General features: G+C 30.0%; 107 protein-coding genes, 1 pseudogene and 1 riboswitch (1 of these 109 running past the window's edge). Of the genes and pseudogenes, 20 read left to right on the top strand and 88 right to left on the bottom strand.

What is annotated here, in order from left to right; all coding sequences use genetic code 11:
* The 5 genes from I6U51_RS01720 to I6U51_RS01700 form a co-directional block, all read left to right on the top strand.
* A protein-coding gene (locus I6U51_RS01720) for a spore coat protein (protein ID WP_246517028.1) crosses the window boundary here: on the top strand, positions 1-329 show its 3' portion. 70 nt of this gene lie to the left of the window's left edge; the window shows 329 of its 399 coding nt (coding positions 71-399); its start codon lies beyond the left edge, outside the window; it ends in the stop codon at positions 327-329.
* Positions 330-554: 225 nt separating this feature from the next.
* Entirely contained in the window at positions 555-5,417 is a 4,863-nt protein-coding gene (locus I6U51_RS01715) for a nucleotidyl transferase family protein (RefSeq protein ID WP_211140877.1), read from the top strand.
* A gap of 37 nt (positions 5,418-5,454) precedes the next feature.
* On the top strand, positions 5,455-6,723 hold the full coding sequence (locus I6U51_RS01710; RefSeq protein WP_211140876.1) for a lactate/malate family dehydrogenase: 1,269 nt from the start codon (positions 5,455-5,457) through the stop codon (positions 6,721-6,723).
* A gap of 38 nt (positions 6,724-6,761) precedes the next feature.
* Positions 6,762-7,817 (top strand): flavodoxin family protein, encoded by a 1,056-nt coding sequence (locus I6U51_RS01705; protein WP_211140875.1) that lies wholly within the window; start codon positions 6,762-6,764, stop codon positions 7,815-7,817.
* A gap of 38 nt (positions 7,818-7,855) precedes the next feature.
* Positions 7,856-8,695: a PHP domain-containing protein gene (locus I6U51_RS01700; protein ID WP_211140874.1), complete on the top strand. Its 840-nt coding sequence runs from the start codon at positions 7,856-7,858 to the stop codon at positions 8,693-8,695.
* 28 nt (positions 8,696-8,723) lie between these two features.
* On the opposite strand, the gene I6U51_RS01695 is transcribed toward I6U51_RS01700, so the two are convergent.
* From I6U51_RS01695 to glpX, 10 genes are all read right to left on the bottom strand, one after another.
* On the bottom strand, positions 8,724-9,272 hold the full coding sequence (locus I6U51_RS01695) for a 5-formyltetrahydrofolate cyclo-ligase (protein WP_211140873.1): 549 nt from the start codon (positions 9,270-9,272) through the stop codon (positions 8,724-8,726).
* Positions 9,262-10,191, bottom strand: a complete 930-nt coding sequence (gene hprK, locus I6U51_RS01690; protein ID WP_211140872.1) for an HPr(Ser) kinase/phosphatase — start codon at positions 10,189-10,191, stop codon at positions 9,262-9,264. The genes I6U51_RS01695 and hprK overlap by 11 nt, the downstream gene beginning before the upstream one ends.
* Before the next feature lie 13 nt (positions 10,192-10,204).
* On the bottom strand, positions 10,205-10,393 hold the full coding sequence (locus tag I6U51_RS01685) for a DUF896 domain-containing protein (RefSeq protein ID WP_211140871.1): 189 nt from the start codon (positions 10,391-10,393) through the stop codon (positions 10,205-10,207).
* 350 nt (positions 10,394-10,743) lie between these two features.
* Entirely contained in the window at positions 10,744-11,481 is a 738-nt protein-coding gene (locus I6U51_RS01680; RefSeq protein WP_211140870.1) for a phosphatase PAP2 family protein, read from the bottom strand.
* Positions 11,482-11,683: 202 nt separating this feature from the next.
* A complete protein-coding gene (locus tag I6U51_RS01675; RefSeq protein ID WP_425489734.1) occupies positions 11,684-12,358 on the bottom strand; it encodes a TVP38/TMEM64 family protein in 675 nt (224 codons plus the stop codon).
* The gene (locus I6U51_RS01670) at positions 12,351-13,499 is read right to left on the bottom strand and encodes a (Fe-S)-binding protein (RefSeq protein ID WP_211141062.1); all 1,149 of its coding nucleotides are present in this window, start codon (positions 13,497-13,499) and stop codon (positions 12,351-12,353) included. Before I6U51_RS01670 ends, I6U51_RS01675 begins: the two co-directional genes overlap by 8 nt.
* A 21-nt stretch (positions 13,500-13,520) precedes the next feature.
* Positions 13,521-14,525 carry a phosphotransferase gene (locus I6U51_RS01665; protein WP_211140868.1) on the bottom strand — a complete coding sequence of 335 codons (1,005 nt, stop codon included), beginning with the start codon at positions 14,523-14,525 and terminating at the stop codon, positions 13,521-13,523.
* 102 nt (positions 14,526-14,627) lie between these two features.
* Entirely contained in the window at positions 14,628-15,329 is a 702-nt protein-coding gene (locus tag I6U51_RS01660) for a TIGR04282 family arsenosugar biosynthesis glycosyltransferase (RefSeq protein WP_211140867.1), read from the bottom strand.
* Positions 15,329-16,003 carry a TIGR04283 family arsenosugar biosynthesis glycosyltransferase gene (locus I6U51_RS01655; RefSeq protein ID WP_211140866.1) on the bottom strand — a complete coding sequence of 225 codons (675 nt, stop codon included), beginning with the start codon at positions 16,001-16,003 and terminating at the stop codon, positions 15,329-15,331. Before I6U51_RS01655 ends, I6U51_RS01660 begins: the two co-directional genes overlap by 1 nt.
* 179 nt (positions 16,004-16,182) lie before the next feature.
* Positions 16,183-17,157, bottom strand: a complete 975-nt coding sequence (glpX, locus tag I6U51_RS01650; RefSeq protein ID WP_211140865.1) for a class II fructose-bisphosphatase — start codon at positions 17,155-17,157, stop codon at positions 16,183-16,185.
* A 615-nt stretch (positions 17,158-17,772) separates the two neighbouring features.
* On the opposite strand from glpX, the gene I6U51_RS01645 reads away from it, so the two are divergent.
* Entirely contained in the window at positions 17,773-17,952 is a 180-nt protein-coding gene (locus I6U51_RS01645; RefSeq protein WP_211140864.1) for an aspartyl-phosphate phosphatase Spo0E family protein, read from the top strand.
* Between the two features lie 118 nt (positions 17,953-18,070).
* On the opposite strand, the gene I6U51_RS01640 is transcribed toward I6U51_RS01645, so the two are convergent.
* On the bottom strand, positions 18,071-18,469 hold the full coding sequence (locus tag I6U51_RS01640; protein WP_211140863.1) for a hypothetical protein: 399 nt from the start codon (positions 18,467-18,469) through the stop codon (positions 18,071-18,073).
* A gap of 815 nt (positions 18,470-19,284) precedes the next feature.
* Between I6U51_RS01640 and rocF the strand changes: the two genes are divergently transcribed.
* Positions 19,285-20,184 carry an arginase gene (gene rocF / locus I6U51_RS01635; RefSeq protein ID WP_211140862.1) on the top strand — a complete coding sequence of 300 codons (900 nt, stop codon included), beginning with the start codon at positions 19,285-19,287 and terminating at the stop codon, positions 20,182-20,184.
* Between the two features lie 64 nt (positions 20,185-20,248).
* Here rocF and I6U51_RS01630 read toward each other — a convergent pair whose 3' ends face one another.
* The 8 genes from I6U51_RS01630 to helD all read right to left on the bottom strand — a co-directional run bounded on the left by I6U51_RS01630 (position 20,249) and on the right by helD (position 32,523).
* On the bottom strand, positions 20,249-21,421 hold the full coding sequence (locus tag I6U51_RS01630) for an FprA family A-type flavoprotein (protein WP_211140861.1): 1,173 nt from the start codon (positions 21,419-21,421) through the stop codon (positions 20,249-20,251).
* 239 nt (positions 21,422-21,660) lie between these two features.
* Positions 21,661-22,665, bottom strand: a complete 1,005-nt coding sequence (mglC, locus tag I6U51_RS01625) for a galactose/methyl galactoside ABC transporter permease MglC (RefSeq protein ID WP_211140860.1) — start codon at positions 22,663-22,665, stop codon at positions 21,661-21,663.
* Positions 22,666-22,681: 16 nt separating this feature from the next.
* The gene (locus tag I6U51_RS01620; protein ID WP_211140859.1) at positions 22,682-24,199 is read right to left on the bottom strand and encodes a sugar ABC transporter ATP-binding protein; all 1,518 of its coding nucleotides are present in this window, start codon (positions 24,197-24,199) and stop codon (positions 22,682-22,684) included.
* Between the two features lie 87 nt (positions 24,200-24,286).
* Complete coding sequence (locus I6U51_RS01615) at positions 24,287-25,327, bottom strand: galactose ABC transporter substrate-binding protein (protein WP_211140858.1); 1,041 nt, start codon at positions 25,325-25,327, stop codon at positions 24,287-24,289.
* A 117-nt stretch (positions 25,328-25,444) separates the two neighbouring features.
* Positions 25,445-26,467, bottom strand: coding sequence for a substrate-binding domain-containing protein (locus tag I6U51_RS01610; protein WP_211140857.1), 1,023 nt, complete (start codon positions 26,465-26,467; stop codon positions 25,445-25,447).
* A 21-nt stretch (positions 26,468-26,488) separates the two neighbouring features.
* Positions 26,489-28,252, bottom strand: a complete 1,764-nt coding sequence (locus I6U51_RS01605) for a sensor histidine kinase (RefSeq protein WP_211140856.1) — start codon at positions 28,250-28,252, stop codon at positions 26,489-26,491.
* Positions 28,253-28,263: 11 nt separating this feature from the next.
* A complete protein-coding gene (locus I6U51_RS01600) occupies positions 28,264-29,877 on the bottom strand; it encodes a response regulator (protein ID WP_211140855.1) in 1,614 nt (537 codons plus the stop codon).
* Positions 29,878-30,231: 354 nt separating this feature from the next.
* Positions 30,232-32,523 (bottom strand): RNA polymerase recycling motor HelD, encoded by a 2,292-nt coding sequence (gene helD, locus I6U51_RS01595; RefSeq protein ID WP_211140854.1) that lies wholly within the window; start codon positions 32,521-32,523, stop codon positions 30,232-30,234.
* A gap of 461 nt (positions 32,524-32,984) precedes the next feature.
* Between helD and I6U51_RS01590 the strand changes: the two genes are divergently transcribed.
* The gene (locus I6U51_RS01590; RefSeq protein WP_246517027.1) at positions 32,985-33,188 is read left to right on the top strand and encodes a hypothetical protein; all 204 of its coding nucleotides are present in this window, start codon (positions 32,985-32,987) and stop codon (positions 33,186-33,188) included.
* Between the two features lie 63 nt (positions 33,189-33,251).
* Here the strand turns inward: I6U51_RS01590 and def are convergent, their stop codons facing one another.
* The 11 genes from def to I6U51_RS01530 form a co-directional block, all read right to left on the bottom strand.
* Positions 33,252-33,725: a peptide deformylase gene (gene def, locus I6U51_RS01585; protein ID WP_211140853.1), complete on the bottom strand. Its 474-nt coding sequence runs from the start codon at positions 33,723-33,725 to the stop codon at positions 33,252-33,254.
* Between the two features lie 248 nt (positions 33,726-33,973).
* Positions 33,974-34,675, bottom strand: coding sequence for a TVP38/TMEM64 family protein (locus tag I6U51_RS01580; protein ID WP_211141061.1), 702 nt, complete (start codon positions 34,673-34,675; stop codon positions 33,974-33,976).
* A gap of 517 nt (positions 34,676-35,192) precedes the next feature.
* On the bottom strand, positions 35,193-35,879 hold the full coding sequence (locus I6U51_RS01575; protein ID WP_246517026.1) for a YdjY domain-containing protein: 687 nt from the start codon (positions 35,877-35,879) through the stop codon (positions 35,193-35,195).
* 260 nt (positions 35,880-36,139) lie between these two features.
* Positions 36,140-37,849 carry a B12-binding domain-containing radical SAM protein gene (locus I6U51_RS01570; protein WP_211140852.1) on the bottom strand — a complete coding sequence of 570 codons (1,710 nt, stop codon included), beginning with the start codon at positions 37,847-37,849 and terminating at the stop codon, positions 36,140-36,142.
* Between the two features lie 181 nt (positions 37,850-38,030).
* Positions 38,031-38,588 (bottom strand): class I SAM-dependent methyltransferase, encoded by a 558-nt coding sequence (locus I6U51_RS01565; RefSeq protein ID WP_211141059.1) that lies wholly within the window; start codon positions 38,586-38,588, stop codon positions 38,031-38,033.
* A 119-nt stretch (positions 38,589-38,707) separates the two neighbouring features.
* Positions 38,708-39,424 (bottom strand): zinc dependent phospholipase C family protein, encoded by a 717-nt coding sequence (locus I6U51_RS01560; protein ID WP_211140851.1) that lies wholly within the window; start codon positions 39,422-39,424, stop codon positions 38,708-38,710.
* A gap of 42 nt (positions 39,425-39,466) precedes the next feature.
* Entirely contained in the window at positions 39,467-40,777 is a 1,311-nt protein-coding gene (locus tag I6U51_RS01555; protein ID WP_211140850.1) for a PQQ-dependent sugar dehydrogenase family protein, read from the bottom strand.
* 169 nt (positions 40,778-40,946) lie between these two features.
* A complete protein-coding gene (locus I6U51_RS01550; RefSeq protein WP_211140849.1) occupies positions 40,947-41,150 on the bottom strand; it encodes a hypothetical protein in 204 nt (67 codons plus the stop codon).
* Positions 41,151-41,377: 227 nt separating this feature from the next.
* Positions 41,378-42,022 (bottom strand): peroxiredoxin, encoded by a 645-nt coding sequence (locus I6U51_RS24620; protein ID WP_246517024.1) that lies wholly within the window; start codon positions 42,020-42,022, stop codon positions 41,378-41,380.
* A 214-nt stretch (positions 42,023-42,236) separates the two neighbouring features.
* A complete protein-coding gene (nagZ, locus tag I6U51_RS01535) occupies positions 42,237-43,496 on the bottom strand; it encodes a beta-N-acetylhexosaminidase (protein ID WP_211140847.1) in 1,260 nt (419 codons plus the stop codon).
* A 178-nt stretch (positions 43,497-43,674) separates the two neighbouring features.
* Complete coding sequence (locus tag I6U51_RS01530) at positions 43,675-44,313, bottom strand: DUF2238 domain-containing protein (RefSeq protein ID WP_211140846.1); 639 nt, start codon at positions 44,311-44,313, stop codon at positions 43,675-43,677.
* Between the two features lie 550 nt (positions 44,314-44,863).
* Here I6U51_RS01530 and I6U51_RS01525 point away from each other — a divergent pair.
* Positions 44,864-45,595 (top strand): DUF3298 and DUF4163 domain-containing protein, encoded by a 732-nt coding sequence (locus tag I6U51_RS01525; RefSeq protein ID WP_211140845.1) that lies wholly within the window; start codon positions 44,864-44,866, stop codon positions 45,593-45,595.
* A gap of 31 nt (positions 45,596-45,626) precedes the next feature.
* On the opposite strand, the gene I6U51_RS01520 is transcribed toward I6U51_RS01525, so the two are convergent.
* Complete coding sequence (locus tag I6U51_RS01520) at positions 45,627-46,262, bottom strand: tRNA-uridine aminocarboxypropyltransferase (protein WP_211140844.1); 636 nt, start codon at positions 46,260-46,262, stop codon at positions 45,627-45,629.
* 247 nt (positions 46,263-46,509) lie between these two features.
* Here I6U51_RS01520 and I6U51_RS01515 point away from each other — a divergent pair, with 247 nt between their 5' ends.
* The 3 genes from I6U51_RS01515 to I6U51_RS01505 all read left to right on the top strand — a co-directional run bounded on the left by I6U51_RS01515 (position 46,510) and on the right by I6U51_RS01505 (position 48,040).
* The gene (locus tag I6U51_RS01515) at positions 46,510-47,190 is read left to right on the top strand and encodes a YetF domain-containing protein (protein ID WP_211140843.1); all 681 of its coding nucleotides are present in this window, start codon (positions 46,510-46,512) and stop codon (positions 47,188-47,190) included.
* Between the two features lie 56 nt (positions 47,191-47,246).
* On the top strand, positions 47,247-47,399 hold the full coding sequence (locus I6U51_RS01510) for a hypothetical protein (protein WP_178907660.1): 153 nt from the start codon (positions 47,247-47,249) through the stop codon (positions 47,397-47,399).
* 245 nt (positions 47,400-47,644) lie between these two features.
* Positions 47,645-48,040, top strand: coding sequence for a hypothetical protein (locus I6U51_RS01505; RefSeq protein WP_211140842.1), 396 nt, complete (start codon positions 47,645-47,647; stop codon positions 48,038-48,040).
* A 171-nt stretch (positions 48,041-48,211) separates the two neighbouring features.
* On the opposite strand, the gene I6U51_RS01500 is transcribed toward I6U51_RS01505, so the two are convergent.
* Positions 48,212-49,150: an AEC family transporter gene (locus I6U51_RS01500; protein WP_211140841.1), complete on the bottom strand. Its 939-nt coding sequence runs from the start codon at positions 49,148-49,150 to the stop codon at positions 48,212-48,214.
* Positions 49,151-49,460: 310 nt separating this feature from the next.
* On the opposite strand from I6U51_RS01500, the gene I6U51_RS01495 reads away from it, so the two are divergent.
* Complete coding sequence (locus tag I6U51_RS01495) at positions 49,461-50,138, top strand: 5-methyltetrahydrofolate--homocysteine methyltransferase (RefSeq protein WP_211140840.1); 678 nt, start codon at positions 49,461-49,463, stop codon at positions 50,136-50,138.
* Between the two features lie 15 nt (positions 50,139-50,153).
* Here the strand turns inward: I6U51_RS01495 and I6U51_RS01490 are convergent, their stop codons facing one another.
* The 5 genes from I6U51_RS01490 to I6U51_RS01470 form a co-directional block, all read right to left on the bottom strand.
* Positions 50,154-50,525 (bottom strand): response regulator, encoded by a 372-nt coding sequence (locus I6U51_RS01490; RefSeq protein ID WP_178907665.1) that lies wholly within the window; start codon positions 50,523-50,525, stop codon positions 50,154-50,156.
* A 124-nt stretch (positions 50,526-50,649) separates the two neighbouring features.
* Entirely contained in the window at positions 50,650-51,159 is a 510-nt protein-coding gene (locus I6U51_RS01485) for a DUF2179 domain-containing protein (protein ID WP_211140839.1), read from the bottom strand.
* Between the two features lie 281 nt (positions 51,160-51,440).
* Positions 51,441-52,244: an ABC transporter ATP-binding protein gene (locus tag I6U51_RS01480; protein ID WP_211140838.1), complete on the bottom strand. Its 804-nt coding sequence runs from the start codon at positions 52,242-52,244 to the stop codon at positions 51,441-51,443.
* 14 nt (positions 52,245-52,258) lie between these two features.
* Entirely contained in the window at positions 52,259-53,083 is an 825-nt protein-coding gene (locus tag I6U51_RS01475; RefSeq protein WP_211140837.1) for an ABC transporter permease, read from the bottom strand.
* A 6-nt stretch (positions 53,084-53,089) separates the two neighbouring features.
* Positions 53,090-54,154 (bottom strand): ABC transporter substrate-binding protein, encoded by a 1,065-nt coding sequence (locus I6U51_RS01470; RefSeq protein WP_211140836.1) that lies wholly within the window; start codon positions 54,152-54,154, stop codon positions 53,090-53,092.
* A 214-nt stretch (positions 54,155-54,368) separates the two neighbouring features.
* On the opposite strand from I6U51_RS01470, the gene I6U51_RS01465 reads away from it, so the two are divergent.
* Complete coding sequence (locus I6U51_RS01465) at positions 54,369-55,085, top strand: TerC family protein (RefSeq protein ID WP_211140835.1); 717 nt, start codon at positions 54,369-54,371, stop codon at positions 55,083-55,085.
* Positions 55,086-55,155: 70 nt separating this feature from the next.
* Here I6U51_RS01465 and I6U51_RS01460 read toward each other — a convergent pair whose 3' ends face one another.
* Together I6U51_RS01460 and I6U51_RS01455 are read right to left on the bottom strand one after the other, a co-directional pair.
* Positions 55,156-55,605: a PadR family transcriptional regulator gene (locus I6U51_RS01460; RefSeq protein WP_211140834.1), complete on the bottom strand. Its 450-nt coding sequence runs from the start codon at positions 55,603-55,605 to the stop codon at positions 55,156-55,158.
* Between the two features lie 5 nt (positions 55,606-55,610).
* Positions 55,611-56,462 carry a DegV family protein gene (locus I6U51_RS01455; RefSeq protein ID WP_211140833.1) on the bottom strand — a complete coding sequence of 284 codons (852 nt, stop codon included), beginning with the start codon at positions 56,460-56,462 and terminating at the stop codon, positions 55,611-55,613.
* A 537-nt stretch (positions 56,463-56,999) separates the two neighbouring features.
* Positions 57,000-57,099, top strand: a riboswitch (purine riboswitch).
* Positions 57,100-57,162: 63 nt separating this feature from the next.
* On the opposite strand from I6U51_RS01455, the gene I6U51_RS01450 reads away from it, so the two are divergent.
* A complete protein-coding gene (locus I6U51_RS01450; RefSeq protein ID WP_211140832.1) occupies positions 57,163-58,587 on the top strand; it encodes an NCS2 family permease in 1,425 nt (474 codons plus the stop codon).
* 95 nt (positions 58,588-58,682) lie between these two features.
* On the opposite strand, the gene I6U51_RS01445 is transcribed toward I6U51_RS01450, so the two are convergent.
* The 5 genes from I6U51_RS01445 to I6U51_RS01425 form a co-directional block, all read right to left on the bottom strand.
* Positions 58,683-58,874 carry a hypothetical protein gene (locus tag I6U51_RS01445; RefSeq protein ID WP_211140831.1) on the bottom strand — a complete coding sequence of 64 codons (192 nt, stop codon included), beginning with the start codon at positions 58,872-58,874 and terminating at the stop codon, positions 58,683-58,685.
* Between the two features lie 309 nt (positions 58,875-59,183).
* Positions 59,184-59,933: a hypothetical protein gene (locus I6U51_RS01440; protein WP_211140830.1), complete on the bottom strand. Its 750-nt coding sequence runs from the start codon at positions 59,931-59,933 to the stop codon at positions 59,184-59,186.
* On the bottom strand, positions 59,933-60,628 hold the full coding sequence (locus tag I6U51_RS01435; protein WP_211140829.1) for an ABC transporter ATP-binding protein: 696 nt from the start codon (positions 60,626-60,628) through the stop codon (positions 59,933-59,935). The genes I6U51_RS01440 and I6U51_RS01435 overlap by 1 nt, the downstream gene beginning before the upstream one ends.
* On the bottom strand, positions 60,628-60,996 hold the full coding sequence (locus I6U51_RS01430) for a GntR family transcriptional regulator (RefSeq protein ID WP_178907676.1): 369 nt from the start codon (positions 60,994-60,996) through the stop codon (positions 60,628-60,630). Before I6U51_RS01430 ends, I6U51_RS01435 begins: the two co-directional genes overlap by 1 nt.
* 152 nt (positions 60,997-61,148) lie before the next feature.
* Positions 61,149-63,146: a methyl-accepting chemotaxis protein gene (locus tag I6U51_RS01425; RefSeq protein ID WP_211140828.1), complete on the bottom strand. Its 1,998-nt coding sequence runs from the start codon at positions 63,144-63,146 to the stop codon at positions 61,149-61,151.
* 308 nt (positions 63,147-63,454) lie between these two features.
* Between I6U51_RS01425 and amrA the strand changes: the two genes are divergently transcribed.
* The 4 genes from amrA to amrS all read left to right on the top strand — a co-directional run bounded on the left by amrA (position 63,455) and on the right by amrS (position 67,387).
* Positions 63,455-64,858, top strand: coding sequence for an AmmeMemoRadiSam system protein A (gene amrA / locus I6U51_RS01420; RefSeq protein WP_211140827.1), 1,404 nt, complete (start codon positions 63,455-63,457; stop codon positions 64,856-64,858).
* An 81-nt stretch (positions 64,859-64,939) separates the two neighbouring features.
* Positions 64,940-65,113, top strand: coding sequence for a hypothetical protein (locus I6U51_RS01415; protein WP_211141074.1), 174 nt, complete (start codon positions 64,940-64,942; stop codon positions 65,111-65,113).
* A complete protein-coding gene (locus I6U51_RS01410) occupies positions 65,085-66,245 on the top strand; it encodes an RNA-guided endonuclease InsQ/TnpB family protein (RefSeq protein ID WP_211140826.1) in 1,161 nt (386 codons plus the stop codon). The genes I6U51_RS01415 and I6U51_RS01410 overlap by 29 nt, the downstream gene beginning before the upstream one ends.
* Before the next feature lie 158 nt (positions 66,246-66,403).
* Positions 66,404-67,387 (top strand): AmmeMemoRadiSam system radical SAM enzyme, encoded by a 984-nt coding sequence (amrS, locus tag I6U51_RS01405; RefSeq protein WP_211140825.1) that lies wholly within the window; start codon positions 66,404-66,406, stop codon positions 67,385-67,387.
* A gap of 88 nt (positions 67,388-67,475) precedes the next feature.
* Here amrS and I6U51_RS01400 read toward each other — a convergent pair whose 3' ends face one another.
* The 44 genes and pseudogenes from I6U51_RS01400 to I6U51_RS01185 form a co-directional block, all read right to left on the bottom strand.
* A complete protein-coding gene (locus I6U51_RS01400; RefSeq protein WP_211140824.1) occupies positions 67,476-68,243 on the bottom strand; it encodes a hypothetical protein in 768 nt (255 codons plus the stop codon).
* Positions 68,244-68,259: 16 nt separating this feature from the next.
* Positions 68,260-69,225, bottom strand: a complete 966-nt coding sequence (locus I6U51_RS01395; RefSeq protein WP_211140823.1) for a DUF2167 domain-containing protein — start codon at positions 69,223-69,225, stop codon at positions 68,260-68,262.
* Positions 69,226-69,483: 258 nt separating this feature from the next.
* A complete protein-coding gene (locus tag I6U51_RS01390) occupies positions 69,484-69,636 on the bottom strand; it encodes a hypothetical protein (protein ID WP_211140822.1) in 153 nt (50 codons plus the stop codon).
* 170 nt (positions 69,637-69,806) lie between these two features.
* Positions 69,807-71,045, bottom strand: coding sequence for a late control protein D (locus tag I6U51_RS01385; protein ID WP_343069430.1), 1,239 nt, complete (start codon positions 71,043-71,045; stop codon positions 69,807-69,809).
* A 405-nt stretch (positions 71,046-71,450) separates the two neighbouring features.
* Entirely contained in the window at positions 71,451-71,771 is a 321-nt protein-coding gene (locus I6U51_RS01380) for a hypothetical protein (RefSeq protein ID WP_211140821.1), read from the bottom strand.
* 63 nt (positions 71,772-71,834) lie between these two features.
* On the bottom strand, positions 71,835-72,212 hold the full coding sequence (locus I6U51_RS01375) for an immunity 22 family protein (RefSeq protein ID WP_211140820.1): 378 nt from the start codon (positions 72,210-72,212) through the stop codon (positions 71,835-71,837).
* Positions 72,213-72,224: 12 nt separating this feature from the next.
* Positions 72,225-73,451, bottom strand: a complete 1,227-nt coding sequence (locus I6U51_RS01370; RefSeq protein WP_211140819.1) for a hypothetical protein — start codon at positions 73,449-73,451, stop codon at positions 72,225-72,227.
* Positions 73,452-73,654: 203 nt separating this feature from the next.
* Entirely contained in the window at positions 73,655-74,128 is a 474-nt protein-coding gene (locus I6U51_RS01365) for a hypothetical protein (protein ID WP_211140818.1), read from the bottom strand.
* Positions 74,129-74,214: 86 nt separating this feature from the next.
* Complete coding sequence (locus tag I6U51_RS01360; protein WP_211140817.1) at positions 74,215-74,589, bottom strand: hypothetical protein; 375 nt, start codon at positions 74,587-74,589, stop codon at positions 74,215-74,217.
* Positions 74,590-74,670: 81 nt separating this feature from the next.
* Complete coding sequence (locus I6U51_RS01355) at positions 74,671-74,946, bottom strand: hypothetical protein (protein WP_211140816.1); 276 nt, start codon at positions 74,944-74,946, stop codon at positions 74,671-74,673.
* A 16-nt stretch (positions 74,947-74,962) separates the two neighbouring features.
* Positions 74,963-77,635, bottom strand: a complete 2,673-nt coding sequence (locus I6U51_RS25275) for a hypothetical protein (RefSeq protein WP_211140815.1) — start codon at positions 77,633-77,635, stop codon at positions 74,963-74,965.
* Between the two features lie 21 nt (positions 77,636-77,656).
* The gene (locus I6U51_RS01345; protein ID WP_211140814.1) at positions 77,657-78,052 is read right to left on the bottom strand and encodes a DUF4280 domain-containing protein; all 396 of its coding nucleotides are present in this window, start codon (positions 78,050-78,052) and stop codon (positions 77,657-77,659) included.
* Positions 78,053-78,084: 32 nt separating this feature from the next.
* Positions 78,085-78,609: a hypothetical protein gene (locus I6U51_RS01340; protein ID WP_211140813.1), complete on the bottom strand. Its 525-nt coding sequence runs from the start codon at positions 78,607-78,609 to the stop codon at positions 78,085-78,087.
* Positions 78,610-78,622: 13 nt separating this feature from the next.
* Positions 78,623-79,222, bottom strand: coding sequence for a hypothetical protein (locus tag I6U51_RS01335; RefSeq protein ID WP_211140812.1), 600 nt, complete (start codon positions 79,220-79,222; stop codon positions 78,623-78,625).
* Between the two features lie 273 nt (positions 79,223-79,495).
* Positions 79,496-80,914, bottom strand: coding sequence for a contractile injection system protein, VgrG/Pvc8 family (locus I6U51_RS01330; protein WP_211140811.1), 1,419 nt, complete (start codon positions 80,912-80,914; stop codon positions 79,496-79,498).
* The gene (locus I6U51_RS01325) at positions 80,914-81,060 is read right to left on the bottom strand and encodes a hypothetical protein (RefSeq protein ID WP_211140810.1); all 147 of its coding nucleotides are present in this window, start codon (positions 81,058-81,060) and stop codon (positions 80,914-80,916) included. The genes I6U51_RS01330 and I6U51_RS01325 overlap by 1 nt, the downstream gene beginning before the upstream one ends.
* Before the next feature lie 398 nt (positions 81,061-81,458).
* Entirely contained in the window at positions 81,459-81,695 is a 237-nt protein-coding gene (locus I6U51_RS01320) for a hypothetical protein (RefSeq protein ID WP_211140809.1), read from the bottom strand.
* A 93-nt stretch (positions 81,696-81,788) separates the two neighbouring features.
* Entirely contained in the window at positions 81,789-82,451 is a 663-nt protein-coding gene (locus I6U51_RS01315) for a hypothetical protein (RefSeq protein ID WP_211140808.1), read from the bottom strand.
* 21 nt (positions 82,452-82,472) lie between these two features.
* Positions 82,473-82,760, bottom strand: coding sequence for a hypothetical protein (locus I6U51_RS01310; RefSeq protein ID WP_211140807.1), 288 nt, complete (start codon positions 82,758-82,760; stop codon positions 82,473-82,475).
* Positions 82,761-82,973: 213 nt separating this feature from the next.
* Positions 82,974-83,087 (bottom strand): annotated as a pseudogene (locus tag I6U51_RS25405) (RHS repeat-associated core domain-containing protein); the annotation flags it as partial.
* Between the two features lie 210 nt (positions 83,088-83,297).
* The gene (locus tag I6U51_RS01300; RefSeq protein ID WP_211140806.1) at positions 83,298-83,828 is read right to left on the bottom strand and encodes a hypothetical protein; all 531 of its coding nucleotides are present in this window, start codon (positions 83,826-83,828) and stop codon (positions 83,298-83,300) included.
* A gap of 18 nt (positions 83,829-83,846) precedes the next feature.
* The gene (locus I6U51_RS01295; RefSeq protein ID WP_211141056.1) at positions 83,847-91,628 is read right to left on the bottom strand and encodes an RHS repeat-associated core domain-containing protein; all 7,782 of its coding nucleotides are present in this window, start codon (positions 91,626-91,628) and stop codon (positions 83,847-83,849) included.
* 40 nt (positions 91,629-91,668) lie between these two features.
* Positions 91,669-92,442, bottom strand: a complete 774-nt coding sequence (locus I6U51_RS01290; protein WP_211140805.1) for a DUF4280 domain-containing protein — start codon at positions 92,440-92,442, stop codon at positions 91,669-91,671.
* A 1-nt stretch (position 92,443) separates the two neighbouring features.
* Positions 92,444-92,965 carry a hypothetical protein gene (locus I6U51_RS01285; protein ID WP_211140804.1) on the bottom strand — a complete coding sequence of 174 codons (522 nt, stop codon included), beginning with the start codon at positions 92,963-92,965 and terminating at the stop codon, positions 92,444-92,446.
* The gene (locus tag I6U51_RS01280) at positions 92,962-94,065 is read right to left on the bottom strand and encodes a pentapeptide repeat-containing protein (RefSeq protein ID WP_211140803.1); all 1,104 of its coding nucleotides are present in this window, start codon (positions 94,063-94,065) and stop codon (positions 92,962-92,964) included. The genes I6U51_RS01285 and I6U51_RS01280 overlap by 4 nt, the downstream gene beginning before the upstream one ends.
* A gap of 72 nt (positions 94,066-94,137) precedes the next feature.
* Entirely contained in the window at positions 94,138-95,580 is a 1,443-nt protein-coding gene (locus I6U51_RS25270) for a phage baseplate assembly protein V (RefSeq protein WP_211140802.1), read from the bottom strand.
* Positions 95,581-95,634: 54 nt separating this feature from the next.
* Positions 95,635-96,252 (bottom strand): hypothetical protein, encoded by a 618-nt coding sequence (locus I6U51_RS01270; RefSeq protein ID WP_211140801.1) that lies wholly within the window; start codon positions 96,250-96,252, stop codon positions 95,635-95,637.
* A 120-nt stretch (positions 96,253-96,372) separates the two neighbouring features.
* The gene (locus I6U51_RS01265) at positions 96,373-97,806 is read right to left on the bottom strand and encodes a contractile injection system protein, VgrG/Pvc8 family (RefSeq protein WP_211140800.1); all 1,434 of its coding nucleotides are present in this window, start codon (positions 97,804-97,806) and stop codon (positions 96,373-96,375) included.
* 24 nt (positions 97,807-97,830) lie between these two features.
* Entirely contained in the window at positions 97,831-98,610 is a 780-nt protein-coding gene (locus I6U51_RS01260) for a hypothetical protein (protein ID WP_211140799.1), read from the bottom strand.
* Positions 98,611-98,674: 64 nt separating this feature from the next.
* Positions 98,675-101,305 (bottom strand): acetate and sugar kinases/Hsc70/actin family protein, encoded by a 2,631-nt coding sequence (locus tag I6U51_RS01255; protein ID WP_211140798.1) that lies wholly within the window; start codon positions 101,303-101,305, stop codon positions 98,675-98,677.
* Positions 101,306-101,332: 27 nt separating this feature from the next.
* Complete coding sequence (locus I6U51_RS01250; protein ID WP_211140797.1) at positions 101,333-102,031, bottom strand: hypothetical protein; 699 nt, start codon at positions 102,029-102,031, stop codon at positions 101,333-101,335.
* Entirely contained in the window at positions 102,028-103,308 is a 1,281-nt protein-coding gene (locus I6U51_RS01245) for a normocyte-binding protein (protein ID WP_211140796.1), read from the bottom strand. Before I6U51_RS01245 ends, I6U51_RS01250 begins: the two co-directional genes overlap by 4 nt.
* Positions 103,309-103,339: 31 nt before the next feature.
* Positions 103,340-105,202 carry a PP2C family protein-serine/threonine phosphatase gene (locus tag I6U51_RS01240; RefSeq protein ID WP_211140795.1) on the bottom strand — a complete coding sequence of 621 codons (1,863 nt, stop codon included), beginning with the start codon at positions 105,200-105,202 and terminating at the stop codon, positions 103,340-103,342.
* A gap of 29 nt (positions 105,203-105,231) precedes the next feature.
* A complete protein-coding gene (locus I6U51_RS01235; RefSeq protein ID WP_211140794.1) occupies positions 105,232-106,098 on the bottom strand; it encodes a PP2C family protein-serine/threonine phosphatase in 867 nt (288 codons plus the stop codon).
* An 11-nt stretch (positions 106,099-106,109) separates the two neighbouring features.
* Positions 106,110-106,613 carry an FHA domain-containing protein gene (locus tag I6U51_RS01230; RefSeq protein ID WP_211140793.1) on the bottom strand — a complete coding sequence of 168 codons (504 nt, stop codon included), beginning with the start codon at positions 106,611-106,613 and terminating at the stop codon, positions 106,110-106,112.
* A 56-nt stretch (positions 106,614-106,669) separates the two neighbouring features.
* Entirely contained in the window at positions 106,670-107,176 is a 507-nt protein-coding gene (locus tag I6U51_RS01225) for an FHA domain-containing protein (RefSeq protein WP_211141055.1), read from the bottom strand.
* An 80-nt stretch (positions 107,177-107,256) separates the two neighbouring features.
* On the bottom strand, positions 107,257-107,700 hold the full coding sequence (locus I6U51_RS01220) for a J domain-containing protein (RefSeq protein WP_211140792.1): 444 nt from the start codon (positions 107,698-107,700) through the stop codon (positions 107,257-107,259).
* Positions 107,701-107,800: 100 nt separating this feature from the next.
* On the bottom strand, positions 107,801-108,226 hold the full coding sequence (locus I6U51_RS01215) for a membrane-associated protease 1 (protein ID WP_211140791.1): 426 nt from the start codon (positions 108,224-108,226) through the stop codon (positions 107,801-107,803).
* A 28-nt stretch (positions 108,227-108,254) separates the two neighbouring features.
* On the bottom strand, positions 108,255-108,680 hold the full coding sequence (locus tag I6U51_RS01210) for a membrane-associated protease 1 (protein ID WP_211140790.1): 426 nt from the start codon (positions 108,678-108,680) through the stop codon (positions 108,255-108,257).
* A gap of 63 nt (positions 108,681-108,743) precedes the next feature.
* Positions 108,744-110,909: a transcriptional regulator gene (locus tag I6U51_RS01205; protein ID WP_211140789.1), complete on the bottom strand. Its 2,166-nt coding sequence runs from the start codon at positions 110,907-110,909 to the stop codon at positions 108,744-108,746.
* A gap of 85 nt (positions 110,910-110,994) precedes the next feature.
* Entirely contained in the window at positions 110,995-111,126 is a 132-nt protein-coding gene (locus I6U51_RS01200) for a cyclic lactone autoinducer peptide (RefSeq protein WP_211140788.1), read from the bottom strand.
* Complete coding sequence (locus I6U51_RS01195) at positions 111,119-111,712, bottom strand: accessory gene regulator ArgB-like protein (protein ID WP_211140787.1); 594 nt, start codon at positions 111,710-111,712, stop codon at positions 111,119-111,121. The genes I6U51_RS01200 and I6U51_RS01195 overlap by 8 nt, the downstream gene beginning before the upstream one ends.
* 336 nt (positions 111,713-112,048) lie before the next feature.
* Positions 112,049-113,365, bottom strand: a complete 1,317-nt coding sequence (locus I6U51_RS01190; protein ID WP_211140786.1) for a sensor histidine kinase — start codon at positions 113,363-113,365, stop codon at positions 112,049-112,051.
* Positions 113,366-113,370: 5 nt separating this feature from the next.
* Positions 113,371-114,081 carry a LytR/AlgR family response regulator transcription factor gene (locus I6U51_RS01185; protein WP_211140785.1) on the bottom strand — a complete coding sequence of 237 codons (711 nt, stop codon included), beginning with the start codon at positions 114,079-114,081 and terminating at the stop codon, positions 113,371-113,373.
* 343 nt (positions 114,082-114,424) lie between these two features.
* On the opposite strand from I6U51_RS01185, the gene safA reads away from it, so the two are divergent.
* Positions 114,425-115,000, top strand: a complete 576-nt coding sequence (gene safA / locus I6U51_RS01180) for a SafA/ExsA family spore coat assembly protein (protein WP_474234134.1) — start codon at positions 114,425-114,427, stop codon at positions 114,998-115,000.
* Positions 115,001-115,343: the final 343 nt, after the last annotated feature.

Below are 115,343 nucleotides of genomic sequence, written 5' to 3'. Positions count from 1 at the left end.
ACAATAATAACAATAATAATAATAATAATAATAATGGCTGTAACAATAATAACAACGATTCCAACTCAAATAACAATGCTAAAGATAAGGAGATAGCTTTAGGGTTGCTAACTATGTCCAAGTCTGATATTGTCGCACTTACTTCAGTAATTACTGAAATAACCAATCCTCAACTTAGAGAATTGTTAGGTTCACAGCTTACTAATTCATTAAACGAACATTATAGGCTATCAGACATAGCAGTGAACAAACAATGGTATAATACTTTTTCAACTCCACAGCAGCAACTTCAACAAGACCTTGAACAGGCACAAAATTTATCACAGTAAACTCTATTATTAAGCTATTATCTATGTTTATATATACACCTTCTAATAGTGATAGTATAATGTTAAACTTAGCAGAAGTTTATACAAATAGTCTTGGAGATGACCAAGGCTATTTTAAATTCTCTATTCATTTCATTATATCTTGAAAAATTTCACTTTAATGACTTTAAAAAAACATGGTAAAAGTATATAATTTTCTGTAAACAATGTATTAAGGAGGACAAAATGAACAGCATACCATTTGTTGAAATTTACAATAGAATTATAAGAAGACTGACTAGTGCAAAATGGCTGCAAAAATTCAATATAGATAAATATTTAATAGATAAATATTTTAGAAACAAGAATTTTTCTGATGCTTTAAAAGACCTCATAGAAACAAATAACTTTACTGCTAAAAAAACTCTTGAGTTGTGCCTACCTATGCTTAATGAGTTAGCAAAAGAAAAAGCACCTTCTGATTGGCTTAGTTATATACATCAATACACTTTATACAAAAATTTCCCTGAAACTGTCTCTGTAAAACTACTAGATGAGTTAATTTCATCCTGTGAGACATTTTTAAGAATTTTTCGTGTAATCTGTGAAGTTCAGAAAGACTCTTCTGATGGAACTTGGCAAAGTTTATATGCTATGAACTTTTTAACTCTGCAAGAAGAAAACGAACTTGAACACCCAGAAGAATATAGAAGATTTGTTAGAGCTTTTAACGACAATTACTCTTATGAAATGATGAAGATAAACGGAGAAATAACTGGTTTTACCACACTAGATCATGTATGCGGCGTTCATTATCTTTCATTATTTATCGCACGTCAATTAAAATCCCTCGGAACACCAGTAGATTTAGGTAGGGTTTCAGGTGCTGCCGGAGGTCATGACATAGGAAAGTATGGATGTAAAGGAATGGAGTTAAAACGGGTTCCTAGGCTCCACTATTACTATACAGATCAATGGTTTAAAAGATATGGAATTAATTATATAAGGAATATAGCTATTAATCACTCTACCTGGGATTTAGAGCTTGAAAATCTATCTATTGAATCCTTGCTTCTTATATACTCTGATTTTAGAATAAAAGATGAATATATAAATGGAAAAGCCAAAATGAAGGTTTACCCCCTTGAGGATTCTTTTCACGTTATTTTAAACAAACTTGAAAATGTTACTGGTGAGAAAAGCAAAAGGTATAAAAGAGTTTATTCTAAATTGAAAGACTTTGAAGATTTTCTTATTAATTTAGGCATAGATACTGAACCTAAATCAAAGTTTATTCTATCAAAAATACCTAAACAACACTATACCCTACTTCAAGGAAACGGAATTGTACAAAATCTAAAATATCTTTCTATAAGTCATAATATAAACTTAATGTATCACCTTCGTGACGAATACTCACTTGATGCCTTATTAGAAATGGCAAGGAGCGAAAAGGATTGGAAAAACTTAAGAGAATACATAAGAATATTCCAAGAATATTCTACATACCTTACCCAAAAGCAAAAACTTCAAACTATTAAATTTTTATATGAAAATCTAGTACATCCTGAAGATGATATACGAAGGCATTGTGCTGAATTAATAGGAAGCCTCATTGCTATTTTCGATGAGGAGTATAGAAAGGAAATTCCAGAAAACGTAAAATTAGAAACTAGTTCTATTTGTAGTGTTGATCTGCTAAAGGAATACTTTGAATTAATGCTTTCTCCTGGACATAAGGTTATACCCTCTCATAGATTCAATATAGGATACAGTATAAGTATCATGGTGAATTCCCTATTTGTAAATTGCCGAAAAAGGTCCTATTATAAGATCTATAAAGAAATCATATTCAATTTTTATAAAGACGAAAGATATAAAAGCAGTGATTGCGACTTGTTTTTGCTAGAAACTGCTAAATATATACCTTTTGATGCATATGAAGACGATATTGATATAATTTATTATTATGTATTTTCTAAATTGACAAAGAGAAGTAGTGTTACCAGACTTGAAGCATTAGAAACTATGCTGAGTTTAATTCATGAGCTTCCGACAGAACATCCATTTATACAAAAGTTAAGGCAGCATTTCTTAAATATAACTAAAAAAAGCAAGGTTCCTGCTGAAAACCTTTTGCTTTATAAAATAAATAATACCTTAAATATAAAAAATAATATAGAGTACTTTAAGTCACACTGTCAATTAAATAAAAACACTGTGACAGATATATTCTTAAGTAACCTAAAAACTGCTACCGACTGGATTAGGAAAAGAAATCAAGTAGAATTACTTTTAGACCATGCATTAAATAATTCACAATCTACTGGACTACATACAGCTATACATTTTTGTAATCTGTTAAAGGTAAGTGCAATAGAGAGTGTTAGAAATAAAGCTGGAAGCGCAGTTTTAATGATTATGCCTTATCTAACTTTGGCAGAACGAAATGAAGTGGCTGTAGAATTATTCCGTGCACTTGAAATTGAGGGAAACAAATTTACTGAATATATACCACGATACGCTGGTCAAGCAATCCTATGGCTTCAACCTAAAGAATTAGATGAGGTAATTAATGATTCTATAGTTAAGATTAAATCATCTAATATTAATCTTAAGTCACTAATATTGAAGACTATAGGAATAACTATTTCATACTATGATCTTTATAAAGACAGATTTGAGGAAAATGAAAATTTTTATTATAAAAGACTAAATAAAATGTTCGGGATTCTCCTTAATGGTCTAGGAAATTATGATCCTCAGGTTAAACAAGCAGCCTTTAGTGTTATAGGTAAAGATATTTTTGGTGCTCCATATCTTGGGCTAAAGAAAAAGGCTGATATATTTAAACTTATAGCTAAAAAAGTGCTTACACTAATTACAAGTAATGAAAATGCTAAGCTTTTATTTTTAACAAGATCAGCAAGTTTAAATCATATATATAGATTTATATCAGATTTTAACTTTTTCCATGGAAAGATAGATATACCTCTCCCAGAAAAGATTGCATTTTTCCCTGGAACTTTTGATCCATTCTCTCTTAGTCACAAAGAAATTGCAAAATATATAAGGGATTTAGGCTTCGAAGTGTATCTAGCCATTGATGAGTTCTCTTGGTCTAAAAAAACGCTTCCTAGTCTTTTAAGAAGAAACTTAGTTAATATGTCTATTTCAGATGAACTTAATATATATATTTACCCTGATATTCTTCCAACAAATATAGCAAATCCAGATAGTCTAAAGATCTTAAGAGAAAATTTTCTAGATTCTGAGGTATATATTGCTATAGGAAGTGATGTTCTCTTAAATGCATCAAGCTATAAATTGCCTAAAACGGAGAATTCTATCCATACTTTTGCTCATATAATTTTTGAGAGAGGTAAAAACAAGAAATTTAGCAGTGCAGTAAAAAATATAGAAAAAGATGTTATAGTTCTTACATTATCATCTAAATACTCAGAGCTGAGCTCTACACAAATAAGAAGCTATATAGATGAAAATAGAGATATTTCTAGTCTTGTAGACCCCTTAGCACAACAGTATATTTATGATAATGGTTTTTATCAAAGAGAAGCACAAGATAAGTCATTAATAAAATCTCCTTGGCTGGATACAGAGGTTATTGATATTCTTTCTGCTGATTTCATAGATACAATATGCGAAAGTATATCTGAGTCAGATGAAGAGTTTAAAGAAAAGCTTATATCTGTATCTTCTAAACCTTCAGCTAGAATAATGCTATTAAAAAATACCAACACTAACCAAATCCTAGGTTTCTCTGTTTTTCATTGGATTCGTTCTGCTACTTTGTACGATGAATTTAGAAACTCTGAGGTATCACAGTATATACGTGAAAATAGTGTAGGAAGAATAATACTGATAGATGGCTTATATATAAAAAATTACGATAAAAACAATGAACTAGAGCAAATATTACTTACAGAAACTCTGACTTCGTGCATTTCAAGGGATTATGAGTATGGTATATTTAAAAATATATTCGGCAATAAATTTTGCTCTGACAGCATATATGATTTACTTAAACTAAATGGATTTATTAAGGTTCCCTTTTGCGATGAAAGTAACCCTGTTTTTGCAGTTAATATGAGTACTCCTTGTATACTAAATCTTGACATACAAAATATAATAAAAGAGCCTTTTAGAAGCAATCCTAGGGTAAGAAATGTATTATCTACTTCACGAAAGAAACTGCAGGAAGCCATTATAAAGCTTTATCCTGGAGAACTTCTTATTCCCTTTGATGTTAACTTTGTATATCAAAATATGATAAGAAAAATATGCAAAGAAAATGGTGTACCAACTCAAACAGTTCTTCCTAAAAAACTAGGACCATCCATGTGTGTACCTTATGGAGATATATTGAGAAGGTATGTAATACCAAATACAGTGACAAAATCACTGCATACAGAAAAGCTCTTTTATCCTGATATGAGAAGATTTATTATCGGAGAATTTCCTCACTACCTTGATCTAAAAACTCAAGTAAAAATGATAAAATCCTTTAATCGTACAGTTATATTAGTAGATGATCTACTTCATAAAGGATATAGAATAAAGGCTTTAGATCCTATTTTTAAAAATGAGGATGTAAAAGTACAAAAGATTATTGTTGGCGTTTTGTCTGGAAGAGGAAAAGATTTAATGGATATGCAGAACAGACAAGTTGACAGCGTCTATTTTATACCAAGACTTAAAATATGGTTTAATGAGAATTCTTTATATCCCTTTATAGGAGGAGATGCATTATGGCGGGGTGTTTATCCTGAGAGAAATCTTCTGCCATCTATAAATTTAATTTTACCATATACTTACCCTGCTTTTATCAGAAAAGCTCCAAAAGCAGAGATATATAATTTATCTAAAACTTGTATAGAAAACTCTATCAACATACTGGAAGTATTAGAAAGTGAATTTCATTCAATGCAGGAAAAAAATTTAACCCTAGGCTCCCTAGGCCAAGTACTTACAATACCTAGATGCCCTGAACATGGAGAAAATATGGAATATAACTTAAATCTAAATGCCTCCAGCTATTTAAAAAATGATCTTGAACTTTTATTAAGGCTTAGTCATGCATTTAAATAATACTAAATAAAATTTGATGAAAGGACTAGATTGATATATGTCTAAAGGCTTATTTTACTACACATTAGAAAACAAACTACTAATTTCAAATGAAAAGTATGATCTCCAGGAAATTACGGAGGAATCTGCCAAAAATTTTAGTGGAAGAATCTTCTCGCTAAATAATATTGATCCATATAAATCTAGAATGTCCTATTGTGTAACATCTACAAATAATTTATTTATAGATGAAGAAAACTTAGAACTTCTAAAAGATGTAACTAATCATAATCTAATTATTCCTGATTGGATAATAAAACATATATATAATAGAAATGTTACTTCTATAAATACCGCTTATAAGGATTGGCAGGAAGCTTTAGATTCACATTTTCCTGTAATATGTGAAAATATAAAACCCACAAAAAAATGGAGTCTCACAGTTGTTGGCCTTGGTGATGTAGGCGGAACGCTGATTACCGGACTTAGACTTTTAGGGGGAGACTGTATATCCCATATAAATATATACGATAAGGATGAAAATAAAGTAAAAAGATGGGAGTATGAGTGTAATCAAATTCTACCACCAGATTATAACAATAATTATCCCACCGTTTATGCTGCGGACGAAGAAGATTTATTTAACTGCGATATGTTTGTCTTTTGTGTGTCTGCCTACGTACCTGAGGTTGGCAATGAAATTTCAGATGTGAGGCTTATACAGTTTCAAGGGAACTCAAAAATTATTAGTTACTACACAAGTCTAGCTTCTAAGAACAACTTTAAAGGTATCTTTGCAGTAGTTTCTGACCCTGTAGACTTACTTTGTAAAACAGTTTTCGAAGAAAGTATTAAATATACCTCTGATCAACGCCCTTCTCTCATGCCAGAGCAGATTAGGGGTTACGGACTTGGTGTAATGAATGCCAGAGCATGCTATTATGCCAAGCAAAGAGATGACTGTAAACACTATTTAGAATATGGTAGAGCCTTTGGCCCTCATGGTGAAGGGCTCATAGTAGCAGATAGTATAGATAACTATAATGAGGAGTTATCAGAGTACTTAACAGCTAAAACAAGAACAGCTAACTTAGAGGTTCGGTCTATAGGATTTAAGCCTTATATAGCTCCTGCTTTGTCCTCTGGAGCCTTCTCTCTTATAGCTACAATAAAAGGTGATTGGCATTATAGTGCTACTTTTATAGGAGGAACTTTTATGGGATGCAGAAATAGATTGCTTCCCGGTGGCATAGAGCTGGAAACCTATAAAAATATGTCTGATAGCCTATATATGAAACTATTAGAAACCTATAATTCTTTATTATAGGGAAAACAACTCTAAAATATATGATGCGGGGTGATGGTATGAAAAATCTGTATGTTATAGCTCCAAATGAAGATTTGTCTGAACAGCTTCAACTTATGATAGAAGCCTTTAGTAGAAATTTTGATTCTGTCATATATATAAGAGAGTTCAAAGATTGTCTATGCTTAAAAGATAAAAAAATATTATTTGTACTGGAGTTAGGATTTACAGGCTTTGATTTACCAATGCTTAAATTTTTTGAATCACTAAAGAATAAAGGTAATGACATTTTTTATGGTTCAATAGCCTCCCTACTTGTTCATAGTTCAAGTGAACTTGGTACTAAAGGAGCCGCTCAAGATATAGTTTTTATGGCTAATAACTTCGGATGCAGCTTTATAGGGCACCCTTTAGTTGAAGCAACTAAAAGCTTACGAAACTTTTTAACCTGGCAAAAAACTCTTCAGATTCCACTTAAGGACATATGTACTCATTTATGTAGTAATCTTGGCAAAAGACTTTTAGACTATAAAAATGTTTCTCATGATAAAACTAAAAAAAACATTACAGTATTATATTCTTCACCACACAAAGTCTCAAACACGCTTGAACTATGGCATATGGCCTCTAAGAACTTAACTGATTTTATAATTAATGAGATTCAAATTGAAAATGGTGAAATATTAGATTGTAAAGGATGTTCATATACCTTATGCCTTCACTATGGTAAAAAGAATCGCTGCTTTTATGGAGGCTTTATGACAGAAAATGTACTTCCTGCTATTGAAAAAGCGGATTCAATAGTATGGCTATGTCCAAACTATAATGATGCAATTGCAGCGAACTTAACTGCCACAATAAACAGACTTACAGTTTTATATCATAAAACTGGCTTTCATGATAAGTCGACCTTCGGCGTTATTGTATCAGGAAACTCTGGCAGCGACTCTGTAGCCAAACAACTTATCGGAGCTTTAAGTATTAACAAAGGTTTTAGACTTCCACCTTATGCTATAATTACCGAGACAGCTAATGACCCTAATTCCATTTTTAAAATTGAGGGAATTGAAAATAAAGCAAAAATTTTTGCAAAACATATGGCTGAAGGTCTATAATAGTACTGCAGTATATTTTAACAAGAAGGTGATTTTAATTGTATAAAAAAGGTGATTTTCATCTACACACCAAAAACTCTGATGGTAAACTATCTCCTATTGAGCTAGTTAACTTAGCAAAAGAAGAAGGTGTAGATATTATAGCTATAACAGACCATGATACAATTGCTGGAGTAGAAGAAGCGGTACAATATGGCGAAAGCGTAGGAATAAAAGTTATACCCGGCGTGGAACTTTCTACATTGTATAATGGTAAAAATGTACACATCCTGGCATATTTTAGTGATGTAAGCAAAATAAATGATAATTTTAAAGACTTTCTTAAGGAAATGAATGATTACAGAATATTCAGAGCTAAAAAGATAGTTGAGAACTTAAAGGATATTTTTAATATAAAGCTTGATTATGAAAAAATATTAGAGGATGCTCATGGCATAGTAGCAAGACCTCATATTGCTAAAGCTATATTAGAAGAGGGCTATGACTACAGTTGGGATGATATTTTTGAAAACTTTATTGGAGATGATAGCCCAGCTTACATTCCAAACAAAAAGTTGAGTACTGAAGAAGGTATAAAACTTCTGCAATCTATGAATGCCTTAATTGTGCTGGCACACCCGGTATTAATAAAAAAAATAAACTTAGAAGATCTTTTAGAGCTTCCCTTTCATGGCATTGAAGCTATATACTCAATTAATACTAAAGAAGATAGTGAAAGATTATTAAATTACGCAAACAAATACAATAAAATAGTTACCGCTGGTTCGGATTTCCACGGTATAGTTGATAACGATTCAAAACACGCCTCTACTGTCGGAGAAGTATTTTTAGATGAAAAAGGTATTGAAATATTTTTAGAAAAACTTAACAGCATTTAAAGTTAAAAGACTTGCCAAGGCAAGTCTTTTAATCAGTAATTATTCCATCTATAAATAAATCATGTTCTTCCATTGGAACTTCATCTATTATTTGAAAGCTGTATGCCAACCCGATTTTCTTTGCATCTTTCCTCATATCTTTCAAAAACCTATCATAGAAGCCTCCGCCATAGCCAATTCTTCCACCTTTTTTATCAAAAGCAAGACCTGGGACAAAAGTCAAATCTACTAAATTCTCTTTTATGATATTAGTTGTATCTTTAGGCTCTAATATACCATAACTACTTACAGTCATATCTTCAAGGTTATTAATTCTAATAGCTACCATACCCTCTTGCTTTGACATTACCTTAGGTACACATACTATTTTACCATCTTCTAAAGACTTTTTAATAATGCCAAGAGTATCAACTTCATCCTTAAAGCTAATAAATATAAATATAGTTTCTGCATTTTTGTAATATTCGCTATTTATAGCCTTCTCATATATGGTTTGATTTAATTTTTCCCTTTCCTCTGCAGTTATAGAAGACCGCTTGTCTTTAATAATTCTCCTAATGTCCTTTTTACTCTCCATTATGCTCCCTTCTTTCCTTTTCTTCTATCATTCTTTGGCCTATAATATCTACTGGAGTAACATTAGTTATAAAACTATATCTATAATTTGCTGCAGCTGCTTCAATAATTACAGCAAGGTTTCTTCCTGGTCTTATTGGAACTGTTAATTTTCTTACAGGCACATTGAGAATATTCACATATTCCTTATCTATCCCTAGTCTATCATAATTTTCATCTTCCTTCCACTGTTCCAAATATATGACAATATTTATTGTCTTACTTTTCAAAATAGAACTTAAACCATAAAGTGCTGGTATATCAATTATTCCCATACCTCTTACTTCTATCATGCCTGAGGTTATATATGGTGAGGTACCATGTAAAACTCCATCTATTTCTTTGATATCAACAGCATCATCTGCTACTAGTCTATGTCCTCTTTTAATTAGTTCCAGTGCAGTTTCACTTTTACCTATTCCACTCTCTCCTGTAATAAGCATTCCTATGCCGTACACATCCACTAATACACCATGCAATCTTGTATCCGGTGCTAATTTATCATCTAAATAATTCATAACCCTACTTATACATCTTGTTGTTATATTATCACTTTTCAAAACCCATCTTTTATGTTGAATTGCGCTTTCCATAAATTCAGAATGAGGTTCTAAGTCTCTGGTTACTATAATACACGGAATATCAAACTCAAAATACTTTCTCATTCTCTTTTTTCTTAAATCGGGCTGCATAGCGTCTAAGAAGCTCCACTCCGTCTTTCCTACTATTTGCACTCTCTCGTTAGCATAATAGTTGTAAAAACCAGCAAATTGCAGACCAGGTCTATTAATATCACTTACAGTTATTTCATTATTTTTTTCTCCTTGATTTATAACTTCTAATTTTAGATCCTTTATAAGATCCTTTACTGTTACAGACATTTGTGCTCTCTCCTTAATTTAGTTCATCTTTAGATGGAACTTTTTTAATACCATCTAATTGAGCTCTAAAATTTCTCTTCACATTATCTATATAGTGCTGTCTTAGTTTTTTCTGCTCAATCTTTTCTTCTTCAGTTAACCCTTCACTTTGGCTCTTTTTATATAAAAAATTTATTCTTTCTATTACTTCTTCTATTTTCATTATGTTCACTCCTAATCTAACTATAATCATATTTTACCTGATAACTGTTTCTAATACATTATACCTAAATATATTTAACATATAAAGGATTTCCTTTAAAAATATAAACTAACTTTGGTATTTACCCGATGACTTACCCGCTCTAATACTCCCATCACACTCTGTGAAAGCGATTAGTACCAAATCAAAAATTGGACTCTCTGCTTTTCTTCAAGTGGGAGTAAAGAGCGGCTATGTCCCTGGATAACGACTTCTAAGCTTCAGATGGAGGTTAAATGCCTAAATGGCATTTAACGGGCAGAATTGCCCAGTGGTCGCAGACAAACTCCACCTGAGGCCAAGAATTCTGTTTATCTTTCACTTTCCATGTAATTATTATTAATATTATCTACATTAAACTGGATATTTTCTTTAACACTCATCTTTGTATATATGATCACACTTGTTAAAGTCCATACAGCTGCAAAGGTCCAGCCAGCCAGAACATCGCTTAAGTAATGAACACCTAAGTAAATCCTGCTCAAACCTATCATAAATCCATATATAATTATAAATATACTTGAAGTATATGCAAAGATCTTATTTTTAGCAAAACTTAATATGAAAAATACCAGTATAAGAGAACAAGTCATAAAAACCATTGAGTGTCCGCTTGGGAAACTGTATCCTGAAGCATACACCAACTTCACCACACTAGGCCTTGCTCTTCTCACAATAGCTTTAATGCTCTCATTTAGCAGCCACACTCCTAAAATATTGACTATATAAAAAATTGCTTCTTTTCTTCTTTGAAAAAAATAAAGAACTGAACTTATTGCCACTGTAATTACAGTAACTGTTAAAGGGTCACCTGTACTGGTTATAATAATAAAAAACTTGTTTAAATAAGCATTTCTTATTGAATAAACATAGTTTATAGCTTTTGTATCCCAAAACCCCTGTCCACTTTTAATGCTGTCTCCAACTACCCCTATGCAAGTTACCAATAGCACTAAGGATAGAGCTGCAACAAAATAAATGAACAGCACTGACTTTTCTTTTGGTATATATGTTATTTTTGCTACTTTACTAGAATTAGTTCCTGCCATTATTATTCCTCCTCGTATACTAAGCTCAAAATCTTATTATTACTGATATATCTATTATAACTAATAAATATATTACTTCAACATATATAATTAAATGTAATAAAAAAGAAGGGTGTTTTGCTAATACCCTTCTTTTTTATTACATTTAATGTCAATGAGTTATTTCCATACTTTTCATTACTAAATTTATAATATTTTAACCCTATTCTTTAACAATGTCTTCCTGAAGATTTTTAAATGATATTTTTTTCTTCATGATATAAGAAAATGCAAACAATAATATTAGCAGTGCTATAGATATAATAAAGCTTGAAGAAGATGTATCTATACACTTGTCTCCTAGATTTGTAAATATTAGTACACCAGGAATAATGCCAATTACAGTTCCAAATAAAAAGTCCTTAAACTTTATTTTTGACAATCCCGCTCCATAGCTTATAATATCAAAAGGTACTAAAGGTATAAGCCTTAACATCAATACTATAAAAAAACCTCTTTTTTCAACTCCGTCTTCAAACCACTTGCCTTTGCCATGTACCAGTTTGTTTACAAAATCTCTACCCAAATATCTAGCCATATAAAAGGATAGTGTAGCTCCAAATACAGCCCCAATAATAGTATATAATGTACCATAAAATAATCCAAAAGCCATTCCTCCTGATACTGCCAAAATAGAATCAGGAAAAAGCGTTAAAGGCACTAAAGTAAACATTATTATATAAATAATTGGAGCAAGTATACCAAAGGAATTAATATAGTTTTTTATACTAGCTGAATCATAATTTGTGAACATTCCACATTTATAGCAAATAGCTATGAAGAATGCAACAAGAATCAACATTAATATTTTCGTAACATTACTTTTACCTTTACTCACTACCATTCCCCCTTGCTTTAACTTTATATCTATTACACCAACTTATAATAGTATTAGCGGTTTTCGGCACTTCATCTTTGCATGTCCATGTGTTACCAAAAATTAAGTCTAATACGTGAAGTGATTTCTTTTGCCCCTTTAGCATTGCTTCTCTACAGCTCGCGCAATAAGTTACAATATAGTCTGTATTAGCTTCATCTGCAATTTTTTTTATGGACTTAAGTGATATTTCAGGATTTACAGGTAAAACCATCCCTCCTGTACCACAGCATCTAGTCTTTTCTTTTATATATTTCATTTCCTCAATCTTATAATTTAATCTATTCATTATCCATCTTATTGAATCATGTATATCCGGTACATCCCTGGTAGGACATGAATCGTGAATTGTAAAGGTAATATCACTATTATTTCCAATGTCAATTGATCTTTTAGGTAAATCAATTTCTTGAAATACAGTCCATAATGACTTGATTTTTTGATTTAGTCCATACTTTGAAAATGTTACATAGCAAGATTGACAGGCTGTAATCACCTCTTCAGCACCGGTTTTTTCTATAGTGTTTAAAAGCTTTTTATACCTTACTTTAAATAGTTCATCCTCACCAAGGGACTCTGTAGGTTTACCACAACATTCAATAAGCAATGCTGTACCAGGGAGCTTTTCCTTCAAATAATTGTAAGCTTTATGCACAAGTTCCGGACTATAGGCACTTAGACTACAGCCAGGTATAAATATTCTTTTAACTTCTTTTGAGTTCTCATCTGTCACTAATCCGCTGAAAGCTTTTGAAAAACTTAATTTTTGGTGCATATGGACAGCTCTATGACCTTTTAAGGTGGACATCCCATTGTTTTTAATAGCTATATCCCTTCTCATTTTCATAAAAACATCCTTAAGCTTTAAGCCTTTAGGACATACCTTACTGCAAATTCCACACATATTGCAGGAATAAGGAATTAAAGTATCTACACTTTTATTATTTAATATGTCCTTTAAAAGCTTCTTAGGACTATCTGAAAATTCTTTTAGAAATTCACATTCTTTTGTACACAGCTTACAATTTATACAATCTTCCATTAGTTGTTTTATATTTTCTATTGTACTTTCATTGTCTATATAAAATATATTTTTTTTCATCAAAGGTCGTTATTTCCTCCTTTAAAACCATCTACTTAGAAGCTTTTTCATAAAGTTCAATTCAAGATATTGCTCTATTTTCTTTAACGTGTCCATATTTTTAATATCTTTATTAGGATCTTGATATTCTATCCATGCATAGGCACACCAAGATAAAGCTCTAAAATAAAGATAAGGCGTATAAAGCTCTACTCTCTCTCTTATATCCTTTTTTCCGTTTTCAAGCTTTTCTTCGTAAATTCTAAAGAATTTTTCTTTTTCATCCTTAGATAGTATATAATCTGTTTTCCATAAGGTAGTAGTCTCCGCCAAAAACTGTGTTAAATCCTGACAGGGGTCACTTATAACAGGCTTTTCCCAATCAATCAAATAATTTCTTTCATCTCCAATAATAAAGTTATGTGAATTAACTTCAGTATTATTGATAACATGCCATTTATCTTCAGTAAAATATATTTCCCTATATTTATTGTCTTCAAGCCATTGAAGGAATTTATAAAAGAAGTTCTTTTGCTCAATTTGAACACAATCACATTTGAAAAAACTATCCAATAATCTTTTCCCTTCTTTTATCCTATCTTCAAAAATGTTATTTTCCACTATAAAACTTTTGTAATCATCTTCCTCTATACTGATAGAATGTATTTTAGAAAATATTTCGGAAGCCTTATACAAATCTTTGTTATAATCTAATGGTTTACCCTTTAGAAATTCCATAATTAGAATCCCATAATCAAAAAAATCCTTCTTATCATCAACAAAGTATGTCTTAGGGGTAACTTTGCTAATCTCTAACCTCTTTAATGCGTTGTACTCGTAGCTAATCTGATTTTTAAGTTCTAATTGACTGCCAGTATTAACTCTAAATACATACTTATGTAATTCATCCTCAATAGTATAATTTATGTTGTATTCACCTTGTGCTAAAAATTTCACCTTAAAATTCTTTTGCAGATCTAGATATTCAGTAATATGCTTTTGCTTTGCATAATCAATTATCTTATTCTGTAGTTCATCCTTAAGCATGTACGTACCTCCTATGTCTAACTTACCTACAAATACTTAGTCTATCTAATTCTAAAACTTTAAGCTTAATTAGAATTTAAAGCACACCTAAAACCTAGAATTTTAGGTGCCTATTTGCAAAGTATTTATTCTATCTTCTTCTAGAGAATTTATAAAGCTTACAGTATTATGCGGATATGCTTCCCAGATAACTTTTTCATCTTTTATCTTGTCTATGAATATTTTCAAATCATCCTTGGTGTCTATATCTCTACATTTTGAAGATAATCCTACTTTCAGTCCCCTTCTGTTCGCAATATCTATGGTACCTTCTAGAACGGACTTTTTTCCCCAGATAATATTGTTATTAAAGATCTCGTCATGAGCATTCTTCATACCAACAAGATAGTATCCTCCATCTACTGTAGGTCCTAAGCATATATCTTTATCATCTAACACATCAAAGGCCTCTTTTATATGATGAGGTTGAAGTTCCGGTATATCAGTACCTATCAAAACAACTTTATTGTATTTCTTAAGAAGTTTATTTATGGAATACCCCATTCTTTCTCCTAAATCTTCGCCTTGTTGAGGAAAAGATTCTATGTATTTTGGAATAATATTTTTTATAATTGAAAGATTCCCTTCCGGCGTATATGTAATATAAATATCTAACTCATGCTTTAATAAGTCACACACAGAGAATAAATCCTGCAGAAAGCTATAATGAATTCTGGCACATTCTTCTCCTGTAAGTAGTCCCATAAGTCTGGTTTTAGTTTTTCCCGGAATAGGTATTCTTGTCATTAGTATAAGCCCATTCATTATCTAGCCTCCTTGTAAATTTTGATTAACTTATAAGGCGGTACTCCACATATATATAAGAATCTAATTTTGTGCATTAATAAATGTGTCCTAATCTGGCCTCCGGTCTTAAACCTTCTCCCAGAAGTTCCTATAGGACACTTCAGTAATTCTATCTTTCCCATTTTCTTAAGCTTTAAAGACAACTCTATATCTTCCATGAGTTCTATTCTAGGATATCCACCTATTGTTTCAAAAACATCCTTTTTTACAAATATTCCTTGATCCCCATATAGTATTTTGAAATACTTTGCTCTTATATTTGAAGTTATAGATATATACTTCATAAATAATGTATTAAAATCATAAAAATAAATTGAGAAGCCTCCGCCGATACTGCCGCTTTCAATAGACTTCTCTATTAGAAGTATAGAGTCTTTATGTAATATGGAATCTGAATGAACAAACCATAAAATATCTCCAATAGCCTCTTTAGCTCCTGCATTCATTTGATTTGCTCGTCCTTTTTTACTTTTCACAACCTTTGCATACTTTGATGCTATATAAACAGTATTATCCGTACTGTTTCCGTCAACAACTATTACTTCTTTTTCACCCTGTAAATTTTCTATACTTTTCAGTAATTTTTCTATACTTTTTTCCTCATTTAGTACTGGAATTATTATTGAAACCATATTATCACCAATAAAATTTATTTTACAATATAATTTTCATCTTCTATTATATATTTTTTATTTTAAACATGTTATCTGTATTACAATTTAAAATAGTTTACCTTAATTTAATTATTATTATTTATAGATTAAAATAAAAACCTGCCTAAGCATTATATGCCTGGCAGGTTTCTAATAGATTATTTAACAATTAAACTGCTTCTGTTTAAATCATGATGAGCTTCTACAAATCTTATTGTTCCTGTCTTAGATCTCATAACAACAGTGTGTGTTGTTGCCCAGTCATTTTTTGAATATATAACACCTCTTAAAAGATCACAATCTGTTATACCAGTAGCTGCAAAATACACATCATCATGTTTTACTAAATCATTAATAAGTAAAACTCTATCTACATCATCAATGCCCATTGCTCTACATCTTTCTCTTTCTTCATCGGTATGCGGTTCTAATTTTGCTTGCATTTCTCCACCTAGACACTTTATAGCTGCAGCAGCAATAACTCCTTCTGGAGCACCACCTGTACCCATGAAAATATCTATTCCTGTATTTTCAAAACCACAAGCAATGGCTGCGGCTACATCTCCTTCTCCGAACAACTTAACTCTTGCACCCACTTCTCTTGCAGCATCTACAATATAACTATGTCTTTCTCTTTCTTGAACAATAACAGTAAGCTCTGTAACATCTTTATTTAACGCTTTAGCTACACTTATTATATTTTCTTTTGGAGATTTATTTATATCTATAGCACCTTTAGCACCAGGTCCTACAGCTATCTTTTTCATATACATATCTGGTGCGTGAAATAAACTTCCCTTAGGTCCCATTGCAACAACTGCTACTGCATTTGGAAGTCCCTTGGCTATTAATGTTGTTCCATCTAAAGGGTCCACAGCTATGTCCATTTCAGGCATGTTCTCTTCCCCTATACCAACTTCTTGTCCTATATAAAGCATAGGAGCTTCGTCCAATTCACCTTCTCCAATAACAACTGTTCCTCTAACAGGCATCATTCCAAAAGCTTTTTCCATTCCATCTACTGCTGCTTGGTCTGCTGCTATCTTGTCCCCTCTTCCCATAAACTTTGCTGAACAAAGTGCTGCTGCTTCTGTAACTCTTGCTAATCCCATTGCTATATCTGTATTAAGCATACCGTTATACCTCCCAATAAATACATATATTATTATCATGTCTAAATGACATTAATTCTACTCAATATTATGCCAACTTATATATACTATTCAGATAAAGTATATATAATATTCAACTTACAGTTAAATATTATATCACATTTACACAATAAGACAAGCTTTAATATAGCATTGTAATCCTTTAATATAATATTAAAAATATATCCTTATATATATTATTTAGCTTTCTGCTTTAAATCATATAAAGTTATAATTTTAGGTATATTTTTGAGTAAGAGAAAATATATTATTTATGTAGTGTTTTAAATTAATATTATAAAATATATCTCAAATATAGCTCAAATCAAAAAACTTTTAGACATTATTTTTTTAATTCCATTTTTTAACACAGGGTGGCGTACCAACGCATCAAGACATATTTTTCCTTTTTTCCACATTTACCTCACAAACTCTCCACATGTATTCCACATAGTAATCCACATCTTATCTACAGGCCCCTTGTTTATTTTTGTTATAAAATGTATATCCTTGACTAATAAAAGATATGACTATATTTATATAATCTGCTAAAATAAAAGAGTACCAAAAATAATGTATAAATATGGGGTAATGAGAATGAACATTCGTGGGAGTTTAAATGATTTAAAAATATTAGATGTGGAGATAAATAGGTTAAAAGAAACTCTCTATATACTAATGAATAGGAATGATCTTACAGATAAAAATGTAGTTGAATGCAGCCAAAAGTTGGACGAGCTAATTTTGAAATATCAAAAGCGCAAAAATATTATATAGTCTTAGCAGCATTTTCAGTAAATGAATTTTACAATGTTAATAATAACAATCTAGATTTATTTAGTTTAAATAAAAAGCTAGCATAATACTCATGCTAGCTCTCTTGTTTTTAAGAACATTATTTTTCTAGTTCAGCTAGAACTTCATCTATATCAATTTCAGTTCCGCTTTCATAAAATACTGCTATAAATTCGTTATAATCATAATTTTCCATGTCTACTTCATAGGATACAAACTGTGCTTCTATATCTTCTTCTTCCATTAAGTCTTCAATAATATCTCCTACGTTGTCTATAGCCAGTTCATTTAGATATGGTAGGAAGAAATCATTATACCATACTTCTCCTTCTTCCTCATCTTCACTTTCATCATTAGCATATGCCTTAGCTGCTTCTAGTTCTGCTTCATCAAAGTCAAAACAAAATCTTATAACAGCTGCATTGCCATCGTATTTGATCTCCTCTATATCATTTAGACTATTTCCTTCTAAAAATTCAATAATTCTTTCTTTGTTCATTGATATTCATCTCCTCAATTTTTTAGATTTCTGCAGTAAGTTATATCATTTAAGCAGGCATCCAAAATCTTAAGTAGATATCCCAAATCTTAAGCAGGCATCCAAAACCTTAAGTAGATATCCCAAATCTATGATTTGGTGATAGTCACTTACACAGAGTGCTGATTTTGAGATGATCGCTTACACAGAGTGCTGATTTGGTGATAGTCACTTACACAGAGTGCTGATTTTGTGATGATCGCTTACTCATTCGCTGAAAGGCGAAGGAGTTTCATTAATATAATTATTATGGTATAACCCCTACAATATTATTTTCATATTTTATGTTATTAATTCAAAGATTAAACAATGTTTGAATTAAAATAATGTAACTATTTTAACACAACAGTATCAGTTTTACCATTATTTTTATATATTACAATATAATTTATAAAAAATTTTAATGTATATTTAGTACTAAATTACCCATAATAATATGTTTTAAAAAAATAATTTTTATTTGCAGTTTTTTTCTTCAATTCAACATTTTACTTATTATGGTCCTCAAAAACACTTGATATACTATATAATTTTAATTTAATTTGGGAACTTTAAATTTATAGTAGTTTTTTATTTTTCACTAAGATCAATGCACCTATTCCACTATTGTACCAATATAAGGTAATTTTATAGTAATTATCATTCAACAAAATGAATAAATATAATATATTAGAATTTTTAGAAAATACTGTGTTTTTAAAAACTACTTTTTATTTTTTCAAATTGGTATATAATCAAGTATCGTACAAGATAATTCATATATGGAGGTAATTACAATGAACATTAGCTTAATTGGCGTACCAATTTTTTTTGGTTCAGACAAAAAGGGTGCTGACTTTGGACCAAAGAAACTTAGAGAAAAAAATATAGTGTCTGTTTTGACAAGGAACAATCATACCGTATATGACTGTGGAGATATTTACGTTGAAAATATACCAGAAGAAAAAAAGTATAATTTTCATACAACAATGAAATATTTAAAACCTATAGTAGACGTAAATAAAAACTTAGCTCATCAAGTTTACAGCTCCCTTTGTGCAGAATCTTTTCCTCTTGTAATCGGTGGAGATCATTCTATAGGGCTTGGAAGTATATCTGGTGCCAGCAAATTTTATGATGAAATTGCTGTTATATGGATTGATGCTCATGGTGATATAAACACTCATGAGACTTCACCAACAGGTAACGTTCATGGTATGCCATTAGCTGCAGCTATGGGCCTAGGATTTGAGGAATTAATAGATTTATATGACAAAGGCTGCAAAGTAAAACCTGAGAATATATTTATTATTGGTGCAAGAGACCTGGATTTAGGTGAAAAGGAATTAATTAAGAAACACAACCTTACAGTTTTTTCTACAGAAGATGTACAGCAAATAGGTGTTGAAAGAATAATGGAGATTGTAAATTCAAAACTTGTTGAAAGAGGGATAAAAGCAGTTCATCTAAGCTTTGATATTGATTGTTTAGATTCTAATTATGTTCCCGGTACAGGCACTCCTGTTAGAGAAGGAATGAATGTAGTTGAAGTTAAATATATACTAAAGTATCTTATGGAAACAAAGCTTGTTAAATCAATGGATTTTGTTGAACTAAATCCTCTTTTAGATAAAGGTGATACAACTGCTGATTTATGTATAGATTTGTTATCATGGACATTTGGGTTTTTAAAATAAATTATTCAATAAAAAACATATATGCAGATAAGCTATAATTAAGCCTATCTGCATATATGTTTTTTTACATTAATTCTAAAAATTTATCAATAAACTCATCAGCTTTTTTCAATTCTTCCTCACTTGGTACAAATTTAAATTTTAAGCCTTCTTCTACAACTTTAAACTTTAAAGATTTTAATCTGCTAGTAAGCATTGGTACTCCTTCACCACTCCATCCATAGGAACCAAAAGCTCCAGCTGCTTTACCTCTATTAGTAATAGCACATACTACAGATAATAAATCCCAAGCTGGTTTAACAGCATCTTGATTTATTGTTGGTGATCCTATTAATATACCACTGGACTTTTCAACTAATGTTACTAACTGTGGTAAATCCATTGATGTTATCTCATGAGCTTCTGCTTTAACTCCCTTAGAGTTTATCTTTTCAGCCATATACTCAGCTACCTTTTTTGTGTTTCCATAAGCAGAAATATAGAATACTTGAACATTCTTTTCAGCTATTGCCTCTTCAGTAGCCCATTCTCTATATAGGTTAACATACTTCTCTATATCAGTTACATGCACTGGACCATGGCTTGTAGCAATCATATCATAATTTAAATCTTTTATTTTATCAAGACCTGCTAAAACAAATCTTTTAAATGGTCCCATTATAACATCGAAATAATATTTCATTTCTTCAAAATAGTCACCAACACATTCGTCTACTATACACTCTTCTGGACAATAATGGCATCCTAAGAAATCACAAGTAAATAACATTTTCTTGTTTTCTGCATAAGTAAACATTGTATCAGGCCAATGAAGATTTGGAGCAACTATAAACTTTAGGTTAGTTTTTCCAAGACTTAATTCTTTTGGCGCTTCCATGCTTTTGAAATCTGCATTTATTATGTCTTTTAAATAAATTAAAGCTGCTCTTGAAGCTACAACTGTTGCATCTGGATATTCTTTAATTAAATTAACAATTGATCCACTGTGATCTAGCTCTGTATGCTGAACAACTATGTAATCAACTTTTCTATCTCCTATAACACTCTTTATATTAGAAATATATTTATCAAAAAATCCATCTTTAACAATATCAATTATTGCTACTTTTTCATCATCAATTAAATAGGAATTATAAGTTGTTCCTTTTTTTGTCTCCATTATAATATCGAAAACTCTGAGTTTTGGATCAGCTACTCCAACCCAGTAAATATTATCTTTTAGTTTTTCAACGTTCATTATATACCTCCTAATATGCATGCATTAAATATATTATTCCTAAATTACTCTTTTCTACTATTTTATCATAACAATTATAAAAATCAAATACTAATTATTATTGATAGCTAATTTATGAATATTGATAATATTACTTAAACTTGTTCAATTCCTAAAGTAAATATAAAAAAGCTCGAAATGGCAAGCTACTCTTTTACTATCTTGCCATTTCGAACTTTCTTTTTAATAACTAAGTCCCATTATCTCTTGCTGATATATTTTCTTATGTCTACAGCAACCGCTGAGACAATTATAATTCCCTTGATTATTTGCTGCCAGTAAGGACTTACTCCTATAAAAGTTAATCCATAGTTTATAACACTGAATATAAGAACCCCTATTACAACACCTGGAACTGTTCCTACTCCTCCAGAAACAGACCATCCTCCAACTACGCAGGCAGCTATTGCATCAAGCTCGTACATATTACCATAGTTATTTGTAGCTCCTCCAGTTCTTGCTGCTTCAAGAACTCCAGCTAAGCCATAAAGTCCTCCAGCAATTATATATAAGTAAAGCATACATCTTTTTACATTAATACCGGAGACTATAGCCGCTTCCTTGTTACCACCAATAGCATAAAGGTTTTTACCAAGTCTAGTCTTGTTTAATACAATATATATTATGAGAGTCATTATCATTGCAATTATAAATATATAAGGTATTCCTAAAAATGATCCCGTACCAAGTTTTGAAAAATCTCCTCTTAGCCCTCCTATAGGCTGAGAATTGTTAGGAGGAAGGTTGAAATATATTGAGTTTGCACCATAAACCATAACCATTGTGCCTAAGGTTGCTATGAATGCTGGAACATTAAATCTAGAAACAATATATCCATTTAGCAAGCCAACTAATAATCCAGCGGCTATAGCTAGAAGGATTGGCACTAATAAAGGTAATTGTGGTAAATTAGGAAAGAACCGTCTTGAGTAATCAGGTAATTGAAGCATAGAAGCAGAAAGTACTGCTGTTAAACCAACAACTTTACCTGCTGAAAGATCCGCACCACCCATTAATATTACAAAAGCTGCACCTAGTGCAATAATAATTCTAGTAGAACTTTGAATTAAAATATCACGGAAACAACTTACGGAAATAAAACGAGGATCCTTTAATGCAATAGCAACAATTAAAACCACAAAGACCACGTAAATTGCATTTTGTTTTAGGAAATCTTTTGTCTTATTCATATTAACATTCTCCATTTTTAACCTCCCCAGTCTAGACCATGTATTTTGCAGCAAGCTGCATTACTACTTCTTCTGTTGCAGATTTGCCATCTATTATTCCTGATAAATGTCCTTCACACATTACCATAATTCTATCAGACATTCCTAAAAGTTCTGGCATTTCAGAGGAAATCATGATAATACTTTTCCCTTCCTTTGCAAGCTCAGAAATAATCGTATAAATTTCATATTTTGCACCTACATCTATACCTCTTGTAGGCTCATCAAGTATTAATATATCTGGATCTGTAAGAAGCCACTTAGCAAGTAATACCTTTTGCTGATTACCACCAGATAAATTCTGCATAAGAGTTTTTGCCGAAGGCGTTTTTACCTTTAGCATCTCTATGCTCTTTTTAGTATCTTCTTTTCTTTTATCTTCATCTAATAATCCAAACTTATTTACATATTTATCTACGTTTGCTATTACTGTATTCTCTAGCACGGATAACAATGGGAATATTCCAGTCACTCTTCTTTCCTCTGTTAGAAGTGCAATTTTATGTTTTTTTGCATCAATTGAAGAACTTATTTTAACTTGTTCGCCATTCATGAAGATTTTACCGGATTCTACGCTGCGCAGCCCAAAAATAGCTTCTACAAGCTCAGTTCTTTGTGCTCCTACAAGACCTCCAATGCCAAGTATTTCACCTTTTCTAAGTTCAAAAGAAATATCTTTAAAGCATTTATTAAAAGGAGAAGTTAGCCCGTCTACTTTTAAAACTACCTCGCCAGGTACATTTTCTCTTACTGGGAATCTATTAGTGAGATCTCTTCCTACCATTTTCTTTATAATTAAATCAGTTGTAAGTTCTTCAGCTTTCCATGTACCTACTAAGGTTCCATCTCTCATTATTGTTACTTCATCAGAAATCTGAAGAATTTCCTCCATTTTATGGGAAATGTAAATTATTGAAACCCCTTTGGCTTTCAACTCTCTTATAACTTTGAATAGATGTTCTACCTCAGTTTCAGTTAAAGAAGAGGTTGGCTCATCCATTATAATAATTTTAGCATTATAGGATACAGCTTTTGCAATTTCCATTTGCTGAACTATTGAAACTGATAAATTTTCTACCTTAACCTTTGGGTCTATATCTAAATTTAAGCTTTTAAATAGTTCTTTTGTATCATTATACATCTTCTTCTCATCAACTAATTTTACTATTCCATAGTTTTTTAAAGGAAAACGACCAAGCCACATATTTTCCATCACATTACGATATTTAACGGGATGAAGCTCCTGGTGAATCATAGCAATACCACGATCTAGTGCATCCTTTGAGCTATCATTTTGTATTGGTTCACCATTTAAAAGTATTTCTCCTGTATCATGTTTATATATCCCAAATAAACACTTCATCAAAGTAGATTTTCCTGCACCATTTTCTCCCATAAGTGCATGTACACTGCCTGGTCTTACCTTTAGAGTAACTCTATCTAAAGCTTTAACACCTGGGAACTCTTTTACTATATTGTTCATTTCAAGTAGAAATTCACTTTGACTCATTTAGTGACCTCCTTAATAACCTTTTAAAAATAGTAGGGGATGAGAATTTTTAAACCGCATCCCCTACATAATCAATAAATTGAAAGGCTATTTAGCATCTTTAATATTGTCTTTAGTGATTGTTTTGTAATCTATCCAAACATACTTACCATCTTTAATTTCAAAGCCAATATTGTCTTTACTTGGAGTCTCACCTTTAGCAAGAACTTCTGCTAACTTAGCTGAAGCAGCCCCTTGATTTTTAGCATCGTTTAAAACAGTTCCTAGCATTGTGCCATCTTGAATAGCTTGTACTCCTGGTGCAGTTGCATCAACACCTACTACAGGCATATATTTGTTATCCTTAAAATATCCAGCAGCTTTTAACGCTTCTATTGCTCCTAGTGCCATATCATCGTTGTTTGCAAATACAGCTTCAATCTTATCTCCATTAGACGCAAGGAACGCAGCCATTTTTTCTTGGCCCTTTACACGATCCCACATACCTGTATCTTCTGCTAATTTTTGTACCTTTAATCCAGCAGATTGCACGGCCTCAATTGAGTATTTTGTTCTTAGTTCTGCATCTTGATGTCCAGGTTCTCCTTTTAGCATTACATATTGAATAACTCCATCTTTATTTTTATCTGCTTCAGGATGATCTTTAAAGTATTTTGCTATAATTTGACCTTGCATTGTACCTGATTGCTCAGCCTTTGCTCCTACGTAGTAAACCTTATCCCATTTTTTCATATCTTCTGGTAACGGCTCACGATTCATAAATACAACAGGAATTTTAGCATTCATGGCCTTATCTATAATTACTCCAGCAGCTGTTCTATCAACTGGGTTGATTATCATACTGTTGACCTTTTTTGTTATAAATAAGTCAACTTTATCATTTTGAGTAGACTGTGAATTTTGACTATCAACTATATCTACAGTAGCTTTATCTTTTAAAGAATCAGCAACTGCGTTACGTACTCCAGTCATAAATGTGTCATCAAATTTATAGATAGCACAACCTATACTAGGTTTTGTATCTTTACTTGCACTAGATCCCCCAGTACTTTGACTACTTGATCCGCATCCAGCCAATGCCCCTACCGTTAGAGAAGCAAAAAGTACTAATGTAAGAACTTTTTTCATTTAATAATTCCCCCTTAATTTTTATTGTAAATGTTTTCTTTAAATTTATAATAGTATAAATTTTACAAAAAATTAATACAAAATCCTATACAAATATATAAAAATTCTATGCAATAATTATTTTACAATAGGAAATAAAAATTTTTCATTTTCTTGAAAATACATATTTGTACCATCTATTATTTTAGATTTTATCTTAATTTCATTTGGAATGTCCTTTTTATTAAAAATATCCATTGCATATTTTACATTTGAAAGGTTATTTTTATTAAGAGCATTAACTGCATACTTTACACTTAAATAACCCATAGTGAATGGATCATGAATGATAGTTGCGGAAATTATACCCTTTTCTAGATAATCAATTTCTCTAAGTGTACTATCAAAGGCAATAACCTTTATACTTCCTTCTAAATTCATTTCATTTAGAGTCTCGGCAACTCCCTCTGCTGCATTAGAATTTAAAGCTACTATGGCATCTAAATTCCTATGTTCACTCAGCATTTTTTTCGTTAGCTCTTTTGTCGCTGCAGGATCCGAAAGACAGTATCCCTTTGCCACCACTTCCACTCCTTTGTACTGAGAAAATAAGTCTAAGAGACCTTTTTCTCTTTCCATTAATGAGTCTGCACCTTCAATAGAACTCATAATCCCCACTTTAAATTTTGTGCCTAGAATACTTACTAGCATATCTCCAGCCTTTCTGCCTCCATCTATGTTATCAGCAGAAATATAATAATCGAATTTATTTGTATTCACTCTTGAATTCATTACAATTACAGGAATCCTTTTGCTATATGCTTTCTCTATAACCTTTGACAACTTTTCATAATCATTTGGAGCTACTACTAATGCGCTTATACCCTTATTTAAAGCATTCTCAATTAAATTTATTTGTCCCTGAATGTCACTTTCATCCTTTGGAGCTAAATAATTAAATGCTACATTACACTCTTCCGCCGCTGCTTCTGCTCCCATTTTTACGGTACCCCAATAATCACCTGTTGCCATTCCACCTATCACAAGAATTTTTTCATTCTTCTGTGTACCACTAAAGGTTAAATTAGGATAATAGATCACCAAACAAAAAATTAAAACAAATGCTATACAGATAAAAACCAATCTTTTAATAATTTTCATTTTATTGCCACTCCCTTAAAGCTATTCTATATATAATGGCAGATAAATCTTTACTGTAGTTCCTACTTCCAGCTCACTTTCTATTTTTAATCCATACTCGCTGCCATAACAAAGCTTTATTCTTTCGTCTACATTCTTTATTCCCACTCCTGAACCTTTACTCTTCCTATGTTCAGTTAATAAAATGTTTTCTACCAACTCTTCATTCATACCTAATCCAGTATCCTTAACCATTAATAACAATTTATCATTCTCTATACCTGCATAAATAAATATTTCACCCTCATCCACAGAGCATTCTATTCCATGATAAATAGAATTTTCAATAATTGGTTGAAGAATAAGCTTAATGGTACTATAGTTAAGTACTTCTTCCTGCACTTCCATTTTGAATTGAAATTTATTTTTATATCTTACCTTTTGTATTATTAAATAATTTTTAGCATGTTCTAGTTCCTCTTTTACAGTTATTATATTTTTTCCTTTACTGATACTAATTCTAAATAATCTTGCAAGAGCTGTTATCATTGTAACCGCTTCTTGGTTTTTTTCATTTTCTATCATCCAAACCACAGAATCTAGTGTATTATATAGAAAGTGCGGATTAATCTGAGCCTGCAGTGCATTAAACTCACTTTTTCTCTTTTCTTCTTGTTCTTTTACTATTTGCTCCATTAAATTTGTAATCTTTAAAACCATTAGATTAAAGGCCTTTGACAAGCGAACAACCTCATACTCTCCTTCAACGTTTATTTCTACATCAAATCTACCTTCCTCTACAAGCTTCATACATTTTTCTAATTCCTTTATGGGCTTGGATATTTTTGCAGAAAGAGAAGTTGAAATAGCTATAACAAAAAGAATCCCTAATATTATTATTAAAACTGCATATGTACCTAGATTTTTCTTAGTGGCTGCTATTTGGTCCATATAGTATATACCAACTATCTTCCAACCTGTAATTTTAACTGTTTTTACAGTTACTAACCTTTGTTTATTATCAAAGGTTTCAATAAAATTACCGGAAGATTCCTTTAGTACATTTTTTATATTCTCCTGCTTTAAACCCATATATATTAGCTGCTGTTGAGGATGATAAACAATGTTACCCTTATCATCAATAATATATATATATCCCATATTACCTAACTTTGTCTGTTGACACAGCTGGTCAAGAGACCTAAAGTTCATGTCCACCAAAAGCACTCCTGTAGCTTCCTCATTTCCCTTTTTATATTTCACACACTTACTTAGTGAAACTACCCAACTGTGATTGCCATAAAATATATTATGAACATGAGGTAATGAAATATTAACTTTATCAGGATTACTTATTGCTTCTTTAAACCAGCTTTGGTTTTTTATGTTTGCTCTTCCCTTAACCTCAAAATTAGGTAACTTAGCTGCTATATCACCTTTATCTGTAAAAACTGCTAATCCAACAATATCATCCCTTGTGCTTAGAACAATCTCCATCTGATTTAGAATTCGGGAGCTAGGTAAATCTTCATCTTTTTTTATATTGCTTTCAAGCAAGGAAGATATATATATCATATTTTTTAAATAGTAATCCATATTAACACTTATTTCATCAGCTATTTGTTTAGTACTTATTTTAGCATTCTGCTCTGAATCCGCAGAAAATCTATTAAACAAGGCTATACCTACAAATAGCATGGCCATGATAGTAACAAAGGTAAAGGAAACTGTAATGATAAGTTGAATACTGCTTTTCCTTATAAATTTGACTAACATCCTCACTGGTTCTCTAATAAATTCAAGCATATCAACTCTCCTTATTTTGTTCTATTGAAACTATTACGATACTCTGATGGTGATTTTCCTAAGTTTTTCTTAAAACAATAGCTAAAGTAATTTGGTTCTGAAAACCCAACTTTTTCAGCTATAACAAAGGTTTTCATATTGGTGTTTCTTAATAATTCTTTTGCTTTTATCATTCTTATCTGTGTTAGATAGCTTACAAAGGTTGTTTGAGTGTCTTTTTTAAATATATAGCTAAAATAAGCCTGACTTATATGTAGATAATTACATATTGTATTTATATTTAATTCAGAATCCTGAAATCTTTCCTCTATATATTCCTTAGCTCTATCTACAAGAAGTTTACTTGAATCCTCTCTACCTTTGATAATGTGCTCTGAAATTTTTATTGAAATCTTCTTAATCCATTCCTTTACTTCAATCAATGTAGCAAATTTATATAATTCTATGAAGAAGTTAAAATTCTCTCCAAAAATGTCTTTTATATTTACATTAGAGTCCTTAGCAATCTTGATAATTGTAGTTATAATTTGTATTAGATATATTTGATAATATTCAATACATGTATTTGAAGCCTCTATAACTCTGAAAATATTCTCTACTGCAGAATAAATCTCTTCTTTTGTTCCAGTTTTTATAGAACTTTCCAATTGTCTCTCCTTTAATCTATCAAATATTATTTCATTTTCTCTTTTAGGCTCCACATCTTCAATAAAAATAAGTCTATTATTTCCTAGAATAATTCTGTAACCTAGAGCAGCAATGGCATTTTTATAAGAAAGACTCACTCCACTTATATCTTCACAGCTTGTACCAATTCCAATTGTCACGCTTAAGTTTAGATATTTAACTATAGACTGTCTTATTTCCTCAAGTACTTTACCGGCCTTCTCTAGTATTAGTTTTTTGCCGCTATCCTGTGATATATTTAAAATAATTATATTATCATCTTCAATAAAAGCTAATCCCATAGAAGGCTTATTTATTATTTCTTCAATTAGCTTTAGTACTTGAAATATAAGAATCTCCTTATCCTTATTGTTGATATTTTCTATATTGTAATCGATTGCTACTATTGAGATAAGAAAAGCTTCTCCCTGGAGATTGATATTGTATTTTTTTTCTTTTTCTCTGATTTCATCAACATTAATGTTGCCTCGTATAATGGAACTTAAAAATTTTTCCCTTAGGACAGGTAGACTTTTAATATAGATCTCCTTTAACAATTTAATATTCTTTTTCTCCTCAAACTCTCTATCTAATTTCTCTTTCACACTAATAAGTAGCTCTATAATATCCTCTGAAGATATCGGCTTTAAAACGTATTCAATAACATTTAATTTTATAGCCGTTTTTGCATATTCAAACTCGTCAAAGCCTGTTAGTATTATAGTTTTTATCGTAGGAAATCTCTCATAGAGAATTTGAGTAAGCTTCATTCCATCCATAAAAGGCATTTTTATGTCCGTAATTACAATATCAGGAGTATCTTTTTCTACTATTTCAAGAGCCTCTTTCCCATTCTCAGCTTCTCCTATAATTTCAAAACCATATTTATTCCACTGAATTTTATTAAGTACGCCGCGTCTAACCTCTTCCTCATCATCTACAAGTATAATTTTATACATGATAACGTCCCCCTTTCCATATTGATACAATATAAACAGAATTCTTGGCTTCAGGTGGAGTTTTGACTCCATCTAAAGCTTAGAAGTCGTTATCCAGGGTCGTAGCGCCACTTATCCCCAACTTTAAGAAGTTGGGGTGTTAGTGGCGGTAGACATCGGATAAAAAATAATAGTGTTTTTCCACATCAAATATTTATTTACAAGTTCTTCTAATAAAATTATACTTCAAATAGCATTAAAGCTGTAGAATAAATTAAGGTTTAAATCTCAATTTGTCCTACAGCTCTTTAAACTGTTTGTTTTCTTTATTAAATTAATGTGACAATATATCTCAATATAAAAAACTTATCTATATTACTCTATTAGTTTTGATTTTTTACCATTGAAAAATACGTATTCTAAGTGAAGAGCCCTCGTTAAAGCTACATATAATATCTTTTTGTCTAATTCTTTATTACTATAATTCTCTTCATTGCAATTATATAGTATACTGCAGTCAAACTCTAATCCTTTAGTCATATAAGATGGTATTATTATTTTCTTAAGCTTTAAGTTTTTGTCCGTATCTTTAATTAAATCCCAATTAAATTTGCTGTATTTCTTCATATGCTCTTTAATCTTTTTGCACTCTTCATAAGTTCTCCCTATGATTGCAACGCTGTTTTTATTAATACTTTCTACTTCCTTAACTATCTCATCTATCTTTTCGCAAAATTCTTTGTTAGTTTTAAATTCTATAACCTCTGGAACTTTACCATGCCGTAGCACAGGTATTGCAGGTTTGATTTTGTTTTTTTGTTTTGAAAGTACTTTATTTGCAAACTCCATTATTTCTACAGTTGATCGATAACTTTGTGTAAGCTGAACGTATGCAGCTTCAGCATTAAAAACTTCATTTATAAGCTTTTCCCAACTTTCAATACCTTTGTAGTAATAAATTCCTTGACCTACATCTCCAACAATAGTTAAAGAATTATTCTCCGCCAGTTCTTTTAGTACAGTAATTTGAAAAATACTGTAATCTTGAGCTTCATCAATAACTATATGCTTATACCTAAATTTTTCTGGGACACCTTCTATTCTAATTTTTAGGTACAACATAGCGGCTAAATCATCGCTATCAATTATGCCTTTTTCATAATTACTATTTAGTTCCTCTCTCATGTTATGTGCTAAAGTTTCAGAGATTTTCCCAGCTGTTACTTCTTTAAAGATATCTTCATCATTGAAAAAACTTATATATATTTTTCTTGTATCTACTTGTTTCCACTGTTCAAAATAATCATCAAAGCATTTTCTAGATTTTACTTTTATTTCATCTTTTTTACTATCTCTCTCATCATATAATTTGATAAGTTTCTTTCGTCTATCTGCACTATCTTCCATGGTTCTTTTTACTCTAGATATTTGGTACTCATATGAGAAATCGATTTTATCAAGAATAGCCTTTATTTTCTCATCTATTTTTAAGTTAAAATATCTCTTTATTTCATCTTTTCTCTTGTTCAATGACAAATGCACCATATCTTTTGCATAAAGCCTCTGTATTTCTTCCTTTTCAAATAGAGTATAATGTTCAACTTTTATATCTTCTACTTCTAAATCCTTCGCTTCCATATATCCTATATATCTATCTATCAGGCCTTTAAAGTCAATGGTACCTCTTAATTTACTGCTATTTATAATAAATTTGGAATCATCCTCATTCTTTCCTTCAAGTATTTCTGAAAGCTTTTTATCTTTAGAATATACTTTGCTCTTTACTCCTAACACATCAAGAGCAATCCCTTCGAAAGTATTCTGCTTTACGTTATCCACCCCAAGGTCTGGCAGTACATCAGATATGTAATCTAGAAATAACTTATTTGGCGCTATGACCAGTATATCATCACCACTAAGTTTCTCCTTATACTTATATAATAAATATGCTAGTCTATGTAGTGCTACTGTAGTCTTTCCCGAGCCAGCAGACCCCTGAACTATAAGAGCATTATTTTTTTCAGCTCTTATAATATCATTTTGCTCCTTCTGTATTGTAGCTACAACATCTTTCAATTTGCTGCTTACGCTTTGTTCCAGATTTATTCTCAGGTACTCATCTATTAATGCATTTCCCTCTTCCTTGGAGGACTTTAAAATTATTTCATTTATCCCTTCATCAAAGGCATCTATCAGTTCACAACTCTTTACAAGAAACTTTCTTTTAAGACTAAGGTCTCCACTTATTACTCCCATAGGTGCTCTGTAGAAGGATTCTCCAAAGGTACCACTATAATATAGATCTGCTATAGGAGATCTCCAATCTATTACCTTCTCTTCTCCATTTTCTAAGTCTCCTAGTCCAAACTTTCCTATATAAAAAGTTTCTTTTTCCCGTCTATATTCCCTAAAATCTATCCTTCCAAAGTAAGGTTGATTTTGTGATTCATGATATTTTTGAAGATTTTTATGGGTTATTGCATAAAGTTTCTCTTTAGTTTCTAGCTCCTCGCTATATTTACCTTTTGATTCTTTTCTTAAATCATCTATTTTACCTTTTAATTGTTTATCATCCTGCTGAATTTTTTCAATTTCCTCATCAATCCACTTTCTAGTTTCTTTAAGGGCTTTTCTTTCTAGCTCCATTTGTTCACAGTTTAAAGACACAATACAATCCTCCTTTTAGTCGGAACACTGGGTAAATTTGCTCGTTTCCACCAGCAAATTTACCCGTTAAAGTCCATTTAGGACTTTAACCTCCAATCTTGTATCAACATCTTATTGTATAATTAAGTTAAAAATATGTCAATTCTGCCAAATAACCTGCGGTTTTGTTTTAAATAAATAAGGCATGATTATCTTATATTATGATAACCATACCTCACACATTTAAAATATACTCATCTATCTTCTGAATAACCTACATTTTTATCCAAATAATATGTTACTCCATATATAGTTTTTTATATTGACAAAGTATAGCATATATACTAAAATTCAGTTATACCCCTAATAGGTATGGAGGTGTTTTTATGATTACAATTGAAGAAAAAGCTCTTGAATATGCAAAACAAAAGGAAGGAAGTATCGTAGTAAAACTTATTTCTACTTCTGGCGGATGATGCGAAATGCCAATTAAAAGCCTCTGGATTGAGGTTCTGAAAGGTTTTGAGCCTACTGAAAATTATAATTGCTATGAGTATGAAGGTATAAAAGTATTCATAGAAAAAGGACTTATATTAGAAGAAGATATATTAATTTACAGAAAGCTAAAGCTTCCATTTGCGGGAACAATACTCGGTTCTAAAGGTATTTCTGTTAAATATCTTTAGTATAGGGATAAAAAAATTATATATAAGATTTCAAGGCCGAAAGTTAACTTTCGGCCTTTATAATTATTCTTCTGCTTCTTCGATTTTATATACTTTCTTACATTTGTCTGTATATATAATTCCATCTAAATGATCGATTTCATGACAGAAGGCTCTTGCTAGGAATCCATCAGCAGTATATTCTACTTCTTCTCCCTTTAGTGTTACTCCTGTAACTATTACTCTTCTCGGTCTTACTACTGGCCCCTCATATCCTGGATAACTTAAGCAGCCCTCGATGTCCTCTATTCTGCCTATCTTTTTAACTATTTTAGGATTTAATAGTATTATAGGCTCACTTCCATCTCTAAGGTCTATAAGTATAGCTCTCTTTAATACTCCTATTTGAGGAGCAGCTAGTCCAACACCGTCGGTACTATATAGAGTATCTTTTAAATCTTGTACAAGATTTAATACCTCTTCATCTATTTTTTCAACTTTTCTACTTACTCTTGTTAAGGTTTTATTTCCAAATTGTATTATTTCTCTAACTGCCATAAATATTTCTTAAAACCTGTTTATTGTCTATAAAGCTAAATTATTTTGCAACTCAGGTTTTAAAACTACCTCCTTTTAAACTATATTTACCCATTAATTATACATTCATTTTATTTATTCATCAAGCACAACAGCATAGTAATGCTAGAACTCATACATTTTTCCTATAAGAATAAGCTTAATAAAGGAATTTATAAAGAGCCTAAAAAATTCAGGAAAATAACTTTCCTGAATTTTTCAAGCTTCCACTAAATATTAACCTTACTACCTTTTTTCTTATCATCCCACATTTTTTTAATTAGAACAATTAATGTACTAAGAGCGAATAACATTAAAAGACCAATTACAAAAGTTTTCACTGTGCCTGTTAGCATGCCGCCTATATAAGAGTAAACAATAGTAGCTGGCAATTGTCCAATACCAGTGGCAATAAAAAATGACCAGAAGCTCATAGATGTCAACCCTGCAGCATAACTAACTATATCAAAGGATATGAATGGTAATAATCTAGCAATTAAAACTGCATATTTACCGTATCTTTCAAAAAATTCATCAACCTTTTCTAAAGCCGTTCTACTTGTAAGCTTTTCTACTACATCTCTCCCTAAAAGTCTTGCAATGTAATAGCATAATGCAGCTCCAGCCATAGCACTAGACCATGATAGTATTGCTCCCTTAACCCATCCAAAAAGCCCCGCATTGGCAAAAGTTATAATAAATGCTGGAAGCGGCGCAACTACTGATTGCAAAACCATTAGTAGAAAGGAAACCACCGGAGCCCATATACCAAAACTAAGAATGTATTCCCTAGCTGCGTTAACATCCACAGTTTTTAATACATTAATTGCTTGATTTACATTAACTCTGACAAAGGGTATGAAAAAATACAAACATATAATAGCCAAAATAGAAATAATCTTTCCTTTAATACCTTTAAAAATGTTTTTCATTTCAACCTCCTCATTATTAAATAAAAAAAATACAAGTCCACCTATTATAATCAAAAGTATTATCATATTTACGCTGTTGAAACTTAAACTAGTTGCCTTTAGGCCTTCTCTTAAAATTGATGCTGGAACTACTTGTATTCTTTCTACTCCTAAAATTCCTAGTGATATAGCAATACAAACTAAAAGATTTATAATAGTACCCTTTAAACTTAATTCCAATAAGTTTTCTTTTTTCACTTTCTTTAGCAAAATTCTAATGATTAGACATAATGCCATAACTAGCGGAATAAAAATTCCTATGTTTACTCTCATCTCAAGCCATTCACTTTGAAAAGCAAAAATAGCAACAATTATTCCCCATATGAAACTATTATAAAGTAATTTAAATACCTTCATACCAATTCCTCCTTAAGTAATATAAATCAGCTTTTCAATTGGCCTTTATCTTTAACACTTCGTTTCATTATATCTATAGAAAAATAGGAGCACGGAAATAGACTTCCGCACCCCTTGCAATCTACTCAGCTAATCTAAATATTACAGAAACTTTTGTTCCGTCCTTAGGGAGTACATCCTTTTTGCCATAGAACTTAACATTTTTTAAAGCCTCAACTTCACCTGCTTTATAAGATGCATTACTTACAATTCCTGTTGCGCAGCTGTCTAGACATAATACACATCCTGTATTGTTCTTTTTTGCTCTATCTATATTTCCACCAAATCTAAAATCCATCGGTCTCAGTGCTAATTCATTACCACTTGAATCAGTTGATTTTATTATATCGCTAAATGGTATTTCTTTTCCAAGGCCATCCCATGTAACAAAAACGTTAACTTTTGAACCTTCTATGCTCTTCTCGCCTTTTTTCATATCATCAGCCGTTAGATTATTTCCAGGTTTTGCGCCTAATGACATCATAGCTTCATAGAATTTTTTTTCATCAGCTAGTCCTCTTAATACAGATTTTTCTCCATTTTTTCCATCTTTAAATACTACACCATGTCTAGTTCCTTCAGTGAAGTACTTTCCATTTACTTCTGCAAGCATTTTTACTTCTTTTGTATCTTTATTAACAACTAATACTTCTGCATCCTTTTTAGTATCTTCTTTTTTAGCAGTGTTATCGTTTTTATTTGATGCACAACCTACTGACATACCAATAATAAGTATTAACATTGTAAGAACTGAAAATATCTTTTTCATTTTAATATCCCCCTTAGTTAATTTAATAATTCGACATTTTAAAGTATAAAAATAACATTTTTCAACACAATTATATTTGCATTCATTCAAATAGTCAAATTATGTTTAATAATAACAAAAGTGCCTATTATAAAATTTTATAATAGGCACTTTTTGTCATATTTATCAAATTCTAATATATTGGTTTAATCTTTATTTAAGTCGTATTCTTTCTTCTACAATCATAGATATGCTTAAAAGTAATGAACAATATTAAGAGACTATATTTTAGTTATCTGCTTAAATCCATTACTATTTTCCGGATCAAATATCACATAGCATTCAATTTCTCTTAATTCACCGGATTTTATAAATAACTCTACATCAATAAAAAACTTTTCGGCATGATAATTATCTGATGCTTTGATTTCTCCATTTTTAATTAATTCCTTAATTTTTCGCTCTTCTTCCTTGCTTCTTTCTCTTTTTAGAAACTCAGGTATCCATTTCTTTTTATTAAATTTAAGGTAATCATATTTTATTATTTCTTTTAAATTATCAGTGTTCTCATAGAATTTTTCTTCATTGAATTCAATGAATACCTTATAATAATCTGCAGATGATATATTCCTATTTAAATATCCCCTGCTATGAAGAAATTCTCCTAATGCTTTATAAAAATCAAAAGGATTTGTAAATTTAGGCATAAAATATTTTAATATATTGCTAAACTTACCAGAGTTATAATATTTGTCTACCACTTCTTCAACTTTTTTTAAAATAAGCAGTTCTTCATAGCTTATATCCTTTGTGCTTAAAATTTCATAAGGTGGATAAGGTGAATATACCATTCCCCATTTTTTAGCCTCAGCTCTCATGTCTGATCCTTTTAGAAGCTTTAAAAATCCAAGCTGAATTTCTTCGGGATTGATAGAATAAACATCATTAAAGGACTTTTTAAAAGAATAAAAATCCTCCCCTGGAAGCCCTGCGATTAAGTCAAGGTGTTGCTTTATATTTCTGATTTTTTCTAATTCCTCAACCTTTTCTCTTATATCTTCGAAATTAACATATCTATTTATGTTTCTAAGAACTTCATTATTTGTAGTCTGAACTCCTACCTCAAACTGAATTCTTCCCTTTGGTGCTGCAGCCAAAAGCTTTATCTGCTCGCCCGTTAGTATATCTGCTGAAATTTCAAAATGAAAAGTTGCCTCTGTGTCTAAACTTATTAAAAACTCCCATATTTTAGTAGCAAATTTAGCATTGCAATTAAAAGTTCTATCAACAAATTTAATGAGCTTAGCTCCCTTATCTACTAAGAATTTCAGTTCTTTTTTTACCCTATCTATATTCAAAAATCTAACATTATGTATTGTTGAAGATAAGCAATATTTACACTTAAATGGACAGCCACGAGAAGATTCAAAATATACTATTCTATTTTCAAGATTATCCTCTAGTGTATATGGGAAAACTATTTTGCTCATATCCATCAGAGGCCTTTCACCATTAAATTGCACCTTTTCATCTATTTTAAAACTTAACCCTTTTATGGTTTTTAATTTATTATTTGCTTCTTCTTCAGATATTCTATTTTCTCTTTTCCAAAGCAGCCAATTTATGAATTCATAATATGTTTCTTCGCCTTCTCCACATATTACATACTCACCAGGGTTCTCACTTAAAAAGCTTTCACTATCGTAAGAAACCTCAGGTCCTCCATAGAATATTTCGATTTTAGGGTTTACTAGTCTCACTAATCTTGCTAGTGCCTTAACCATCTCTATATTCCATATATAACAAGAAAAAGCCAGTACATCAGGATGTTCTGCTATAATTTCTTCCAATAATTTTTCTAACCTATCATTTACAGTAAATTCCTTTATAACACACTCATAATTTAAGTCTTTCGTATAGGCTTTCAAATACCTTACCGCTAAATTACTATGGATAAATTTTGAATCAAGCGCTGTTAATACTACTTTCATTCTTGCACTTCCTTTCGATTTCCTTCATTGCTTGCTAGAAATACTATTGTTCCTTAAGCACTTTATATAGTATACATTATTGAAAGCCTTTAAATCAATTATTTTAGGCAGCCTCAAGAAAATAACAATTCAAAGATGCTAGTATATTTTCTTGAGGCTGCCTTGAAGTATACCTTTAGAATTAAGCACTGTTAACACTACTTTCATCTTTAGCTCCAATGTTTTCCTGTGTGATTTTGTCACTATCCTTCTTTTTTAGTTGGACTTTTTTCTTTGCCTTTATATAATATATGCCATCGGAAGATTTAGAATCTAATATATCAAAGTAACCTTCCAATAACTTAATTGTATTCTCTTTTGAAGTATTCTTAAATATATTTAACTCTTTTACATTTATTTGCCTCATCTTACTTTCAGGTATAACAATCTTTAACCGCCCATTAAACAGCTTTCCATAACCTTTATCAATATCCCATATATATAGTATTCCATCTTTATTTAAATATCTATATACATCAGCTATAAAGCCCTTCTTTCTTTTTTCAAACCATATACTGCTGAAAGAAAAGAAGAGTATACAGCTATCGTAAAAATCTTCACTTATCTTTTCTTTCTCTTCTTTTCCACTGAGATATTCTACATTAACATCATCGTTATATTGTTTATATATATTATAAAATATACCATGGTTTTCTAGACCAATATCTAGTATATTCCCTCTAAATGTCTCTCTCTCCATATTTATAAATATGTCTTTTTTCAATACGTACCACCTACCTTTATTATTAATACTTTTGTTTAAAATAGTATAGATATATAAATATATATTTTCTTCACAAAAAAAGAAATTCCTCCATTTTAAGGAAGAATTTCTTTATTTTTTAATTCATCATAATATCTAACCATGAAACCTGCAGTAGTACGCTGAGCTTCTTTTAATATGATTGTTGCTATTTTACCATACTTTTCATCTCGAGATTCAACAGATATATTTTTCATATAGGTGCTGTTTGCCATAATAGCATTATTTCTTATGAAATCTTCTATAGTATCATAAATTACAGCTCCTTCTTTAGCTATAAAAGAATAATCCGTAAGAAGCCTACTTATAATCCATAGTTCAAACTTTCTATGACTTTTTAAAAGTTTATTATTTACGTGTTGCGGCACTGTGGCATCTTGAACCAAATGGCAGGATGCTCCAAAATAGAATAAAGCTCTATTAACATCTCCTGTATTCATATATGCCATAGATTTATTATAATAGTTTCTACATTCTGTTAAAGCATCCGAAAAACCGTATAAACCTTTTCCCTTACTTACATGATAAAAATGATTGGAGCTTTTAAAATCCTGATCAGCCCAAGCTACACCAGTATTCAAAGCATTTATGTGATGCTTAAAGAATTCATATTCCTTTTCATACCCATCATTTTTAAGTATTTCAACGGCCTGCATTATTATAAACTTGTGAACAGTGCAATGAGTTTTTAATATTTTCTTTTTTAGAGGATTTACTGCGAAAAATATTCCTCTTAATGTTTTTCCATAGGTATGTTCTATTCTTCTGCTCATTTTTACATCTATCTCCTCGTAAATTTTACTTTATAATTCTATTTAGTTCGAACTTTTCATTAGTTTTAAAGCAGCTATTATTCCAACTACAGCTATGCATAAAAGATATGCATAAAACTCCTTACTTATATTCAAGCCCTTGTTAACAATTCCTTTTTCTATACTATATAAATAACCAGAACTTCCGTCAAGAACCATTAAACTCTTTCCTGAAAACTTTAAGCTTGAAATTTTAGTACTTTCATTAAATTTCACTTCTTCTTTTACAGATCCTGCTCCATTAAATCCATATAATTCATTATTTAACTTATCGTAAAAATATATACAATTTTTTTCTCCTAATACACCAGCACAATCTACAGCAACAGAGTTTATAGAACTTAAATTTTTATGTTGGTATATAGGCGCTGGGGGATTTGTTGTCGTATGATTTTCAAGTATAAATTGGAGACCATTTACCCCTCCTCTAAATCTAGGCGAGGTTACAGGATCTCCTCCACTGTAGTCTGGCCATCCATACCACACGCCCTTTTTTATTTCATACAAATAGTCACAATCGCCTTTAATCGGTCTAGAACCTCTATTTTCTATTCCCCCTACTGCTGCTATTAGTTTTCCTTCATTTGTGAAATCCATTCCTGTTATATTTCTTATACCCCAAGCAAAGGTCTCGCTATTGCCTGTTTTTAAATTATATATTATAACAGAAGCATTTCCTGGAAAGTGTTCAGGTATTATCTGTCCCTTTATACTTTTTGTTCTGTAACTTTGAAATGCGCCTGTTTTGTCTTTGCCGAAATCTAACCCTTTTAATGTTATATCTTTAGGAGTTATATCATGAATATAAGGAGCATCTTTTATCCATTTGTTATCTTCTCCTACTACACCTGAATTAGTTACAGCGCCTATCGTTATATACATATAATCTCCCTTAATTTTTATCAGACTATTCCTATAATCTCCGTAGTTTGGAAGATCTTTCATTGCTTCTATCAAGTTTTTACTTGATAAATCATAACAATATAGTTTTGTATCTGATGAAAAATATAGCTTATTTTCAAAATACTCTATGCTAGATATATTAAGATTAGGTTTTTTTAAAACATCGTAGCTTTGTCCACTATTTTTAATAAGTTGAATATTGTCCCTATAAGCTATGTAATAATTCCCATTTTGATCCATAGTAAAATCTACGGCATCCTTTAATCCTTTATACCTAGTTTTATAATTTAAGTTTTCATTCTTAACAATTATATTTTGGTTTATTGGTTGGTTATAATAATATTTTTTAAGCAAAAGAACTGCTAAGAAAACAATGGCACAGGGTATAAGTACATTTAAAAACTTTTTCATACTGCATCTCCTTAATTACAATTTCTTTATGATATATATATTTTAGAAATTTGTTGTATATGTATATTATGAGTACAGTATTTTAAAAATTTGAAAATAAGATAAAAAAGCAAGAGTTTATATTTATCCTCTTGCTTTTTTATCTCTCTGTATTACCAAAGAAAAATTACTATTCATTCGACTGTTGATAACTCTTATTGTTATAGCCCCAACATTTATCACATTTTAAGCAAACTACAGAAGAATAGGCATTACAGTGCCCATAGCCAGTTTTTTTAGTAGCTTTTTTGCCTTTCGCTATTCTTGAAATCCAACTTTGCTTTCCTTGTTCTTCATCTTTCCCATTATCTAGAAATAGTTTATTAGACTCCATATTATAAACACCTTTCTTTCTGTTAGACTTCAAAACCTCACTTAAATCCACTTCTATTGTAACTTAATTAAAAACATTAATAAAGTAAATTAATCACGTTTTTACAGCAATTTCTTAAAAATTTTTAATCTGTTTAATTATTTAATTACAACATTACCCAGGTAATATTTTACTATTAATGTTTTGTGGATATGCATCTTAAGTCTTTAATTTAATGATAAATATCACTAATACTTGCCAATATGATCCCATCCAACTTCTATTCCAGAGTCTCCAGGCTTCCATCCACTCTGAACTCCTAGGCTAGTCTTTTGATTATATTGAAGACCTTCCAAAAGTCTTAGTAATTCATCAATATTTCTTCCTACTGAATCTGGATATACTAAATAACTTTTTATTGCACCCTCCGTATCTATTACAAATGTAGCTCTATAGGCATAGCCACCATTTTCATCAAAAACTCCATATTTTTTAGATATTTCAAAGTTTCTATCAGATAGCAATGGATAGTTTATTTTATTTGCCGAAGGTGAGGTTTGAATAAACATCTTATGGGAAAGAATGCTATCTGTGCTTATAGCCAAAACCTCTGAATTTAAATTTATAAACTTATCATGTTGTTCAGCAACTGCTGCTAATTCAGTAGGTCATACAAAAGAAAAATTTGAGCTGTAAAAGAATAGTATTACCCATTTTCCTTTATAAGCAGATAGTGCCACTTTGCTATTTTGATTATTTACTATGCCTTCTAATGTAAAATCTAAAGCAAAATCATTTAGATTAAAATATCCCCCATATTTATTCCATGCAGGATGAAATGGATTTATTCTCTCCTCAGGAGATCCTAGTGTTATGGAATAGTTATCTGCCATTTAATTTCACTCCTTTTATTTTATGATAAGCTAATATTATTTACTATACAGGTATCTATTCAATGTCTACTGTGTTATTATTTGTATCGTGAACTAATATTATTTGAAATTTTTTATAGTAAATTAAAAGGTAACTGCTAGCTTATATATAATCGCTAGTAGTTACCCTTTAAGCTTGGTAAATTACTGATTAAGCATAAATGATTATGTTTAACTAGTAATTATTTAAAACCCCATTAATTTTCTCATTTATTTTATCAACATCAATAGAATTTATAGCTTTATCCTTTAATCCATATTTCTGTTTTAGTTTTAATATTCTATATACACTCTCGTCAATTCTATCTTTTGTAACAACCCCATTTTCTACTGCCTTCTTTAAGGCACTTATAACCATGACTTCATTCTCATGATTATGGGACACCAAAATTATATCGCTTCCTGCCTCCACAGACTTCACCGATGCTTCTCCTATATTATAATTTTTAACTATAGCACCCATTGCCATATCATCTGTAATTACTACACCAGTAAAGTTTAACTGCTTCCTTAATATATCGGTAATTACGGCTTTTGAAAATGAAGCAGGATTTGTAGAATCTATTTTAGATAATAAAATATGTGCTACCATCACTGCATCCGCTTTATTTTTTATAGCCTCGTCAAATGGAATAAATTCAAAGTTCCTAAGTCTATTTAAATCATGGGGCACCGTAGGTAACTCTATATGAGAATCTACTGATGTGTCTCCATGTCCTGGAAAATGTTTTACCACTGATATAACATTTCCTGATTGAAGACCTTTCATTGTTTCGACCCCTAGCTTACTTACGATCTTCGATGTGGAGGCAAATGATCTATCTCCTATTACTGAGTTGTTAGGATTACTACTTATATCTAGCACTGGAGCAAAATTCATATTAAAGCCAAAGGATTTAAGTTCTTCTGCCATCACATTTCCTATATTATAGGATAGATTGCTATTATTAATCTGACCAACTTCTCTATTTGTTGGATACCTCTTTAACTCTCGCGGCATCCTATCTACCCTTCCACCTTCTTCATCAACAGATACAAATATAGGTATTTTATTTTTTAAATTGGCTGCTTTAAGAGCATTTACAAGATTCAACAATTGATTTGTACTTTGAACATTTTGTCCTAATATAATAAATCCACTAACTTTATATTCTTCAATCATCTTTCTTGAATTGTTGTCTAAAGCATATCCATCTACTCCGACCATCAGCATCTGACCAATTTTTTCATCCAAAGTCATTTCTTTAATTTGCTCTTTTAATGGGTCTGCTTCTTTATTTGTATCTTTAGATTGTTCTTTTTGTTTTGGGAGTATTCTATCTAAAATAGTATTTCTATTGCCATTTTGAATTATTGTATAATTCATTAACATATATACGGATAAGAATGATACAGCAAATAATAGAACCATATAGAATATAAACTTTTTATACATTTGCTTTCCCCCAATGCTGGATTCATAGTGCAATAATTTTTTGAAGCATTGATTCATAAACATATTTTATTACCATGTTTTCCCAAAGTCAATAGTTATAATACTCTTTTACTAGAAATAAAAGCAGTATTTAAATATTCTACATGAAATTCCTAAAACCTTTTTATATTTTTTCTTCTTAATGGTGCTTTTCTAATCTATCTATGTACCTATCATGAATTTTATAAAAATTAGATACAGAGATTATAGAACCTATTAACCCCCAAAACATATCCCACTGGGTATCCCATATATCCCCTTGAAATCCTAAAAAGTCATTAGCCTTTTCTCCTGCTATCATAGCTACTCCCCATTCTGCCAGTTCATAAAAAGCACTTAATGATAAACAAATACAAATAACTAAAAGAGATAATATTATGCCTTTCTTAAGCTTCAACTTTCGTACTAATAGTTCCCTTACAATAAAAGCAGATATAAAACCTTGAATAAAGTGTACAAGCCTATCATAATGATTTCTGTTTAATCCATATGCTTTCTTTATCCAGTTAAATAACGGTACCTCACCATAAGTATAATGAGCTCCAATCAGTATTAAGATTATTTGAATTAAAATAAGTGCATAGACAAAAGTCGTAAATTGGAACTTTTTATAAGTAAATATTAATATTAAAATTCCTATAAATATTGGGAAAGCCTCTAAAATCCATGTAAGATAGCTTTTAGGTTTAATAAGTGATAAAATTAGTGCTGCAAAAAATAGCATTAATAAGATAACGTGTGCTCTATTCAATTTATTATTTTCTTCATACCTATTCATACTTTTACGCTCCATATATACATTATTTTATATAGCTTCTCATATTAAGTTCTTATAATAGATAGTGTAAACAACTACCAAAAATATATGTGAAATGTAGCTTAGGGCAACCATTAAATCTAAATTTAATAAGCAGTTAAGTATACAAAATACTTAACTGCTTATTATTATTCTACAACCGTAACTTTTTAAAAATGCTAACATACTCTAATAAGTATAGGGAAACTAACTGGAAAGTTAACTTTCAGCCTAGTACACCTATGGATATCCAATTTCGATAATTGACTTAATAAAGGTATTCATAGGGGTACATCTGGCAGTACATTTAATGATTTTATATTAGCTCTTGGCGAAGCTGATTTAGAACATCTACAATCTTAAATACTGTTTGAGCACAGCGAGTTTATTTAAGATTGTTGAGGTTCTTAGCAGCGAGCCCTAGAGATAACTAAAATTATTAACAGTACAGAAGAGGTACCCCTATGAATACCGCTAATAAATCAAGCACCCAAATTGGATATCTATATAGAGTATAGAGGAGGTATATATTATGCTATGCCCTTTTAAATCACATTATACATTTTGTCCATTTCAAGAGTATAGTACTTACTATGTAAAAAATCGTAATGTATCTAATAGAAATGCTCTAACAGTAAGTACTAAAAATATATCCAGTGAAAATAGCAAAATACACGAGTCACTGCAGATACCTGTATTTCAAGGACAAATTAATCCTAGAGTTCTTCAGCATATAAATGACAATATAAAAAGCGATATATTAGAATTTAAAAGCCAGATGGAAACTGCCGCAAATGAATATAGCAAAAATTTGATAAAGCAAGGTAAACCTTTTACTCCTTTTGAGATCTCTAATACTTACTTAGTAACTTATAATAAAAATGATATTTTAAGTATCTCAATAATTTATCAGCAGTATATTGGCGGAAGGAATAGTTATATAAGAACAACTTATAATTATGATCTTAGCTCTGGTGAATCCATGCCTCTTAGAAGCCTATTTAAACAAGGTGTAGACTACAAAGGTACACTAAATAAGCTAATCACTGAAAAGATTAATGAAAATAAACAACTATATCCTTCAATATCTAGCAAACAATTTAAGGGAATTGCAGAAGATCAGCCATATTACTTAGATAATAACAATTTAGTTATATTTTTTAGATTTAATGAAATTGCTCCAGCAGCATCGGAAATACCAGTAATAAGGATTCCACTTTCTGAATTAAGCAATATATTGAAACCACAACTTTTGAGGGGGTAGAAAGCTCCCTCTCCTTTGAAAATTTTTCAATTTATTCTTTTAACTTATGTCCACTTATACCTGCTTTAAAACTTCTTAAAAATAATTTATATAAATCTTTAACTGCCAAAGAATTTTCAGTTTCTCCATTTAATTTAAGTACTTCTATAGCGGTTTCTACTGTACATAAATTTCCTTCAGCATTTCCTTTTCTTATATTAAATTCAGATCTATAATTTAATTCTAATGATATTATAGGCAACTCTTTTAAATAGTCACTTTTTCTAAATATTTTTCTAGCCTCTTTCCATGTTCCATCTATAATAATAAAAGCAGGAATTTTATCAGTATCAAGATATTCTATTTTTCTTTTCTTTGATTCTTCATCTTCTGCTGGAAATAATAAAAAAGTTGAATATCTATCATCCTTTATGTATTCAATCAATTTTTCTGGCTTTTTCGTCCTCTCCCAAAGAAAAATTTCAGTGGAATCTGAATTAATTAACTTCAATAATCTTGCGGTATTCGATGGCCTATAAAATTCTCTTTCTGTTGATAAAATTAAAATTTTTGATTGAGACTTTATCTTATTTACTTTATTGCATATACAATTTATTGTTGGAAGGCCACACTTATCACAACTGTCATACAATTTTGTTACTCTCTTTACTTCATATTCTGACTTCAATTATCGTTCCTCCTGAAAACATAAATAACTTATAACCTACATGTTATCATTAAGAAATTTAAAAATATAGCCTTTATATTAAAAACAAATGTATATTTGAAATTATTTGAGTATGATTATGAAAACATCATACTAGTGAAAGAATTAAATTTAAGTTTCTAGCAGATAATAAAAACATGAATAGCATTTATGCTCTGTAAATTACATATGCCTTACAAACAGAACACAGCTTTGGAGGTGACATTTCTTGTTTGAACCTTTTGAAATAATTCTGAGAGTATTTTTAGCTCTAATAATGCTTTTAGGCTCTACCAGATTTTTAAGCAAAAGAACTTTATCTAAACTAACATATTTTGATTATGTTGCCGCTGTTACTCTTGGAACAGTAGCAGGTAACCTAGCTTTTAACTTAAAGGTACATATTTTAAACTTTATTCTTTGTATGGTCCTTATACCATTAATAGTAATGGCGATATCTTATTTATCTTTTAAATACAAATGCATCCGTAAAATTTTTGCTGGTGAATCAACGATTTTAATTAAAAATGGAAAGATTTTAAAAAATAACTTAGCTAGTTTAAATTTCTCTTATGAATATTTAAGTCAGCAATTGAGACAAGAAAAGATCTTTGACATAAATCAGGTTGAATTAGCTATCCTTGAACCTAGTGGTAAGTTAAGTGTTCAATTAAAATCACAAAACCGCCCGCTGACGCCTCAAGATCTTAATATGCCAACTAAATATGAAGGCTCGGCAATTGAACTAGTTTTAGATGGCAAAATTATAGAAAAAAATCTGATATATCTTAATAAAAGTGAAAATTGGCTCTATAGCGAACTAAATAGAAAAGGAATTAAAAATATAAATAAAGTGGCTTTTGCTGCACTATCTACCAATGGCAAGATATATTATGAAAATATTTCATAGAATTAATTGCTTTATTTGGCCAAAAATATAGTTACAGGCGAAAGGAGGGTTTTATAATGGACAAAAAACTTAAAACCGACACTGATAATCAATGGGCTTCATTACCTGAAAAATCTCTTGAAGAGTCAAACTCTACAAATAAAAAAGATAAAACTGCTACCGATAACCAATGGACTTCAACTGCTAAAAATACCATTGATGAGAAATAACACTACTTATATAAAATGCTTACATAAAGAGGATAAAAGCGTTGGTGTATTTTATTATTTTATACATCAACGCTTATTATTTTTATATCATGGTGTAGCTAATAAAATTATAATACATATTATATAACATATATAAATTGTCATAATTAGACATAAATGCCTATTTTGAAGAATATATAAATTTACAATATTACTATAATGTTATATCATTATATTGTAAATATCGTCGAATAAGGAGATTAAACATGGAAAATTGTTTAAGTACTACGAAAACCTTTTATAAAGATATAGAAGAATATAAAAATGACATTGATAATGTTATACAAAACATGATTTATAATAAAGAAAGATTAGTATTTGCTATTGTTGCAGAAAAGTCAGGTGTAACTCGCTTTGTAATAAGACGGTACCCTGAGTTAAGAAATTATATATTGCATAAAATGGTACATTATAAAGAAATACATGTTATAAATCAAAAAATAGATAGAGCTGTTGCTGGCCTGTTAAGATCAAATAAAAGTATAACCTTTATGGCAATAGTTAATAAGTGTAAGTTTAATTCTGACATTATTTATAGAAATCAGTACATAAAGGATAAAATTAAAAGTGTAATTGCTGATAATATTCAAAAAAATATATAAAACAATACTAACACAGGCTTTTTTATGTATTTTTTGCATATGGAATTTTCATCTACAGCTTATCTTTACTTGTTTTTTCTTTTAGAATTTAATAAATTATAAACATAAAAAAGCTAATTCTAATTATACTCTACCATGAGTTTAATTAGAATTAGCTTTTTAAAATTGGCATTATCCTAATAGTGCCATATATATTGGTATAAATATTAAACTTGATATAGTAGTTACTACTGTCATCACTGTTGCATATTTATGATCTGCACCGTAAGTTCTTGCAACTATTGCTGTATTGGTCATCACAGGCATAGCTGCTTGTACAACAAAAACTTTCTTCATGAGCTCTGGTATTGGGAAGTAATGAGCCATAATAAAGACCAATATAGGTGATATAAGAAATCTTCCAAAAAGTATAGCTATCATGTCTATATCCATTTTTATTTCGCTTATATCCACAGAGTATATTGTTATACCAATAAACAGCATTGATAAAGGTGTTGTTAAATTACCAAAATATTTACAAGTATCCATAATGAACTTTGGAATCTGAATATTTAACATTATAAGTATTATGGCTATAACAAAGCCCATTAATGGTGGGGATACTATTCTTTTAAAGGTTTCTTTCGAAAATATACTATTTTTTTTAGACTGTCCATCCGTACTTATGCCATAAGCTCCAATTGTCCAGAAAAAGCTGGTGTTAGCAATATAATAGAGTAAAACATAGGGTATACTTTGTGATCCAAATAATGCAAGATTTACAGGAAGTCCTATAAATATAGAATTAGATACAAAAAACATGGATCTAAAAGTTCCAACTTTATGTTTATCAACTTTAATAATTTTAGATACAATTATTGCTAACAAATAGCATAATGCTATGGAAAGGAAAGGAATAATCAAACCTTTACCTAAATTATTTAATTTGTTTCTATCAAAGTTTCCCATCAAATCAGATATCATAAGGCACGGGAGAGATATATTACATACCAATTTTGAAAAGACCTTTGATGTTTTTTCATCTAACCAACCTTTGGAGGTTAGTATATATCCTACAGTAATCATAGCTACAATACTTAGTACGCTGCCTAGTGCATTTACTATAACCATGTTTATCATCTCCTTTTAATCCCCTTAACTATTATTGCACATCTTCTAATTAAATGAAAGATTTTTGTTATATAAAAAATTTTATATAATTATGAATACTTATGAATTGGTATGATTGATACAGAACTTTTGTATTCATGAATTTTGCAAGATAAGGTCCATTTTGAACCTTATTGGCACTGAAAATGGCTTTTAATCCAATGTTTTTTAATATTTTTTGAAATAATACGTTATATAACTTGCAATTTTCTTTATGTTCTATTATAATATATTTATAAATAAAATTTTGTATAAATACGAGGTGGGGCCAATGAAAGTAGTATCTGATTTCAAAATAAAATTAAATAAAGAGAAGATTATAGAAACAGTTCAATCTTACTGCCAGACACCTCCGTACGAGGAATTAAGCAAAATGTACGATGATTTATTCTACTACCTTATAGAATGTTCTACTCCTTTAGGAATGTATAAAATAGATAAAAAACCGAATAACTTAGATTTATATTCTTTAAAGAAATGCAATAATATAGTATATTGTCTCGTAACAATAGGAGATGAATCTTGCAAAAAAGTTGAAAGTCTTTTTGAAGAAGGAAAATTTTTTGAAGCAATTCTATTAGATACCATGGCAAGCTCATATCTATTTCATGTGAGTTCTGACTTATTTAATGAAATATGTGCAGATTCACATGAGCTTGGGTTAGGGCTTACCTGTAAAATTGCTCCTGGTGACGGTGAAATTGATTTAGAATATCAAAAAGAAATTGTAAATATGTTTAAAAATGATGATATTCATAGTGTAAGAGTTGTTAATGATTGTATGTTGTATCCTGCAAAATCAATGTCTTATATATACGGTGCTGACTCACAAATAGCATATAATGAAAAAGACCATAGTTGTGAACATTGTCATAATGTTTTTTGTAAAATGAGAAATGTAAATTTTAAAGCACAAAAGCCGCTTTTTAACGATGAAGACTGCGCATAATGCGCAGTCTTCTTATTATTTTTTATTTTTTGCTTTTAATGCTTTTTTTACTTCCTTTATTAAATCCTCTTCATCAAAAGGCTTTACTACAAATCCTCTAGCCCCTGCATCAATTGCTTCCCTTACAATTGCCTGCTGCCCCATAGCTGAACACACAATTATGTAGGCATTGGAGTCTATTTTCATTATTTCCTTTACCGCTTCTAAACCACTCATTTCAGCCATGGTTAAATCCATTGTAACTACATCTGGCATCAAACTTTGATATTTAATTATAGCCTCTCTGCCGTTTCCTGCTTCCCCTGCAATCTCTATATTATGTTTATTAAATATTCCTATTATTATGCTTCTCATAAATTTAGAATCATCAACTATTAATACTCCCATGTTAAGATACTTCTCCTTTATTATAGTTTCAAGTAAAATAACTTTAAAACTAATTATTCTTATGTTAAATTACTAATTATAGTTTTCGTGTAAAACTTTAACAAACTTTATAATTGTTTTAAAATTATTTTTTAATTCCATATCCTCCGTACACAGTTTTAGTATCAACTATTGAAATTACAGCTTTTATATCAGAATTTTCTATAATTCTTAGTATTTCATTTTTTCTCTTTCTTTTAACATGGGCTATAAGCATTTTTTTATCTTCTTTTAATCCTTCAGCTTCTACCACGGTAACACCAACCTGCTGCTCTCTTAGTAGCTCAGCTAGCTTTTTACCATCCTCTTCAGAGGAAATTAAATTAATAGTCACTATTCCTAATGCAAGTTTTTCTTCTAATATACATCCAATATAGTTTCCACAAGTAAATCCTAAGGCATATACTACCATCTTAATAGGATCCTTGTCAATATTTACAAGTACTTTACCTATTACATAAAGCCATATAGATACTTCAATAAATCCTATCAGTGAGCCATAAAGTTTTTCTCCTCTTGTTATAAGAACGGTTCTTATAGTCATAAGTGATACTTCAATAATTTTAGCAAAAAAAATAAACATATAGGTTAGCATAGTTATCCCCCCAACTCCATAATATGTATACGTTATCTAAAGCTTCATAAATTAAAACCTCAAAATATGAAGACATCACTTTAGTAAAATTTCAATTATTTAGATACCCACTAATAGTTTATATCATAAATATAGCTTTTCTGCAATAAACAAAATAAAGAATTTCTTAATATTAACGTATATTTAAAATATTATTCAGCACCTTAACTATTAATACATGATTTTCTTGCGAAATTAAATAAGGGGGCGAATACAATACGTCCCCTTAAATATTGATTTTTCTACCTTTTTACCTCATCTTTCAGCTGCGACCATATCTTTATAAAAAGTTCATTAAACTCTGGCTTCTTTCTCATTTCTGACATATCTCTAGGTCTAGGCATATTTACCTCAAATACATCTTTTACTCCACCGGGATGCCCAGACATAAGCATAATATGATCAGACAGAAAAATTGCCTCATCAATGCTATGGGTAATAAATACAACAGTTTTCCTATTACTTTCCCATATTTGAAGCAGTTCTTGTTGTAAAATTATACGATTTTGCTCATCTAAGGATGCAAAAGGCTCATCCATAAGCAGTATCTCCGGATCGTTAGCAAAAGCCCTGGCAATACTTACTCTCTGTTTCATACCACCAGATAATTGATGTGGAAATGCCTTTGCAAATTTCTCTAGTCCAGTTTTTATTACAAATTCATCTACTACTTCTTTAATTTTATTTGATGGCAATCTTCTATTTTTCAAACCATATGCTATATTGTCCCAAACATTCATCCAAGGGAAAATTGCATGTTCCTGAAAGACCATAGAATTTAGTGGGTTACTTTTATTATTGTGAGTAATCTCTAGTACCCCTGATGTTGGCATTTCAAGTCCAGCAAGTACTCTAAGAAGAGTTGTTTTTCCACATCCACTAGGTCCTACAAAACACCAGAATTCCCCTTCTCTTATTGTTAAGTCTACATTTTGAAATGCAACTACTTCAGATTTCTTTACTTTAAACTTCTTAGCTAAATTCTCCATTTCTATTTTCACTTTGCCATCATATGTTTTGCTTTTTAATGAATTTATTTCATTCATACTAATCATCCTCTTCAATCTTGTTTCCAAGGAATTATAATTCTCTCTATTTCATCAAGAGCTACTGTAAAAATATATCCAAGAAGAGACATCATAATGAAAGAGACAAACATCTCTGGAATATTAAATATTGAATAAGATTCCCATATACGATATCCTATTCCTTCAGATGCTCCGTTCATTTCTGCTGCAACTATCAATAGTAATGCCATCCCCATGCCAAGCTTTAATCCAGTAAATATCATAGGAAGTGCACCTGGAAGTGCAACAGTCAAATAATAATCTTTTTTACTTGCACCATAGTTTTTCGCCACATCCATATATATTTTATCTAAATTAATTACTCCTGCAACTGTATTCATCAAAACTAAAAAGAAGGTTCCAAGAGCTATAACCACCATTTTTTCAAACTCTGTTAATCCAAGCAATATCATAATTAATGGCATCAACGCCAGCTTAGGGATTGGATAAGTCGCAGCAACAATTGGGTCCAGCATAATCTTCACTATTGGAAACAACCCCATAGTCAGACCAATAATAAGACCAGGTATTGTTCCGAGTAAAAATCCGCCAAAGATTCTATATAAACTTATTTTTAGATCAGAAAAGAGTATGCCGGTTTTTATCATTTCCCACAGTGTTACTAAAATTGTTGTAGGAGCCGGAAAAAATCTACTGTCAAGTGCATGTGTCCTAACAAGAATCTCCCAAATGACCAGTAACCCCAGCGGAGATAATACGGTTAGAATTCTAGTTTTTGATTTATTACTAAGCTTACTTTTGTTTTCCTGCTTTTTTTCTGTTTCAAATCTAACTATTTTTTCATCTACAATTTGCATTATTTATCAGTCCCCCTTGGTGTATTTGTATTCACCTATCTGTTTTAAAGCATTTTCTACATAGCTATTGTCAATTAACTTATTTACATCCGCTTCTTTTTTTACAAGGCCACTTTGCATATACCACTTCTGGTCATTTATAACCCCTTCTTTTAATACATATCCATTAGGATCTAATCCAGGTGGTTTCATTCTCAAGAAAATATCTGCTTTGTCTACAAAAGTGTTTTTAGTTAAAATATCTACAATTTTATCTCTATCTTTATCACCATATACTAATGCATCATTATAAGCTCTAACTCCTTGAAGATAAGCTAACATAAATTTGTTTCCTAATTCTTTATCTTTACAGAAATTAGGACTATACATAAGTACTGATATTTCTTCTCCTTTTGCATATTCATCCGGGTCTTTCCACCACTCAAGTATTCCTTCATCTACACCTTTAGTTATTAATGGCTCAATCTGCATTGTAGCATCTGCATTATTATTTGCTACAGCAGTAAGCATATCTGGGAAAGAGTCAACTAGTACAAATTTGACATCGTTTTTAGTTAAGCCGCCCTTTTCTAATGCCTTTTGTACAAAGAGTTCATTAATTGAACCAACGGAAGCAATCGCTATTCTCATTCCTTTCATGTCCTGGTAGGTCTTGTATTTTACTCCTAATCCTTTTTTTAGTGCAATTTGAAAATACCCTTTACCTGGAACATTATGTCCTCCATCTGCTACTAATTTGATACCTATACCTTGATTCGATGCATTGAACAAAGCTGCGTTTATTATTCCTCTGCTTACATCAACTTGATTCGATACAACGGCTGAGAGCTCGTCTGCACCAGAGTTAAATTTCACATATTGAATTTTTATTCCCTGTTTTTCAAAAAAACCTAGTTTATCCGCTAGTATTATTCCAGCCTCTGACGGAGCATCATCAAAAGCTACCTTAACCACCTGTTGTTTATTTCCATCATTCGTATCTGATTTATTAGTAGTATTACCACAAGCAGCAATAGAAACTGTCATCAGTGCCATTACAAAAAAGGATAGAAATTTTTTTAATCTTTTCAAAAGTAACCACTCCTATTATTGGTTTTCTTTAAGTTGATTAAAAACTAAGAACTTATTTTAATATATTCTACGGCTTAATAAAGTGTTACTAACCAGGTTATATAAAGTAAAATATAATAATATACTTATTATAAGGACAACTTGCCATTTGGCATAGTTTATTTTGTGTGCTAGAATATTATATGGAATCAAATTATACGAGGGAGGGAATAATATGGATAGTTTAATTCCTTCATTAATAGGCGCAGCTCAAATTACACTTTTAGATATAGTTCTGAGTGGAGATAACATAGGGGTAATTGCTCTTGCAACTCGTAAACTTCCTCCACACCTTGCGAAGAAAGCTTCAGCTATAGGAGTATTTGCTGCTGTTTTACTTAGGATTATATTCGCGTCACTTATAACCTATATTTTAATGATTGAGTGGCTTCCTATAAGATTAGTAGGCGGACTGTTGCTTATAAAAATAACATGGGATTTTATTAGACCAGACTGTGAAGAAGAAGATTGTAATGTAAACTCTTCTAATAAATTTATGGGCGCTATATGGAGCATTATCATAGCAGATGCTACAATGAGTTTAGATAATGTACTTGCAATTGCAGGTGCCGCACATGGAAATATTGCGCTAATTGCATTTGGACTTTTGCTTAATATACCAATTATATTTTTCGGAAGTCAGTATGTAGCAAAACTAATGAACAAGCATCCTATGGTTCCTTACATAGGAGGTGCAGTTCTTGCTCATACCTCTTTTAAAATGCTTTTAGAGGACAAGTTATTGCATACTTTTGTATCTAATTTTAGTATGATAAATATAATTCTTCCTTATGGCGCAGCACTACTTACAATTATTTATGGCTTCTATATAACTAAAAGGCCTGTCACTTATAGCTTTAGAGATTACAAAGAAAAAAAATTTAAAATATAGCTTTCAGTACAGATAAAAAACCTACACTCTTTATCCGATGACTATCGTCTCAGCAAAGAGTGTAGGTTCCTTATTCGTACAAATCTCTATATACTATTTTAAATACTTCTAAAGCTTCTTCAATTTTCCCCTTTAAAAGCTCTTTTCGTTTTTCAAGTTCTTCAGCACCTAATTCAGTTATAGTATATATCTTTTGAATTTTCTTTTTTGAATCATCCCAATTACCAACTACCATTTTTTCTTTTTCTAATTTTTTTAAAATAGGATATATTCCTCCAGTACTTGGAATCCATCTTCCCTTAGTTCTCTCACCTATTTTATGAGAGATATCATTTCCATTAGTAGCACCTAAACTTAGCACATAAAGTACATAAATTGGCAGTAATCCTTTCGTAAATACCTGTCCTACAGCCTCATTCTCTTTCTTTACTTTTTTTAATTCTAGCAGCTTTCTTTTATATTCTTCATAAAGTCTTTTTTCTTCTTCTTTAATACTTTCGTCTATGCTAAATTTCCCCATAAGTATTACTCTTCCTCAAACAAAACTAAACCTACAAGACCAGGTCCACTATGAACTCCTGATACTGGGCTTATGCATCCTCCAAATATTGCTTCTGTTACATTTGGATGTTTTGAGATTTCATTAAAGGCCTTTTGTGAATCCTCCAAGGCATACCCATGCATAGCATAAAATCTACATTTCTTTTCGTCTAAAATTGCCTTTACAAGCTCCATAATTTTATTCAAGGATTGTTTTCTTCCTCTAACTTTTTCATGAGTATAGTATTTTCCGTCATTTATATCTACGGAAACTATAGGTTTTATATTTAAAAGTTCTCCAATAGTTCCTGAAACTTTTCCTATTCTACCGCCTCTCTTTAAATACTCTAATGTTCCAACTACAAAGAAAAGATGAACTCGTTTTCTTATAGAAGGCAAAGCCTCAACTATTTCTTCGAAGCTTTTTCCCTGCTCAATAAGCTTACCACATTCCTCTACTACTACTCCTTCACCCCATGATATTGATTTTGAATCAAATATATGTGTACTAATATTAGGATGGTTTTCACTTGCTATCTTTATGCCATTATAAACTCCCGATAATCCTGAAGATAATACTATAGCTATAGCGTGAGTATACCCTTCTTTTTCTAAGGCTTCAAATAGATTTTCCATATCCTCTAAAGCTGGCATTGATGATGTAGGAACTTCCTTATCTAAATTTTCATATACTTGCTCAGGCGTTATCTCAATCTTGTCCCTATATTCTCTGTCTTTATATATAATTCTAAAGGGAAGTACATTTATATTATACTTTCTTATTATTTCTTCATTAAGATCACCAGTTGTATCTGTGATTAAAGCTATTTTACTCAAAGCTTTTTCCTCCTCTAATTCTAATTAAATTATGAAATTAAATCTAAATATTACTTCATTTACATAATACTTACACAAATAATTATATCATTATGTAGATGATTATCAATAGTGATAATCATCAATGTTGATAATTGTCACTATTGATATACCACCTACTCATATACCAAATGCCTCCATTAAGTGCTTATGCAGCTTAGATTTATTTAATCAATATCCTAAATTTTTTAAGTGTTTATATTACTTTTCTTTCAGATGCTAATTACTTTTAATATTTCAATATGTATATTAAAGAAAATAAGTTAATAATACTTTAATCTTATTTTCGGCATTAATTCTAAACTTTATTCAATTCCTCACATTATATTGTTTTACATTTAGTTATATTATAATTAGAATGCTTTTACTTATCAAATCGCTTTTCAATTTACGACATTCTTTATTAAAATTATGTCACATTTTATAAATTTATATATAAAAATTCCCCCATTGAATATTGACATTTTAATTGCACGATGTTAACATATGTGTAATATAAAATTCAATGTACAAGCCATCCATATATTTCTGGCAATAAGGGTCAGGAGTTTCTACGAGAAACCGTAAATTTCTCACTATGGGTGAATCCGCATAAGATAGTTCTGTTTTCGGATTTACTCATTCTCCGATGGCAGATTTTTTTATGAAGGAGAAATTTATAATGAATTCGACAATATCTACAAATTCCAAAAAATCTATTCTAGATTCAGTATTCAAGCTATCAGAAAACAAAACTAATGCCAAAACTGAAATATTAGCAGGTTTCACAACTTATATAACTATGGCATATGCACTTTTAGTTATACCAAATATATTGAAGTTTTCAGGCATGAATGCTGCTGGCTTAAAAGGTGATGCCGCAGCAAGTCTTTCATCAATAAATGACCCTGTAGTTGCTTCTCTTTTTGTTGGTATGTGTTTAACTTCAGCAATAGGTACAATTATAATGGCCTTTTATGGTAACCTGCCTTTTGCAGTAGCACCAGGTATAGGACTTACTGCTTTCTTTTCCTATAGCGTATGTTTAACTCTTGGTTATTCATGGCAGCAAGCTCTTGCAGCGGTATTCCTTTCAGGTATTTTATTTATACTTATTACAGTTACTTCAATTCGAGAGAAGATAGTAGATTGTCTACCTGAAAACTTAAAAATAGCAATTACAGGCGGTATTGGTCTTTTTATAGCATTAATAGGATTAAAAAGCGGAAGCATAATAGTAGCTAATCCAGCAACTCTTGTAGGCTTTGGAAGTTTTTCAAACCCTCATACTATACTTACCTTACTTGGAATAGTTCTTATGGGAGTTCTTATGGCAAGAAAAGTAAGAGGAGCAATGCTGATATCAATAGTAATAACTACATTAATTGGTATACCTATGAGGATTACAAATATATCAGGACTAAATATACTAAGCTCTCCGGCATCAATAGCACCAACTTTTATGGCATTTGATTTTAAAGGACTTTTAAATCATAACGGCACAGGCTTTATAGGTGCATTAACAAGCATAGTGATGGTAGTATTAACTTTCAGTCTTGTTGACTTATTTGATACAATAGGAACCTTAGTTGGAACAGCTCAAAAAGCTGATATGATACTTCCAGATGGCAAGATTAAAAATATGAAAAAAGCCCTACTCGCTGACGCAATAGCAACAACTATAAGTTCCTTTTTTGGTACTACTACTACTGCTACTTATATAGAATCTACTGCTGGTATAGCCGAAGGTGGAAGAACAGGATTAACATCCTTAGTAGTGGGAATACTTTTCGCTCTGTCAATATTCTTCGGTGGAATTGTAGGTATAGTTCCAGCAGAAGCTACAGCTCCTGCTTTAGTAATAATAGGTTCTCTTATGCTTAGTTCAGTAAAAGATATAAATTTTGACGATTTTACTGAAGCTGTGCCTGTTTTCTTCACAATTTCAATAATGCCTTTTAGTTACAGCATAGCTAATGGCATTGCAGCTGGAATAATCTTTTATCCTATAATGAAGGTTTTTACAGGAAGACACAAAGAAGTTCATCCAATAATATATGTGCTTGCAGCATTATTTATTGTTAGATTTGTACTTCTTCCACAATAGATATTAAAAAGGTATCTCAAGTAGTTTGAGATACCTTTTTACTCAATATGCAATAAAGAACAGTGATCACTTTTGCAATACACTGTTCTTTTCATCTATTTATACCCTCTTATAAATTCATCTATAAAATATCCGATTATGCCACCAGCGGAAGTCATAATAATAATAATACTCTTAGCATCCTTTGTAACCATAGCTAATACAGCTCCTGCCAATAAGCCTGTACATAACCCCATTGCCATTCCTAAACATTCCCTACCTTGTTCTTCTTTATTATTACCTTCCACTAGTTTCCCCCCTCTATACCATAAATGTTTCTTTTCTAATACCCGGTTAATAGCTAATTTGCCTATGCTTAAATATATACCCTCTTTAATATTTAATACCCTTATTCCTATTTTAATTATAATAGAAATTGACTTTTTAAAAGTTAAATATTGATGAAAATTGGTTACAAAATGATTACAATTCGAAGATGTTCTTTTTTAGAAGCTTCCCATAATTTTATTTTAAAAGATATTCCTCTACTTTTTATAAACTAATTATAAACAAATTATAAACTTTAAATAATCTCCTCTTTACCCAAATAAGTTATACTAGAAATCTATTTTATTTTCTAAAATATAAGCTGTTGCTATAAACATTAATGCGAATAATATAACATTCAGAATCATAGCCGCAATATTAATTGGAATAGTACCTGCTGCATTCGCCACAGCTTGAACTTTCAGTATATCTAAATTATAAGTTTGAGGAAAAATGTCAACAATTATTTGTGTGATTTTAGCCACTATAATTGAAACAATAATAAATATTATAAATCCGCCCAATTTTCCTACCTTCTTCTTTTTAATCGCTACCTTGCTTAAAGCTATTGAAAAATAGATTGTAGTAAGTAAATATACATATTCAAATAAGCTGCTTACAATGCTCTCTGTGATAAACTTTGGACTTATATTTCTCATAATCAGTCCAAATTCAATGTTAAATTTACCAGTAGCATGAAAACTTATATAATTAAAAATAAGTGCCACTGCTCCTACTATTAGTCCTTGAACTATAGATGTTATAAGCTTTGATCCTAAAACAGAATATCCAGATTGAGGAAGTGAAAACAATAAATATCCACTATCTTCATACAAATCTCTACTAAATAACCTTATATTCCAAATAAATACTACTACTGCTGCTGCAAAGCTTATTAAAAATGAACAAACTATCACAGCCTCTTGTGGCCATGTATTTATTCTAGTGAATAGAAGTATATTGAGAGCAGCTATTGCACCAATCATTATAATAAAATCCTTATAGTAGCCCTTTAATTCATACTTTATTAAATTAAACATTACTTAAATACCTCCCTATATAACTGGTCTATAGACATCCCCTTCTCATTTCTAAGCTCTTCAGCGTTACCGCTTAATACAATTTTCCCCTCTGAAATGAATGCAACATCATCAAATAGCCTTTCAATATCATTGACCAAATGAGTAGTTATAATTATTGAACTATCTTCGCTATAATTATCTAGTATAGCATCAAGTATTTTTTCTCTTGTTGTAGGATCCACTCCTCCTAAAGGTTCGTCTAATATATAAATCTTTGCTTTTCTCGAAAGTACTAAAGTCAAATATAACTTTTCACTCATTCCTTTTGACAATGTTGGAATTTTGCTGTTGATATCCAGATTCATAAATTCTAACAACTCTTTTGCTTTTTTTTCATCAAAATCCTCGTAGAAGTCTTTAAAGAATTGTATAGCATCTTTTATTTTCATCCATTTAAATAAATAATCTTTATCCGGTAAATATGACACCATTGATTTTGTATGCACACCAGGTTTATGGCCATCTATCAGTATTTCACCACCGGTAGGCCTTAAAAGTCCTGCAGCAATTTTTAAAAATGTTGTTTTACCGCTTCCATTAGGTCCCAAAAGTCCAACAATCTTACCTTTTTTAACCTCTAAATCCAACCCATCTAGAGCTTTTTTATTAAAATAACCTTTTTCAAGCTTTACAGCCTCTAATATAGTATCCATTACATATCCTCCTTAACTTTCTCCTCAACTATCTTTAGAATTTCCTCTGAGCTAAATCCGATATTTTTCATCCCCATTAAAAAATTATCTATAATCTCTTTAGACATTTCTTTTTTTAATTCTTTAATCATCCCTTCATCCTCCATAACAAAAGTCCCCATCCCTCTTTGTGTATAAGTTATCCCTTCTCTTTCAAGCTCTTGGTAAGCCCTTTGAAGAGTATTTGGATTTACCTTTAGCTCTGCGGCCATATCTCTTACAGAAGATAGTTTATCTCCAGGCTTCAGTCTTTTTGTAACTATGTCCCTTTTAATCAAATTCATTATCTGTACATATATAGGAACCTTTTGATCAAAGTTTAGACTCATCTTCACACCTCCGTTTAATTGATATATTGTTTTAGTGTTCTATACAAATAGTACACTAAAACAATATATCTGTCAATACACTTTTACATCATTTCCAAATTATTCATAAATTAAAAAGGTTTTAGGAATTCACCTAAAACCTTTTTACTAATTTAAATTTTAAATTTTTTAACTAATACATTTAAGTCACTAGAAAAACCTTCGAGAATATCAGATGCTGTAACTACCTCTTCAAGCCCTGCAGATTGTTCTTCTGTAGATGCACTAACCTCTTCTGTAGTAGCGGCTATTTCTTGGGATACAGATGATACCTCCTGTATTTTTGATATAACTAAATCTTTATGATTATTTATTTCATTTAATGATTTATCTACAATTTTAATGCTATCCTCTAATTTTATAATAGATTCAGCTATATGCTCAAAGGCCTTTTCAGTAACAGTGACACTTTCGCCGGTAGCTTTATCTAAAGACATCGAGTATTCAACTTTTAATAGGAGATCTGATATACTTGCTTTTATTTCATTAGTTACTTTATTTATCTGAAGTGCAGACTCTGCTGATTGCTCTGCTAGTTTTCTAACTTCACCTGCTACTACAGCAAATCCTTTCCCGAGCTCTCCAGCTCTTGCAGCCTCTATACTTGCATTTAATGCTAAAAGATTAGTTTGCTCTGTTATGGAAGTGATTGTTTCAGTAATAGTACTTATCTCATTAGATTTTTCAGCTAAATCCTTAATTTTTCCTGAAACTTCTCTACTGGATTTTGAAGTTAAAACAAACTTGTCACTTAAATCTTTAATTATCTTAGTTCCATTTTCGGTAGAATTTTTAACTCCCTTTGATAGTTCCACCATATTTTGTGCCCTAATAATTGATTCCTCTACTTCACTTTCAAGCTGAATAATTAAATTCTGACTTTCCTCCATCGCTTCTGCTTGTTTACCAGCACCACTAGCTATTTCTTGGACTACTTTAGATATTTCTTCTCCGGCAGTGCTAGATTGCTCAGCTATGGTTTTCAGTGTGCCCGAAGATGATCTTATATCATCAGATACTTGATGTATGTTGCTTAATATTAACACCATTTCATCTTTTACAGTATTTATTCCTTTAGTAATTCTATCTATTTCATGAATAGCTATATTATTATCTATATTCTCTGTAAAATCCCCATCTTTCATCTTATCTAGTGTCTTCTCTAAGCTAGCTACAGGCTTCGTTATCAATCCAGCTATTAAATTACCTATAAATAGTGCAGCTATTAAACATGCTAAAGAAATTAATAATATCATATTTCTTGCACCGTTAACTCTACTTGCAAGTTCTGATTTTGGTATAAGTGCAGCAGCTATCCATCCAGTTGAATTATCTTTAGTTGTAGATATGAGATAACTTGTCCCATTTATAGTATCTTCATACATCTCCTCTTTATTTGATATAACCTTTGATATCCAATTTAATTCCTTAGGGGTCTTATTTAAAATACCCTTATCTTTGCTCCCTATAACTGTTCCATTCTTGTCAAGTAAAACAATATAACCTTTTTCGCCTACTTTCTTTTCCTGTACCATTTTAGAAATATCATCAAGCTTTATATCTATTGCCGACACTCCTACCATTTCCCCACTTGAAGAATCTTTTACAGTCTTAGCAAAGGTTACCATAAAGTTTCCCTTCTTTAAGCTATCTTCATAGGGATCTGTAAGTATAACTTGTTCTGGTTTATTAACAGCATCCTTATACCATGGTCTCTGTCTCGGATCGAACCCAGCAGGAACGTCCTGTTTTGGCATTACCGTGAAAACTCCATTAACAGTTCCTATGTATGCATTACATATACTTTTGTGAGATTGAACAATTCCATCTAAAGTAATTGAAAGCTTCTGAGCACTCTGAGGATCTCTTATTATAGATTGTGAATCTGGATTTACAGCAAGCATGTCTACCATTTCTATGTTGCTCTTACTTTCCTTGTCTATGACACTTATTATTTCCGACAAATTACTTTTAAGTAAAACATGTAAATCCTCTTTAAAAATTTTCGTTTGCGAAGTATAACTAAATATTCCGACAATCAAAAGTGGTATAACTGCCGAAGCACACAGTAAACCTACAATGACGCCCTTAATACTTCTTTTTTTTGCCATTGTTGCTCTCTCCTTTTTCCGAATATAATAATGAATTTAATTTTTTGTATAATTTCATTTGTAAGATAATTATAACACAACCATATATATTATGGCACAATTATAATTTAATTTTATAGCCTTTTTCTCATATTTATTTAATTAAAGCTAAATATTATGTTTGTTATAATTCTTTTTCTTAACTCTTCAGAATTTTTTGTATTAAAAATTTGTATTAAATTTAATTTAAGTGTTAAACTTTAGGTGAGAATATAGTTTTCAATAAGTTCTTCATTTGTAATAAATTTAATCTATTAGGAGGTCTTATAATGGGTAAAATATTAGGACATTTTATTATGCCTCATCCACCTATATTAGTATCTGAAGTTGGTAAAGGAGAAGAATTAGACGCATCTTTAACTATAGATGCATGCTTCAATGTTGCAAAGGAAATAAGTGAGCTAAAACCTGAAACAATAATAATTATAACTCCTCATGGTCCTATGTTCAGAGATGCCATAGCATTAACAGATAGCAACCACATTTCTGGTGATTTCGGAAATTTTAATTCTCCAGATGTAGAATTCGATATAACAATAGATCTAAATTTAACTGAAAGTATAAAAAATTATGCTCATGGAATGGGTGTACCTACAATTGCTATAAATGAGGATATTGCAGGAAGATACAATATCAGCCATGAACTTGATCATGGAGCAATGGTACCCCTATATTTCGTAAATAAAGAATATAGTAATTATAAATTAGTTCATATTACTTATGGTCTTCTATCAGAGACAGACTTATATAAATTTGGAATATCAATAAAGCAGGCCGTTGAGCTATCTAACACTAATGTTGTAGTAATAGCCTCTGGTGACTTATCCCATAAGCTCAATGATAAAGCTCCCTATGGTTATAGTCCAGAGGGAAAAGTCTTTGATGAAAAAATATTAGAACTTCTTAAATCTGGAGATGTAATGGGCGTATTTGATATGGATAAAGATATGATTGAATCTGCTGGAGAATGCGGTTTAAGATCTTTTGATATTTTACTTGGTACCATGGAAGGAAGAAAAATTAGTGGTGAAATACTATCCTATGAAGGTCCTTTTGGTATAGGCTATGGAGTTATGCGATTTAATGCAGATGAGATGGATGATAAAAATTACTTAGAAAAAATTATAGATAAAAGAAAAAATACTATGAAAAAAATAAGAGACAATGAAGATAAATATGTTAAACTTGCACGTGAAACGCTTGAGCATCACGTTAAAACTGGGGAAACAATAGCTATGCCAGGTTATGTAACGGAGGATATGTTAAGCGAACAGAGAGGTGTATTTGTCTCGCTGAAAAAAGATGGTGAGCTAAGAGGCTGCATAGGAACTATTTTCCCGGCTTATGAAAATACTGCTGAGGAAATAATCAGAAATGCAATAGAAGCTGGCGAAAGAGACCCTAGGTTTTCACCGGTAGAAGAGGAAGAGCTGGATGATATTATCTATTCAGTAGATGTATTAATGCCTCCTGAAGAAGCCTCCCGCGAGACTCTAGATCCTAAAAAATATGGTGTTATTGTAAGAAGTGGAAGAAAAACAGGACTTTTATTACCTGATTTAAGTGGTGTAGATACTGCTACAGAGCAAATAGATATAGCTTTAAAAAAAGCAGGTATAAATCCATTAGAAAACTACAAAATTGAACGTTTTGAGGTCATAAGACATAAATAAAAGGAGATAAGAAATATTTACTAAAGACATTAAAAAAGTGTTTAAATGTGTTTCAATATACTCAAGAAAGGTGTGAGTATATTGAAGCATATAACAAACCTTAAACCAAGTGATTTTGCAAATGGAAAAGGCATTATAATAGACGAAGTTATAAAGGATATAGGAAGTAGACTAAATTATAACCGTAAAGAATGGAATAAACAAAAGATTAAGGAGGACGAAGAAATTGCTAAGAGCTTACAAGATGGAAATTAAGCCTACTAAAGAGCAAAAGTTAAAAATACATCAAACTATTGGTGTTAGTAGATTTATTTATAATTTCTACATTGCCCATAATAAAGAAGCTTATAAAAAAGAAAATAGATTTGTTAGTGGAATAGAATTTTCAAAATGGCTTAACAATAAGTATATACCTAATAATGAAGATAAAACTTGGATTAAAGAAGTATCTTCTAAAGCCACTAAACAGGCAATAATGAATGGTGAAAAAGCATTTAAAAAATTCTTTAAGGGTGAAAGTGACTTTCCTAAGTTCAAGAAAAAGAAAAATCAAGAGGTTAAGGCGTATTTTCCAAAAAATAATAAAACTGATTGGACTATTGAAAGGCATAGAATTAAAGTACCAACTTTAGGAGTTATAAGGTTAAAGGAATTTGGATATATTCCAGTTAATTCAATAGTTAAAAGTGGAACTATAAGCCAAAAAGCTAATAGGTACTATGTTTCTATATTAGTTGAAGAAAGTATTCATATTAATAATAAAGCTTATTCAGAAGGGATAGGCTTAGATTTAGGACTTAAAGATTTTGCAATTTGTAGCAATGAATTAATTAAAAAGAATATCAATAAAACAAATACAGTAAGAAAAACAGAAAAGAAGTTAAAAAGAGAGCAAAGAAAACTTTCAAGGAAATATGAGAGTTTGAAAATAAGAAATAAAAATGTGAAAGGAGAAGCTACTCGTCAAAATATCCAAAAACAAATAGTAAAGGTACAAAAACTTCATCAAAGACTTACCAATATTAGAACTGATTACATTAATAAAACAGTAAGTGAGTTAATAGAGCAAAAACCAAGCTTTATAACAATAGAAAATTTAAACATTAAAGGTATGATGAAGAATAAGAATTTAGCAAAATCAATAGCACAACAAAAATTTTATGAATTTACTGCTAAACTTATTTCAAAAGCTAATCAAAATAATATTGAAGTAAGAATAGTTGATAGATTTTATCCATCATCAAAGTTGTGCAGTTCTTGTGGCGAGATTAAGAAGGATTTAAAGCTTAAAGATAGAGTTTATAAATGCAGTTGTGGACTTTCTATTGATAGGGATTTAAATGCAAGTATTAATCTTAAAAATGCTAAAAAATACAAGATAGCTTAATATCAAAAGTTCTTGTATGTGTACCCAAGGCTATTTGGGGAATTTACGACTGTGGAGTGCTATACAAACTGTAGTAGCTTAGGCAAGGCAGAGTACGTTGAAACAGTAAAAATCTCAATATGGGTATATTTGTCCATGTTTTGAGTAGCAGATAAACTATGAAAAAGGAAGGGCTTTTTTATACCGTAGACAAAGATGGTAAAATCTTATGTGAACTTTGTCCTCAAAGATGCCATATAAAAGAAGGCGGAATTGGCTTTTGTGGAGCAAGAAAGGTTGAAGATGGAGTATTATACACCTTAAACTATGGAAATATAAGCTCAGCATCTATGGACCCTATTGAAAAAAAACCTCTTTATCATTTTAGGCCAGGAAAGTTTATTTTGTCTGTAGGAAGTTTCGGTTGTAATTTCAGATGCGGCTTTTGTCAAAACTATTCAATCTCACAGACACAACCTAATACACAGTATCTAACCCCTGAGGAATTGATTGACCTAGCATTAAAACAAGAAAATAATACTGGCATAGCCTTCACATACAACGAACCATCAATATGGTATGAATATATTAAGGATGTATGCGAAAAAGCTAAAGATAAAAATATAGACTTCGTTTTAGTTAGCAATGGTTATATAAGTGAAGAACCACTTGAGTCATTGCTTCCTCATATAAGTGCTGCAAATATAGACCTTAAAGCTTTTGATAATAAATTCTATAAAGGTGTTTGTGGCGGAGATGTGAAAATAGTAATGAGAAATATAGAAAAGATGCATAACAAATGTCACCTTGAAATAACTACTCTTTTAATAGAAGGATATAACGATTCAGAGGATGATGTTAGCAAATTATGCAAATGGATAGCGGATTTAAATCCTAACATACCTCTTCATTTATCAAGATATTTTCCTTCGTATAAATTCGATGCTCCAGCTACTTCTTTAGAAAGAATGAGTTTATGCAGGGATATAGCAAAACAGTATCTTAATTATGTATACGTAGGAAATGTTCAAGATGCTGATAAAAACACTTATTGTCCTAAATGTGGTGAACTTTTAATTAAACGTACTTTGTTTGATACAGAGGTGTTATTAAATAATAAAAATTGTCCTGTATGCGGGCATGATATTAACATAAGTCTTTAAAGTAGCAGTTTAAGCACTTTTAGAGAATGTCTAAAAACCCTATGCGCGGCATAGGGTTTTATTACACTTTCATTTAATTATTCGGTTTTTATTTAGTTTTAAATTGTTTACTCAGTTCTGTTACATTACCTGCTAATTTATTACACTCTTCTACATCACTTTGGCTATAGAAATTGATTACTCCACCTGAAATAACATATTGGCCTTCTTTTGATTGTAAAAATTCTAGATATTTATCCATTGCTGCCACAAGAGATTTTGCTGAATTTAATTCTTTCATATCCTTATCATAGTTTTCTTTTCTTAGAGCGTTGTAATCATTTATTAATTTTTTTTCAAATTCAGTATCTATCCCCTTATACTGTCCTAGTTTCTTATCAATATTAGTTTTATTCTCTTTTATACCTGCTTCATATTTAGCAAGTGAACTGTTTAAACTGCTTATTTTTTTTCTTGATTGCTCTATTGCAGCTGGGCTTCCTATAAATTCATTGGTACTCATGTTATTTTTAAACATATTTGAATCCAATTCTTTTTTAAGGTTCTTATCTAATGAAATAATTTTATCAACATCCTCATTTGCAATGTTTACTAATGGGGCAAGCTTTCCGTAGTCCTTTTTTTCTGCAGAATTTGTTTTAACAGCAGTGTTATCTATTAACTTTTGAGATATTGATGTTATATATTTTTGAGCTGCCTCTTCTTTTTGATCTTCTATTATTTTAAATCCATATATACTCATTGCAATTATAACAAGGATACCAGCAGTAGTGGCTAATCTTGTCTTTCTTTTACTTTTTTTATTGCTTGGTTCTATTTCTGTGTTTGCTAAATTATTACTAAAATCTTGATTCATTTTATAACCCTCTCTTTTAATCCTTTTTCTTTTCTAAGTCACATGATGTTGCAGATATTTCTTCTGCTGTTTCCATATTAGAATTAATTAAATTACTGCCATCTATATTTGAAGTATTTTCTTCAATACCAGAAGATTTCTTTTTAAATTTGCTGATTATTTTCTTAAAAAGTCCACCTATGCCTAATATAACTACTATCCATATCTTCTTAAGTATAAGCAATAGTTTAGCAAGTAACCCCGTCTTTGCTGCAGCTGCTCCAGCACCGCCTACAATTAGTGCTGTCAGACCCAATTCAGAAACTTTATCTCCCTTTATATAATCCGTATATTTTTTACCCTCTTTATAAGAGTACTTGCTAATTATAGTATCTAATTGAGGTTTTACCTTTTCCATTTCATCTTTACCTGCAACTAAAGTAACTTCAGTTACTCCACCACGTCCAAGAATTCTTACATTATAATTTACTATTTTTTCTCCATCACTGTTACTCAAAACTGACCAAACTAAATTATGAGTCTTATCATCATAATGTGGTTTTTCATCCCATCCAATTATATCTAGCGTAGGAGCCCCTTTTTGTTTTCTTTCCTCATTGTCTTTTTCTGTTCCTTTTTTTATCTCTTCTAATAATTTGTCTGCATTTATTTTTTTAGCATCATTATCCCTTACATATCCTATAGGATCAAATTCAAATAAAACAAACCAGTTTTGTTTAGTATCTTTTGAAAAAACTATTCCTTGTTCTCTTCCAGTAACGGAATTATCCATTTGTTTCATCAATTTTTTTGCATCTTCGCCATTTGCAAAAACATATTCATCTGGCAAATCTAGCTTTGCTAAATCGCTTCCAACATCCACAGTCTTAGGCCCTTCTATCCATTTTATATCTGGTTTAGTAGTATTATTTGCATATACGTGATGTGTATTAAATACAATTGAAATTAATATTAATAATAAGTACGATAATTTTTTATACATAAAGTGTCCCCCCGGTATTAATAATTTAAAGTTCTTTCTTACTTCAATCCATCAAAGAAATCAAGTTCTGATAGATCATTTTTCATCATACATTTGTTTTATGCCGACTTCTATATCCCCCCTTTTTTTTGCACAATAAACAAACCTCTATTTTCATAAAATCCTTATGAATATAGGGGCATTTAAATAACTAATTCTATAGATTAGATATTTATATTATGCACACATCTTTGGTCTTTAATATTTTTTAAAATTTGATTAAATTCTTGCCTTTAATTCCATTTTATCACATATTATGTACATTTTCAACAATATTGTATAAAATGTACTCATATTGATTAATATGTAATCTTTGCCGTGCACAACATACCAACAGCGATAAGCATTAAAATAACCATATGATTCTTTCATTGCTAACTCACCCAAGAAACCATTTGCCTCTTTTTGACAAAATTATATCATATTTTTTTCAATTTTATTTTTTCCCTTACTCAGTAGTGTAGTTTCGCTACCGAATAGCAACTTTTGATATAAATTTACAAAAAATAAAAGAAGATATTCTAAAATGAGATAAAATCCCTTTAAAATATCTTCTTTGAACAACCAATGAAGCTTATTAGCAATTTTTCTTGTTTTTTCTCTGTCTTTTGACCTGTCTTTGGCTCATCATTAAATGGAGGATATTTTTCTCTATCGCTTCCATTTTTTCTTACACAGCCCGCTAAAATCGGTGCTTCACTGCTTTCATTGGGAAAATAAAGTCTTGCACTTGTTCCAACTACGGGCATTGAATACATTGCATTTCCTGTGAGCGGTGCATATGGAAACCAGGCGGCTTCTTTATTTTGTCCTTTGTCTATATCTAGATGAAGTTTTACCTCTTCACCTTCTACAGCCGCAACTTTCCCTTCAAGAGACCCTCCACTTAAAAGTGAATTATAAATTTTTGTTTGCCATATACCGTTTTTTCTACATAAACGATATTTATAAATTACTTCATCCTTTAAAGCATAAGCTGAATATTGATTTACATAAAGCTCCTTATTTTTAAACCGTATCTTATCTCCAACTTCATACTTTTCTCTTCTTTCTATTTCATAATAAAAGTAATCTGTATCGTGTCCTGCTTCAATTCCACCTGCTTCATGAAATCTTTTTAGATTCTTATGAGCTTTATAAAAACCCATATCTTCTATTTCATAACTTGCTTTAATTGGTCTCCCAAAATAAAACATATTACGTATTTCCATTATATCACAAAATAATTCTGAATTTAACTCACTAGCTATTCTCTTTAGAAAGTTCCAATCAGTTTCTTTATATTGAAATAATGGCTTTCCTATTGTTTGTCCTTCTGCTGTACATTGTGTATAGCTGTAGCCTGAATAATCCTTTAAAATTATTCCTATAAGTTCATTATATGTCATACTAGCATTTTGAAAGGATCTGCTTTTTTCTTTTATATCTAATTCAAAACCTGATGTAAGTGCTTGTATTTCTAAGTAATAAACTCCGTTGACATTACTTGTCTTAATATTTTGCACTATCCCATTAAACAATATCTTACTTTTGCTTTCCTTTACTACATTAATATTTACAGGACTTTCATTACTTGTATTTTCATCTTCTGTTTCTTCATAAATACATATTTTATCACTAGTAGACGCATTTATAGCAGACTGAAAGTTAATTGAATCATTTATTAAACATTTTAAATATAAATATCCATGTTCATTAGGTTTATTATCAATAGAGATAATATAGACTATATTCCAATCTAGAACATCTCTTAATTGCATCTCTTTTGGATAAGCTATCAAAAATTATATTATTAAATAGCTTGTTTACTATACTTTTAATTCTATATTGATATTATCTATAATTAATTTTCTAATAATTTTCAACATAAACATTTACTTAACATAGCTGGTCTTGGGACTGAAACATAAAATTGCAAAATTAAATGGTAGCAACAACTCTTTGCTGTTACTACCATTTTAACATTGGTATAAACTTTATTCATCTGTTTAATACAGATTATTATAAATTGATTTATTTCATAATTTTTATTACTTTAAGTATATATTTGATGCTGACATTGATTTCAATACCAATACTTAAAAATTTCTTTACAAATTTATTAATCTGATATATTCAATAAACTTTTATCTAGTTTCAAATGAAATTCAAAACCTTCTAATTTTAAAATTAGTCTCTAAATGCAATTAATCTTCATAATCATCAAATTGTATAAAAATTCTTTCTTCTGGTATTTCTAATTCTTCTAAATATACTTTTCTAATTTGTTCTTTTAAGCCTATATATTTTTCTTTACTTTGTTTTCTATTATAAACTTCTAAATTTACAAATACTCCCTTTTCTACTTCTTTCCCACCAAAATATATAGGATATTTATCTTCAAAATTAATCTCAAAATTAACTTGATTCAAACAATATTTTACGCAATCCTCAATCCTTTTTTTTAATGTTTCTTCCTTTTCCTTTGTAATTTCTATAGTAATTTTATTTACTATTTCTGATAACATCATATACCTCCCTCGATAGTCATAAATTTCTTTAATATATTCAGTTTTTAAAATAATAAGTTATTATAAATATGATACACAACCTACATATTCAATATTAGTACCCTTTATAATGTCTTCTTCATGTTTATAATCATATAAAAGAATTAATGAATTAACTGGCTTATCAAATTTATTTTTACCCAATAGATTTTCAAACCTATGAATAATTATATTGCTATAAGAAAAAGGTTTTAGTAAATCTTTAATTACTATCAATTTTTCATTATAAAATTCATATTCTATTGAGTCATCATCAGTATGTCCAAAATCAAATTCATTTGCAAATTTTGAATATATTTGATCTCCATCTGCTGTGTATCCCAAACAAACATAATTTTTTAACTCCGTTATTGAATTAAAATTTCCAATCCACAAAGATACTAATCCGCTTATTTCCATAAAAATTCCTCCCTAATTAAAATCTAATAGTTCCTTTGGAAGCATATTTCTTCCACCTTTTAATTTTGTATCTGCCCATTTTGCAAGTTTTCTCTTAAAATCGTTATAATCTTTACTTTTATCAATTAAATCAAATAACTCATTATGTGCTATTTTACCTCCTGCTGAACAATGATGTGCTCCATCTGGATTTAAAAAGTAAACATCATCTGTCAATGTTCTTAGTTCTCTAATCTTATCCATTGAAATTCCCCATTTTTTAAATATAGGCGCTTTTTCACATGCGAGCCATTCGTGATACCCCCCTGGCTGTCTTATCCTATCCTTAATTGCATTTTTCACTTTCTTCAATTTTGGATTTGTCCAAATTTCATTTAAAGTATTATCATCTAAATCATCAAACCATTTATTAAACTCATTATTTCTAACTGAAGGTACATCTTTAGCCGTTAACTCTTTACCTTTACCCTCACCCTTAGTATCATTAATATCAATATTTTTATTAGGAGAACCCTTACCTTTCTCTGTAATCTTAGAAATCTGATTCTTAAAGAATGATGTTTCTTCTGGTGGGCTACTGAAACTTACCCCGTCTGCTGTAACACATTCTTTCTCTAAACCAAGAGATTTTCTAACATTATATCTTGCTTGATTAAGGGCATTTAATCCATCATCTGCTTTTGCTGCTCCTGCTCGTAATAAATCATCGACTTTATTATTAATCTTAGTCGTTACCTCATTAAACTTATTGGCTGCTCTATCCACCAGATCTTGAGCACTATTCTTTATGCTAGTTACTACATTATCAACCTTATTTGCTGCTTTCTCAAACAATTCTCTGCTAGTCTTAGTAAATGCATTTAATATATCATCTGCTTTTCCAGATACTTTACTTAATATCGCCTCAGCTTCACTAGATAATTTGCCAAGCACTTTTCCAATAGATTTAGTTACATAAGGTGAAACCTTTGATATAAGTTTTCCTGCTCCATGTAATAGTCCTCCTGTAGCAGCTCCAATAAGTCCATCAAACAATGTTTGCTTTAAGCTAAATTTTCCATCTATTGCTTGATTTAAGAGACTATCGGCCATGCCATTTATTCCACCAAATGCCATGATTCCGCCTACACTGCCAAAGCCTCCAAAAGGACCAAATATAGCTCCAGATACTGCACCTGTAAAAGCTCCCTTTAGGGCATTTTTTGCATATGTTCCCAGACTACTTTGCGTACCATTCATCTTGTCAGATATCGCAGTACTTGCTACTGCACATGCTGCACCTACACATGCCCCAATAGCAGCCCCTATTAATACTGCTCCTACTCCACAAGTAGCTACAACAGCGACTACTGCTACTGCTGCTAATACTCCTACTGCTAATTTCCCCCAATTAAATCCTTTCTTCTCTTGCTTCTTTTCCTGTTTTTTCTCTTGCTTCTTCTCTATCTTCTGGCCTGCCTTTGTTCATCATCAAACGGAGGATATGCTTCTCTATCGCTTCCATTTTTTATTACATTATCTCCTAAAAAATGAAACTCATTTTCTATTGAAAAACCACTTTGTGTACCTTTTTTGGCTGCAAGTATCTGACTTTGTGCTTTTATATTTACACTTTGGGGTGTTTTTATTATTATTTCACCATCTGCATTTAAGCTTAATTTTTTAGGACTTTTAAGGGTTACTCCTACATTATCATCAAAACTTATACTAAGTGGCTCTTTTGATCCACCCTTTATGCTTAATGCACCTGGAGTCATTTCTATTTCACTGCCATGTTCTGTTCCAAAATATCTTTTAGTTGTATCTGACGTTTTAGCGCAGCTGCTTCCGTTTTTTCTTACACAGCCTGTTACAACTGGTGCTTCACTGCTTTCATTAGGAAAATAAAGCCTTGCACTTGTCCCAACTATGGGCATTGAATACATTGCATTTCCTGTGGGTGGTGCATATGGAAACCAGGCGGCTTCTTTATTTTGTCCTTTGTCTATATCTAGATGAAGTTTTACTTTTCACCTTCTACAGCCGTAACTTTCCCTTCAAGAGACCCTCCACTTAAAAGTGAATTATAAATTTTTGTTTGCCATATACTGTTTTTTCTGCATAAACGATATTTATAAATTACTTCATCCTTTAAAGCATAAGCTGAATATTGATTTACATAAAGCTCCTTATTTTTAAACCGAATGTTATCTCCAACTTCATACTTTTCTCTTCTTTCTATTTCATAATAAAAGTAATCTGTATCGTGTCCTGCTTCAATTCCACCTGCTTTATGAAATCTTTTTAAATTCTTATGAGCTTTATAAAAACCCATATCTTCTATTTCATAACTTGCTTTAATTGGTCTCCCAAAGTAAAACATATTACGTGTTTCCATTATATCACAAAATAATTCTTATATATTTCAAGAAAACCTCTAGATTAACTCCAGAGGTTTTGTAATACGGTTTTACTTTATTTATCTATATCTAAATGATATATCACCATCTTCATATATTGCTGGTATGTAAATTCCTGCAATACTCCCTTTTTTACTTATACTCCAATTTTCATCATTTAACAACTCACAATTAAATTTAGATTCTTCAAATCCCTCTTCACATACTATAGCCCTAAAAAATTCTTTGTATTGATTAAAGGCTTCATTTGCTTCAAATATTCCATGAACCCATGAATCCTCATTGTTTAAACCACTAATAGTACCAATTACTGTATCTTTAAACAACAACTCCATTATATACATCCTCCTATTACTTTATTTTAATAAACTCACTAGGAACTTCTCCTCTTATTAAATATTCTGAATCTCTTTTAGTCCAATTTAATGCTCTTTTTTTCCAAAAATCACTTTGTAATTTATCATTTTTTATAAGTCTTTCTATTTGTTTTGGACTTAATATTGCCACATCAGTAACTTCACCTGATTGTATTGCTTTTCTCAATCCAGATATATCTAATTCAATAAGATTATTGCCATATCCCTCTACAATCCCTTTATTAAATGTAAAACTAGTATATGGACTATTTCCTTTAGCACCTTTTCTATATCCCCCAAGTATATGCTCTGTAACAGTAACTTGTCTCCCTTTATAAATTCCCTCTGTATTTGCTGGTATTAGGTTACCTTCACTTGATATATATGATTTTGGAATACCATTCGGTCTCATATTAGAGTATAATTCACTATCACCTCTTAATAATGGGTTATGATTACCCGCCCCCTTAGTACCACTCTTAATTCCATTTTTAACCTCTTTAAATTCCTTAGTAAATCTACCTAACCCCTCCGCAGCATTACCAAAATTGCTTCCAAGTACTACTGACTTTGGTCGTTTTTCCATATTTTTTAATGCTATTTTAGCTATTTTCATATTATCTGATACTTCAGATGATATCTTCCTAAATGCATTTTTAACAAATGGTGATGATTTCTCAAATAATTTTCCTGCACCATGGAACATTCCTGCTGTTAATGCTCCAATTCCAGCATCAAATAATGCAGTTTTAAAGTTTATTCCTTTACCTTCTAGTGTTTGTCTTACTATACTTTCAAATGCATTAGTTGCTCCACCAAGTAACATCTTTCCACCTAAGGCTTCTCCCATACCAAAAGGTCCAAATACTGCTCCCGAGACAGCTCCAACAAATGCTTCTCTGCCTCCTGCTGCCATATAAGCAGACATGTCACTAACTTCTCCACGTTTAACATCAGATATTGCTTGACTTGCAACTGCTGCTGTTCCTGCTACTGCTGCACCCACTGCAACAGCTGCTATCACTGCTGTTGCCGCTATTGCTACTGCTGCAACTGCTACCACAGCCACTACTGCCAAACCTGCAAGAACATTTTTAGCTAATTTTCCCCAATTAAATCCTTTCTTTTCTTCTTTCTTTTCCTGTTTCTTCTCTTGTTTCTTCTCTATCTTCTGGCCTGCCTTTGGTTCATCATCAAACGGAGGATATGCTTCTCTATCGCTTCCATTTTTTATTACATTATCTCCTAAAAAATGAAACTCATTTTCTATTGAAAAACCACTTTGTGTACCTTTTTTGGCTGCAAGTATCTGACTTTGTGCTTTTATATTTACACTTTGGGGTGTTTTTATTATTATTTCACCATCTGCATTTAAACTTAATTTTTTAGGACTTTTAAGGGTTACTCCTACATTATCATCAAAACTTATACTAAGTGGTTCTTTTGATCCACCTTTTATATTTACTGCACCTGGAGTCATTTCTATTTCACTGCCATGTTCTGTTCCAAAATATCTTTTAGTTGTGTCTGATGTTTTAGCACAGCTGCTTCCGTTTTTTCTTACACAACCTGTTACAATTGGTGCTTCACTGCTTTCATTGGGAAAATAAAGTCTTGCACTTGTTCCAACTATGGGCATTGAGTACATTGCATTTCCCGTGGACGGTGCATATGGAAACCAGGCGGCTTCTTTATTTTGTTCTTTGTCTATATCAAGATTAAGCTTTACTTTTTCACCTTCTACAGCAAGAACTTTTCCTTCAAGAGACCCTCCACTTAAAAGTGAATTATAAATTTTTGTTTGCCATATACCGTTTTTTCTGCATAAGCGGTACTTATAGATTACTTCATCCTTTAAGGCATAAGCTGAATATTGATTTACATAAAGCTCCTTATTTTTAAACCGTATGTTATTTCCAACTTCATACTTTTCTCTTCTTTCTATTTCATAATAAAAATAATCTGTATCGTGTCCTGCTTCGATTCCACCTGCTTCATGAAATCTCTTTAAATTCTTATGAGCTTTATAAAAACCTATATCTTCTAATTCATAATTTGCTTTAATTGGTCTCCCAAAATAAAACATGTTACGTGTTTCCATTATATCACAAAATAATTCTGAATTTAACTCACTAGCTATTCTCTTTAAAAAGTTCCAATCAGTTTCTTTGTATTGAAATAATGGCTTTCCTATTGTTTGTCCTTCTGCTGTGCATTGAGTAAAACTATACCCTGAATAATCCTTTAAAATTATTGCTATAAGCTCATCATATGTCATATTAGCATTTTGAAAGGATCTGCTTTTTTCTTTTATATCTAACTCAAAACTTGATGTAAGTGCTTGTATTTCTAAGTAATAAACTCCGTTGACATTACTTGCCTTAATATTTTGCACTATCCCATTAAATAATATCTTACTTTTGCTTTCCTTTACTACATTAATATTTACAGGACTTTTACTACTTGTATTTTCATCTTCTGTTTCTTCATAAATACATATTTTATCACTAGTAGACGCATTTATAACAGACTGAAAATTAATTGAATCATCTATTAAACATTTTAAATATAAATATCCATGTTCATTAGGTTTATTGTCAATTCTTATGTCTTCTATACGTAGTAATTGATAAGGAGATTTAACTCTTAGTGCATGAAGTACCCCCATTTACTTTCTCCTTTCTTTTATTTACTCTTTCTCTTGACCATTTGTTTCAAATTTTATTTTTCCTCCATATTTACATATAAGTACTGAATCTGTTGTAAGTGCCGGTTCTCCTTCAACTAATGTTTCTTCTTTTACATTCATCCAGTCTTTTAATATTTGTACGCAGCATTTCTTTCCTTCAATTGTTTGTCCATTTTCTGCTATTAGACAAATGTTTCCTCCATTAGATGGACATCCCCCATTACATATTCCAAAGTAGCTTATGTTATTTTCCTTCCTATCGGTTTTATTCATCATAGGTTTTTCAGCTACATATGAGCCATGACTTACTGGAAGATTTATTTTTCTAGCATGGGTTCCTTTGTCACATCTCATTTTTGCTCCTCTAACTATATAATAATTGTCTCCACCACTCATATCTTTTCACTTCCTATTTCTAAGTTTTAAGCTTATTCAACTTGTAGTCTCTCAAGTTTTATTCCTTTAAAGTCACGTCTTAGCAAACTTTCAGCAACATCAAGTCTTACTACTATTAATGGCTTTAAACTCTCTTTTATTTTAAAAATCTTCTTACCTTGAATTTTTTCTTTATCTAATACTATTTTTTTAACTACTGTTTTATCTAAATTAAGTTCTGCATTATCACTTAGAGATTCGCCCTCTTCAAATATAGGTAAAAAATAATTTTCCTGTATATCATGAAGTGAATCAATAAGTGATAAGCTTTTAAATAAAATATCCCTATCATATTTTTCAATTATCTTTTTCATGCCTTCTGATATTAAAAACAGTTGACTATCTAAAATATCTAGAAACTCACAATTATCGCCAGCATTAATTTCAAATATTGTTATGTCTTCAATTTTGTGAGCATTTGAAAGATTGAGATTTTTTATATTAATTTTCTTAAATACATCAATAAGCCTTGGAGTATTTGTATATCTTTCATCTTGCTTTAATAAAAAATAATCCATAAGTTCTCCTTTTCTATTCTTTTTCAGGATATATTGCCTCCGTCGCATCCATATATTCTCCTGCTAATATCATGATATCTTCTGTTTTTTTCATTTCTCCATAAGAAGATGTTTCTATAAATTTTCCTATCATACCCTTTAAAAATTCCACTGCTAGAATATGATATTTATCAATTTCTTTAAGCATTACGTTCTCTATATCCATATCAGTTATATTTTTTCCGTACACTTTTTTCTTTTCTTTAAGTTCTTCCCTCTGCTTGAAAATTGAATCAAAAATAAAGTTTAAATCTATATTGATAGAACATTCTTCCTTATCCAAAAACCAATCTTCATCATACAAATCAACTCTGTATTCCCCTCTATTTTCAAGAATACTCGTTCTAAGTAAAGAGAAATAAATATACTTAATTTCACCCTTTAATTGCTTTCCCTGAAGACATATAGCCTTTCTACATACCTCATCAAATGCTGAAATCAAATTTTTCTCTATATCATCTTTATCACTCTTATACATTTCATCAATTTCAAGAAATTTATTAACCCATCTATCGACCACATACTTTTCTAAAAATTCTTCTAATATTTTTTCTTTATCTGCTTGTATTATCATAGTATACTTTTCACCTCCTCTTTATAGGGAATCAAACTAGAAAATTGATTTACACAAATGGATATGTTTTCAAAGCTGAANNGTCTTAGCGAAGGGTTTTAAGAGAACCTTAGTACCTTCGAGTTGTTTGAGCGGAGCGAGTTCTCGAAGGCACTTAGGTTGTCTTGAAGCACAAGCTTTAGACTGACTAAAAGATTTTAACGTGCTGAAGTTTGGAAACATAGCCCGGGGGGGTAAGGCAATTTTCGGCCTCGCAACCCTATATAAGATCAATTACTCAATCTTAACCTTTCCACCACTCATAGTTACATTATCTTGTATATTCATGTTAGCTCCTGCTTGAGTTAAAGCAACTCCACTATCTCCTTGAATCGATACTTTTCCTCCGCCAGTTATCTCAATATCCTGTTTAGCATCCAAAACTATCTTTTTATTACTCTTAACTTCTATTCCACCATCATCTGTTAATCTCATAAGTAAATTTCCGTTCCCTATGATTTCTACAGCTCCTGGCTTCATCACTACTTCTTTACCATACTTTGTTCCTATGCTTTTCACTGATGGATCACTACGTTTTTGAGAATTACTTAATTTGAGATTGGTTGAACTTATTGCGTATGCATTTTTCTCTTCGTTATCTGGGAAGTATAGTCTTATCGAATCACCAACCTCAGGCATACAGTACCAGCCTGTACCATCCGGTGATGAATAAACTGTTGAATATGGAAACCATCTTGCTCCACCTTTATTTTGCTTTCCATCTATCTGTAAATTAATTTTAACTACGTCATTTTTTGTATCTAAAATATTTCCTTCTAAAGATATGCCTACTATCTTGTTGTTATAAATTTTTCTTACTTTTATTCCTTTTTCATCTCTTAATATATACTTATTTAAAATTACACCATTTAAAAGTTCCATTTCTGACTTGTATATATAAAGACTTCTGCCTTTAAAATTAACTGAATTATATAAATGCATTATTTTATTTGTTATTATTTCGTAACTTATTAAATTAATATCATCTAAATTGGTAATATCATTTTCTGATTTAAGCTTGTATTCTTGTAGACTCTTTTTTATTGAATAGTTAAATTTATCAAGCTTATATGTTTTGCAGCATCCCGAATTTCCTATTGAATACTTCATATCATCTAATTGACACTCTGACACTACTGGAACATTAAAATGTGAAGCTAATCTTTTTATAAATTCCCAATCTGTTTCTTTATATTGAACTAATAACTTGTCTATTTTAGTTCCATTTGTAATACTATCTAACATTTGAAGATTGTTATATCCACTGTTTACAATATTAAAAATATCTCCATAACTTGAGCTTTCATTTTGAAATGTTCTGCTCTTTTTCTTTATATCCATTAAAAAAGTTCTGCTTAAAGCTTCTATCTCTAAAGTTCTAACATCTTTATTTGCATTAACTTGAATATTAGTAACTACTCCTTGAAAAACATTAGTCACAGAATTTTTATCATCCTTTACTGACATTGAAATGCTTGATTCAGCATCTGCTGTTTCAACATATTTATCAGCATTTTCTTCATCAATTATTCCACTTATATAAAGTTTTGCATGCTCATTTAATTCTCTAGTTACCTTTAATCTTGTTATTTTCTGAAATTTATAAGGTGCTATTAAAATATCTCCTTGAGTATACATATATTCCTCGCTCATTAATCTTCATCTCCCCTCTCTTCTTTTACCACTCTCACAGTATTAATAACTTGATATGCAACATCTCTCCAATCTTCATAATCTTTATAAAGACAACTGAAAGTTCCCATTAAAGTTTTCTCTTCAAATTCAAGAAAGAACTTCACTAATACCTACTAAAACATTTTTGTGTACCTATTGTTCACCAAATATCTATTGGGAGAATGGATAAAGTTGACCTTCTTCTTGATAGTATCTAGCTCATATTGATTTTCAATAAGATAGTTCCATAGCTAGTGATGTAGAATATTTTTATTTCTCCAATGAAATCCACTTCCTTACCCTCAAATAATTCTACAAAGGCAGAAGTTCCCCAACATAACTTTCAATTGTTCTTATGCTCTTTCCATCTTCATCTAAGTATATTTTGAATTTATATACTAGTTCATTTATCATTGCTTTCTGCTCCTTTCAATGTTTTAGGCATAGAAAAAAGGCTAACGCCTTTTTCTTCAGCGTTAACCTTCACTAATAATATATATTTAATTTTTACTTCTTTTACAGTTTACTGTATTATTGCAATTATTGTACTGCGTTGTTCATTTACAATGTAGTAGTATCTATTTAACTTAGATTCTAACTGTGAACTTGAATCTTTGCCTAAATCTGCAATATCAGCAGCAACAACTTCATAACCCCTAGTAAATCTAGAAATTACATTAAATTGCTTATCAGTTTCAACTAAAACATTATCCTTATGGAAAACAAACCCATGAAACCAACTTAATAGTATACCGGGCAAAGCTTAATTAATTATTTTCTTCCTCTTTCTGTTACTCATAAATTTAATAATGTAATAATATAATAAAAATCATATTTCTAACCACTAATCAAATCATACAAGCTGTATTTTCAAGCTAATATCTCCAAGTTCATTAACTTTCTTTTTTGCTCTACCAATTGAAATTGATTTAATAAGAGTATAAGGTAACTTACTTGTTCCATCTAATAATTCTTTTGTTGATTGCTCAAGTCCTAAGATTTTTTTTATTTTAATTAAATCACTTTTGCTACTCAAGGGTTTAATTAAAACTATATCTACTTCTTGTAACTTATTGCCCTTTGTAATCTCATTTTCTGTTCTTTGAAATGATAAATAATCCTGTACTACACTTTTTATGTTCTCTGATATATCAAGTGAATCATTTATGGATTCTAATAAATGCAAATATTCTTCCTTCATATAATCATCTACTCCATTTATCATTCTATTAAACATAAATAGTGTTTGTTCTGTTGGATTTCTCTTAAGAGACTCTATTAACTTAATTGCATATTCTTCTTCATCAAGTCCTTCTAAATAATGCACTAAGGGTCCTGGATTTCCAAAGTCAATATCTGGATTTAATTCTATCAATTTAATAATAGGTTCTATAGTATCATCTAAATTTTTATATTGGGATAATTTTTCAACTATATTATATGATTGATTTATAAAATTATCTATTTTTACATTTTCATATAGAGACTTAATTAATTCTTCTTTTTCCTTTTCCATCTCAATTCACCTCATAAAATTTTAAAATATACCTAAATCTAGAGCATGCTTTACAGATTTTTTCGCTAATTTTTTAATTTGCTTTTCCGGAACATTCAACTCTTTTAATACTCTTATATTGCCTTCGATATGCTCTCTTCCTGTTACCCCACTTGTTTGAACATCCTCTTTTTGTAATTGATTTACCTTTTTATGCAACTCTTTATCTAATGCAATAACTGGATTATTCTTTGAAGCATCACTAGAAAGTCTATTTTTAGATAATTCATTTGGTATTAAATACTCATCTCTTAAATAAGCATGTTGCAATAATTCATGTCCTTCTAAATTATCTCCTTTTACAGATCTATTTCTAAAATCTTCATAATTGGTAACTTCAAAGTTCTGTATATCATTCTTTTTTACTGAAGGGTTGCCTTGAGCAGAGCTTCTACTTTTGCTAACACATAAATTTTGAGCATACCCGCTCGGATCATAATACCCAACAGCATTATTTCCACAATAAGCATAAAGATTTAACCCATCGCCCCTATAAACATCTTCCTGAGTAAACCTGCCAACAACAGGATTATAGAATCTAGCCCGTAAATAATACTGCTGAGTTATACCATCAAACTGCTGACCAGTATAAGTTATTCTATTATGGACTTTCTCTTTGCTATCAAGAACATTTCCAAAAGCATCATAATAATATTCATTTTTAACTTGCTGATTCTTATCAGTAATAAATACTGTACTGACTTCGCCATCTACAGTATAGTGTACTAAAATTTTCTGAAATCTTAAGATATGTATATAGCAGATGACTTAATTTATCATCTGCTATATATTATATCTTATTGAATTTTAGTGATTATAATTCATTTCAACGACATCAATTTCTGATTCTAATTTTACCTCTATCCATTCATCACCATCCAATATACCTCTTTTTTCAATACCTAATTGTTCATTAACCCATGGCGTTTTAACAATTACTGCGTACCCATCAGTATATGTTCTAACCTCTACAACTTCAATCAATGAATATATTTCTTCAATACTTGTTGTAATTAATTCGGCTATTAATTCCGGCTCAATCTCATCCTTATAATATTTAAAAAAAGTTTCTTCTATTTCCTTTCTATCATTCAAAAAATGCTTATAGGAATTAACTATATTTTTTTCTACAGTCTCATACATATCACTAAATACTTCTCCTGCTTCAAAATTCAAATTAAAACAAAAGAAATCAAAACTTATTTTTATTTCCCTATTTTCATTTTTAAAGAGACATATTCTTTCAGTCTTGTTCCATTCTAAAGGATTTCCATTTTCATCTGCCATACAAACAATATGGCCCAAATATTTATGTTGTATTTGATTTAATTCCTTCATACTTTCCCCATACCTTTCCTAGTGTTTTCCTTTATTTATACATTGTTTTGCATTATCGCTTTTACATTCACTAACTCCACCATCATGTGGAAAACCTGCATTAATTTTTGTAGGAACTAATTGTGCATCTGGATTACATTTTTCATGTACAGTTCTTATTTTTGTACCGTTAGCATCACGTTCTAATCTTTGTACTTCATCCTTTAACTTATTAATCTTTTCATTATGAGTTAAATCCTGATTCAATATACTTTTAGCTTTATTATTCAAAAATTCATTTACTTCTCCCAATGTTTTATCTGTAACCTTATTATTTACAACTCCGTTTTCTCTTAAAATATTTATATCCCCGTTACTTTTAATTATTGCATTTGCTATCGCTTCCCTTGTTTGGTCATAATTATTACCTAAACCTTGTCGCTTTTCAGTCATATTAGGAATTTTAACATTAAACATAGATACTGGATCAAAATCTGGTATTGATTTCCCATTTGTTCTGGTATACCAAATACCTTTTAAACCATGTTCTCCAAGTAACTCATTAACTTTTCTATCTTTTTCGTTAATTCCTTTTAATACTGCAAAACTATTTCCTCTTTCTCCAGAATTTATGCCATTAAGTGCATCTTGTATTGAATTGTCATTATCATTAATAGCCCACACTACTCTATCATCTGAAGGCAACTTTTCATACCCACTTGGATCATAATATACAACAGGATTATTTCTACAATAAGCATATAGATTTAACCCATCGCCCCTATAAGTATCCTCTTGAGTAAATCTACCAATAACAGGATTATAGAATCTAGCTCTTAAATAATACTGCCCTGTAATGCCATCAAACTGCTGACCAGCATAAGTTATTCTATTATGAATGTCTTCTTTACTATCTAAAACATTTCCAAAAGCATCATAACAATATTCATTTTTAATATTCTGGTATTTATCTGTAACAAATATCGTACTGCCTTGCTCGTCTACAGTGTAATAATATTTCTTTAAGTTAGATTCTTCTTTTAAATCTACAATATCAGCAGCAACAACTTCATAGCCTCTAGTAAATCTAGAAATGCAATTATAATCTTTATCAGTTTCAACTAAAACATTATCCTTATGGAATATGAATTTAGTTAGCTTTTCATTTTCTTCAATCTCTGCTCTTAATCCTTCTGTGTCATATCTACTTACTAAAGTGTTTCCATCTTTAGTTATAGCTTTAACCTGTTGGTTTAAGGTATTATACTCAAAGATATTATTACCAGTTATTGTTTCTTCTTTTATTGTATTGCCTTGTTTATCATAAGTAAAGTAGTTTATTCCATTTTTATTATGAAGTTCTTTTAATTGATTCTTTACATTGTAAACATACTTTTCAGTTATATCGTTTGTTGTTTTAGTTAACCTATTGCCAACCTTATCATAAGTGAAGCTTTCGCATCGATCATCATAGCTTGCTTCTTTAAGTCTATTCATGGAGTCATAGGTGTAGAAATTCTTATGCTTTGAGCTTAATTTTTGCAGTCTATTTCCATTTAAATCATAAGCATAATTGTAATCTACTAACACTTCACCTGTTGATGTTATTGTAATTAAACTTTGAACATTTCCATCACCATCGTAGGTATAATCAGTTTTTAAGCCATTTCCAACCGTTACTGATTTTATATTGTCATTGCAGTAATAATCGTAAGAAGCTAAGATATTTTCTTTATCATCTTGAATTAATTTAACTCTGTTAGCATCATCATAACTATAAATACTGCTCTTTCCAGTAATGTCTTTTATACTCTTGATGTTATTATTCTTATCATAAGTATAGCTTATTAAAGTTCTTCCAGATGCACTCTTACTTGCTAAAATGCCTTCCTTATTATATGTGTAATTATACCTCATATTCCCAGTGTAAGCATTATTCAATGTTCCATCTGGATTGTAGTTGAATCTTTGATTTACAATGTTTAGTTTATATTTATCTATATCTTCTATTATTTCATGAATTTGCTCATCTAGTTTTTGTTTTTCTCTTTTTTCTTTCATTCTTTCTGTAAAGCTCCTACGATGAGGTGCTTGATTCAATGAGCTATTTGAAGATTTTTCTTCTGCATTCTTTTTAGCTTCTTCCTCAGCTTTTTTTGCTTCTAAAGCTATTTCTTCCACATCAATTTGATAAGCCTTTACTGAAATTATATTTCTATCTAAGTTGTATATTCTATCTACATGATTTTGATTTCTATCAATATGTTTTATTAAATTACCTTCGCTGTCATAATAGAAATATTCGCTGTTTCCTTCTTGGTCTTTTATTTCACATACTTGTCCTAAGCTGTTGTAGAAATATTCTATAGTTCCACCATTGGCATCTGTTGTACTTGTTATATTTCCTGCATAGTCGTAAGTATACTTTTCAACTCCGCCTTCTGGTGTTGTTATTTGAATAATTCTTCCCCAGTCATCTAAAAGATAGCTTGTTTCATTTCCATTACCATCGGTGATTCCTGTTATATTTCCTCTAGCATCATATTTATAGCTTTGAGCTGATTTATTCTCTTTTCTAGAGTTTGGTGTTGTTATATCTTTAATTTGTCCAAGCAACGTGTAGGTATATTCTACCTTATTATTTTCTCCATCTATTGAAGTTTTAAGATTTCCTTTAGGATCATAAGTATTTTTAGTTACAGTTTCACCTAAAGCATTTTTAACCTCAATAACTTGTCCCTTTAAATTGTATGAGTAAGTAGTTCCAACTCCATTATCTTCTGTTTCATTATACTGTTCTGGGAGCACTTGTTTTATTATTCTATCATTTTTATCATAGAACAACTTTGTTATATTTCCAGAAACATTAATAAAATGAGTAAGTCTATTTTGTGGGTCATAAGTGTAAGACTTTTTCTTTTGATCTTCCCTGAAGTCAATTCTTTCGAATAATTTCTCATTTCCTTTTCTGTTTTCAAATCTTTGTGAAACATTTAGGTTATAGTTATATTCACTTTCATATTTACTGCTTATAAGTTTAGCATCTTCACCAGAATATTCGCTTATACTTGTTATGTTGTTTGCTTTATCATATTTATAAACATAACTTCTAAATATTCCATTCTCATCATCTTTTTCATGCTGCTCTATAACTCTATCAATTTCATCATAAACTCTCCCTATTTCATAACCTTTTGGAGTTATAATCTTTGTTATATTTCCATTCTTATCATATTCATAACTTGTTATTGACCAAATATTTCTACCAGCAGTTTCTGGCGATACAAAGCCTCCGTTTATTTCTTCTTTCTTTTGAATTAAGTTTCCTACTTTATCGTAAATGTAATGAATGGCTTTTGTAGTTGTACCATTAATCTTAAAGCTTTCATAAGTCTTATTATTTAAACAATCATATCTGTATAGTGCTTTTGCTCCATATTTGTCTTTTACTTCTGTAAGTCTGTTTTCTTTATCATAACTAAAGTAGATTTCATGATAATATTTGCAAATCTCATCTTCATCTACTAATTCTGTTCCATGTCTTTCTAAGATTTTATTGCTGTTTTTATCGTAAGTGTAGCAAGTTACATTGTATTTAACTTGTCCAACTTTATCCTGAAAATCTTTGGTTTCTATATTATTTTCTTGTGATGGATTCTCTCTATAAACTTTTTCAGCTGGAAATCTCTTTTCAATTAAATTACCAACTAAATCATATTTAAATAAAGTAGCATTTCCTTCATTATCAATTTCTTTTATGATATTTCCATGAAGATCATATTCAAAGGTCTTTTCTACAATTCCTGTTTTTTCATTTTTTATAGAACTCAGCCTATTCATTTTATCATAAGTGTAGCTAAATCCTATTCCATCATCAGTTTCCTTATTGTAGTATTCTGGACTTATATGCCTTATAACATTCCCATTTGAGTCATAGAAGAATCTCTCTGCTCCTCCATCTGGATATATAGTTTTTATTTTTCTATTGTCTTTGTCATAGACATATTCTACTCCTAATCCATCCTTAGTTTCAGAATCATAATAATTAGGGTTTATTTCTTTGATTATGTTCCCTTCGCTGTCTCGTATACTTTTTTCTACAATTCCAAGTGGATTTTTTATTTCAATAAGCCTATCCATGTGGTCATAACTATAATGATATCCTTCTCCGACCTTAGAATTTCCTACAAAACTATTTGGAGCATAAAGACTTACTAAGTTACCCATTTTATCATAATCTTTTGTTGTTACATTTCCATTGGCATCTTTTATTTTTGCTGCATAATTTAAGTTGTTGTAAGCAAATTCTATAGTTCCGTAATCTGTCTTTATTTCAGTATTTCTTCCTACTTCGTCATATTCATATCCATAAACATATCCACTATTTGTAATTACTCTTACTGGGTCTTTTACTCGTTTTCCCTCTAAATCACTTGTATTTACATACTCATAATTAGATGTATTTCCATTACCATCAGTTTTACTTAAAATTCTTCCATAAGAATCATATGTGTAACTTTCAGTTTTCCAATCTCCAACTGAAATCTTTGTTTTCTTCTCTATTAAACTACCTTGGCTGTCATAAGCATAGATAATTTCTTTTTCTTCATTATCTTTTTCTTGAATTAAGTTTCCATTTTCATCATAAATATATTCTGTTGTTAATCCATTTGGTAATATTTCTTTTAATAAATTACCAAACTCATCGTAAACCTTATGTGTTTCAAAACCTTTTCTATCTTTTATATAAATCTTGTTTTGATATTCATCATATTTGTATTCTTCTGTAGTTCCATCTTCGTAGAATAAATCTGTTATTAGTCCATCTTCATTGAACCTTGTCTTTTCTGTTCTTTTGCTCTTACTATAGTAGAAAGTTACTTCTTTTTCAGAATCATCATAAGTTATTTTACAAGCATCATCATTTGGGAAGTCTTGACGTATTACTCTTCCTTTTTTATCAAAGAAGTTTTTAGTATAAGTCTGTCCATTTTGGTCTGTTATGCTGCTTATATATCCTTTTTCATCATAAGTATATCTTGTTATTCCTTGGTCAACATGAATTACATCCGTTAAATAATCTCCGTAATATTTATATTGAACTGTTCTTCCTAGTTCATCTTTTATTTCAATTACTTTACCATCTTTATATGTGAAGAATAATTTATAATTTGAGAATGTTGTAAGAGTTTCAATGTTTTCTCCAACATAAGTTATAATAAGCTTATTATTATATTTATCAGTTATATCAAGAAGTTTACCTGAATTATTATATCTATAAGTTTTCTTATCAAGGGCAGTTTTAAATATCCAATAATCGCCTTTTCTATCTAACGAATAAATTTTTGCTCCACCTTTATCATTTACCCATTCATCTTCAATTTTATAAAAAATTTCAATATGCCCATCACTACAAAGTACATCTACTTTTTGCTCTTGAATTCCAAGACAAGTTTCAAAGTTGGTTGTCCATCCTAGTCCTAGAAGTCCTACTCTGTTATTTACGGATTCATATTTTCTTTCTATTTTAAATTCTTCATGAATGTCAGGTAATACAATGTCTGTTGCTGGAATATATAAACTTCCTGTTGCTCCATCTACAGGGTCGGAAAAACATACTTTATTACCAATATACTTCTTTAAGAAAGTGCTAGTTAAGTTAACATCTCCACTAGTAGCTGCTTGACCCATTAAATCTAATGTTATATCTGAAGCCATTCTGATTTTTCCTAATGTGTTACAAGAAAACTTTTTAGCAGCCTCTAACTTTTTGAATTTATTCATTGCACCAATATTTACAGAGGACAATGATGCAGAGGTCACAGCTGATTTTACATAACTCATTAAGTCATTATCAATTTTTCCATTATCAGCATAATCAGCTATTGCATTGAAAGCAACATCTCCACCTGCATCTATTGCGGTCTTTAATAATACTTGGGTAGCTGATCCTCCTGATGCAATGGCAATCATAGTACCTGATATAAGAACGGAGCCATATTTTACAACATTATAAAGTGTTTCATTTCCCCCGCATACGGTATCCCGCATAAAATTATAGGATTTCGAGAAATCTCCACTTTGTACTTTGCTATAATCGGATAATCCTTCACCCATTTCAGAAGCTCCTACTGCTGCTGCCGCAACACCAGCCCCCAAAGCTACCAATGCTAATCCACCTGTTAAAACTGTAGCTGCTGCAACTACTGCACCTACACCAATAGCTAAAGCTACAGCGCCAAATCCAACTTTACTTTTAGCCTCTTGAAGCTTTGCCTCCGCATTTGCTTTAGCTTGATTATTAATTGCCTCTATTTGCGCTGCATCCCCATCATTTCTATGAGCTATTTCATTTGGCAATTCTGCTGGATCTTTAATACTTCCCTCATATTTAATAGTAGATGCCTTTAGAAATGTTGCATCCGCCATTTGAATTCCAATGCTGCCCTTAGCTATTTCTAATTTGCTCTTAGCAGAAATGTCTATATTTTGTGGTCTAAATGGTGGTGCATCTCCACTTCCCTCCCTCATTCCAAGTTGTAAATTCTCAGCAGCCGTAAGATTTATATTCTGTCCCTTAAGAGATACATCCCCTGACTGTGCTAATTTTAAACTTACGCCTCCACCACCTGGCGAAAAATCCATGTCACTTGGTGTTAATTTCATTTCACTTCCAGCTGTATGGGAAAATGATTTATTATCTGGATTTTGAGTTTTACTTGCATATTTAGCTGATCCATCTGCGCTTCTCACTGCATGGACAGCAATTGCTTCTTTTTCATCATTAGTTGGAAAATAGATATGCACCTTACTTTCCTTCTCTGGCATACAATACCATGCACTACTTTCTATAGCATAAGTAAAATACTTTTGATTTGAACAGGCTTCATATACTGGATCTATTTCAAAGTGAACACTCATGGTATTTCCCTGTACATCCTTAACTGTTGCAGGAATACTCATTCCAAAAATCTTATGATTTACCATATAAGCAGTTCTAAGTCCTCTTTGAAGTCCTAAAGTGTATATTGTTCTAATTTCTTCTTTATAGACTTCAGTATGAATTTTTGCTACTACACATTCAACCTTATTAAATAAAACCTTCTCACCAAGTATTAATTTAATTGGACTTACAATATTCCAAGTTGTATATTCTTGAAGAAAATTTTCTTCGAATCCCATAGCCTCTCGCTTATTGAAGCAATCAATATCTTTTACTACTTCATAGTCATCTATATTTATTTCTTGATTGTTATTTAAATCTGGTATTCCAAAGTGAAATCTTCCATAATCTTCTGTAGCTTCAGCAAGTAATACGCCATTAAAATGGCTTGCTATACGCTTAAAAAATTCCCAATCTGTTTCTTCATATTGAAGCACAAATTCTCCTATTGCTTGTCCGTTTGTTATTCTGTCTGTAAAGGCTTTATTGTTATAAACTTCTAATACCTTTGTTATAACTTGCTGATAAGTCATATCTAAATTACAAAAAGCCCTGCTATTTTTCTTAATATCAAAATCCTTTGTGTAAGAAACAGCTTGTAATTCCATAACATGAACTCCGCTTTCATAAGACATTGAAACTTCACTTATTTTTCCTACAAATAACTTAGTTTCTTCACCGGTCTCTTCAATTCTGGATACAGTTACTTTTTCTTCACTAACATTTTTATTTAGATATTCTATTATTTTTCCTTCTTCTATTAATAATTTTAGTTTTAAATATGCATGATCATTAATACAGTCTAATATATCTATATCTTCAACTTGAATTGCATCATAAGGTATTTCTATTTTTAAACTTTTATATGTCAGCATTATATAGTCCCTCCTTTTCATTTATTAAAATCGAATAGTTTTTCTATTCTCTTTGTCCACTTGTATATAATTTAATTTCTCCACCGTATGAGCATTGAAGCTTACATTTTCCAAGTAATGCTGGTTTCCCATCGACAAGAACATCTTCTTTTCCGTCTATCCACTCTGTAGCTATCTTTGGAGTACATACCCCTACACATTGAGCTAATAAATCTTTACCTACATCTTTAGCTGGTGGTTTTGAAAATAAATCCATAACCTTTTCCATAAAACTTTTAGGTCTATTTTTAATCTCATCTGCTATTTTTTTCGCATTTTCTTGTACACTTGGATTTTGAGGACTTTTGCATATTCCAAAACTTCTTACATTTATTTCGGGTTTACTATCTCCTACGTTTAATTGAGGAATTCCATGTATAAATTCGCCATGACCTTGTGGCACTACAACATAACTTTCATGAAGTGCAAAGCTGCAGGTAATAGCTGCTGTATGAACTATATAGCTTTTTTGAAGCTCCTTTAATCTTTGCTCTTCAGCGGCAGCTGCTTTTGCTTCATCTGCTTTCTTTTGCTCCTCAGCCGCTTTAGCTTCTTCTGCTTCTTGTTTCTCTTTTTCTTTCTTAGCTGCTTTTTCTTCTGGAGATAACTTAAGCCAAGCTATTTCATTACCAATATCTCTTTTAAGAAAACCTCCAACTTTTTCTGCCATTGAGACTGTTTGCTTTACTGTATTTACTGTATTTTTAACACCTTTTTCAACTTCATTTACTGCTGTTCCAGCTATAACGCCATATTTTTCTTCATTTTTACTTGCCATCTTATACCACCTCAACTTCCTCAAATCTAATTCCTACAAATAACCCTCTTTTCAGCATGCTTTCCACTACATCAAGAGAAACTATAAAATAATAATCTACACCCGCTTTAATTTGAAAAATATTGTAATCCCTTATTTTATCAGCATCTAAAACCATCTTATCTATCCATCCATTTTTAAAGAAAACTGTTTTATCACTTAATGCATCCAATAATTCTGGCAATACTAATCTGTACACTTTTTGTGTTTCCATTTCTAAATCTGAAAATACTGCTATTTTATAAACTATGGTGTTTTCATACAACTTAAAAAGTTTATGAAGCTCATCTGAAATAAGCAGCACAGGTGCTTGTATAAGATCAGGATAAATGCTATTTTCATTTCCTTTAACCGGTACATTGGTGGAATCTTTATATTTTTCTTCGTCTTCTTTTAATAAGGTCATCTTTTGACTATTATTAAAGCCTTCTATTTCAATTGTATTTTCAAGATTTTTATCTTGCTTTAATATAAAGTACTTCATACTTCTTCTCCTCCATCTATATATACAGTTTGAAGTTGTTCTGAAGTTAAATTGATAAATGGTATATCTTTAGCACTAAATATGGCATCTTCCAAATTTGCTCCTTCAAAAGATACATTTTTAAACTTTGCATTTATGAAATTGGAATTTTTAAGATTGGAGTTTGAGAAATCTATATATCTAAGTTCTGATTTGCTAAAATCCACACCTGTACAATCCCCATTGCTAAAATCAGAATCTTCAATTTTAGAATTTTCAAAGGAAGTTCCTATTACTCTGGCATTTGTGAATATACAGCTTTTTACTTCTGTACCCTTAAATTGCCCTCTCACTATGTCGCTTTCTGAAAAGTCTATATTTTTAAGCTTACTTCCTTTAAAATTAATAAATAACATATTTTGTTTTGCTAAATCCCCATCTTCTAATACACTGTTTTTCCACACAGTATATACAAAAGGTAACTTTTCCTCAGGCTGTTTTTTTAATTCTAAAAGCTCTTTTATATTCTTCTCTTTATTATCCATAACAAATAGTGTTTCACTTTTCCCTTGATATTCACTCCACTTTACTGTATAAAAATCTCCTATTGAGTTTTCTTTCATCCATTCTTCTTCATCTAGATTCCACAGCAAGTTTCTTATTGTTTCTGACATACTCATATAACATTTTGCTGTAAGTTCAAATATTACTTTCTGAATGTCATAATCATTAATCTTACCCATGTAAATTCTTTTTTCTTTTATTAATTTTTCCTTAAGCTTAATAAAAGGTTCAAATAAAAAGCTTAAATCTATCTCCTCATATATAGGATCAGAATCTAAATACCAAAGAGAATTATAGCCATGAATTAATATCTTATAAGATTCATTTACAATATTAATTCTAAGAAGCTCAAATTGAAAAACTGCTATTTTATTTTCATCCTTCTCTTCCCTAGGCTCCTTTGCTCTTTTTATTAAGTTTTTCATGCCTTTTATTATTAACTCTCTAACTTTTTCTTCATTATCTTTAAAGTTTTTTTCAAAAACTGCTTTATTTTCTTTCGCTAAAGCTTTAACAACTTTTTTCTTAAAATCTTCTAATGACTCTTCCCTATTCATAAAAATCCCTTCTTTCTTAATCTTAGGACTTATATTTTTGGTTTAGGCACATGAATGTTTGCCTCAAATCTTCTAATTGTTATTAACCTGTGTACCTTTTTCTTTTATTCCACCTGAACCGTCTAATTCTAATCCGCCGCCTTTATCACAAGCAAAATTTACACCTTGTTTTGCGCTTACTAAGAAGCTTTTTTGAGTTTCAATTTTAATGTTTTGCTCTGCATTAATATTTATATTATTTTGGCTTGTAATACTAAGTGTTCCATCACTTGTAAGGCTCATTTCAGCTTGTCCGCTATCGCAAGAAATAAAAATTCCACCAGGTGTAAGCTTCACCTGCTTATCATTAGCAGTTCTCAAATACTTATTATCTGGATTTCCCATTCTATCTTCCGCTTCACCTGATCCCTGCTGATATCCACTTACTGCACTGACTGCAAAGGCTTCATCTTCATCTTTTGTTGGGAAGTATACCCTTACACTATCACCGATCTCAGGCATACAATACCATCCACTACCGTCAGTTGATGCTGACATAGTAGAATATTTAAACCAATAAGCCGTTCCTTTAGCTTGAACTTTATCTATATTTAAATGAACTTTTACTAAATCACTTTGAACTTGTATAATCTTTCCATCAATTGAACTACCTATAATCTTTGTGTTAAATTTTCTTTCTTGTCTCAATCCGCTTTTTATTCTTAGCTTATAATTATTTATTAAGATGCCATTTTTTATTTCATAAATTCCTTCATATACATAAAAAGCTTGCCCTTGAAAATGTATATTATCTCCAAGCTTTAATATTTCATAATTCTCTATTTCATAGGTCATATAATCTACTTCATTGGCATCTTTTAGATAGTTTTCAAGCATATATTTATAATCATCCAAGTTTTTATATATTTTGTAATTAATATTTGTTGATTTTAATTCTCTATGCCACTCTGGCACTGCCATTATAAATTGTATTGCCTTACCATCCATAGTAGGAAATAAACCTTGATTATATTTAGCTGCTATTCTCTTTAAAAATTCCCAGTCCGTTTCTTCATATTGTATAAGTAATTCTTTTATTTCCTCATCAGGTATATTTAAAATGTAGTTAGAACCACTATAATTTTGCATTATAGAATCTATAAGATTATGAGTTGTCATTGATGTGTCTTGAAAAGATTTGGATTTTAATTTTATATCCATTAAATGAGACATGCTTTTTGCTTCAATATTCAACGTGTATACATCAAGTTCTACATTTATTTCTATGTTAGTAACAACTCCATAAAATAAGGTTGTACTTTCGTCTTCTACATAATAAACCTCTATAGTTTTATTATTAGTTGTTGAACTAATATCGCTATCTTTAGCTTCATTTTTTAAAATCCCTGTTAACTTTAAGACAGTATGTTCATTTATATTAGCTTCTATTTTTAAACTTTTAATTGCTTCTAAATTATAGCCATTAACTCTAATTTTTTCATAATTAATAGCTTCAACAATTTGATTTCCTTCCACTTTAATCCCCTCCCTTTTAAATTTATACCCTATATTATTAATGTAGCTTTATTTTTAATTTATCTTCATAAGCATTATGCTTGCTTTTATTAAGAGCTCCCAGGTTTTTATATCTCTTTCAAAACAATTGTAATTTCCAATTATCAAAGTTCCTTTATACTCTCTATAAAAGATTAAATTATAAACTGGCCCTTGTCCTGTTGGAGTCTTATATGTTCCATAAGATACTTTTGAAGAGCCTTTCCCTGTTTCTCCTTCCTCAAGCCACTCTAAATAGAGTTCCATATCCTTAAAGTTTTTTTCCATCCCTTTTTTAAACTTAGCAAAGCTTTGTTTTTGAGCACCTTTATCCAAATAAGCTAAAGTAAAGCTCACCCCATTATTATCATTTACTAAGGTAGTATTTTTATTAGTGTTTACTCTTTCTTCAAAATATGCTAACGGCATTGGAATTTCTAGCTTTCCATTTAAAAACACTTTCTTTATAAATTTAAAGTTAGTATTATTTATATTTAAAGAGCCTTCAGTTATTTGTTTAATTACTTCCTCAAGAGTGATTTCTTCTTCCCTTGATGCTAAATTTTCTTCCTCTGACTCCTTTTTTAATTCCTTTTCTCTTTCAAGCCTTTGCTGCATTTTTAGCTTGGCTATTTTTTCATCTATGTTATCCATATTAAATCTCCTTTTAATATTAAGCTTATCTTAACCTCTTAGTTTTAAATATAAAATAGCTCTAAACCCTGATTATTACTATAAATAGATATATATTTTTATCTAAAGCTATATATCTATTTAGCCATTATTTTGAACCCTAGTTCCTGTAACTAAAATTTCGTCTCCCTCTGATAATATAACGCTGCTTCCTGCTTCACATAAAATATCCACACTTTTTTGTGCACTTATTGTCATTTCATTTCCAGCTCTTAAGGAAAGCTTTTGGGCACATGCAATGTTTATATTCTTTTGGCCTACAACGTCTATAGTTCCATCCTTATTTAAATTCATTGATGCTTGCCCTCCGCTACATTCTATAACTATTCCACTTGGAGTAAATTTAACTTCTTGTCCTGCATCAGTTTTCAAAGATTTAATATCAGGATTTGACATCCTATCACTTTCTGCTCCTGCCTTTGCTTCATGTGCACCTATTGCATTTACAACAAATGCTTTACTTTCATCTTTAGTTGGACAGTTTAATCTTATTTTTTCTCCAACCTCAGGCATACAGTACCATCCGCCACCGTCTGGTGATGCTGCAACTGTAGCATATGGAAACCAATAAGCTGTGTTTTTATTTTTATTACTAATTTCTAATTGAACTTTTACTTTATCCCGACTAACTTCTAATATAGAACCATTAATTGAGATTCCAATTACATTCATATTGTATAAACGCTTTGATCTAAGACCTCCCTTTGGTCTTAATTCATATACATTTTCTAATTTGCCTTCATCTATTAAGTAGGTTGCTTTCTTCACATAAAATTGTCGATTTTTAAAATTAAAATTTTCTCCTGTATTTAATATTTCTTGAGTCCTTATTTTATAAGAGATGAAATCTGTCTCTAGTGCATCAGCTATATCATTATTTATAACGTCATTATATTCATCAACTGCCTTAGAAATTGTGTAATTCAAAATTTGAGTCTTTGGCACTACTGCTATATCAGGAGTCCCTAAAAATAAATGAATATTTTGTAACTCAATTGCACTTATAAGAGTTTGATTATATTTAGAAACTAAACGTTTTAAAAATTCATAGTCAGTTTCATTATATTGAAGTATAAACTGCCCTATTGGTTCGTTAGGAATATTTATATCATACTTTGCACTTGAATATGCTTTCATCACTTCATCTATTAATTCATGAGTAGTCATGTTCACATTTTGAAAATCCCTTTTTTTCTTATAAATATCCATTTTGTAATCAAAACTTTTGGCTTCTATAAGTAGAGTGTATACGTAATTGACTACATCTATTTTTATCTTAGTAACAATTCCATTAAATAAAGAGAAATGTGCTTCCTCTTTTTCATAAAACACTTCAATAGGTGTTTCTTCATCCGTATTTTGAATATAACTATCCTTCATTTCATCATCCAATATACAAGTAAGCTTTAAAATTGCATGATTATTTATATCATTTTCTATTTTCATGTCTTGTATATACTTGCAGTCATAGGTTGATATTTTTAAATTATCGTATGCTATAAAATCCTCTTTCATACTCTCTCTATTCCTCCTTTATTTTTAATCAATCAATATTTTCTTGAACCTTCCATTCCCCACATGCCTATTATTTCCATGTCCATTTTTTGCACTATTCAATACATTTAAAAGATAATTGTATATCTCTTCATTAGAATAATTTTTCATTTTAATGCTTAATTTATGAATCAAATACCTTAATATTATTTCCTTTTGAATTGGTTCTTTACTTTGGATACAGGTCATTGCAAAAGATATATCCCAAGCTTCACTAACATTACATTCTAATAATTCTCTTCCAAAGCTTCTTAAAATATCAGGATTCAAACTGCTTTCTCCATAAGCTGCATAAGGTACATTTATTGTATTTACTGTGTCGTACTCAGTACATAAATCAATAAAATCCACATGATTGACTCTAAGCTTTGCGCCAACTCTTAACTTAAATCTGCATAACTCAAGCTCATTCTCCTTTAGTTCTAAACTCTCATCTAAATAAATTTCCGTAGAATAATTTATAAAATCATGATCACCTAATTGAGGTAAAAACTTGACTTTTAAAATCATCATTTTGTTATTACACTCATACGCAATTTTCTTATCCTCTTTTAAAAGATAAAGAATATCTTGATATTTTATTATTCCTTTTTTGATAATTATATAATTGTCAGTTACATCTATATCGCACCCAGAAATTATTCCATCTGAATATTCCTTTAACCTAATATCAAAAAATTCCCTTGGAAAATCCCTAAGCTCTTCTAACATTTCAATCTTCAAAAGCCTTCCACTATTAAAAAGCGGATAATTATTTTCAAACAATTCCTTGACCTCCTAAATTAATATGGCTCAGAATATATTTAATTTATTTCAGATTTATACAAGACTACTTAAGACCATCAAAGAAGTTTTGCTCCCATTTATCATTTTCAAAGTAGAAGAACTTTTCTTTTCCTATATAAAGTTCCTCATCTTTTCTTAAAACAGCAAGTACATAAAATCCCCAAAGCTCTTCTTCAGCCCATACAAAGAATTTTATTTCGTTGTTTTCTATGTTATCTGTTTCATGTTGAATTATATTAGGATACATTTCTCCTATTGTCCTTGCATCTGTTCTTTCTAATTCTGTTTCATTAAATTGATAATTGTATTCATATTTAACAGCATCATTATTATCTTTTAGATATAGTTTTAAGAGAATTCTATCCATAAATCTTGATATAAAGCCCTTAACTTTTTCCTTACCTTTAATTAAAACCTTTTGCTCTCCTGTATGAGTATAGGCTGTTACCAGGTATGGAAGGGTTGGTGTTTTGCTTTCTATATTTATATCTGCATATCCAAAATTTCTGGCATATAAATACTTTAATGCTCCCTTAAGGCAAGATAGCTTTAACTCATATTCTTCTTTAGCTTCTTTTTTACTCTTATTAATTTCAATTATTCTTCCAGGTATGAATTCTTTTAATGCATCTTTAAATATCTCTACCTTACAAGATTGTCCTGTTAATTTAATAAGAGAATAATCAAATAACTCATCATTTTCATAAAGTGTTTCTAAAAACTTCTTTATTATGTTATAAACATCACCTTTTATTAAGGTAGTTATTTCATATATGCTAAGTGAAATTTCTGGTGCTTCTTTTACAACCTGCAAACCAATTTTATTTACATAGGATAATTTCCACTTATCAAAATTTATTGTGTTATCTTCTGAATTTTTAACTTCTTTAGGTGTTAACATAACATTTAGGATATCTGGATTTGCAAAAAATAGCTTTTTGACTTCTTCTGCTAAGTCAAATAAGAAATAATAATTATTCCTCACTTTGCAATAATCTTCTTTGCTTCTAGTTTCATATAATTGAAACTTTGTAGGAATTATCTCTTCTACTTTTTCATATTCTTCATTTAAAGTCTCATATAGTTCATTAATTCCAGACTTGTCTATAAATCTGAATATATCAAGTTTAAATTCATCTATTATAGCTTTCTTTATATTTTCATCTCTTTTAGCTAAAGAATTTGCCATTAAAATCTTTATAAGCTGCATTATTCTAAAGGTAAGATTGTTTCCACCAAAATCAGTATCTCCATTTTCATAAGATGTCTCTATGTCTAACTTATAAGAAACTCTACTATTAGATATACTAAAGCTGCATCCTGAAAGATCCGTAGTTCCCCCTCCGCAGTCTATGATAAGAGCTTTATACCATTCTCCTTGAACATATTTTTTTCTTTCAATTAGTTCAGAAATTGTATTATATAGAACAGCAACACTTTCTTCTAATATGTTTTCACTTTTAACTGTATAATCACTTAATATATCTTTAAATAAAGTATGAAATTTATGTTTTTGCTTTGATGGACAAGATATATAAATATTTTTAAATTTACATTTAAACCTTTGTTCTGCTAAGGATATAACATATTCTAAATAAGCTTTTATGATATCTTTTCTTTTTATAAAGGTTGTTTTTTCATTAATATCAATTACCTTTTCACTTTTTTCAAAATCACTTATCCATCTCTTTATGTCATAAAATAAACTCATTCCGTCATCCATATATCTCTTTTTAGATTCCATAATGGCATCATATCCAAAGACGTATTCTATTTTATCTTCATTTATATGTTTGACCCCTACAACACTTGGTATAAGAGGTGTCATTTCTACATTCTCTTTAATTTCATTCATTATTTTAACGAATTTTACTTTATCCTCTTCATAATCTGCATATCCCTGATTTTCTGTTAAATTTTCATTTAACCCTGGGAATATTTCTTTATCTATATAAATGCCGGCTGTTGTATTTGATGTTCCAAAATCAATTGCCAGCGGCATTGTTGTCTCATTTAACGGCTTTACTTCAAATTGTAATATAGGAAAACAATTAAAATTTATAGATGAATCTATAAAAGTTGTATTTCCTTCATAAATATCATAAAGCAGCTCTGAATCTTTTTCTGAAAAAAATAGAAGACTATAATGCTTGCTTTCAGATTCTTTTGCTTCTACATTTTTATTCTTTATTAGAAAATACTTGTCTTTATTATTTTGTGTTATCTTTTTTATGTTAAATATACTGCATGCTTTAAAGTTATTATCTACCAAAAGTACGTTGCTTTCTTCTAAATTTTCACTGCTATTTAAAACATAATTATCATAAACCTCAAGAGCTAAATTTTCATAGAGCGTTATCTTTCCTGGATAATCTATGTTTTTAGTGGTAATTATGTTTTTCTTACTTCTCTTTAAAAACCTCTCAATTCTCTCAAGGCCGCCAATTATGTAATGATTTATAAGCCTACTGTCTTTTTCGCCTCTATATTTCATTATGAGCCTTATAAGCTCCTCTTTATCAAGAGGATTAACTATGCTCTTTACTAATTTTTCTTTATTACATATTTCTCTTAATTGGAATGTAGTCATGAGCCTTAAATCTTTTTCTTTATATTTAGTTTTTTCCTTTTCTTCTTCATTTACTTTATGTAACTTGTATGAATATAAACTCATATTATCCCCCTAAATTCTTAGTTACTTTTATTCAACCATAACTATTTCATCCATTCTCATAGTATTATTAAGTCCTAAAATTCCAAAATGCTGATTCCAAAAGATTAGCGGCCTCATATCTATGGGTAAAAATGTGTCTAATATAACATCAATTTTATTTTGAAGTTTTTTGTTCCATACCTCATCTAAATAAATATACATATCTTTTGGCTTTTCTTTATTTGAATAAACTATGCTATTTTTAAATACTTTTCTTAAAATCTTATTAAATAACTGAAGGGATACTCCTGTATTATATAAAGTGATAAGCCCATTTAATAAAGTATCACACTCTTCTTTTTCAAAGTAATGTATCTTATTAGCTAATTCTTCTCCAAATACCTTATTCACTATATCCTTCATTAAAAACTTCTTATAAACTTCCGTTTTACACAATCCTCTTTTAAGATCTAATTCTCCTAAATAATGTAATAATATATCTAGAAGTACTTCTCTAAGTTCCTTACTTTCCTCAACATTAATATTAAATAAATCCTTAAAAATCTCATAAAATCTGTAACACTCATTTACTTCTACAATATTGTCTTCTGGCAATGATGCAGTATTAAGCTCATCAAAAGCAATTTCCATATAAGGACTGCATATTTTAGCTGGTACAAATTTTATTCCTTTTCTATTTATTTTTTGTTGATCCGCCTTTAATAATATATCCCAAATATATTTCATATCAATCTTCCTTCACATTTATATTCTGGATAAATTAATTGAACTTCTGATACTAAAAAGCTTAAAAGGTCTTTATTTAAATAATTGTCTTTATCTCTTGGCTCAAAATATAAAATAAGAACTCTTTTTACATTTTCATCTCTTATTTCATCAATTATAAAATCATTTACTTCATAGCTCTCTTTAACTTCTTCTTTGCAAATTTCCTCCAAGTTTACATTATTAAATTTTAAATATTCGGATGCTTTATAAGAGTTTATAACTCTTGCAAGTTCTGTTTTTGTCTTTATTGTGTATGGTTTTTCAAATGAGAGTTTATTAGAAAAATTCACATTAACTTCATTAGTCATAAGTTCATATTCATATTGATAAATTTTGCATTTATTGTAATTTATAATGCTCCATAATTTCCATGGCACTGCTTCATCTATTTTAGAGGATATTACTACTGATTCATTTGTTAACATAATATAGTTAATATCTACATTTTCAGAATCAACTAAGTATCCATTTTTTTCTCCTTCTTTTAAAATTGAAATGTTATGTTCATAATTAATTTTATCTATGCATGGTGCTGGAAAACCGCTGCATTTTAATTTCAATTCTTTTATATTCCAAAGAGGCACCATGTCATATTCTATGTATTTACTGTACTCTCCAAAATCCACTTCAATTTTAATTATATTTTCATCATTTCCGATTTTATCTTTACATCCTGCTAAAACTACATCTGCAATTTTATGAATATATGGATTATTAATAGTTGTCCATCTTATATTGCTATTTATAAAGCTTTTATATAATTTACTTACTTTGCCTGTATATTCTTTATTCTTAAATACTTTAAAATAAGCTTCATGAACTTTTTTATCCGTTTCTATAATTCCTTTTATCTTAAGATTGCTATTAATAAATTCCTTAAAAATCGAATAGTCGCATTTGAGAAAAATCTTGAACATATTTTTAGATTCTTTATTTTCAATCAATTCTATAATCTCTTTTGTATCATATACCTGTTCTTCAATATCCTCTGATAAGATTGGATATAAAAAATCGTCAGTTAAGTCTATCTTTTCTCTTTTTACTATTGTTGAATAAATATTGTATTTTGCTTTTGCATATTGAATCTCACTAAATACTCTTTGTTCTAAGTCATTAAATCTATCTTCAGTGTATTGCTCTAAAGAATTAAATACACTATTCATTATTTTTTTTAGTAATGCTCTATCTTCTAAATCTTTAATTTCATTTAACTTCTCATAAAGTTTACTATCCACCTTATCACCTTGCTTTACTCTCTTATTATATTTACTGTCCTTGTCCTATAGATTTTTCTACTATAGCTAATTTTTCATCTACCTTTGAGGCTTCATCTGTCATACCTAATTGGTTATATATATCCTTTGCTAAAAGATATAATACCTTAGCAGAATTAGCATCACCAGAAACATATCTTTTATTTGCCTCTTGTGAATATTGGTCTGCTTCCCTCTTCTTATCCGACACATCATTTATCTTTTTATCCATGAGTGTTATTTTTTCTTGTAATTCATTGGCCAAACTATGTGAATTTATGCTTTCAAAGGCCTCTTTAGCTAAGGCATAGTACATTTTTGCACTTACGTAGTCTCCTGCTACATACTTTAAATCTCCATTTTTTCTAAGATCTATGGCTTTATTTTGTAATTCTTCTGCTGCTTTTTTTTCTTCTTTAGCATTTTTGGCATTCTCTTCTTCTTGTTTTTTACCATCTTCCTTAGCCTTACTTGCAGCATCTTCAGCTTGCTTTTTATCTGCTGCTGCTTTATCCTTATCTGCTTTTTCTTTCTCTGCGTCTGCTGCTTTCTGGTCATATATTTTTTGTAATTTATCCATAGCTTCTTTTTTCTCATCTTTTAAATAATAATCTAAAGCTAATTTTTTAGCTTCCAGATAATTAGCTTCTGCTGCTGCTGAGTCCCCACCTTCTAGATGTTTATCACCTAAGGCTAAAAGATCTGCTACTGTAATACAATTTTTGACTATATTTATTTTTTTAAATATATATTCTCTACCTACACTGCCAGCGTCACCTGCTTTTTCTAAAGCAAGTATGTACTTATCTAAAGCATCTTCATATTTCTTTTTCTCTAAATTTTTATCAGCTTCCATGATTATTTCTGTATACTTATAGTCTTCATCTAAAGTCTTACTATCATTTTTAAGCTTATATTTTTTAGCTATATCTAAAGCTTTTTTATATTCTTCATTTGCTCTTTGAATATTTCCATCTTTCATATAATCTTGTGCATTCGTTTTACATTCACTCATAGTTGCAATATTATTAAGCTTTTGATGTCTCTTAACATTAAATGCTACAAGTCCTATAGTTATAATCAAAAGTATTGGTATAGAAGCTAATATAATCTTTTTTATTCTCTCTTTTTGTTTTGGATTTATATAGGCTTTTTCTACAAAGGTTAATGCCAAAGTATAGTTTTCCAATTTCTTCGGCTGCCTTGATAGGATCATATCTTCTATATTATCTGTTACATCTTTTGGATCCTTTGCTCCTTCTAAAGCGTCTTCCATTTCTTTATCATCACAATTTTCCCATATTCCTTTTGTAAGAAGTGCAAATACATCGCCATCTGAAAGTTTTATTTTTTTTGATACATATATATTACTTAAATCATTTTTACCTAAATAAGATGAAAGGTTATTTCTTTCAGCATGTTTTGACATTTTATCTAATGGAATAATTTCTTTATCTACTAGTTCTTGAGTTAAAGATTGATCTTTACTTTTTAATCTTAAATATCCATCTTTAAATAAATAAAATCTAGTATTACCAATAATAGAATAGATTAATTTACTATAGTTTGTTATAACTACTGTAATTGATGCCTTTAATCTTACATATTTGCTGCTTAATATTAATTCCTCATTTACACTTTTTAAATATTTTTTTATGATAAATTTGTTCATAGTTGGCTTTGCTGTAAAATTTCTTATAAAGGCTGTTACTGCTATTTTGGCACTTTCTAGTTCCTTATCATCATCTATTCCATCTGCAATTACATAACATGCATAATCATCTAATTCAATAAATGCAAAATAATCTTTATTTTGTAGAAAAGCTCCCTCTTCTGATATAAAATTTGTTTTAAATTTTGAATTTAGCTTTCTCATCTTCCTCATCCTAACTTAGTTTTAATTCGTTAAAATTCTTTCTTGCTTTTGTTATCAAAATATTTCATAAGTATTATGCTTCCATTACAATTATTGAACTTATTATTGTTTTTAATTTTTTCTATTATCTCTTCACATATATCATCTAAAGTTATGTTATTTTCTCCTAACGTATCTTCAATTTCTATCCACCTTAAGCTTTCATATATTCCTTTACTCATAAGTACAATTATGTCATTTTTATGTAGTTTAATTGGGTTATCACAAATCTCAATATCTCTAAAGGATTCTTGTCCAAGATAATATAAAAGCTTTTTTTCTTTTAGTGCATATACTGCTTCAGATTTTTGGAGGTTTCCCTTATAGTACTCTCTTTTAGCTACTTCATTAATAGCATGTCCTTCGCTTAATTTGACAAGTTCTTTATTTCTAAAAATAGCAAGCATACAATCTCCAACTAATGCGTAATATAATAAATCATCAATTACTACTGCACTTAATACACTAGCTCCACCTTTATCTTTTTCAACTCTCTTTATTATTTCATGATTAGCCTTGTTGAAAGCTTTTTTAAAGAAGTATACTATCTTTTCTTTGCTGCCTTCTTCTAAAAACATTTTAGTTATTGTTTTAGCTGATACAATACTTGAAATTCTTCCTGCTTCATTTTTCCCAAGACCATCAGCTAAAACTGCTAATGTTCCATAAGGCGCATATGTTACGTCTACATAGTCTTCTTGAATTTCCTCATACCCAATGCTTACTTTTTTCGCCACTTCTAAATTATTTTTATTTATTTTATTTAATAAAATTTTTCTTATGATTAATAAAATTATTAATAAAATTCCTAGTAAAAATATAAAATCTATTTTTGTGTATTTATCAATATTTAGCATATATCATACACCTACTCATTATCTTCCCATTCAAAATGTTCTCCACAAAAGGGTACAAATAAAAATTTACTTTTCCCAAGTTCAATTACATCATATGCGGAGAGTTCCGTTGGCATATATGCAGGCTCTCCATTTAAATAGGCTATACCTGAAGAATCTCCTGGTAATAAAACATTGTTCTTCTTTTTAGGATCATATACTACTATTGCATGATTTCTACTTGCAATGTGATTGTCACCTATTATTTGAATATCCATATCATCAGCTCTGCCTATAAAATTCTTGCCACTCTTTATTTTATAGTCTTTACCTACTCTCGTACCTTCAATGCATACAAGCCATCCACATACAGGCTCTACTTCTTGATATAAAAGATTTGTTTCTATATTCATATTTTCTTGAATAATTTCTTGTTTATTTTCTTTTTTTGCAGTATCTATGTTGCAATATGGGCATATATTACCATAACGTCTTTCACTAAACATATGACCATTTTGACATCTAATAAGCCCCATATATCTCACTCCGTTTCACTTAGTTTAAAGTTTAATTAATATTAGCTGCTGTTATATTATTTAAGTAAAAGTTTAACTTTAAAAATAAATAGAGTATCTCCTTTTTTTAATTCGCATGGAGTATCTTTTACAATTCTATATTTTTTCCCATCATCTATCTTTTGAATGCTGACTTCACTTGTAGTTGATAAATCTTCTATATACCATCTTCCAGCAGCATAGTTTAAAACAGCATGTTTATCTTCAATTAATGTTGAATATATAGATAAATTCAAGTCTATAAAAACATCATTATCTACTGTATTTTTCCCTATGAGAAATGAAACTCTTTCACCTATATCCCATTTTTTTACGATTTCATTTTCTTCATTAACTAATTGAATAGTGCTTATTTTATTTTCATCCTCTATAACTTCTGTTCTATGTAATCTATTGTATAAATTTACAAAACACAATACCCCCAAAGTTATAGCAATAACTATAATTATTCCTTTTAAATATATAGATTCTATAGTAATATAGCCAATTACACATATTAGTGCAGTTATGGCACCTATGAACATATTAATTAGCTGCACGGTTACTGTTAATTTGTTATTAAAATTTATATTGTTATTATTTCGATTCAAAGTAACTCACTCCATTACTTCTTTTTTATGCTAAAAAAACTATCAAACATATTGCTTGTATCTATTGGATTCTTTTTTTGATTTAGCTTATCTTTATCAATATCACTCGTATTTGCATCGAAGCCAAAAAAACTTTCAAAACATTTATTTAAATTCTCTATACTATCACTTTTGTCTCTATATGTTCTTTTATCATTTTTTGATTTATTATCATTATTGCTTGTTTTTTTATTGTTATTTTGATTAAAGCTAGATAACTTTTTGTCATATTCTTTCCTTGAATCTTCATCGCTTAAAACTTGATATGCTTCGTTTATATCTTGAAATTTTCTTAGAGTATCCTCATTATCTTTATTTTTATCTGGATGATACTTTTTAGCTAAAGTTCTAAAAGCATTTTTGATTTCATCTTTAGTTGCAGTTACTTGTATATCTAATATTTTGTAATAGTCTTTCATATTACACCTCAGTTTTTTATTTTTGATAGCAAAAGATTTTTCTCTTGAAAAGAAAATCCAATTTATTTTCAAGAGAAAAATCAATTATAGTCTTTTAATATTAAGCGCTATATCCACCTTCTATAGTCACTAAGCTTAACTTGTCCTTCTTTTGTCTTACTACAAGTTCAAATGTACCGATACCTTCAGTATCTCCAAAATGTTCTTTATAATCTACTACAAAAGCATTTGGATAAGTTATTTTTCTTATTACTTGGTCTGCAGAAATTACTTCTACAGTAAGCTTTCTGTAACAGTCTGCTTTTTCTGCTGGTACTAATGACCAAGTTCCCATTTTTCTTGTACTGTCAAATGGATCTCCATCTACAGCAGTTAATATTTTACCACTTATAATCATTGTGCTTCCTACATCTTTTGAACGAGCATTTGTATCTTCTGGAGTATCTGTTATAAGCTTTACATTTTGAACGCTTTCTATACTAAGATCAATTGTTTCTGCACCTTCAATTTTAACTTTAAATCCCATTTTCTCATGTCCTCCCTATCTTATTTTTTTATTCTCCGAATCCACCTTCAAATTTAACTTGAGCAGTCTTGTCTTTCTTTTGTTTAACATATAGTTTAAATGTACCTACACCTTCTCCATCACCATAATGTTCTTCGTAGTTAACTACAAAGGCATTAGGTAAAGTAAGTTGTCTTACTACTTGTGAAGCAGAAATAACATCTACTTGTACATTTCTATAACAATCTGCTTTTTCAGCAGGTACAAGTGACCATTGTGCTAATTTAATAGTACCATCTGCTGCCTCTCCGCCTACTGGTGTCAATATTTTACCAGTAATAACTAATGATGTTCCTAAATCTGTTGAACGTGCATTAGAATCATCTGGAGTATCTGTTTTAAATTCTACAGTTAGAACACTTTCAATATTTAAATTGATACTTTCTGCACCCTCAACTTTTACTCTAAAACCCATTTTTTTGTCCTCCCTTTAATTTTTATTTATAATTAAAATAGATATTATTGATATCTATTAAAATTAACTAGCATCGCTGCGTGTGATTTCCACTTCTAAGTTCTTAACATTACCATTAAATACAAGGTCAATATTACATGTTCCATTTTTATCGTTTATTATAAAGTTAATATCATCTCCATCTTGTATAATGGCATTTATATGCTCTTTATGTGCCATCCATTTGCTCTTGACACTATTGGGATTATTACTAAAGAATTTAACAATATTATCCTCTTTAAAATCATTAGTATAGAATCTTAGCATTCTTTCTATATAAGTTGTTACTAATGTTTTATAGATTGATTCAAAATCATTTTCTGTGGCTTGTAAGCTTCTCGCTTTATATACAGTTATTTGTTTTATTTCTTTTCCTTGTAATTGGGCATTTTCTGATGAAAAAACGAATCCAAAGTTTTTTCTATTTATTGAATTTTTGATTTCATTGGTGAATCCTGATATTTCTTTTGCTAGTGTTGTTGTAACTCTTAGTGCATTGTCAGAAGATTCTATATCAAATCTAACCCCTGGATATTCACCAAACACATCACCATAATATTCTTTTAAGTAATCTGGACATTGGTATGCAGCTGTAATTCCTGCTGCTATATATGAACTTCCAATATAAACTCCTTCTATCCAAAGTTTAAGAATATCTTCTTTTTCTTTAGATAATTCTGCAGAGCCATTTTCTGAAAAGATCATTCTCTTATCTAAAATTACTCCTGATTTTTCTTTTGGAATAACTGTAAAATTAGGTATACATGGAATTGCAAATTCACTATAAGTGTTACGTAATAAAGGCGCACATTTATCTATAAATTTATCAATTCCTGCTGTTGCCACATGATTAAATGTAGTATCTTCTCTTGGTTCAAAACTAAAAAAGATTTGTATACGATATTTTTGAACTACATCTAAAAGCATTGATAAATCTTCCATAGTATTGGAATCTGTCTTTTCAACTTTCTTATTTGATTTAAATCTTTCTCTTTTAACTTTATTTTTTGCTTGTGCTTCAAGTTCAATAGATGGCACAATACCAAACCAAATCGTATTGCTAAAATCGTTTTTATCATTTACTGAACTTAAATAAGTTTTTAATCTTGGTAAATTATTAGAGCTAACTAATCTATTAAGCTTTGTATTTGTAACTAATAAAGATGGTTTCATTCCTTTATTCTTTGTCTGATATTGATCAAAGAACATCTTTACTCCTAAAATCTTCTCAATTAAAGGTTTAACTGTTTTTATAAAATCATCTTTAGCGCTCTTATAAAATTCTAAATAAGTATTATAATTCTCTACTTCTACAGCTAAATCAATTGAGCTTTCCATAGTTGAAGCTAGAGGACAAAATGTTCTTACAACTAAACTCTTTACATAATCAGATTTAGTTTCATTAACATCATCATAATCATCTTCAAAAGCTTCTATTAATCCTAAATTTGCATTGTCATCTATCGCAACTAATGAAGTTTCTTCTGGTTTTGGAGCTTCTAAAACCTTTAGTTCTCCATTTTCTCCCATGCTTAGAACACCTATTTGCAATGGTACATCAGCATTTTTTTCACTATCTGCTCCAAGAAGAAGTCTTGTCTTTATATCTTCAATTGCTAATGGAAGCATTGCCATAATATTATTATAATTTCCACTAGCTTCTTCAAACATATCGTTAAGCTTGTCCCCTAAATCTAATTTAGATGGGTCTTCATCATCTAAAGCTTCATACTTACTGTATGTATATTGAATTTCTTTTCTAGATTGTTTTATATCGTCCATAACTTTCTTTGGTGATATCATATCTAATAAATTTTCAAATTTAAAATCTACATTTGCTATTCCCTGTGCTCTTTTTGTATCAATTAAAGTGAACAGCATCTTTAAAAAATCATTTGATTGATTAATTGGAATTTCTGTTATAAGTCCATCTGGAATATTTTCTGGTTTCTTTAATGTATACATAACCTTTTGGTTATTGGCATTATAAAAGGAATACACCACTGGAGCAAATTTCTCTAAAAATTCATCAAAGCTATTAACTAAAAGAAGTTCATTAATTTCCTTTATTTTGTCATCATTTAAACTGTTTAAGTCCTTTGTATCACCAACTACTGAAATTAAATCTAATCTCTCCGGATTTATTTCCTCAAATAATATTGTTCTATTGGTTTGTTGAATAACATCCACTTTTCTAACCCCTCCTAAAAATATTGCATTTAAAATTATATTTGTCTTATTTTTTATAAAATTATAATTTGTAACATTATATTTTTTACTGATTTTTCTTTAAAGCTTCAGGTACTTTGGGTTGATAGGAATAATAAAATGATGCATTAGAACTTGCTGATTTAGCAATCTTTCTTGTAGCATTAGCTATTGATCTTAAAATTTTTTCCTTAACCATAATTTTCTTTTCCTCCCTTTAATACTGGTATTATTGTAAGAATTGATATTGCTAGTATTGTTAAACTAACTATAAATGCTATATCTATTGAAATGTAATTAGTATAAAATCCTATACTTATAAGCGAAGCTATTACTAAAATTGTTATTCTGCTTATTTTTTTAAATTTTTTCTTTTCATCTAATGATAATGGATTATTTTCATGTTCTACTGGTGATAATTTATAGATAACTGCTGTTGAAACTATTACAAAAATCATCCCTAGAACTGTTTTATATTTATCAAGTAGTAAGTAATTTATTAAAAGTTCACTTAAATATATTAATGTGGTTATTACAAAACACCCACTAAACTTTTCAGCATGATATCCTCCTGTACATGATCTTAAAATTATAAAAGTTAAAATAAAAAATAAAGTTAAAACAACTTTGTCCAATATAATTCCTAAAATTAATAAGAACATTGTAATAGTTAATGTTGATATAATAATCTGAAACCCATATATATAAATATCTCTCTCATCTATATCTATTATTTTATTTTTTACTAAAATGAAAGTTATGTCTTCAGCAAACTGTTCTAACAAATTTTTCACCTCTTTTGGAGAAGATTATATCATGCTTTTTTGAATTTTATTCCTTTTCTTACTCAATAGCATAATTTTGCTACCGAATAGTAATTTTTGATATAAATTTACAAAAAATATAAAAGAAGATATTTTAAAAGGTATTTTACCTCATTTAAAATATCTTCTTTTATATGATTAAAATAAATTTAATACATTTTTATTATTTATCCGATGACTTACCCGCTCTAATACTCCTATCTTCTCAAAGTGGGAGTAAAGAGCGGCTATGTCCCTGGATAACGACTTCTAAGCTTCAGATGGAGTCAAGACTCTACCTGAAGCCAAGAATTCTGTTTATATCAATTTCATCAATATTTTTATTGTAAATATATTATCTTTATAAAAATATTCTACAATGCCATCATATCTTTCTACTATGTTATTTATTATCTTAAGCCCCAATCCATGGTTCTTTTTATCTTTTTTAGTACTTTGAAATTTTTTCATTGTACTTATAGGGTTTGTCTTAGCTACATTAGAAACTGAAATGAGCAAATAATCTTTATATGGATTTATTTTTACATCTATTCTTTTTTTATCTTCATTATTAATTTCTCTAGATGCTTCTATTGCATTGTCAATAACATTGCTTAATACAGATAATAAATCTATAGATTTTATTTTTATTTCTTTTGGTATATTGGCTTCTATATCTATATTAATATTAAATTCTTCTGCTAAAATACTTTTTTGATTTAATATAGCATCAACTATATCATTTCCACTTTTTATTAGAATAGAATTTAAAACTACAATATTATTTATACTTTCTATATATTCTATTCCTTCCTGTATTTTATTGTTTTTAATTAAAGATAAAATACAAATAATATGATTTTTAAAATCATGTCTAAGTTTACGAGTTTCATTATGTAATTCCTCTTTTTCCATATAATGTTTTTCCATTATTTCATTTTTTAATTCAATTATTTTATATTCTTGTTCTTTTTCATAATACTTACCTAATTTAAGAAATATATAATTAATAAAAATAGTTATAATTAAAATTCCAACAGAACATACTATAAAATATAAAGATTTATCAAAATAATATTGTGACATAGCTCCAATTTTACCTATTAATATCAATATAATGAACAGTATAGAAAATATACTTAAAATCATATACCAGTATTCTAATGGAATGTCTAAATTAGCTTTATCAACAAAGTAACAAATCATTTTTAATATAACCAACACTAACATTTTGCAAAGACATACTAAAAATACTCTAGCCCAATTTTGTTCAAGAAGCATTTTTTGCAAATCTATTTTCATAACTATCATTAATATATTGGCTACAACTATGTCACTTAAAATCATTACTATAACTGCAATTATTGTAAATATTATTTTATTTTTTAAAGTTCCTTCATATAAAATTATAACAAAGAGTATTAAAAAACTAACGGATAAAATTAGTTTACTATTAGAAAAGTATAACATATTGGTTGAGTAGTATATAATCAGAGCATATAAAATAATTATTCCTATATATATGTATTTATTATCTTTTTTCTTATTAAAGATATTAGAAAAGAAATTAAAAAATATAATACTTTCGCATAAACCAAATAAAAACTCCATTAATTTACTTCCTAAAATATCCATAATCTTTACTCTGCATATAATGTAAATGCTCTTTTTATATCATTTACTCTATATCTGCTTATTGGCAATTTTTCTTTATTATCTAAGATTATATCTAATTTGTTAATGCTAAATACATATTTAAGGTTAACCATACAAGTTCTATGTATCAAAATAAAATTTTTATCATCAAGTTCATTAATTAAATTATTAAATTGAGTATTTAATAATTTGTATTTTATATTAAAAGTTTTTAAGTATACTTTTCTATTTATGCACTCAATATATAAAATATCATTTAAATATAATTTAACTTTTCCAAAATCAATATTAAAGATATTCTGTTTTTCTTTAACTTTTTCAATAGAATTAATGGCAGAAGTAAGTACCTCAACTAGCTCTTCGTCCACCTTTTGCTTTCTTAAAAATCTAAATGGGTTATATTTAAAAGATTCATAAACCAATTCATCCATGGATGTTAAAAATATTATAATAATTTCTTTATTATATTTTCTTACTAAGTTGGCTATTTCAAATCCATTTATCTGTGGCATATCTATGTCTAAAAATAACATATCAAAATGTTCAGCATTTGTAATTTCTACTAACAATTCATTCCCATTAATAAATTTTTTTATTTCTATATCTTCATATAATTTATGAGTTACTTTTTTTATCTTGTTATACATACATTCTAGAATTATTTTTTCATCATCACAAATAGCTATTTTAATCATACATCCTCCGTATCCTCCTTATATTCCAATTAAATACAATAAACTCTTGCAGTTATTAATGTTTTATTTGCATAATAATAGAATAATTATCTTTATATGTATATTTTATATAAATTTTAATTTTATTTCTAGTTAAATTTAACTATTAATGCTTGGTTACATTCAACATAAATACCTTAATATCTATTTACTTCTTATTGAAATATCTCTATATTTCCTACATTTTATTGCATGAATTACACAATATACATAACATAAATGTCACCTATCCTTCACACAATATTTAACGAGGTGATTTATTTTGAAAAGAAAAACAATACTCGCAAGTTCATTTTTATGTTTAATGTTATTCGGCAGCAAAGTTCATGCTCAACCTATATCCTATACAGTAGTTCCTGGAGATTCAATGTGGAAAATTGCAGTAAAATATGAAATCGGAATAAGTGAAATTATATCTGCTAACCCTCAAATTAGCAATCCAGACTTAATCTATCCAGGACAAAAAATAACAGTTCCAAACATACAGGATGTTAAAACTGCTGAAAATAGAGTTATTACTTTAGTAAATGCTGAAAGAGCTAAAGCTGGACTTTCACCTTTAAAAGCAAATTGGCAGCTTTCTAGAGTTGCTAGATATAAATCACAGGATATGATAGATAAAGGATATTTTTCACATACATCCCCTACTTATGGTTCACCATTTACAATGATACAATCCTTTGGATTAAACTTCTCTGCTGCCGGTGAAAACATTGCAATGGGTCAGCAAACACCAGAACAGGTTATGGCAGCATGGATGAATTCACCAGGACACAGAAGCAATATACTAAGTCCTGCATATAGTGAAATAGGTGTAGGACTTGCAAAAAGCCCTAGTGGAGTCTGCTACTGGACCCAAATGTTTATAAAACCTTATTAGCTTAGAATTTGAAACTATTGAGGCATATAGGGTTATAAATCCGAAAGTTAACTTATACCCCGGGCTATGTTTCCAAGCTTCAGTCCGTTAAAAACTTTTAGTCAGTCTAAAGCTTGTGTTTTAGACGACCTAAGAACCTTCGAGAAACTCGCTATGCTCAGACAACTCGAAGATGCTAAGGTTGTCTTAAAACCCTTCACTAAGACTGACACAAAGTTTTTAAATCTACCTTCAGCTTTGGAAACATATCCCTTTGTATAAGTTAACTTTCTAGTTAGTTTCCCTATCGATGGTAATGTATGGAGAAGGTGAGGACACTGAGTAATGATGTGAAATGTGGGCT

The sequence above is a fragment of the Clostridium aciditolerans genome (genome assembly GCF_016316925.1).
Lineage (GTDB): Bacteria > Bacillota > Clostridia > Clostridiales > Clostridiaceae > Clostridium_AM > Clostridium_AM aciditolerans.
The sequence above is the reverse complement of the archived record's forward strand: the minus strand, read 5'-3'. Positions and strand labels throughout refer to the sequence as shown.

What these genes read in the sequence shown, in the direction of transcription:
- I6U51_RS01715 (WP_211140877.1), top strand. Translation starts at nt 555, where the DNA reads ATGAACAGCATACCATTTGTTGAAATTTACAATAGAATTATAAGAAGA.
- I6U51_RS01710 (WP_211140876.1), top strand. Translation starts at nt 5,455, where the DNA reads ATGTCTAAAGGCTTATTTTACTACACATTAGAAAACAAACTACTAATT.
- I6U51_RS01705 (WP_211140875.1), top strand. Translation starts at nt 6,762, where the DNA reads ATGAAAAATCTGTATGTTATAGCTCCAAATGAAGATTTGTCTGAACAG.
- I6U51_RS01695 (WP_211140873.1), bottom strand. Translation starts at nt 9,272, where the DNA reads ATGGAGAGTAAAAAGGACATTAGGAGAATTATTAAAGACAAGCGGTCT.
- hprK (WP_211140872.1), bottom strand. Translation starts at nt 10,191, where the DNA reads ATGTCTGTAACAGTAAAGGATCTTATAAAGGATCTAAAATTAGAAGTT.
- I6U51_RS01685 (WP_211140871.1), bottom strand. Translation starts at nt 10,393, where the DNA reads ATGAAAATAGAAGAAGTAATAGAAAGAATAAATTTTTTATATAAAAAG.
- I6U51_RS01680 (WP_211140870.1), bottom strand. Translation starts at nt 11,481, where the DNA reads ATGGCAGGAACTAATTCTAGTAAAGTAGCAAAAATAACATATATACCA.
- I6U51_RS01670 (WP_211141062.1), bottom strand. Translation starts at nt 13,499, where the DNA reads ATGAAAAAAAATATATTTTATATAGACAATGAAAGTACAATAGAAAAT.
- I6U51_RS01665 (WP_211140868.1), bottom strand. Translation starts at nt 14,525, where the DNA reads ATGCTTAAGGATGAACTACAGAATAAGATAATTGATTATGCAAAGCAA.
- I6U51_RS01660 (WP_211140867.1), bottom strand. Translation starts at nt 15,329, where the DNA reads ATGAATGGGCTTATACTAATGACAAGAATACCTATTCCGGGAAAAACT.
- I6U51_RS01655 (WP_211140866.1), bottom strand. Translation starts at nt 16,003, where the DNA reads ATGGTTTCAATAATAATTCCAGTACTAAATGAGGAAAAAAGTATAGAA.
- glpX (WP_211140865.1), bottom strand. Translation starts at nt 17,157, where the DNA reads ATGCTTAATACAGATATAGCAATGGGATTAGCAAGAGTTACAGAAGCA.
- I6U51_RS01645 (WP_211140864.1), top strand. Translation starts at nt 17,773, where the DNA reads ATGAACATTCGTGGGAGTTTAAATGATTTAAAAATATTAGATGTGGAG.
- I6U51_RS01640 (WP_211140863.1), bottom strand. Translation starts at nt 18,469, where the DNA reads ATGAACAAAGAAAGAATTATTGAATTTTTAGAAGGAAATAGTCTAAAT.
- rocF (WP_211140862.1), top strand. Translation starts at nt 19,285, where the DNA reads ATGAACATTAGCTTAATTGGCGTACCAATTTTTTTTGGTTCAGACAAA.
- I6U51_RS01630 (WP_211140861.1), bottom strand. Translation starts at nt 21,421, where the DNA reads ATGAACGTTGAAAAACTAAAAGATAATATTTACTGGGTTGGAGTAGCT.
- mglC (WP_211140860.1), bottom strand. Translation starts at nt 22,665, where the DNA reads ATGGAGAATGTTAATATGAATAAGACAAAAGATTTCCTAAAACAAAAT.
- I6U51_RS01620 (WP_211140859.1), bottom strand. Translation starts at nt 24,199, where the DNA reads ATGAGTCAAAGTGAATTTCTACTTGAAATGAACAATATAGTAAAAGAG.
- I6U51_RS01615 (WP_211140858.1), bottom strand. Translation starts at nt 25,327, where the DNA reads ATGAAAAAAGTTCTTACATTAGTACTTTTTGCTTCTCTAACGGTAGGG.
- I6U51_RS01610 (WP_211140857.1), bottom strand. Translation starts at nt 26,467, where the DNA reads ATGAAAATTATTAAAAGATTGGTTTTTATCTGTATAGCATTTGTTTTA.
- I6U51_RS01605 (WP_211140856.1), bottom strand. Translation starts at nt 28,252, where the DNA reads ATGCTTGAATTTATTAGAGAACCAGTGAGGATGTTAGTCAAATTTATA.
- I6U51_RS01600 (WP_211140855.1), bottom strand. Translation starts at nt 29,877, where the DNA reads ATGTATAAAATTATACTTGTAGATGATGAGGAAGAGGTTAGACGCGGC.
- I6U51_RS01590 (WP_246517027.1), top strand. Translation starts at nt 32,985, where the DNA reads ATGCCAATTAAAAGCCTCTGGATTGAGGTTCTGAAAGGTTTTGAGCCT.
- def (WP_211140853.1), bottom strand. Translation starts at nt 33,725, where the DNA reads ATGGCAGTTAGAGAAATAATACAATTTGGAAATAAAACCTTAACAAGA.
- I6U51_RS01580 (WP_211141061.1), bottom strand. Translation starts at nt 34,675, where the DNA reads ATGAAAAACATTTTTAAAGGTATTAAAGGAAAGATTATTTCTATTTTG.
- I6U51_RS01575 (WP_246517026.1), bottom strand. Translation starts at nt 35,879, where the DNA reads ATGAAAAAGATATTTTCAGTTCTTACAATGTTAATACTTATTATTGGT.
- I6U51_RS01570 (WP_211140852.1), bottom strand. Translation starts at nt 37,849, where the DNA reads ATGAAAGTAGTATTAACAGCGCTTGATTCAAAATTTATCCATAGTAAT.
- I6U51_RS01565 (WP_211141059.1), bottom strand. Translation starts at nt 38,588, where the DNA reads ATGGAGAGAGAGACATTTAGAGGGAATATACTAGATATTGGTCTAGAA.
- I6U51_RS01560 (WP_211140851.1), bottom strand. Translation starts at nt 39,424, where the DNA reads ATGAGCAGAAGAATAGAACATACCTATGGAAAAACATTAAGAGGAATA.
- I6U51_RS01555 (WP_211140850.1), bottom strand. Translation starts at nt 40,777, where the DNA reads ATGAAAAAGTTTTTAAATGTACTTATACCCTGTGCCATTGTTTTCTTA.
- I6U51_RS01550 (WP_211140849.1), bottom strand. Translation starts at nt 41,150, where the DNA reads ATGGAGTCTAATAAACTATTTCTAGATAATGGGAAAGATGAAGAACAA.
- nagZ (WP_211140847.1), bottom strand. Translation starts at nt 43,496, where the DNA reads ATGTATAAAAAGTTTATATTCTATATGGTTCTATTATTTGCTGTATCA.
- I6U51_RS01530 (WP_211140846.1), bottom strand. Translation starts at nt 44,313, where the DNA reads ATGAATAGGTATGAAGAAAATAATAAATTGAATAGAGCACACGTTATC.
- I6U51_RS01525 (WP_211140845.1), top strand. Translation starts at nt 44,864, where the DNA reads ATGCTATGCCCTTTTAAATCACATTATACATTTTGTCCATTTCAAGAG.
- I6U51_RS01510 (WP_178907660.1), top strand. Translation starts at nt 47,247, where the DNA reads ATGGACAAAAAACTTAAAACCGACACTGATAATCAATGGGCTTCATTA.
- I6U51_RS01505 (WP_211140842.1), top strand. Translation starts at nt 47,645, where the DNA reads ATGGAAAATTGTTTAAGTACTACGAAAACCTTTTATAAAGATATAGAA.
- I6U51_RS01500 (WP_211140841.1), bottom strand. Translation starts at nt 49,150, where the DNA reads ATGGTTATAGTAAATGCACTAGGCAGCGTACTAAGTATTGTAGCTATG.
- I6U51_RS01495 (WP_211140840.1), top strand. Translation starts at nt 49,461, where the DNA reads ATGAAAGTAGTATCTGATTTCAAAATAAAATTAAATAAAGAGAAGATT.
- I6U51_RS01490 (WP_178907665.1), bottom strand. Translation starts at nt 50,525, where the DNA reads ATGGGAGTATTAATAGTTGATGATTCTAAATTTATGAGAAGCATAATA.
- I6U51_RS01485 (WP_211140839.1), bottom strand. Translation starts at nt 51,159, where the DNA reads ATGCTAACCTATATGTTTATTTTTTTTGCTAAAATTATTGAAGTATCA.
- I6U51_RS01480 (WP_211140838.1), bottom strand. Translation starts at nt 52,244, where the DNA reads ATGAATGAAATAAATTCATTAAAAAGCAAAACATATGATGGCAAAGTG.
- I6U51_RS01475 (WP_211140837.1), bottom strand. Translation starts at nt 53,083, where the DNA reads ATGCAAATTGTAGATGAAAAAATAGTTAGATTTGAAACAGAAAAAAAG.
- I6U51_RS01465 (WP_211140835.1), top strand. Translation starts at nt 54,369, where the DNA reads ATGGATAGTTTAATTCCTTCATTAATAGGCGCAGCTCAAATTACACTT.
- I6U51_RS01460 (WP_211140834.1), bottom strand. Translation starts at nt 55,605, where the DNA reads ATGGGGAAATTTAGCATAGACGAAAGTATTAAAGAAGAAGAAAAAAGA.
- I6U51_RS01450 (WP_211140832.1), top strand. Translation starts at nt 57,163, where the DNA reads ATGAATTCGACAATATCTACAAATTCCAAAAAATCTATTCTAGATTCA.
- I6U51_RS01440 (WP_211140830.1), bottom strand. Translation starts at nt 59,933, where the DNA reads ATGTTTAATTTAATAAAGTATGAATTAAAGGGCTACTATAAGGATTTT.
- I6U51_RS01435 (WP_211140829.1), bottom strand. Translation starts at nt 60,628, where the DNA reads ATGGATACTATATTAGAGGCTGTAAAGCTTGAAAAAGGTTATTTTAAT.
- I6U51_RS01430 (WP_178907676.1), bottom strand. Translation starts at nt 60,996, where the DNA reads ATGAGTCTAAACTTTGATCAAAAGGTTCCTATATATGTACAGATAATG.
- I6U51_RS01425 (WP_211140828.1), bottom strand. Translation starts at nt 63,146, where the DNA reads ATGGCAAAAAAAAGAAGTATTAAGGGCGTCATTGTAGGTTTACTGTGT.
- amrA (WP_211140827.1), top strand. Translation starts at nt 63,455, where the DNA reads ATGGGTAAAATATTAGGACATTTTATTATGCCTCATCCACCTATATTA.
- amrS (WP_211140825.1), top strand. Translation starts at nt 66,404, where the DNA reads ATGAAAAAGGAAGGGCTTTTTTATACCGTAGACAAAGATGGTAAAATC.
- I6U51_RS01400 (WP_211140824.1), bottom strand. Translation starts at nt 68,243, where the DNA reads ATGAATCAAGATTTTAGTAATAATTTAGCAAACACAGAAATAGAACCA.
- I6U51_RS01395 (WP_211140823.1), bottom strand. Translation starts at nt 69,225, where the DNA reads ATGTATAAAAAATTATCGTACTTATTATTAATATTAATTTCAATTGTA.
- I6U51_RS01390 (WP_211140822.1), bottom strand. Translation starts at nt 69,636, where the DNA reads ATGAAAGAATCATATGGTTATTTTAATGCTTATCGCTGTTGGTATGTT.
- I6U51_RS01380 (WP_211140821.1), bottom strand. Translation starts at nt 71,771, where the DNA reads ATGTTATCAGAAATAGTAAATAAAATTACTATAGAAATTACAAAGGAA.
- I6U51_RS01375 (WP_211140820.1), bottom strand. Translation starts at nt 72,212, where the DNA reads ATGGAAATAAGCGGATTAGTATCTTTGTGGATTGGAAATTTTAATTCA.
- I6U51_RS01370 (WP_211140819.1), bottom strand. Translation starts at nt 73,451, where the DNA reads ATGAATGGTACGCAAAGTAGTCTGGGAACATATGCAAAAAATGCCCTA.
- I6U51_RS01365 (WP_211140818.1), bottom strand. Translation starts at nt 74,128, where the DNA reads ATGCCCATAGTTGGGACAAGTGCAAGGCTTTATTTTCCTAATGAAAGC.
- I6U51_RS01360 (WP_211140817.1), bottom strand. Translation starts at nt 74,589, where the DNA reads ATGGAAACACGTAATATGTTTTACTTTGGGAGACCAATTAAAGCAAGT.
- I6U51_RS01355 (WP_211140816.1), bottom strand. Translation starts at nt 74,946, where the DNA reads ATGGAGTTGTTGTTTAAAGATACAGTAATTGGTACTATTAGTGGTTTA.
- I6U51_RS25275 (WP_211140815.1), bottom strand. Translation starts at nt 77,635, where the DNA reads ATGGGGGTACTTCATGCACTAAGAGTTAAATCTCCTTATCAATTACTA.
- I6U51_RS01345 (WP_211140814.1), bottom strand. Translation starts at nt 78,052, where the DNA reads ATGAGTGGTGGAGACAATTATTATATAGTTAGAGGAGCAAAAATGAGA.
- I6U51_RS01340 (WP_211140813.1), bottom strand. Translation starts at nt 78,609, where the DNA reads ATGGATTATTTTTTATTAAAGCAAGATGAAAGATATACAAATACTCCA.
- I6U51_RS01335 (WP_211140812.1), bottom strand. Translation starts at nt 79,222, where the DNA reads ATGATAATACAAGCAGATAAAGAAAAAATATTAGAAGAATTTTTAGAA.
- I6U51_RS01330 (WP_211140811.1), bottom strand. Translation starts at nt 80,914, where the DNA reads ATGAGCGAGGAATATATGTATACTCAAGGAGATATTTTAATAGCACCT.
- I6U51_RS01315 (WP_211140808.1), bottom strand. Translation starts at nt 82,451, where the DNA reads ATGGAAAAGGAAAAAGAAGAATTAATTAAGTCTCTATATGAAAATGTA.
- I6U51_RS01300 (WP_211140806.1), bottom strand. Translation starts at nt 83,828, where the DNA reads ATGAAGGAATTAAATCAAATACAACATAAATATTTGGGCCATATTGTT.
- I6U51_RS01290 (WP_211140805.1), bottom strand. Translation starts at nt 92,442, where the DNA reads ATGGCAAGTAAAAATGAAGAAAAATATGGCGTTATAGCTGGAACAGCA.
- I6U51_RS01285 (WP_211140804.1), bottom strand. Translation starts at nt 92,965, where the DNA reads ATGAAGTACTTTATATTAAAGCAAGATAAAAATCTTGAAAATACAATT.
- I6U51_RS01280 (WP_211140803.1), bottom strand. Translation starts at nt 94,065, where the DNA reads ATGAATAGGGAAGAGTCATTAGAAGATTTTAAGAAAAAAGTTGTTAAA.
- I6U51_RS01270 (WP_211140801.1), bottom strand. Translation starts at nt 96,252, where the DNA reads ATGGATAACATAGATGAAAAAATAGCCAAGCTAAAAATGCAGCAAAGG.
- I6U51_RS01265 (WP_211140800.1), bottom strand. Translation starts at nt 97,806, where the DNA reads ATGAAAGAGGATTTTATAGCATACGATAATTTAAAAATATCAACCTAT.
- I6U51_RS01255 (WP_211140798.1), bottom strand. Translation starts at nt 101,305, where the DNA reads ATGAGTTTATATTCATACAAGTTACATAAAGTAAATGAAGAAGAAAAG.
- I6U51_RS01250 (WP_211140797.1), bottom strand. Translation starts at nt 102,031, where the DNA reads ATGAAATATATTTGGGATATATTATTAAAGGCGGATCAACAAAAAATA.
- I6U51_RS01240 (WP_211140795.1), bottom strand. Translation starts at nt 105,202, where the DNA reads ATGAGAAAGCTAAATTCAAAATTTAAAACAAATTTTATATCAGAAGAG.
- I6U51_RS01235 (WP_211140794.1), bottom strand. Translation starts at nt 106,098, where the DNA reads ATGCTAAATATTGATAAATACACAAAAATAGATTTTATATTTTTACTA.
- I6U51_RS01230 (WP_211140793.1), bottom strand. Translation starts at nt 106,613, where the DNA reads ATGGGGCTTATTAGATGTCAAAATGGTCATATGTTTAGTGAAAGACGT.
- I6U51_RS01225 (WP_211141055.1), bottom strand. Translation starts at nt 107,176, where the DNA reads ATGTTCATAGGTGCCATAACTGCACTAATATGTGTAATTGGCTATATT.
- I6U51_RS01220 (WP_211140792.1), bottom strand. Translation starts at nt 107,700, where the DNA reads ATGAAAGACTATTACAAAATATTAGATATACAAGTAACTGCAACTAAA.
- I6U51_RS01215 (WP_211140791.1), bottom strand. Translation starts at nt 108,226, where the DNA reads ATGGGATTTAAAGTTAAAATTGAAGGTGCAGAAACAATTGATCTTAGT.
- I6U51_RS01210 (WP_211140790.1), bottom strand. Translation starts at nt 108,680, where the DNA reads ATGGGTTTTAGAGTAAAAGTTGAGGGTGCAGAAAGTATCAATTTAAAT.
- I6U51_RS01200 (WP_211140788.1), bottom strand. Translation starts at nt 111,126, where the DNA reads ATGGTTAAGGAAAAAATTTTAAGATCAATAGCTAATGCTACAAGAAAG.
- I6U51_RS01190 (WP_211140786.1), bottom strand. Translation starts at nt 113,365, where the DNA reads ATGGATATTTTAGGAAGTAAATTAATGGAGTTTTTATTTGGTTTATGC.
- I6U51_RS01185 (WP_211140785.1), bottom strand. Translation starts at nt 114,081, where the DNA reads ATGATTAAAATAGCTATTTGTGATGATGAAAAAATAATTCTAGAATGT.
- safA (WP_474234134.1), top strand. Translation starts at nt 114,425, where the DNA reads ATGTTATTCGGCAGCAAAGTTCATGCTCAACCTATATCCTATACAGTA.